94 protein-coding genes and 1 tRNA gene (2 of these 95 cut by a window edge) are annotated in these 115,343 nt (G+C 42.0%); 52 read left to right on the top strand and 43 right to left on the bottom strand.

The window, feature by feature from the left end:
• The 9 genes from GKO22_RS11425 to GKO22_RS11385 form a co-directional block, all read left to right on the top strand.
• Positions 1–1,628 carry the 3' portion of a SusC/RagA family TonB-linked outer membrane protein gene (locus GKO22_RS11425; protein WP_166335153.1) on the top strand. Its footprint begins 1,444 nt before the window's first position, so the window shows 1,628 of its 3,072 coding nt (coding positions 1,445–3,072); its start codon lies beyond the left edge, outside the window; it ends in the stop codon at positions 1,626–1,628.
• A gap of 17 nt (positions 1,629–1,645) precedes the next feature.
• Positions 1,646–3,073 carry a RagB/SusD family nutrient uptake outer membrane protein gene (locus GKO22_RS11420; RefSeq protein ID WP_166335151.1) on the top strand — a complete coding sequence of 476 codons (1,428 nt, stop codon included), beginning with the start codon at positions 1,646–1,648 and terminating at the stop codon, positions 3,071–3,073.
• Positions 3,074–3,088: 15 nt separating this feature from the next.
• On the top strand, positions 3,089–3,577 hold the full coding sequence (locus GKO22_RS11415) for a DUF4843 domain-containing protein (RefSeq protein ID WP_166335150.1): 489 nt from the start codon (positions 3,089–3,091) through the stop codon (positions 3,575–3,577).
• A gap of 322 nt (positions 3,578–3,899) precedes the next feature.
• The gene (locus GKO22_RS11410) at positions 3,900–6,974 is read left to right on the top strand and encodes a SusC/RagA family TonB-linked outer membrane protein (protein WP_166335148.1); all 3,075 of its coding nucleotides are present in this window, start codon (positions 3,900–3,902) and stop codon (positions 6,972–6,974) included.
• 12 nt (positions 6,975–6,986) lie between these two features.
• Positions 6,987–8,609 (top strand): RagB/SusD family nutrient uptake outer membrane protein, encoded by a 1,623-nt coding sequence (locus tag GKO22_RS11405; RefSeq protein ID WP_166335146.1) that lies wholly within the window; start codon positions 6,987–6,989, stop codon positions 8,607–8,609.
• Between the two features lie 390 nt (positions 8,610–8,999).
• The gene (locus GKO22_RS11400; RefSeq protein ID WP_166335145.1) at positions 9,000–12,161 is read left to right on the top strand and encodes a SusC/RagA family TonB-linked outer membrane protein; all 3,162 of its coding nucleotides are present in this window, start codon (positions 9,000–9,002) and stop codon (positions 12,159–12,161) included.
• Between the two features lie 19 nt (positions 12,162–12,180).
• Positions 12,181–13,638 (top strand): RagB/SusD family nutrient uptake outer membrane protein, encoded by a 1,458-nt coding sequence (locus GKO22_RS11395; protein ID WP_166335143.1) that lies wholly within the window; start codon positions 12,181–12,183, stop codon positions 13,636–13,638.
• A 234-nt stretch (positions 13,639–13,872) separates the two neighbouring features.
• Positions 13,873–17,061 carry a SusC/RagA family TonB-linked outer membrane protein gene (locus GKO22_RS11390; protein WP_166335141.1) on the top strand — a complete coding sequence of 1,063 codons (3,189 nt, stop codon included), beginning with the start codon at positions 13,873–13,875 and terminating at the stop codon, positions 17,059–17,061.
• 19 nt (positions 17,062–17,080) lie between these two features.
• Positions 17,081–18,538, top strand: a complete 1,458-nt coding sequence (locus GKO22_RS11385; protein WP_166335139.1) for a RagB/SusD family nutrient uptake outer membrane protein — start codon at positions 17,081–17,083, stop codon at positions 18,536–18,538.
• A gap of 61 nt (positions 18,539–18,599) precedes the next feature.
• Here GKO22_RS11385 and carA read toward each other — a convergent pair whose 3' ends face one another.
• From carA to GKO22_RS11370, 3 genes are all read right to left on the bottom strand, one after another.
• The gene (gene carA / locus GKO22_RS11380; RefSeq protein ID WP_166335138.1) at positions 18,600–19,700 is read right to left on the bottom strand and encodes a glutamine-hydrolyzing carbamoyl-phosphate synthase small subunit; all 1,101 of its coding nucleotides are present in this window, start codon (positions 19,698–19,700) and stop codon (positions 18,600–18,602) included.
• Between the two features lie 270 nt (positions 19,701–19,970).
• Positions 19,971–21,770 carry a glycoside hydrolase family 15 protein gene (locus GKO22_RS11375; RefSeq protein ID WP_166335136.1) on the bottom strand — a complete coding sequence of 600 codons (1,800 nt, stop codon included), beginning with the start codon at positions 21,768–21,770 and terminating at the stop codon, positions 19,971–19,973.
• Between the two features lie 30 nt (positions 21,771–21,800).
• Positions 21,801–24,011: a bifunctional alpha,alpha-trehalose-phosphate synthase (UDP-forming)/trehalose-phosphatase gene (locus GKO22_RS11370; protein ID WP_166335134.1), complete on the bottom strand. Its 2,211-nt coding sequence runs from the start codon at positions 24,009–24,011 to the stop codon at positions 21,801–21,803.
• Between the two features lie 362 nt (positions 24,012–24,373).
• Between GKO22_RS11370 and GKO22_RS11365 the strand changes: the two genes are divergently transcribed.
• The 8 genes from GKO22_RS11365 (at position 24,374) to GKO22_RS11330 (ending at position 30,261) form a co-directional block, all read left to right on the top strand.
• Positions 24,374–25,777: an anthranilate synthase component I family protein gene (locus tag GKO22_RS11365; RefSeq protein ID WP_166335132.1), complete on the top strand. Its 1,404-nt coding sequence runs from the start codon at positions 24,374–24,376 to the stop codon at positions 25,775–25,777.
• On the top strand, positions 25,774–25,962 hold the full coding sequence (locus GKO22_RS11360; RefSeq protein ID WP_166335130.1) for a hypothetical protein: 189 nt from the start codon (positions 25,774–25,776) through the stop codon (positions 25,960–25,962). Before GKO22_RS11365 ends, GKO22_RS11360 begins: the two co-directional genes overlap by 4 nt.
• Positions 25,952–26,524 (top strand): anthranilate synthase component II, encoded by a 573-nt coding sequence (locus GKO22_RS11355; RefSeq protein WP_166335128.1) that lies wholly within the window; start codon positions 25,952–25,954, stop codon positions 26,522–26,524. Before GKO22_RS11360 ends, GKO22_RS11355 begins: the two co-directional genes overlap by 11 nt.
• A gap of 36 nt (positions 26,525–26,560) precedes the next feature.
• Positions 26,561–27,349 (top strand): indole-3-glycerol phosphate synthase TrpC, encoded by a 789-nt coding sequence (trpC, locus tag GKO22_RS11350; protein ID WP_166335126.1) that lies wholly within the window; start codon positions 26,561–26,563, stop codon positions 27,347–27,349.
• Between the two features lie 156 nt (positions 27,350–27,505).
• Complete coding sequence (eno, locus tag GKO22_RS11345) at positions 27,506–28,804, top strand: phosphopyruvate hydratase (protein ID WP_166335125.1); 1,299 nt, start codon at positions 27,506–27,508, stop codon at positions 28,802–28,804.
• Between the two features lie 163 nt (positions 28,805–28,967).
• The gene (locus GKO22_RS11340) at positions 28,968–29,264 is read left to right on the top strand and encodes an FtsB family cell division protein (RefSeq protein WP_166335123.1); all 297 of its coding nucleotides are present in this window, start codon (positions 28,968–28,970) and stop codon (positions 29,262–29,264) included.
• Positions 29,265–29,266: 2 nt separating this feature from the next.
• Positions 29,267–29,566 carry a hypothetical protein gene (locus GKO22_RS11335; protein WP_166335121.1) on the top strand — a complete coding sequence of 100 codons (300 nt, stop codon included), beginning with the start codon at positions 29,267–29,269 and terminating at the stop codon, positions 29,564–29,566.
• A 2-nt stretch (positions 29,567–29,568) separates the two neighbouring features.
• Positions 29,569–30,261, top strand: coding sequence for an ATP-binding cassette domain-containing protein (locus tag GKO22_RS11330; protein WP_166335119.1), 693 nt, complete (start codon positions 29,569–29,571; stop codon positions 30,259–30,261).
• 19 nt (positions 30,262–30,280) lie between these two features.
• Here the strand turns inward: GKO22_RS11330 and GKO22_RS16895 are convergent, their stop codons facing one another.
• From GKO22_RS16895 to GKO22_RS11310, 4 genes are all read right to left on the bottom strand, one after another.
• The gene (locus tag GKO22_RS16895) at positions 30,281–30,628 is read right to left on the bottom strand and encodes an SdpI family protein (protein WP_166335118.1); all 348 of its coding nucleotides are present in this window, start codon (positions 30,626–30,628) and stop codon (positions 30,281–30,283) included.
• A gap of 101 nt (positions 30,629–30,729) precedes the next feature.
• Positions 30,730–31,143 (bottom strand): hypothetical protein, encoded by a 414-nt coding sequence (locus tag GKO22_RS11320; RefSeq protein WP_166335116.1) that lies wholly within the window; start codon positions 31,141–31,143, stop codon positions 30,730–30,732.
• 52 nt (positions 31,144–31,195) lie between these two features.
• Positions 31,196–32,851: a M28 family metallopeptidase gene (locus GKO22_RS11315; RefSeq protein ID WP_166335114.1), complete on the bottom strand. Its 1,656-nt coding sequence runs from the start codon at positions 32,849–32,851 to the stop codon at positions 31,196–31,198.
• A 45-nt stretch (positions 32,852–32,896) separates the two neighbouring features.
• Complete coding sequence (locus GKO22_RS11310; protein ID WP_166335112.1) at positions 32,897–33,514, bottom strand: SprT-like domain-containing protein; 618 nt, start codon at positions 33,512–33,514, stop codon at positions 32,897–32,899.
• 96 nt (positions 33,515–33,610) lie between these two features.
• On the opposite strand from GKO22_RS11310, the gene recN reads away from it, so the two are divergent.
• Positions 33,611–35,266 carry a DNA repair protein RecN gene (gene recN, locus GKO22_RS11305; protein ID WP_166335110.1) on the top strand — a complete coding sequence of 552 codons (1,656 nt, stop codon included), beginning with the start codon at positions 33,611–33,613 and terminating at the stop codon, positions 35,264–35,266.
• 28 nt (positions 35,267–35,294) lie between these two features.
• Entirely contained in the window at positions 35,295–37,406 is a 2,112-nt protein-coding gene (locus GKO22_RS11300) for a S9 family peptidase (RefSeq protein WP_240920276.1), read from the top strand.
• A 77-nt stretch (positions 37,407–37,483) separates the two neighbouring features.
• Here GKO22_RS11300 and GKO22_RS11295 read toward each other — a convergent pair whose 3' ends face one another.
• The 3 genes from GKO22_RS11295 to GKO22_RS11285 form a co-directional block, all read right to left on the bottom strand.
• The gene (locus GKO22_RS11295) at positions 37,484–38,431 is read right to left on the bottom strand and encodes an MlaD family protein (protein ID WP_166335108.1); all 948 of its coding nucleotides are present in this window, start codon (positions 38,429–38,431) and stop codon (positions 37,484–37,486) included.
• Between the two features lie 72 nt (positions 38,432–38,503).
• The gene (locus GKO22_RS11290; protein ID WP_240920275.1) at positions 38,504–39,256 is read right to left on the bottom strand and encodes an N-acetylmuramoyl-L-alanine amidase family protein; all 753 of its coding nucleotides are present in this window, start codon (positions 39,254–39,256) and stop codon (positions 38,504–38,506) included.
• Positions 39,257–39,395: 139 nt separating this feature from the next.
• The gene (locus tag GKO22_RS11285) at positions 39,396–40,277 is read right to left on the bottom strand and encodes an N-acetylmuramoyl-L-alanine amidase family protein (protein ID WP_240920274.1); all 882 of its coding nucleotides are present in this window, start codon (positions 40,275–40,277) and stop codon (positions 39,396–39,398) included.
• Between the two features lie 183 nt (positions 40,278–40,460).
• Between GKO22_RS11285 and GKO22_RS11280 the strand changes: the two genes are divergently transcribed.
• The 3 genes from GKO22_RS11280 (at position 40,461) to GKO22_RS11270 (ending at position 45,868) form a co-directional block, all read left to right on the top strand.
• Positions 40,461–43,097, top strand: coding sequence for a putative LPS assembly protein LptD (locus tag GKO22_RS11280; protein WP_166335105.1), 2,637 nt, complete (start codon positions 40,461–40,463; stop codon positions 43,095–43,097).
• A gap of 18 nt (positions 43,098–43,115) precedes the next feature.
• Positions 43,116–44,375 carry a competence/damage-inducible protein A gene (locus GKO22_RS11275; protein ID WP_166335104.1) on the top strand — a complete coding sequence of 420 codons (1,260 nt, stop codon included), beginning with the start codon at positions 43,116–43,118 and terminating at the stop codon, positions 44,373–44,375.
• Between the two features lie 98 nt (positions 44,376–44,473).
• Complete coding sequence (locus tag GKO22_RS11270) at positions 44,474–45,868, top strand: dihydrolipoamide acetyltransferase family protein (protein WP_166335102.1); 1,395 nt, start codon at positions 44,474–44,476, stop codon at positions 45,866–45,868.
• Positions 45,869–45,891: 23 nt separating this feature from the next.
• Here the strand turns inward: GKO22_RS11270 and GKO22_RS11265 are convergent, their stop codons facing one another.
• Positions 45,892–47,274 carry an MATE family efflux transporter gene (locus GKO22_RS11265; protein ID WP_166335101.1) on the bottom strand — a complete coding sequence of 461 codons (1,383 nt, stop codon included), beginning with the start codon at positions 47,272–47,274 and terminating at the stop codon, positions 45,892–45,894.
• A gap of 152 nt (positions 47,275–47,426) precedes the next feature.
• Between GKO22_RS11265 and GKO22_RS16805 the strand changes: the two genes are divergently transcribed.
• From GKO22_RS16805 to GKO22_RS11250, 3 genes are all read left to right on the top strand, one after another.
• Complete coding sequence (locus tag GKO22_RS16805) at positions 47,427–47,858, top strand: Sec-independent protein translocase subunit TatA/TatB (protein ID WP_166335099.1); 432 nt, start codon at positions 47,427–47,429, stop codon at positions 47,856–47,858.
• A gap of 108 nt (positions 47,859–47,966) precedes the next feature.
• The gene (locus GKO22_RS11255; protein WP_166335097.1) at positions 47,967–50,228 is read left to right on the top strand and encodes a Tex family protein; all 2,262 of its coding nucleotides are present in this window, start codon (positions 47,967–47,969) and stop codon (positions 50,226–50,228) included.
• Between the two features lie 20 nt (positions 50,229–50,248).
• Positions 50,249–50,536 (top strand): hypothetical protein, encoded by a 288-nt coding sequence (locus GKO22_RS11250; RefSeq protein WP_166335095.1) that lies wholly within the window; start codon positions 50,249–50,251, stop codon positions 50,534–50,536.
• A gap of 7 nt (positions 50,537–50,543) precedes the next feature.
• Here GKO22_RS11250 and GKO22_RS16800 read toward each other — a convergent pair whose 3' ends face one another.
• Positions 50,544–54,944 (bottom strand): translocation/assembly module TamB domain-containing protein, encoded by a 4,401-nt coding sequence (locus tag GKO22_RS16800; protein ID WP_449441441.1) that lies wholly within the window; start codon positions 54,942–54,944, stop codon positions 50,544–50,546.
• 53 nt (positions 54,945–54,997) lie between these two features.
• On the opposite strand from GKO22_RS16800, the gene tsaD reads away from it, so the two are divergent.
• On the top strand, positions 54,998–56,002 hold the full coding sequence (gene tsaD, locus GKO22_RS11240) for a tRNA (adenosine(37)-N6)-threonylcarbamoyltransferase complex transferase subunit TsaD (protein ID WP_166335091.1): 1,005 nt from the start codon (positions 54,998–55,000) through the stop codon (positions 56,000–56,002).
• 3 nt (positions 56,003–56,005) lie between these two features.
• On the opposite strand, the gene GKO22_RS11235 is transcribed toward tsaD, so the two are convergent.
• Positions 56,006–57,253 carry a hypothetical protein gene (locus GKO22_RS11235; RefSeq protein ID WP_166335089.1) on the bottom strand — a complete coding sequence of 416 codons (1,248 nt, stop codon included), beginning with the start codon at positions 57,251–57,253 and terminating at the stop codon, positions 56,006–56,008.
• Entirely contained in the window at positions 57,246–57,821 is a 576-nt protein-coding gene (locus tag GKO22_RS11230) for an RNA polymerase sigma factor (protein ID WP_166335087.1), read from the bottom strand. The genes GKO22_RS11235 and GKO22_RS11230 overlap by 8 nt, the downstream gene beginning before the upstream one ends.
• Before the next feature lie 160 nt (positions 57,822–57,981).
• Between GKO22_RS11230 and GKO22_RS11225 the strand changes: the two genes are divergently transcribed.
• Positions 57,982–59,850 carry a YfbK domain-containing protein gene (locus GKO22_RS11225; RefSeq protein ID WP_166335085.1) on the top strand — a complete coding sequence of 623 codons (1,869 nt, stop codon included), beginning with the start codon at positions 57,982–57,984 and terminating at the stop codon, positions 59,848–59,850.
• A 27-nt stretch (positions 59,851–59,877) separates the two neighbouring features.
• Here the strand turns inward: GKO22_RS11225 and GKO22_RS11220 are convergent, their stop codons facing one another.
• Positions 59,878–60,363: a YnfA family protein gene (locus GKO22_RS11220; RefSeq protein WP_240920273.1), complete on the bottom strand. Its 486-nt coding sequence runs from the start codon at positions 60,361–60,363 to the stop codon at positions 59,878–59,880.
• A gap of 10 nt (positions 60,364–60,373) precedes the next feature.
• Here GKO22_RS11220 and thrS point away from each other — a divergent pair, with 10 nt between their 5' ends.
• The 4 genes from thrS to rplT all read left to right on the top strand — a co-directional run bounded on the left by thrS (position 60,374) and on the right by rplT (position 63,555).
• Complete coding sequence (thrS, locus tag GKO22_RS11215; RefSeq protein ID WP_166335083.1) at positions 60,374–62,299, top strand: threonine--tRNA ligase; 1,926 nt, start codon at positions 60,374–60,376, stop codon at positions 62,297–62,299.
• Between the two features lie 13 nt (positions 62,300–62,312).
• Positions 62,313–62,882 (top strand): translation initiation factor IF-3, encoded by a 570-nt coding sequence (gene infC, locus GKO22_RS11210; protein WP_206367886.1) that lies wholly within the window; start codon positions 62,313–62,315, stop codon positions 62,880–62,882.
• A 34-nt stretch (positions 62,883–62,916) separates the two neighbouring features.
• The gene (gene rpmI, locus GKO22_RS11205; RefSeq protein ID WP_066752870.1) at positions 62,917–63,117 is read left to right on the top strand and encodes a 50S ribosomal protein L35; all 201 of its coding nucleotides are present in this window, start codon (positions 62,917–62,919) and stop codon (positions 63,115–63,117) included.
• Positions 63,118–63,210: 93 nt separating this feature from the next.
• Complete coding sequence (rplT, locus tag GKO22_RS11200) at positions 63,211–63,555, top strand: 50S ribosomal protein L20 (protein ID WP_166335081.1); 345 nt, start codon at positions 63,211–63,213, stop codon at positions 63,553–63,555.
• Positions 63,556–63,654: 99 nt separating this feature from the next.
• Here rplT and GKO22_RS11195 read toward each other — a convergent pair whose 3' ends face one another.
• Genes GKO22_RS11195 through eat form a run of 5 tightly spaced genes read right to left on the bottom strand, consistent with a single transcriptional unit; the run spans position 63,655 to position 69,544 of the window.
• Positions 63,655–65,019 carry an aldehyde dehydrogenase family protein gene (locus GKO22_RS11195; protein ID WP_166335079.1) on the bottom strand — a complete coding sequence of 455 codons (1,365 nt, stop codon included), beginning with the start codon at positions 65,017–65,019 and terminating at the stop codon, positions 63,655–63,657.
• Positions 64,982–65,734, bottom strand: coding sequence for a gamma-glutamyl-gamma-aminobutyrate hydrolase family protein (locus GKO22_RS11190; RefSeq protein ID WP_206367885.1), 753 nt, complete (start codon positions 65,732–65,734; stop codon positions 64,982–64,984). Before GKO22_RS11190 ends, GKO22_RS11195 begins: the two co-directional genes overlap by 38 nt.
• Positions 65,731–66,879 carry an iron-containing alcohol dehydrogenase gene (locus GKO22_RS11185; protein ID WP_166335078.1) on the bottom strand — a complete coding sequence of 383 codons (1,149 nt, stop codon included), beginning with the start codon at positions 66,877–66,879 and terminating at the stop codon, positions 65,731–65,733. Before GKO22_RS11185 ends, GKO22_RS11190 begins: the two co-directional genes overlap by 4 nt.
• Before the next feature lie 2 nt (positions 66,880–66,881).
• Entirely contained in the window at positions 66,882–68,240 is a 1,359-nt protein-coding gene (locus GKO22_RS11180; protein ID WP_166335076.1) for a glutamine synthetase family protein, read from the bottom strand.
• The gene (gene eat, locus GKO22_RS11175; protein ID WP_166335074.1) at positions 68,237–69,544 is read right to left on the bottom strand and encodes an ethanolamine permease; all 1,308 of its coding nucleotides are present in this window, start codon (positions 69,542–69,544) and stop codon (positions 68,237–68,239) included. The genes GKO22_RS11180 and eat overlap by 4 nt, the downstream gene beginning before the upstream one ends.
• 365 nt (positions 69,545–69,909) lie before the next feature.
• Here eat and GKO22_RS11170 point away from each other — a divergent pair, with 365 nt between their 5' ends.
• Together GKO22_RS11170 and GKO22_RS11165 are read left to right on the top strand one after the other, a co-directional pair.
• Positions 69,910–70,650, top strand: coding sequence for a hypothetical protein (locus tag GKO22_RS11170; protein ID WP_166335072.1), 741 nt, complete (start codon positions 69,910–69,912; stop codon positions 70,648–70,650).
• Between the two features lie 11 nt (positions 70,651–70,661).
• Positions 70,662–72,329 (top strand): IPT/TIG domain-containing protein, encoded by a 1,668-nt coding sequence (locus GKO22_RS11165; RefSeq protein ID WP_166335070.1) that lies wholly within the window; start codon positions 70,662–70,664, stop codon positions 72,327–72,329.
• Positions 72,330–72,439: 110 nt separating this feature from the next.
• Here GKO22_RS11165 and GKO22_RS11160 read toward each other — a convergent pair whose 3' ends face one another.
• The gene (locus tag GKO22_RS11160; protein ID WP_166335068.1) at positions 72,440–72,985 is read right to left on the bottom strand and encodes a GNAT family N-acetyltransferase; all 546 of its coding nucleotides are present in this window, start codon (positions 72,983–72,985) and stop codon (positions 72,440–72,442) included.
• A 323-nt stretch (positions 72,986–73,308) separates the two neighbouring features.
• On the opposite strand from GKO22_RS11160, the gene GKO22_RS11155 reads away from it, so the two are divergent.
• Positions 73,309–74,565 (top strand): MFS transporter, encoded by a 1,257-nt coding sequence (locus GKO22_RS11155; protein WP_166335067.1) that lies wholly within the window; start codon positions 73,309–73,311, stop codon positions 74,563–74,565.
• Between the two features lie 62 nt (positions 74,566–74,627).
• On the opposite strand, the gene GKO22_RS11150 is transcribed toward GKO22_RS11155, so the two are convergent.
• From GKO22_RS11150 to GKO22_RS11140, 3 genes are all read right to left on the bottom strand, one after another.
• Positions 74,628–75,809: a metallophosphoesterase gene (locus tag GKO22_RS11150; protein WP_166335065.1), complete on the bottom strand. Its 1,182-nt coding sequence runs from the start codon at positions 75,807–75,809 to the stop codon at positions 74,628–74,630.
• A gap of 80 nt (positions 75,810–75,889) precedes the next feature.
• The gene (sucD, locus tag GKO22_RS11145) at positions 75,890–76,762 is read right to left on the bottom strand and encodes a succinate--CoA ligase subunit alpha (protein WP_066752882.1); all 873 of its coding nucleotides are present in this window, start codon (positions 76,760–76,762) and stop codon (positions 75,890–75,892) included.
• A gap of 74 nt (positions 76,763–76,836) precedes the next feature.
• Positions 76,837–77,376, bottom strand: a complete 540-nt coding sequence (locus GKO22_RS11140; protein WP_166335063.1) for an RNA methyltransferase — start codon at positions 77,374–77,376, stop codon at positions 76,837–76,839.
• A 116-nt stretch (positions 77,377–77,492) separates the two neighbouring features.
• Here GKO22_RS11140 and rpsT point away from each other — a divergent pair, with 116 nt between their 5' ends.
• Complete coding sequence (gene rpsT / locus GKO22_RS11135) at positions 77,493–77,747, top strand: 30S ribosomal protein S20 (RefSeq protein WP_116774267.1); 255 nt, start codon at positions 77,493–77,495, stop codon at positions 77,745–77,747.
• Between the two features lie 70 nt (positions 77,748–77,817).
• On the opposite strand, the gene GKO22_RS11130 is transcribed toward rpsT, so the two are convergent.
• Positions 77,818–78,693: a 3-keto-disaccharide hydrolase gene (locus GKO22_RS11130; RefSeq protein WP_240920272.1), complete on the bottom strand. Its 876-nt coding sequence runs from the start codon at positions 78,691–78,693 to the stop codon at positions 77,818–77,820.
• Between the two features lie 23 nt (positions 78,694–78,716).
• Positions 78,717–79,499 (bottom strand): AraC family transcriptional regulator, encoded by a 783-nt coding sequence (locus tag GKO22_RS11125; RefSeq protein ID WP_240920270.1) that lies wholly within the window; start codon positions 79,497–79,499, stop codon positions 78,717–78,719.
• 280 nt (positions 79,500–79,779) lie between these two features.
• On the opposite strand from GKO22_RS11125, the gene GKO22_RS11120 reads away from it, so the two are divergent.
• Positions 79,780–81,267 carry a succinate CoA transferase gene (locus GKO22_RS11120; protein ID WP_166335059.1) on the top strand — a complete coding sequence of 496 codons (1,488 nt, stop codon included), beginning with the start codon at positions 79,780–79,782 and terminating at the stop codon, positions 81,265–81,267.
• 57 nt (positions 81,268–81,324) lie between these two features.
• Here the strand turns inward: GKO22_RS11120 and GKO22_RS11115 are convergent, their stop codons facing one another.
• From GKO22_RS11115 to GKO22_RS11100, 4 genes are all read right to left on the bottom strand, one after another.
• Positions 81,325–81,906, bottom strand: a complete 582-nt coding sequence (locus tag GKO22_RS11115; RefSeq protein WP_166335057.1) for a hypothetical protein — start codon at positions 81,904–81,906, stop codon at positions 81,325–81,327.
• Between the two features lie 131 nt (positions 81,907–82,037).
• Positions 82,038–82,550 (bottom strand): shikimate kinase, encoded by a 513-nt coding sequence (locus GKO22_RS11110; RefSeq protein WP_166335055.1) that lies wholly within the window; start codon positions 82,548–82,550, stop codon positions 82,038–82,040.
• A gap of 2 nt (positions 82,551–82,552) precedes the next feature.
• Positions 82,553–83,779: a BT_3928 family protein gene (locus tag GKO22_RS11105; RefSeq protein WP_240920268.1), complete on the bottom strand. Its 1,227-nt coding sequence runs from the start codon at positions 83,777–83,779 to the stop codon at positions 82,553–82,555.
• 2 nt (positions 83,780–83,781) lie between these two features.
• On the bottom strand, positions 83,782–84,330 hold the full coding sequence (locus tag GKO22_RS11100; protein ID WP_166335054.1) for a DUF1599 domain-containing protein: 549 nt from the start codon (positions 84,328–84,330) through the stop codon (positions 83,782–83,784).
• 233 nt (positions 84,331–84,563) lie between these two features.
• On the opposite strand from GKO22_RS11100, the gene GKO22_RS11095 reads away from it, so the two are divergent.
• Genes GKO22_RS11095 through cysM form a run of 4 tightly spaced genes read left to right on the top strand, consistent with a single transcriptional unit; the run spans position 84,564 to position 87,458 of the window.
• Complete coding sequence (locus GKO22_RS11095) at positions 84,564–85,361, top strand: HipA family kinase (protein ID WP_166335052.1); 798 nt, start codon at positions 84,564–84,566, stop codon at positions 85,359–85,361.
• Positions 85,345–85,722, top strand: coding sequence for a DUF3037 domain-containing protein (locus tag GKO22_RS11090; RefSeq protein ID WP_166335050.1), 378 nt, complete (start codon positions 85,345–85,347; stop codon positions 85,720–85,722). The genes GKO22_RS11095 and GKO22_RS11090 overlap by 17 nt, the downstream gene beginning before the upstream one ends.
• 45 nt (positions 85,723–85,767) lie before the next feature.
• A complete protein-coding gene (locus tag GKO22_RS11085; protein WP_166335048.1) occupies positions 85,768–86,580 on the top strand; it encodes a serine O-acetyltransferase in 813 nt (270 codons plus the stop codon).
• Positions 86,580–87,458 (top strand): cysteine synthase CysM, encoded by an 879-nt coding sequence (cysM, locus tag GKO22_RS11080; RefSeq protein ID WP_166335046.1) that lies wholly within the window; start codon positions 86,580–86,582, stop codon positions 87,456–87,458. Before GKO22_RS11085 ends, cysM begins: the two co-directional genes overlap by 1 nt.
• A gap of 24 nt (positions 87,459–87,482) precedes the next feature.
• Here cysM and GKO22_RS11075 read toward each other — a convergent pair whose 3' ends face one another.
• Positions 87,483–88,085, bottom strand: coding sequence for a hypothetical protein (locus tag GKO22_RS11075; RefSeq protein ID WP_166335044.1), 603 nt, complete (start codon positions 88,083–88,085; stop codon positions 87,483–87,485).
• A gap of 282 nt (positions 88,086–88,367) precedes the next feature.
• Here GKO22_RS11075 and GKO22_RS11070 point away from each other — a divergent pair, with 282 nt between their 5' ends.
• The gene (locus tag GKO22_RS11070) at positions 88,368–90,971 is read left to right on the top strand and encodes a PEP/pyruvate-binding domain-containing protein (RefSeq protein WP_166335042.1); all 2,604 of its coding nucleotides are present in this window, start codon (positions 88,368–88,370) and stop codon (positions 90,969–90,971) included.
• A gap of 55 nt (positions 90,972–91,026) precedes the next feature.
• On the opposite strand, the gene GKO22_RS11065 is transcribed toward GKO22_RS11070, so the two are convergent.
• On the bottom strand, positions 91,027–91,992 hold the full coding sequence (locus GKO22_RS11065) for a YihY/virulence factor BrkB family protein (protein WP_206367884.1): 966 nt from the start codon (positions 91,990–91,992) through the stop codon (positions 91,027–91,029).
• A 58-nt stretch (positions 91,993–92,050) separates the two neighbouring features.
• Entirely contained in the window at positions 92,051–93,817 is a 1,767-nt protein-coding gene (locus GKO22_RS11060) for an AMP-dependent synthetase/ligase (protein WP_166335040.1), read from the bottom strand.
• A 182-nt stretch (positions 93,818–93,999) separates the two neighbouring features.
• Here GKO22_RS11060 and GKO22_RS11055 point away from each other — a divergent pair, with 182 nt between their 5' ends.
• A complete protein-coding gene (locus GKO22_RS11055; protein ID WP_166335039.1) occupies positions 94,000–94,515 on the top strand; it encodes a hypothetical protein in 516 nt (171 codons plus the stop codon).
• Positions 94,516–94,556: 41 nt separating this feature from the next.
• Complete coding sequence (locus GKO22_RS11050; protein WP_166335037.1) at positions 94,557–95,669, top strand: lactonase family protein; 1,113 nt, start codon at positions 94,557–94,559, stop codon at positions 95,667–95,669.
• Here the strand turns inward: GKO22_RS11050 and GKO22_RS11045 are convergent.
• The 4 genes from GKO22_RS11045 to GKO22_RS11030 all read right to left on the bottom strand — a co-directional run bounded on the left by GKO22_RS11045 (position 95,666) and on the right by GKO22_RS11030 (position 98,549).
• Positions 95,666–96,244 (bottom strand): GNAT family N-acetyltransferase, encoded by a 579-nt coding sequence (locus GKO22_RS11045; protein WP_206367883.1) that lies wholly within the window; start codon positions 96,242–96,244, stop codon positions 95,666–95,668. The genes GKO22_RS11050 and GKO22_RS11045 overlap by 4 nt on opposite strands.
• Before the next feature lie 95 nt (positions 96,245–96,339).
• Positions 96,340–97,671, bottom strand: a complete 1,332-nt coding sequence (locus tag GKO22_RS11040; protein ID WP_166335035.1) for a trigger factor — start codon at positions 97,669–97,671, stop codon at positions 96,340–96,342.
• A gap of 80 nt (positions 97,672–97,751) precedes the next feature.
• Positions 97,752–97,833: transfer RNA gene (locus GKO22_RS11035), tRNA-Leu, on the bottom strand.
• A 128-nt stretch (positions 97,834–97,961) separates the two neighbouring features.
• Positions 97,962–98,549 carry a thymidine kinase gene (locus GKO22_RS11030; RefSeq protein WP_116775002.1) on the bottom strand — a complete coding sequence of 196 codons (588 nt, stop codon included), beginning with the start codon at positions 98,547–98,549 and terminating at the stop codon, positions 97,962–97,964.
• 214 nt (positions 98,550–98,763) lie between these two features.
• Between GKO22_RS11030 and GKO22_RS11025 the strand changes: the two genes are divergently transcribed.
• Positions 98,764–99,798, top strand: a complete 1,035-nt coding sequence (locus GKO22_RS11025) for a hypothetical protein (RefSeq protein WP_166335033.1) — start codon at positions 98,764–98,766, stop codon at positions 99,796–99,798.
• 26 nt (positions 99,799–99,824) lie between these two features.
• On the opposite strand, the gene GKO22_RS11020 is transcribed toward GKO22_RS11025, so the two are convergent.
• Positions 99,825–100,328, bottom strand: coding sequence for an ABC transporter substrate-binding protein (locus GKO22_RS11020; protein WP_166335031.1), 504 nt, complete (start codon positions 100,326–100,328; stop codon positions 99,825–99,827).
• A 119-nt stretch (positions 100,329–100,447) separates the two neighbouring features.
• Between GKO22_RS11020 and GKO22_RS11015 the strand changes: the two genes are divergently transcribed.
• Together GKO22_RS11015 and GKO22_RS11010 are read left to right on the top strand one after the other, a co-directional pair.
• Complete coding sequence (locus tag GKO22_RS11015; RefSeq protein WP_116775003.1) at positions 100,448–100,765, top strand: YbaB/EbfC family nucleoid-associated protein; 318 nt, start codon at positions 100,448–100,450, stop codon at positions 100,763–100,765.
• 67 nt (positions 100,766–100,832) lie between these two features.
• Positions 100,833–101,516: a metal-dependent hydrolase gene (locus GKO22_RS11010; RefSeq protein WP_166335029.1), complete on the top strand. Its 684-nt coding sequence runs from the start codon at positions 100,833–100,835 to the stop codon at positions 101,514–101,516.
• 100 nt (positions 101,517–101,616) lie between these two features.
• Here the strand turns inward: GKO22_RS11010 and GKO22_RS11005 are convergent, their stop codons facing one another.
• Together GKO22_RS11005 and GKO22_RS11000 are read right to left on the bottom strand one after the other, a co-directional pair.
• On the bottom strand, positions 101,617–102,465 hold the full coding sequence (locus GKO22_RS11005; RefSeq protein WP_166335028.1) for an N-acetylglucosamine kinase: 849 nt from the start codon (positions 102,463–102,465) through the stop codon (positions 101,617–101,619).
• Positions 102,466–102,730: 265 nt separating this feature from the next.
• Entirely contained in the window at positions 102,731–104,458 is a 1,728-nt protein-coding gene (locus GKO22_RS11000; RefSeq protein WP_166335026.1) for a sugar MFS transporter, read from the bottom strand.
• 327 nt (positions 104,459–104,785) lie between these two features.
• Here GKO22_RS11000 and rho point away from each other — a divergent pair, with 327 nt between their 5' ends.
• A complete protein-coding gene (rho, locus tag GKO22_RS10995; RefSeq protein WP_166335024.1) occupies positions 104,786–106,279 on the top strand; it encodes a transcription termination factor Rho in 1,494 nt (497 codons plus the stop codon).
• A gap of 73 nt (positions 106,280–106,352) precedes the next feature.
• On the top strand, positions 106,353–107,042 hold the full coding sequence (locus GKO22_RS10990; RefSeq protein ID WP_166335022.1) for a CDP-alcohol phosphatidyltransferase family protein: 690 nt from the start codon (positions 106,353–106,355) through the stop codon (positions 107,040–107,042).
• Here GKO22_RS10990 and GKO22_RS10985 read toward each other — a convergent pair.
• A complete protein-coding gene (locus GKO22_RS10985) occupies positions 107,039–107,395 on the bottom strand; it encodes an Hpt domain-containing protein (RefSeq protein WP_166335020.1) in 357 nt (118 codons plus the stop codon). The genes GKO22_RS10990 and GKO22_RS10985 overlap by 4 nt on opposite strands.
• Positions 107,388–107,879: a 2-amino-4-hydroxy-6-hydroxymethyldihydropteridine diphosphokinase gene (folK, locus tag GKO22_RS10980; RefSeq protein ID WP_166335018.1), complete on the bottom strand. Its 492-nt coding sequence runs from the start codon at positions 107,877–107,879 to the stop codon at positions 107,388–107,390. The genes GKO22_RS10985 and folK overlap by 8 nt, the downstream gene beginning before the upstream one ends.
• Before the next feature lie 135 nt (positions 107,880–108,014).
• On the opposite strand from folK, the gene sppA reads away from it, so the two are divergent.
• Genes sppA through GKO22_RS10965 form a run of 3 tightly spaced genes read left to right on the top strand, consistent with a single transcriptional unit; the run spans position 108,015 to position 110,450 of the window.
• A complete protein-coding gene (gene sppA, locus GKO22_RS10975) occupies positions 108,015–109,784 on the top strand; it encodes a signal peptide peptidase SppA (protein WP_166335017.1) in 1,770 nt (589 codons plus the stop codon).
• A 9-nt stretch (positions 109,785–109,793) separates the two neighbouring features.
• Positions 109,794–110,267 carry a 23S rRNA (pseudouridine(1915)-N(3))-methyltransferase RlmH gene (gene rlmH / locus GKO22_RS10970; protein WP_166335015.1) on the top strand — a complete coding sequence of 158 codons (474 nt, stop codon included), beginning with the start codon at positions 109,794–109,796 and terminating at the stop codon, positions 110,265–110,267.
• A gap of 24 nt (positions 110,268–110,291) precedes the next feature.
• Positions 110,292–110,450 (top strand): hypothetical protein, encoded by a 159-nt coding sequence (locus GKO22_RS10965; RefSeq protein WP_206367882.1) that lies wholly within the window; start codon positions 110,292–110,294, stop codon positions 110,448–110,450.
• Between the two features lie 139 nt (positions 110,451–110,589).
• On the opposite strand, the gene GKO22_RS10960 is transcribed toward GKO22_RS10965, so the two are convergent.
• Entirely contained in the window at positions 110,590–113,205 is a 2,616-nt protein-coding gene (locus GKO22_RS10960; protein WP_166335011.1) for a valine--tRNA ligase, read from the bottom strand.
• 130 nt (positions 113,206–113,335) lie between these two features.
• Here GKO22_RS10960 and pheT point away from each other — a divergent pair, with 130 nt between their 5' ends.
• On the top strand, positions 113,336–115,343 hold the 5' portion of the coding sequence (pheT, locus tag GKO22_RS10955; RefSeq protein WP_166335009.1) for a phenylalanine--tRNA ligase subunit beta. 389 nt of this gene lie beyond the right edge of the window; the window shows 2,008 of its 2,397 coding nt (coding positions 1–2,008); the start codon lies at positions 113,336–113,338; the stop codon falls past the right edge of the window.

Genomic DNA, 115,343 nt, shown 5'->3' with positions numbered 1-115,343 from the left:
ACTATCGTATGATAGCTTCGCAAAACTATCGAGACCCCCGTACCATTGATGGTTTTGCTAGAAATGGCTTACTGGAGCTTGATAACTATGAAAATATTAACTTCTTAACAAACCAGACATTCAACTACAATAAAACCTTTAACACCGATCACACCATTTCGGCTATTTTGGGTGCAGAGTACAGACAAGATAATCGCGACTATCGTTTTATGTCGGGCGAAGGTTTTCCAACTTTTCAATTCCGTACGATGCAGTCTGCTGCTAATCCAGTAAATGTGTCTGGAAATTACACCGGTTATAAAACTGCTGGTATCTTCGGAAAGGTGAATTACGATTACAAGAAGAAATATTTCATTGGCGGTGTTTTACGCTATGATGGTTCTTCTCGTTTCGGTGCGGATAACCGTTATGGGTGGTTTCCAGGTGTATCTGCTGCCTGGGATATCAATCAAGAAGATTTCTTGAATGATATAAACTGGTTGTCGCAGTTGAAATTAAGAGCCAGTTATGGTCATACCGGTAACTCTAACATCGAAAATTTTGGGTGGAGAGGATTATACCAAGGTTTGGGAGCATATAACGGCCAGCCGGGTATTCGTCCGTCCGGTATTTCGAATCCAGAATTAAGATGGGAGCGTAATATTACTACCAACTTAGGATTGGATCTAGGGTTTTTCGATGGTCGGATAACCGCAGAAGTGGATGTTTTTCGTCGTCTAAGTACGGACTTGTTGCTTGATCGGCCGCTACCATATACGTCGGGTTATGCAGATGTAAGTTCGAATATTGCAGAAGTAGAAAACCGAGGTCTAGAACTTACTTTGAATACGATCAATGTACAGGCAAGAGATTTTCGCTGGACTACTAGCTTTAATGTTACTTTTATGGATAATAAGTTATTGTCATTGTATGATGACCTCGAGGTATTGCCAGGCGAACAGTCAATCCGTGTAGGCTACTCTTTAGGCTCTCAGTTTTACGGGAGATATGCTGGTGTAAATGCAGCGACTGGAAAAGCAATGTGGTATGATGATGCCGGAAACATTACGTATTCACTAAGAAACCCATTGGATTATACTGTATTAGGAAACAGCTTAAGTGATAGCTATGGAGGTTTTGCGAATACATTCAATTACAAAGGAGTAGAATTATCTGCTTTTTTCCAGTATGATTTTGGGCGTATGTTGTACAATAGTCAAAATGCTTTTTGGTATCGTAACGGGGCAACTTCAAGAAACGGATTAGTGGACGTATTTGAAAGACGCTGGCAACAGCCCGGTGATATTACATCTGTACCAAGACCGATTGATGGTGGTGCAGAAGTGGGTATGGCTAGTGGATATGGTACGAGTAGCCGTTTCCTAGAAGATGCATCTTACATCCGCTTAAAAAATGTTAGCCTTTCGTATACGTTGCCTACTGAATTGGCTTCTCGTATTCGCGCTAGACAATTGCGCGTGTATGCACAAGGTACGAATCTCCTGACTTGGACAAAATGGACTGGTTACGATCCTGAGTTTGGATCTACAGGAAGTAATTCTGAGCGAGGTACTACTGTGCAAGGATCTACACAAGGTGCTATCCCTCCGTTGAAGAGTTTTATAATCGGTCTACAATTGGGCTTTTAATTGAAAACAAAATTACAATGAAGAAAAATATTCTGTATATATTATTAGCTGGCACGTTGCTTTTTAATAGCTCATGTGACAGCTTATTAGATGTCGATCCGCAGCAGTCGATCGATTCCGAGACAGCCTTAACCAGTGAAAATGCGGTTAATGCAGCTGTAAATGCCGTCTATTCTCGGTTTAGAGAATTGGGTTTGTATGGTCGCGACTTATTGGCTATTCCCGAATTGTTAGCAGATGACGCAATCAATACCGGTGCTGGAAATCGTTTGGTGCCACAGGCAAATAATCAGCCTGCAGCACATATGTTAACTGCTACTTGGCAGATGAGCTACTACGCGATTAATCAAATCAATTTAGTCTTCGAAGCACTGGAAACACTTCCTGCTACGGATGAATACAAGGCAAATATTGCGGGTCAGCTTCATTTTCTAAGAGCACTTAGTTACCACACATTGGCCAAATGCTATGCGTATGATCCAACAGCTATTATTGAAGAATCAAATAGAGGGGGTGTGCCCATCATCACAAAAGGCGTACTAACATTGGATCATATTGCATACAATACACGTCCTTCTATCGGCGAAGTTTATGATTTCATATACGCTGATTTGGAAAATGCAATCACCAAATTACCTAACAATACATCGGTTTACGGTGCTTCAAAATCAGCAGCACATGCCCTTTTTAGTCGTGTGGCATTGTACCGTGGTGATATGACCAAAGTAATATCGGAAGGTGACGCGGCAATAGCTACCGGAGGCAAGACCTTAGCACCGACCAATGCTTTTGTGCAAACATGGCGTACGGTAAACAATCCAGAGTCTTTCTTTGAGGTGGCATTTACCAATACAGCCGACAACATTGGTGTGAATGAATCGCTACGTGCAACTTATACTACACGTTTAACCCCAACTGCTACATCTGGATCAAACCATGGAAATGTGGTTTTGAATGATGCTTTCTACGCTTTGTACGGCGCAAATGATGTTCGTCGCGAAATCATATTACGTGGCTTGACTACCGCAAATAGAACACGCTGGGAGATCACAAAATTTATCAGTCGGAGTGGTGTCAATAACATGGATAATGTGCCTGTTATTAGATTGCCGGAGGTAATCTTAAATATGGCTGAGGCTTATGCTACAGCAAATAGCCCTGTATACAATGAGGCTTCCGCTCGTACGCAACTCAACTTAATCAGAAATCGGGCGGGTATTGGTGCTTCTACTGCGAATGGGGCAGCATTATTTGAGGACATTATTATGCAGCGCAGATTAGAATTGGCTTTTGAAGGTCATCGTTTCTTTGATTTGAAACGTCTAGGACGTGATATCATTAAACCAACCGGTAATGTGGCATTTACAGATTTCCGAATTTTGGCGAATATTCCTGTTCGTGAAGCAGCTCCTAATACACAAGTTGTACAGAATCCTGGTTATTAATTTAGATACTTTATCATGAGATATATAAAATTTATTATTTTGGCATTAGGTATTCCAATGCTTTTTAGTTCCTGTATGAAGGAAACAGACAAAGATTTCTATTTCACCACTGCATTAGCCGAATTTGACTTAGCAACTAACACAGCTAATGCGCCTGGTCGCAATTATCCGCTGTTAGCGGCAAGACTTCGAGGTTCAGGATTAGTTTCCTATCAGATTAACTTACTTGGGGAGCAGTTGAACGCCGATCAAACCATAGCGTTGCGTATAGACGGGGAGAGTACGACTGCTGTAGAAGGAGTTCATTATCGATTGCCTAATGGTTTGAATGCAACACTACCTGCTAACTCAAGCTTTGCCAATTTGGATGTGGAGGTTCTTGATTTTCCTGCACAACCGACAGGGGCTGCTAGTGTGGCTGTGGTATTCGAAATTGTAGGAAATGACGTGATAAAGCCAAGCGAAAATCACAAAAGTATTGGCATGCAGATCAATGTTCGTTAGATCTTTAAAACTATACAAAAAATCTTTACTTATTAAGGGCTGTCGTTGCAAACGACAGCCCTTTTTTTATTGCGGAGTAAATAGCAAACTACGTCGTAGCAGATAATTCTAGTCCTATGGTCTATATCTGATCATGTTAATTTATTTAGATTAATTAAAATTTATTTCTCAATAATCTTTAATTATACTATTTTTGTCTCGATTAATAATTTATGATTAAATAAATATATTTCATAGCGATACAATTACTTGTATGAATAAAATAATTACTCTAATTATTTTTTGTGTGATTCATTTAGGAGCAGCCTATGCTCAACAGAGAATGATTACAGGGACAATCAAATCCGTAAAAGATAATAAGCCTCTGGAAGGCGCCTCAGTGATACTGCCTAGTTGGTCGACTATTATTACTAAATCAGATGCAGACGGCTATTATTCAATTCCAGTCCCTCTTCTGGCTAAAGAACTGGTGTTTGATTTACTAGGATATGAAAAGATCAAGGTTACTATCGGTCGAAGTAATATCATTAACGTAAGCATGTCCGCTATTAATGCTGAAATATCCGAAGTGGTCGTGGTCGGTTATGGCACCATGCGACGGACGGATCTTACAGGCTCAGTTGCAAAAATTGAAGGTGAGAACTTTCAAGATATTGCTATCTCTTCCTTTGATAAATTTTTGCAAGGCCAAGCAGCCGGAGTGCAATCTACCACACCAAGTGGGTTGCTAGGCGAAGGAGCAAGAGTGCGTATCCGTGGTACTAATTCTATTTCCAATAGCTCCAATCCACTTTACGTAGTAGATGGCGTGCCGTATGTATCGGCCAATATTAGCCCGTTTACAGAGTCCAGTCCACTAGCAGAGATCAATCCTAATGACATCGCTAGTGTCGAAATTTTAAAAGATGGTGCATCCACCGCTATTTATGGCTCGCGAGCAGCAAATGGCGTTGTGCTGATTACGACGAAACGTGGGCAGCAAGGCGCTTCCAAATTAGCGTATTCCAATTGGTTTGCCGCAGCAACACCTTCCAAACGTTTTGATTTGTTGAATGCGAATGAATTTATAGAGATCACAAACGAGAAATTGAGAAATGCCAATCTAGAAGATGCTGCCTTCCCGACGCCCATCCCCGGTCGAGACAATGAATTTTACGATACCGACTGGCAAAGTATCATATTCCGTACGGCATTTCAGCAAAATCATGCCTTATCCGTCAGTGGAGCAAATGACAAAACCAACTATTTTGTATCCATGGGATATACCGATATGGACGGCATTACCTATCCCAACTCTTTAAAACGATATACGTTACGAACACGCGTAGAGCAAAAAGTGCTCAATGATCGCCTAACCATTGGTGTTAATAATGCCATTTCGCATACGACAAATCGCGGACTCAACAATAGTGGCAATGCCACTTCCAGTGCGATGCAAGGTTTGATTTTTGCCTTTCCTAATGTGCCTGCCAGATGGCCTGACGGATCGTATAATTTGAGTAACGATCAGCTTACCTTAGGTCAAGGCGCCAATACCCGACCAATTAGAGGCAATGTCAATCAGGCATATGTGCTCGACAATAATATCTATAAGTTTCAACAGCTTAATATTACCGGAAATGCTTTCGCAGAATTGGAGATCATGAGTGGGTTGACTTTTAGAACACAGATCGGTATCAATTACATGTTGGGCGAAGATTATTTGTATTTCGACCCAGGTCATGGTGATGGTAGGCCAGTAGGTGGCCGCATTTTGCAGTATAGTTTTCCAAGATTGCGGTACAACTGGCAGAATTTATTAACCTATACCAAAGAATTAGGTGACCACAGCATCAATGCAGTCATTGGTCAAGAAATGCAAAAGACCAATAATCGTTCATTTTCGGTCAATGGCACTAGATTGTCTTCACCATTCTTCGGGCAGAATGAAAATATCATCACCGGAACACTAAGTAACCAGATTATAGGAGGAAGTGCTGCGCAAAATGCATTTGAATCTTTTTTTGGAAGGGCTCATTACGTATACAAAGGCCGATACCTGTTCAGCGCAACACTGAGAAATGATCGATTGTCTGCCTTACCAATCAACAATCAAACGGCACTACTTCCTGGAGCATCTGTTGGTTGGCGTATTTCAGAAGAAGAATTTTTCACTTCTTCTCTAATCAGCAATCTTAAAATCAGAGGGAGCTGGGCAAAAGTTGGTAACACCGAGATTGGCAATTATCCATCGGCAGGCATCTTCTTGGGTACGCAGTATGGAACGAACAACGCTATACGTTATGCTCAGGTCGCCAATCCCGATCTTCGGTTCGAAACCAGTCAAAAGTTGGATATTGGTTTGGATATTGATCTGTTCGACAACAAAGTGTTACTTGTAGCCGATTATTTCAATAACAATATTGATAACCTCATACTCGCTAGTCCGACAGCGCCATCTCTGGGTGTACCCTCTAGCCAAATCAATAGAAATATTGGTGCTATGTATAATCGAGGCTTGGAATTTGGGGTCAATACAATGAATATTACTCGCGAAGAATTCAGTTGGAGTACTAGTTTTAATATCACCTTGCTAAAAAATAGAGTTCAGCGATTGGCCGAAGGCCAGCCTATAAATTACCTGTATCATACCGTGCGCGAAGGCGAAGCGGTTGGTTCTTTTTACGGCTATGTCGATCGCGGGGTTAATTCAGCCAATGGAAATCCCTTGTTTGAGAAAGCAGATGGAACCGTGGTGCAACGTGCCTTTGGCAATAATGGTGCTTGGAGTGTTTATAATCCTGAAAATCCGGCAGACGAATCACAAATAACCACCGGTTTGAGTATAGATGACAAAAGAATTCTTGGGCTTTCTAATCCTACATGGTACGGTGGTTTCAATAATAATTTCCGATATAAACGCTTTGATGCCAATGTATTTTTTACTTTTTCTGGTGGCAATAAAGTATATAATAGAACGCGACAAGAGTCGCTGAATCAACAAGGCTTCGCCGGTGCAGGACGAGAGCTGTTGGATCGGTGGACGACGCCGGGCCAAATCACTGATGTGCCCCAATTGTACTTTAATTCCGATACATATGCGCTTCAATCCGGCAATTTAAATAGTCGATTCTTAGAAAACGGTACTTTTTTGCGCGCTCAGAATTTAGCAATAGGTTACACGCTAAAACCGAGTTTATTATCTCGTATTCACGTGAGTAATTTTAGAGTATTTGTGCAAATACAAAATGCTTTTGTATTAACGGCATATAAGGGTTTAGATCCTGAAATATCTAATATCAACTCGGGTAATTTCCTGTCCAATGATGTGCAGGTCAGTAACGTTCAATCAGGTCTAGACTTCAGTGCTAGTCCGATTCCTAGAACATACACATTTGGTTTAAATATTGGATTTTAAAAAAGCATTACGATGTCTTACATAAAGAAAACAAATACAGCTATCATTTTTACCGTTGTGATAGCATTTTTAACAACCACAGCTTGTAGCGATTTCACAAATCTAGAACCACTCGATAATCTATCGGAAGGGAGTGCATTTAGCACGCCAGGAAATATCGAATTGGCTATAAATGGTGTATATCGTATGGCGACGATCGGAGAGAATGAAGGAGCTGTGGATAGAGGCTATCCATTTGGAGCAGCGGCTATTCAGCTGGCAGAGATGCGTGGTGAGGATATGATCAATTTACAGCAAAGCTTTGTGAATACGTATGAGAGCAATTACTCTACCGTAACTCCCAATAATAGAAATCACTGGGAGCAATTGTATGCGTTGATCAATCAAGCCAACGTAATGATTGAAGGCGTGCGACGGGCGGCTCAAGGCGGCGTAATAACGTCGGAGACAGCTTTGGCATACGAAGGAGAGGGTAGGTTTTTACGAGCATTAGCTCATCATGAGTTATTAATACATTTTTCACGTCCTTTTGCTGATGGCAATGGCGACAAAGCAGGGATACCTTATAGAAACGTCGCTATAACCAGCGGTGCAAATGTAACCAACAATCTAACATTAGGTCGAGGCACTGTCGCAGAAGCGTATGTGAATCTATTGATAGATTTAGATTTTGCGGAAGCTAATCTGCCAGCGGCTCGTCAGTCTACTGCAATAAGTATTTCGAGAGCGACAAGAGGATCAGCGATTGCACTAAAAACGAGAATTAAGCTACATCAGCAAGATTATGCCGGCGTAGTGACAGAGACCACTAAATTAGGTGCTACAGGATCTGGAGGTTTTGTAAGTCCTGTTGGCGGATATGTGATAACTGCAAGTCCAGAGGTACCTTTCTTAAATAATAGTGGTAATACAGAATCCATATTTTCGTTTGCCAATAGTGGAATTGCTAATCCGGGTGTCTTAAACTCGATGGCCTCCATGTTTGGTGCTTCTACCGCTAATCCAAATCCAGCTGCTGGTGGAGGTCGTAATCAAGTGTCCATAAGTCCCATTCTTTGGAATGCGCCATTTTGGTCAGCAAATGATCTGCGGCGTACCTCACTTCATTTTAGTCAAATCACGGGCGATCCTAGTTATAGATTGGTATACAATAATAAATACCGTAGTTTTTTAATATTTGAAGATTGGACTCCGATTTTGCGCTACGCAGAAGTATTGCTCAATGCGAGTGAAGCACATGCAAGACTTGGTAATAATACACAGGCATTGAGTTTGTTGAATGCTGTGCGCGATCGATCGGTGCCTGCCGCGGAAAGATATGGTACAAATGTGCCGGCAGATCTGATACAGGCAATCCTTAATGAACGTCGCATTGAGTTTGCGGGCGAAGGTCGGCGCTGGCCAGATATTCACCGCTTAGCGCTTGATGCGAATTATGGAACGAATGGTATACCTGCTAAAATTGAATTTGCATCATTAAGAGGGCAGTCAAGTTTTGATCCTATCAATCCGCCAGTAATTACACGCAATATTGGAGCTATTCCTTATTCCAACTTCTTGTTTCTATGGCCGATTCCTGAAAGCGAGGTTTCGGCAAATCCGACTTTAAGGGCTCAGCAGAATCCGGGGTACTAATAGTTCTTTAATTTTAGGCGTGTTCCAGACTTTTTGCGTTGATATTGCTATATGTGAGGTGTTGAATTTACATTTCGGAGTAGGGGTGTTTTTTTTATTTTTTTGTATACAGAGGGCGTTTTTCAATATTAAGTGTTGAAAAAAATATATTTATGATGAGTAATTGAAATTTCGCAAAAATATTTTCAATATAAATATCTGTAATTGTGTTTTTGTGGGTATTTAAAGTCTTTATTTTTCAAAATAACAGTAGTAATAGTAGTTGTGGTTTGTTTTCTTGTTTTGCTCTATGTAATACTTGTGTGATTTGTACTTTTTTGTTAATTCTTTTAATGTGAATTAATTTTCATATTATTGGCTAATATTAACTAACACATCACACACACACCTATGAAACAAGCATTACTCAGCTTCCTTGTGCTGTTTTCGCTATGCACTGGCATAGCCAATGCACAAGGACAACGTTTAACCGGGACAGTAACGTCCTCCGTCGATGGTTCACCTCTTGGTGGCGTATCCGTTTCCATCGCCGGATCAGCCCAAGCCACACAGACAGATGGTTCAGGTAATTATTCAATTGTTGTTCAATCTGGATCAACGTTACAATTCTCTTACGTTGGATTTACACAAGTGAGCAGACGTGTATCCGCAGAAACACGACAATTAAACGTAGTATTAGAGCCATCAGAAGGTTCATTAGAGCAAGTGATCGTTACGGGTTACGGCACGCAAACTAAAAGAGAATTTACGGGTGCATCTTCCAGAATTAGCGGTGCTGAGATTGCGGAGCGTCCTGTGCAAAGTTTCGCGCAAGGACTAGCAGGTCAAGCGACGGGGGTGAATATTGTGCAACCGAATGGTTTGCTAAACAATCCACCAGTTATCCGTGTTCGTGGATTGAGTTCTTTGTCGCTAAATTCCTTCCCATTAATCGTCGTGGATGGTATTCCAATTTCATCTGGTAACGTTTCCGAAAACTCGGTGCCTAACAACCCTTTAGCCGACATCAATCCTGCTGATATTGAATCTATCGATATCTTAAAAGATGCTGCGTCGGCTTCGATTTACGGATCTCGAGCTGCTGCGGGTGTACTAGTAATTACTACTAAACGTGGTAAGCAGGGTAGAGCACGTGTAAATTACGATGCCTGGGTGGGCGTCAGTAATGCCGTGCGCTTACCAGAATTATTAAATGCGCAACAATTTATGGACTTTAAAAATGGCGCGATTGACAATGCATTGGTAAACAACCCTAACTATACGGGTGCACCACGAAATACTTTTCAGCCGAGCTTTGATGAAAATGGTAATCTCGTAGACGTAGATTGGCGAGATGTTGTTTATCGCTCTGCTGTATCGCAGAATCATAACGTTTCTGTTTCTGGCGGTAACGACAAAACGGTATATTATTTCTCGGCAGGTATATCCGATCAGGATGGTTTTTTGGAAGCAAATAATTTTAAAAGACGTTCAGGTCGATTCAATATCGATCACCAAGTTACAGACTGGTTCAAACTATTCGGAAATGTCAGTTACAATAATACGATCAACAATGCACCAAATAGTGGGTCTATTGCTGGTGGATCATTTAATTCTTCCGGTTTAGGTCGTATCGCCATGACACAGGCACCAAACGTGCCGATTTACAATGCCGACGGAAGTTATAATGTAGAGCAAAACTCTATTGGGCGCGGTGCCAACCTCTTGGCATTACAGTATTCCAACCCGCAGGTGTTAATTGATTTAGATCGAAATTCATCAGAAACTAATCGTTTACTGGCAAACTTAGGAACTGAGCTAAAACTTGCAGAAGGGCTAACTTTTAAGTCTTCTTATACTTGGGATCTTCGCCAAACCGAAAATATTCAATTTTGGAATCCTGTAAATGGAGACGGTCGTTCATTTAACGGAAGGGCATATAATAATCACGCACGTTCGGATAACTGGAATTGGATAAATACATTGCAATACGTAACAAGTATCGATGATGTGCACAACTTTAACTTCTTAGTTGGATCTGATGTGCAAAAAACCAGAGTGACCAATTGGGGTGCTGCTAGAGAAAATTTGGCGGACGATTTCTTTGATCAATTCCAGGGAACATTTGTGACCAATGTAGCCGCTGGTAATGCCATCAGTGATTTAGCATTTGAGGCCTATTTCGCTAGTGCGAGTTACAACTATGATAATAAATATTTCATTAGTGGTAACTTCCGACGTGATGGTAACTCTGCACTTTCCCCAGGGAATCAATGGGGTAATTTTGGCGGAGCATCACTAGGTTGGACGATATCGGAAGAAGATTTCTTCCAATCAAGCAGCATCGCGGATGTGGTCAATAACCTTCGTCTGCGTGGTAGCTGGGGGCGTACCGGTAATGGTAATCTAAACAGCTTCTATACCGCGTATAACCTATATTCATTAGGACTTTACGGAGCTTCCGCCTCTTCACTTATGTATTCGCAAGCAGGTAATCAAGAGCTGAAATGGGAAACTAGTCAGCAAACTAATATTGGTTTAGATATCGGACTAGTCGATAATCGTCTCAATTTTGAAGCCAATTGGTATCGTAAGAATGTAGATAACATGATTCTCGGTGTGCCGCAAGCACCATCAAAGGGAATTCCAGGAGATGCCAATACCATCTTACTGAATGTGGGGTCTATGTACAACAAAGGCTGGGAATTCGCGATCAATGCGGTGCCTGTTCGCACACAAGATTTCACTTGGTCCGCTAATTTGAACTTTTCTACCTTGAAAAATGAAGTCACTTCTTTAGTGGATGCTGATTCTCCAATACTAGGTTACACGGGTGATCTAGAGCTTTCTAATATTACACAGGTTGGTTCATCCGCTTCGCAAATATATGGCGTTAGAACAAATGGTGTAAATCCAGCCAATGGTGCACGAATCTTTATCGATAACCAGGGAAGAGAAGTGCAATATCAACACCTAAGGGGTGCGAACAGTTATACATTGGTAGAAACTGGCCAAGCCGTGAGTGCAGGAAGCGTTACTTCAGCAACGGAACTTTTGGGCAATACGATTCCTACTTGGTTTGGTGGTTTTAACAATACCTTCGCTTACAAATCTTGGGATATGGCATTGAACTTCACCTTCTCAGGTGGTAATTACATCTACAATGGATCCAGGGCTGGGTTATTAGATCAACGTATCTGGAACAACTCTACAGAGGTTTTAAATGCGTGGACGCCTGAAAATACGAATACGAATATTCCAAAAGCCGTATACTCTGACAATGTCTCCAATGGCTCTGCATTTTTGATTGATAGTAATGTAGAGAAAGGTGATTTCTTACGGTTACAAACAGCCACTTTAGGCTATCGGTTACCACAGACTGCTTTTGGTAGATCGGGTATTTCCTCTGTTCGATTCTATGTGCAAGCCAACAATCTTTTCTTGTTGACAGGCTACAGTGGGGTGGATCCGGAAATATCCTCTAATGGTAATTCCAATGTCGCATCCGGTATCGAAAGAAACTCTATACCGCAAGCAAGACAATTTAGCTTAGGTGTAAATGTTGGTTTTTAATACTTTAGATACAAATTCAATGAAAAATATAATCAATAAGTCAAAACGTACTTTCGCTTCGATAGCATTTCTCGCAGCGATACCAGCCGTCGGATTAATATCATCCTGTTCTGACGAATTTTTGAAATATCCGCCTGAATTAAGTATTCCGGAGGAAAATGCTTTTGAAAATCCAGAACGTATAGAACGACAAGTAGTCGGTTTATATGCGTCTGCAAAAGCAGGCCAATTATTTGGTGGTCGATACTTTATTTACAATGATATTCGAGGTGAAGAATTTATAAATCGCGCCTCCAACACCGTAACTGGCTACTCAAGTTACCAGTTTACCAATGATCCTAGCGATACCTATATTGCCAATCTGTGGCGGTTTTCTTATCTGACGATTAACCGCGTCAATAAATTCTTGGCTGATTTTGATGCCAATCCAGGTATTGTTAGTGCCGAAGTAGAAGCCCAATACCGCGGTGAAGCAAAATTTATGCGTGCTTTGTGTTACCATGCACTGATCCAATTATTTGCTAAGCCTTATACATTGGACAATGGTGCATCTACTGGTATTCCACTTCGTTTACAGGCGGAAACAAGTTCGGCTAATAATGATTTAGCGCCTAGTAGCGTAGCAGAGATTTATGCACAGATTTTATCGGATCTTGAAGATGCAGAAGCAGGATTAGCAGCAGATAATGGATCTGCAAATGAAAATACCACTCGCGCACACAAGAACACGGCGATAGCACTCAAAACACGTGTGCTACTTCATATGGGTAGATACGATGATGTAATTGCTGAAGGTAATAAGATAGTATCCGTTGCAGCACCTTTTAGTTCACCTAATAACGTAGCACATACCTTGCAAGGAAATGTGGTCAATGTTTTCAGAACATATAATACGCTGGAAAGCATTCTATCCTTTCCGATGGCAGATACCAATGCACCAGGTACACAAAATCAGTTAGGTTATTACTATAATGAAGGTAATATTGAGTATTTCTTGAATCAAAGTGCTCCTGGTATTTATGCGAATACTGCCGCTTGGCCAGAGACAGATGCTAGACGAACTGGTCTAACTACCATAAATACTCCAGCTTGGCACATAGTGACAAAGTGGAGTGGTGCTTCACCATTTATCGATTGGGTCCCGGTAATACGTTATGCAGAGGTTCTGTTAAACGTAGCTGAGGCCGAGGCTGAAGGTGGTGATCTATCCAGATCTATTGCGTTGTTACAAGCAGTGCGCTCACGGTCTGATGCTGACTATGCATTCTCCGGTTTAACAAGTCGGGCTAATGTGGTACAAGCAATCTTAATCGAAAGACGAATTGAATTGTTAGGAGAGGGCTTTAGAATACCTGATTTACAACGCCGAAATGATCCCATTAATTCGGTAGGTGCGGGTAGTGAAATTCCCGTGACAGATAGTAGATATACCTATCCAATTCCAACAGCAGAATCGTTGACTAACAACGAAATCTAAATCAAAAAACGGCCGTTGATCATCGACGGCCGTTTCTATTAATGCCAAAAAAACTATAAATTATCCCTTTACCACTGTGATAAATTTACCAAATAGTTATGTCTGGATAACGCTTTATTGCACTACGTGTTAACATAAAGTGTTTTTTTATTTCTTTTATAATAAAATAATTAATCCTAGATAATAAAAATTTCTTATAATTGTTTTTTGAGACAACTAACTCGCCAAACATTTATGAGAAAAATACTACAAAGCTTTGTTGTGTTATTCTTGCTATCTAGTGGAATAGCAAATGCACAAAGTAGACGAGTAACTGGGACAGTTACCTCTTCTGTCGATGGATCACCTATTGTGGGAGCATCGATATTGATTGTTGGTTCGGTGGCTGGCACGCAAACAGACGAACGTGGAAATTACAGCATTGCTGTGTCGGCAGGTGCTAGTTTACGATTTTCCTACGTAGGCTACAGTACTATTATCAAATTAATTTCTGATAATTCAGACCGTCTAGATGTGATTCTTGAACATTCTGAAGGATCTTTGGAAGAAGTCATTGTAACTGGATATGGCACACAGACTAGGAGAGAATTTACCGGTGCATCTGCCAAAATAAGTGGTGCCGAGATCGCAGATCGACCGGTTCAGAGTTTTGCGCAAGGACTTGTAGGACAGGCGACTGGTGTAAATATTGTGCAACCTAATGGGTTGTTAAACAATCCTCCTGTAATTCGAGTACGAGGATTGAGTTCCTTGTCCCTCAATTCCTTTCCTTTAATTGTGGTAGATGGTATTCCGATTTCTTCTCTTAACGTTTCGGAAAATTCGGTGCCCAATAACCCATTGGCAGATATTAATCCCGCCGATATTGAGTCGATCGATATCTTAAAAGATGCCGCATCGGCATCAATCTATGGTTCTCGAGCCGCAGCAGGTGTACTGGTCATCACTACGAAACGGGGTAAGCAGGGGAAGGCTCGTGTAAATTATGATGCTTGGGTTGCTGTAAGTAATGCGGTGCGCTTGCCAAATGTGCTCAATGCGCAGCAGTTTATGGACTTTAAAAATAATGCTATAGATAATCTGTATAGTAATAATCCTCTTACTCAGGTTGTCACACGAAATGCTTTTCAACCAAGCTTTGATGAAAATGGTAATTTGGTCGATGTAGATTGGCAGGATCTAGTATATCGTTCGGCAGTATCACAAAATCATAATATTTCTATCGCAGGCGGTACGGACAAAACAATCTACTATTTCTCGGCAGGTATATCCGATCAAGATGGCTTTCTACGAGCTAATAATTTCAAAAGACGATCTGGACGATTTAATATTGATCATCAGGTCACAGATTGGTTCAAAGTATTTAGCAATGTGAGTTATAATAATACGATCAACAATGCGCCGAATAGTGGATCCGTTGATGGCGCGGCATTTAATTCGTCGGGTCTTGGGCGGATAGCAGTGGCACAGGCGCCCAATGTACCGATTTATAACGCTGATGGTAGTTATAATATAGAACAAAATGCCCTAGGGCGTGGAGCTAATCAAGTGGCTTCGGCATTCTCCAATCCACAGACGTTAATCGATTTGGATCGCAATTCATCTGAAACCAATCGATTGTTAGCCAATCTAGGTGCAGAATTAAAGCTATTAGATGGTTTAACTTTCAGGACATCCTATACATGGGATCTCCGTCAAACTCAAAATATCCAATTTTGGAATCCCGTAAATGGTGACGGTTGGTCATATAATGGTCGAGCGTACAATCATCAAGCTCGTTCAGATAACTGGAACTGGATTAATACCTTACAATATAGCACTTCTATCGACGACACACACAACCTGAGTTTAATGATTGGTTCGGATGCGCAAAAAACTCGGGTTACCAATTGGGGTGCAGTTAGGGAAAATTTAGCAGATGATTTTTTTAACCAATTTCAAGGTACATTTATAACGAATGTAGCTGCGGATGTTAGAGGAAACTCTATCAACGATATAGCTTTTGAGGCTTATTTTGCGAGTGCGAACTACAACTACAAGAACAAGTATTTTGTAAGCGGTAATTTTCGGAGGGATGGCAATTCTGCACTTTCTCCCGGGAATCAATGGGGCAGTTTTGGTGGCGCATCGCTAGGTTGGACGATCTCTGAAGAAGATTTTTTTCAATCAAGCAGCATAGCGGATGTGATTAATAATCTTCGTTTGCGCGGTAGCTGGGGACGGACGGGTAATGGAAACTTAAATAGTTTTTATACAGCGTATAATCTCTACTCATTGGGTGTTTACGGAGACAATGCTACTTCACTTATGTATGCACAAGCAGGTAATCAAGAACTTAAATGGGAAACTAGTCAACAAACAAACATTGGTTTGGATGTAGGATTGATTGATAATCGGCTAAATTTTGAGTTCAATTGGTATCGTAAAAATATTGATAATATGATTTTAGGAGTGCCCCAAGCACCTTCTAAAGGAATCCCTGTGATCTCTATAATTCCAGCAGAAGATAACATCATCTTATTAAATGTAGGATCTATGTATAATAGAGGTTTAGAGTTTGGTATTAATGCCGTACCAGTCCGCACACAAGATTTTAGCTGGTCTACTAATCTGAATTTTTCTACGTTAAAAAATCGAGTAACCGCATTGATTGGTAATGATACGCCAATATTAGGGTTTACATCAGGCTTAGAATTATCGAATATCACACAGGTTGGTTACTCAGCCTCTCAGATATACGGCGTTCGCACAAATGGTGTCAATCCAGCCAATGGAGCACGAATATTTATTGATAACCAGGGAAGAGAAGTGCAATATCGACATCAAATGGGTTTAGATAGCTACACATTGGTGAGTACGGGTGAGCGAGTTGAGGCTAGCGAGGTTACATCTGCAACCCAACCTTTGGATAATACCATTCCTACTTGGTTTGGCGGTTTCAACAATAATTTCGCATACAAATCTTGGGATATGGCTCTTAACTTCACCTTTTCAGGAGGTAATTATATCTACAACGGATCCCGTGCAGGCTTATTAGATCAGCGAATCTGGAATAGCTCCATAGAAGTACTCAATGCTTGGACACCAGAAAATACGAATACGGCTATTCCTCGGGCGGTATATACCGACAACGTCTCCAATGGCTCTGCTTTCTTAATTGATTCCAATGTAGAAAAGGCTGATTTCTTACGCTTGCAAACAGCGACTTTAGGATATCGCCTGCCTCAAACCGCTTTCGGTCGATCGGGTATTTCCTCCGTTCGGTTTTATGTGCAGGCCAACAATCTTTTCCTCATAACCAATTATAGCGGTGTAGATCCAGAGATTTCCTCCAATGGGAACTCTAATATCGCATCAGGTATCGAAAGAAACTCTATTCCACAAGCAAGACAATTTAGCTTAGGTGTAAATGTTAGTTTTTAACACTTTAGAAACAAATTCAATGAAAAATATAATCCATAATTCAATACGTACCTTGACATCCATAGCGTTGATTATGCTGATACCAATTATCAGTATTATTTCCTCCTGTTCTGATGACTTCCTTCGATACCCACCTGAATTAAATATGCCCGAGGAAAATGCTTTTGAGAATCCTGAGCGTATAGCGCGGCAGGTGGTTGGACTGTATGCTTCTGCAAAGGCAGGTCAATTATTTGGTGGACGTTATTATATCTACAGTGATATACGCGGTGAGGAATTTGAGAATCGTACAGCGAATACAGTTACTGGATTCACGACCTATATGTTTACAAATACCCCTAATGACACCTATATAGCCGGGTTTTGGCGATTTGGTTATCTGACGATCAATCGGGTCAATAAATTTTTGGAAGATTTGGGTGCTAATCCTGATGTTATTCCTGCAGAAGTAGAAACAAGGTATCGCGCTGAGGCGAAGTTTTTACGGGCATTATGCTACCATGGACTGATCCAGTTATTTGCGAGACCATATACATTAGATAATGGTGCATCTAGGGGTATTCCACTTCGTTTACAGGCAGAAACAAGTTCGGCTAACAATGATTTAGCGCCTAGTAGCGTAGCAGAGATTTATGCACAGATTTTATCGGATCTTGAAGAGGCAGAAGCAGGATTGGCAACAGATAATGGATCGGCAAACGAAAATACCACTCGCGCACACAAAAACACCGCAGTTGCGCTTAAAACACGTGTACTACTCCACATGGGCAGATACGAAGATGTAATTGCTGAAGGTAATAAAATCGTGTCGGCTGAAGCACCTTTTACTTCGCCCAATAACGTAGCACATACCTTGCAAGGAAATGTGGTCAATGTTTTCAGAACGTATAATACGCTGGAAAGCGTTCTATCCTTTCCGATGGCAGATACCAATGCGCCAGGTTTGCAAAATCAGTTAGGTTACTACTATAATCAAGGAAATATAGAATATTTCTTGAATCAAAGTGCGCCGGGAATTTATGCAAATACAGTAGCTTGGCCAGCTACGGACGCACGTAGAACAGGATTAACGACGGTTAATACACCAATTTTACATCTGCTAACCAAATGGAGTGGCGTCTCGCCATTTATTGATTGGGTGCCAGTAATTCGCTATGCGGAAGTTTTGCTAAACGTGGCGGAGGCTGAAGCCGAAGCAGGCAATCTTGCCAGATCCATTGCCTTATTACAGGCTGTACGCTCACGTTCTGATGCGACGTATACATTTACTGGTTTAAATAACCCTGCCAATGTAGTGCAAGCGATTTTGCTCGAAAGACGGATCGAGTTGTTAGGAGAAGGATTTAGAATTCCTGATCTACAACGCCGTAATGATCCCATTAATTCGGTCGGTGCAGGTATTGCAATACCCATCACAGATAGTAGATATGTCTTTCCGATTCCAACCACAGAATCTTTGACAAACAACGATATATAAGAAGCGAAAAAGGCCGTTGATCATCAACGGCCTTTTTGTTGTATACAATTTCTACTATAACTTATCCCTTTACCATCGCGATAAAGTCATCAAATAGATAACGAGAATCGTGTGGGCCAGGAGAAGATTCTGGGTGATATTGTACCGAGAATGCTTTTTTGCCTTTTACGCGAATACCTTCGATTGAATTGTCATTCAAGTTGATATGCGTTACTTCTACCGCATCAGATTTTTCGATATCTTCACGAATCACACCGAAACCATGGTTTTGAGAAGTAATCTCACACTTATCAGCGATAATGTTTTTTACCGGATGATTGATGCCGCGGTGTCCGTTGTGCATTTTCTCCGTACGAATATCATTCGCTAATGCCAAAATCTGGTGACCTAAGCAGATTCCAAACATCGGCTTGTCTTCTGCCAAAATTTCTTTTACCGTATTGATCGCGTAATCCATTGCTGCCGGATCGCCAGGGCCATTCGAGATGAAATAACCATCAGCGCCCCATGCTTCCATTTCTTGGAAAGATGTTTTTGCAGGGAATACCTTAGCGTATACTTGGCGCGCATCGAAGTTGCGCAATATATTTTTCTTAATACCGAGATCCAACACCGCGATACGTGTAGAAGCATCTTCATCACCGTAGTAGTAAGGCTCTTGTGTCGTCACGCGAGATGACAACTCTAAACCAGCCATCGATGGCACATCTTTCAATTGTTTTACAAGTGCATCAACATCCAAGTTCTCCGAAGAGATAATCGCGTTCATCGCACCTTTGTCGCGAATGTAACGTACTAGTGAGCGTGTGTCGATATCCGAAATGCCAACTAGATTCTCTTCTTCAAAGTAGTTTTGGATAGAGCCATCGGCCATTTTACGGCTGTAGTTTACATTATAGTTTTTACACACCAAGCCAGCAATCTGGATTTTTTTAGATTCAGTATCATCCTCATCTACTCCATAGTTACCAATATGTGCATTCGTCGTTACCATGATTTGCGCATAGTAAGATGGGTCTGTAAAAATCTCCTGGTATCCAGTAGTACCCGTGTTAAAACAGATTTCGCCAGTTGTAGTTCCGATTTTTCCTGCTGCTTTTCCATGAAAAGCGGTGCCATCTTCGAGTACTAATACCGCGGGTAATTTGCTGTAGTTGGTCATTGTTGTATAAAATAACGATTGTTAAACACTCTGTAGATCATCCCGATCTGAATCTTAGCCTATATACATAAAAAAAGCCCAAACGGGCTGCAAATTAATTTCGTACATCACCGATGAAAATCATCGGTAAAAAAGCATCAGATAGATAAAGATTTTCTTTCATTTTCTGGGATACAAAAGTAGAAATAAAAATATGAATTTTAAAATATCAAACTCAATTTTTTAATGTATCGCCCTCCTTTACCCAGAGGGCGATACATTATTATGCAGTTACTCTTTTTCGAAGAATGTCGGCTTATCCAGTTTCACAGCGATGCGATACGCGGCATTCACCAAACCTACATGACTGTAGGCCTGAGGAAAATTACCCCATTGGCTGCCATCATGTTCACTTACATCCTCACTAAATAACATCAAATGATTGCTGTATTGCATCAATTTTTCGAAAATATCCTTCGCTTCGTCCACGCGACCAACACAAGCAAGTGCTTCTACGTACCAAAAAGCACATACTAAGAAAGTTGATTTTGGCTTGCCAAAATCGTCTTTATGAAGGTAGCGGTAAAACAAACCATTCTCGGCTTTCAACTCCTTTTCTAGAATCTCTAAATGTTTGGCTGCTTTTTCACTAGCTGGATCCAAATAATTCATCATGATGAGCTGCAACGTGCTGGCATCTAGATTTTTACTGTCGATTGCGTTGGTATAAACGCCTTCTTGCGGATCAAAGCATCCTTCAATATGTTCAGCAGCACGCTTTTTGAGGCGTCGTGCTTCTTCGGCAATATCATCTAATCCGTATATTCTCGCAATCTTCAGCGCAGCGGTACTACCCGCCCATTGGAATAGATTCGAATAGCAATGGCGTTGTTCAAAATTCCGAAATTCCCAGATACCTGCATCCAATTCATCGATCGTAGCACCGATTTTCTTTAAGATAAAAGAAGTCCATTCGCGTACGTTAATTTTCAATTCGTGATTGTAGCGGCTGTCGGTCAGCAAAGGCAGTAGAGCGATCAATGCTTGCCCATACACATCATTCTGAATATGCTCGTGCGCCTGATTACCAATTCGCACCGGTTGCTCGCCCAAGTAACCTTCTAAATAATCCAGCGTGCTTTCCGTTAACTTATGTTTCCCAAAAATACCATAAAGCGGTTGCAAACGATCTAGATCAATATGCGTGATATTGGCAATGTAAGACGCGTATTTTTCCATCTCTTCAAATTGCCCGATATGACTAAGTGCCGTCAACACATAATAGCTGTCACGCAGCCAGCAGTAGCGGTAATCCCAATTGCGGCCTGATCCCGGATGCTCCGGCAAACTAGTGGTACTTGCTGCGATAATCGCGCCCGTATCTTCGTATTGGTGCAACTTCAGAACTAGCGCGGAGCGAATGACTTCCTTTTGGTAAAAAGTAGGGATCGATGCTTTTTTAATCCACTTTTGCCAATATTGCTGTGTACGTTTTTGAAATTCTTCAGCTGTCCGTTCGATCGGTGCTTCAAATGCACTACCATATGTAAGAATGAGGTACACCGTCTGGTTTAGTAGAAAAGGCATCTCATTTTCAAAGAAATGACTGATCGGCATGTTAGTGGCCAAGCGCATGTGTGTGTCCGCCGAATGGAATTGTACATGATTGCTGCCACGATCCTTTTTAAAGGTCTGCTTGCCGTAGTCATAAGTCGGTTCACAAGTTACACGAATTTGCGGATGGCCAGATAAAGGCTCGACTTTGCGGATGAGCATGAGCGGCTTGTAATATCGCTCGTACTGCTCGAAACGTGGCGCAAAATCCGTAATTCGATACGAGCCATCTTCGCCAGTTACCTCTGTGCACAACACATTCGTATTATCAACATAATACTGTTTGCTTTCAACAATATCGCCTGTCGGGAGGATCGAAAATTCTCCCCCTTTTTGTCTGTCGAGTAATGAACCAAACACAAAGGAATCTTCAAAAGATGGCCAACATAGCCAATTGACATTGGTGTCTTTGCCCACATGGGCAATATAGGAGCAGTTACCAATGATACCGCTTTCATAACGATGTTTTTGCGACATATAATGCTTATTCTATATCTATATTAGTTGTTAAGATTGATTTTTTTGCACGAGTCCAGCTATCGAATGCAATAATTGGATAGCATCCTGCTGGCTATCTACATAGTATTTAGCGGCCGATTTTTTACTGCCGACCTTAACCGATACCGTTTCTGCCGGTAGCTCATGAAACATATCTTCATCCGTCGCGTCGTCACCCATCGCGAAGATGAAGTCAGGTTGTAGTTTTTCGACAATACCATTCGCAGCTTTCCCTTTATTTACCTCCGAATTTTTCACTTCGATCACTTTATCGCCATACAAAAGTTGTAATCCGTGATGCGGGATCAGATAGCGTAAGCTATCCATCAGTTCCTGTGCACGTAATCGGCCTAATCCAGATTGTACCTTGCGGTAATGCCACGCCATCGAGTATTCTTTTTCTTCTACCGAAGATCCGGCGGTGCGATTGGCAATCTTGTTCATAATGCGTTTTACAGATGGTTTCCAGCGATCCGATAAGTTGGATTTACTGCGCCATTCTTCTCCCGGAAGTTTTTTCCAGACGCCATGTTCACCCACCAAAGTATAGCCGCGGTTGCCAAACCATTTCTCCAAGGTCTGATACGGTCGCCCGCTAATGATGACTACCGTATTATTCGGGTCAGATTTCAACGTATCAAGTAATTCATATACCTCTTCGGTCGGTGTGGCTTTGTCCGCCTCGTTGTGAAAGTCGATCAAGGTGCCATCGTAATCCAGAAAGAAAATTCTTTTTTGTGCGTTATGGTATCCAGCAGAAATAGCCTCGTTATTCTCGGGTTGTATTTTTCGGGCAAACTCTTTGCGCTGCTGGATTTTAATCTCCTTCATACGCGCAAAGAATATCTCCACCCAATGGTGAATGTTAAACTTTTTAACCAAATCAAAGTTGGCCTTCATGCGGTTCAGCTTTTCCTCTTCCGACATGTGTAGGGCGAAGTGCAGGGCGTGGCTAATCTGATCAACCGAATTGGGGTTGACATGCACGGCATCGATCAATTCCTTGGAAGCGCCAGCCAATTCGCTCAACACCAGAACGCCCGAAGTTTCCTCTTTACTCGCAATATATTCTTTACTGACGAGGTTCATCCCGTCTCGGATTGAGGTAATCAAACAGACATCAGCCGCTACGTACAAAGACGATAATTCTTCGACAGGGTAGGAGTTGTAGAAATACGCGATTGGCGTCCAGTCTGTTGAGCCATACACCGAATTGATGTTACCCACACGTCGGTCGATCTCATCGCGCAAACGCTTATATTGTTTCACTTTATCACGTGAAGGCACCACTAGCATGTACAATACCACTTGATCGCGTAGTTCTGGGTAATTCTTGAGTAACTCCTCAAAAGCAACGATGCGTTGTATGATTCCTTTACTATAATCCAGTCGATCGATAGAAAGGATGATTTTGCGTTGTTTGAAATAAGATTTGATCTCTAGTGCTCTTGCTTTTACGCCAGCGTCTTTGGACAAATTATTAAATTTGTCGAAATCAATTCCCATCGGATACACTTCTACATACGCACTGCGTCCACGAATCTGCAAGTAATTGTTGCGAATCGGAATGTTTAAAATGTGAGTACAAGCATCCAAGAAATGCTGCGCATCGTTGAAAGTATGGAAAGCAGTCAAATCTGCGCCTAGTATGCCGAGTAGCAATTCATTTCGCCAAGGAATACTTCTAAACACTTCATCTGGAGGGAAAGGAATATGCTGAAAATAGCCGATAGACAATTTTTCATACTGCTTACGAAGCACGTTTGGAAGCAGCATAAGCTGATAATCGTGAATCCATACAGTATCCTCGCTGTCTATGTATTCGCGTACGATCTGTCCAAATTTTTCGTTGACCTGTACATAGGTATTCCAATTGTCGGTATCGTATACCGCATAACTTGGACTATAATGGCAAATTGGCCAGAGCACTTCGTTGGAGAAACCTTCATAATACCCTAGTATTTCTTCTTCGGTGAGGAATACAGGAACAAGATTGAGCGCACGCAACTCTTCCGTTATAAAAGTTTTTTCTGCGTCATCTTGGGGGATGATGCCTGGCCACCCGACCCATATATTATTTCCGGCATTATAAATGGATCCCAGACCAGTTGCCAATCCGCCTTCACTCGGGCTGATTACCAATCCATCTTCTTTTCTTTCAATCTTTACAGGCAGTCGATTCGAGACAATGATTACTTTGTTATTGTTTTTCGGATTCATTCTTATCGTTTCGGTAATGTTGTCGACTCTAGTGGGTTCGTAAACGCAATTTTCCGCGCCGAGTCTACATTTAATTCACTGCTTCTATAACGTGAAGATGCCTAAAATGTTTGCCGGAAACCTTTTTTTAATTTTATTTTGCGGCCGATTAGTATTATCCACAAATAATACTATATTTGTTTCTCTATGTCGAACAATACAACATATCAATTGTGGTGGTGGCCGGGTGCAAACAGCGTCGGCAGGCATAACTATTGGTGTGTATAAGATAAAAGATACATCCTATTTACATGAGGCCCGACGTTTGCGTCGGGCCTCATTTTGTTTATAAAGCAAATCACAACTTCAGAAAATGCGAATTCATGTCCTATACATTTAAAACGAACTTCAAGAAGATCCTAGCCGATACGACTACACCGGTAAGTATCTACCTGCGCCTGCGCGACGTGTTTCCCAATAGCCTATTATTGGAAAGTTCGGAATATCAAAACCGCGATAACAATATCAGTTATATCTGTTGTCAACCCATCGCTGGGATTGTGTTGAATCAGGAAGGATTGCACATTTCGTATCCGAATAAGCCAAAGGAGAGCAAATCAATAAAAGGAATTAATCTCAAACAGGAAGTTTCTGCCTTCCGAGATTCTTTTCATTCGGAAGCCGTGCCCGAGGTTAATCTCATATCTAATGGCTTGTTTGGATATTTTTCCTTTGATGCGGTCGAGCATTATGAAGATATCCAACTCACCACGCCGAAAGATCCAAAACGTGACATACCACCGATGCAATACCATGTGTATAAGTATGTCATCGCGATCGATCATTTCCGGAATCAATTGTACTTGTTTGAAAACTTGTTGGAAAATGAGACCTCTGATCTAGATCGGTTGGAATACATTATCCAGAATCGCAATTTCCCAGAATACGCTTTCAAAAAGCAAGAGAACGAAGGGTCAAATATGACCGACGAAGAGTTTCGGGAATTAGTGCGTAAGATGAAGACGCATATTCAACGCGGCGATGTATTCCAGATTGTACCTTCACGCGCATTTTCGGTGGGCTTTAGCGGAGATGAGTTTAATGTGTACCGCGCGTTGCGCTCAGTCAATCCATCGCCGTATCTATTCTACTTTGATTATGGCGATTTCCGGATCTTTGGTTCTTCGCCGGAGGCGCAATTAACCATTCGTAAAGACGAAGCCACCATTTATCCAATAGCAGGTACTTTCAAGCGCACAGGAGATATGGAACGCGATGAGCAGATCGCCGAGCAGCTCAAGCAAGACCCTAAAGAATCTGCCGAGCACGTGATGTTGGTAGATTTAGCGCGTAATGATTTGAGCAGACATTGTACCAATGTACATGTGAAGTCTTATAAGGAAGCGCAATATTATTCGCACATTATCCATTTGGTTTCTAAAGTGACAGGCAAGCTACATGCAGGCTCCAATCCATTTGATGTGGTAGGCGATACCTTTCCGGCAGGCACATTGTCTGGCGCGCCAAAACATATGGCATTGACGCTGATCGACCGTTACGAAGGTTTGCAGCGTTCTTTTTATGCTGGCGCAATAGGTTACATGGGGTTCAATGGAGATTTTAATCACGCGATTATGATACGTTCGTTCCTAAGTAAAGGCAATTTGTTGCATTACCAAGCCGGTGCCGGTATTGTATTGGATTCGGATCCTGAAAGTGAATTACAAGAAGTAAATAACAAAATTGCGGCATTGCGTCGCGCATTAGATTTAGCACAAACGCTATGATGATTAGACCACTAGAATACTGCGAGCATCAAGAGCATGTGGCAGATTCGCTGCAGACCATTGAGCACAGAATAGCCGAATTAATCGAGTTACGAAATGCCTACATCGCCAAAGCAGCCGCTTTTGCGGAAGAGATACCAACAAAAGTACATACATTAGAAACCACGTTGCCGCATGCACAATAATAAGATACTAGTCATCGATAATTACGATTCGTTTACCTACAATTTGGTGCATTTGCTGCAGGAGCTTGGTCGGGATTACGATGTAGTGCGTAATGACAAATTTGCCTTGGAAGATGTGGAGGCGTACCACAGTTTATTATTATCTCCTGGACCAGGGATTCCGAGCGAAGCTGGTTTACTGATGGACGTGATTCGCCGTTATGGAGAGAGCAAACAGATTTTAGGTATTTGCTTAGGCCAACAAGCGATTGCTGAAGTATATGGCGGTTCTTTATTCAATATGAAAAAACCCTTGCATGGCGTAGCTACTGGTATTCACGTGTTGGATTCGGAAGAACGTTTGTTTCGGGATTTTCCCGAAGGTTCGCAGATTGGTCGTTACCATTCTTGGGCGGTGGATCGCGAAAGTTTGCCTGATTGCCTGAAAGTGACCGCGGTAGACAAAGATGGAATCATTATGGCATTGTCTCATAAAGAGTACGATGTACGCGGTATGCAGTTCCACCCCGAATCGATCTTGACAGACAACGGACGCCAACTAATTGCCAACTGGCTATCCTAAATACAATCGTTTAGGAATTTATTTAGAACTTATAGCATGACCATATTAGACAAAATCATAGATCGTAAAAAGGAAGAAGTTGCGATAGCAAAATCAAAAGTAAGCGCTGTAGAACTAGAAGCCTATCCGCTGTTCGGTAGAACCTGTTATCGCCTGCGCGACTTTATCGCAGATGGCAAACATACTGGCATTATTGCCGAATACAAACGCGCATCGCCTTCCAAAGGATTGATTAATGGAAACGTCACCGTGCAGGAAGTGGTGCAGGGATATCAGGCCGCGGGCGCTTCTGCCGTTTCTGTGCTTACTGATGCGGATTTCTTCCAAGGCAGTTTAGCCGATTTGACGGCTGCGCGCGAAGTGTTGCAAATTCCGCTGTTGCGTAAAGAATTCATCATCGATCCGTACCAGATCACGGAAGCAAAAGCGTATGGTGCAGATATTATTTTGTTGATTGCCGCTTGTCTGGATGCCGACGCCATTCAATTTCTTTCTGCTTATGCGCAATCGCTTGGATTGAGCGTGCTGTTAGAAGTACACAACGCCGAAGAATTAAGCCGTAGTTTGTTTGACACGATTGATGCCATTGGTGTCAACAATAGAAATCTGAAAGATTTCAGCGTATCACTGGATCACTCTTACGAGTTGGCTGCACAGATTCCAGATAGCTACATCAAGGTTTCGGAAAGTGGTATATCAGATCCGGCGACGATTCGTGAACTACAGAAAGTCGGCTACGCCGGATTTCTGATTGGTGAAAACTTTATGCGTACAGATGATCCTGCAGCATCTATAAAAGAGTTTGTGGCTGCCGTGCAAGGATAAAGATAGGCGCCTCATTTTTATATTGTTATCTTTTTGTTAATGCTTGCAGCAATATGGATAATTCCTATCTTTGAAAACTAAGGCAAAGTTTTGTATCTTAGTGTTTTTGATACACTATGTGTGAAAGATATTTTTAGATAACCATATACAGTAAAAATGAGTTTAATAATCGATGTACATGCGCGCCAAATACTAGATTCGCGCGGAAATCCAACCATTGAAGTTGATGTAACCACACAAAATGGTTTTGTTGGTCGTGCAGCTGTTCCTTCTGGAGCATCTACAGGAGCCCACGAAGCGGTTGAATTGCGTGATGGCGATAAAGCAAAATATTTAGGAAAAGGGGTGTTGAAAGCAGTAGAGAACGTAAACACGAAAATCTCTGAAGCTTTGCAAGGTGTGGATGTATTCGAGCAAAATGCCATTGACAAAATCATGATTGATTTGGATGGTAGCGAAAACAAAGGCAACTTAGGCGCTAACGCGATTTTAGGTGTATCTCTTGCTGTTGCAAAAGCTGCTGCACAAGAAAGCCGTCAACCATTGTACCGCTACATCGGTGGTGTCAATGCCAATACGCTTCCTATTCCGATGATGAACATCATTAACGGTGGTTCTCACTCTGATGCCCCTATCGCGTTCCAAGAGTTTATGATCATGCCAGTAGGCGCTACTTCTTTCTCAGAAGCGCTACGTTGGGGAGCTGAAATCTTCCATACCTTGAAAAAAATCTTGCACGACCGTAACTTATCTACAGCAGTAGGTGATGAAGGTGGTTTTGCACCTACATTCGACGGTACAGAAGATGCGATCGAAACGGTATTGAAAGCGATTGAGCAAGCTGGTTACAAAGCTGGTCAAGACGTATTCTTAGCGTTGGATTGTGCTTCTACAGAATTCTTCGAAAATGGTAAATACGATTACTCGAAATTCGAAGGTGCTAACGGAGCGGTTCGTTCTACAGAGGAGCAAGTAAACTACTTAGCAGAATTGACGGAGAAATATCCAATTATCTCGATCGAAGATGGTATGGGTGAAGATGATTGGGCTGGCTGGAAATTATTGACGGAGAAAATCGGCGATCGCGTTCAGTTAGTAGGTGATGATTTATTCGTAACGAACACCAAACGTCTTCAAGAAGGTATCGACACACATACTGCGAACTCTATCTTGGTAAAAGTAAACCAAATCGGTTCGTTGACAGAAACAATCAATGCGGTTTCTTTGGCGCAGCACAACGGTTATACTTCGGTTATGTCTCACCGTTCTGGTGAAACAGAAGATAACACGATTGCTGACTTAGCAGTCGCGTTGAACTGTGGACAGATCAAAACGGGTTCTATCTCTAGATCAGACAGGATTGCAAAATACAACCAATTGCTTCGCATCGAAGAAGAATTGGGTAGCAATGCAAAATACATCGGTAGCGCATTCAAATACGCTAACAAAAAATAATCCGACTTCGGATTGTTTTCCGCAAAGGCTATTACGGCATCTAGGTGTTGTAATAGCCTTTTTTATTGTATTGTTTTATCATGTTGTGATGGACCTGCTAGCAACAATATTTATTTTTCGTTTAATACATTCATTTTAATGCGATAATAATATCTTTGTGTCTATGGAACGCTTTGTCAATGTAGTTCGAAACAAGTATTTGATTGCCGTTGCGGTTTTTATCGCTTGGATGGCATTCTTCGATCGGTACGACTTGACTACGCAGTACAACTATCAGCAAGAAAGAAGAAAGCTGGAAGCTGAGAAGGAATATTACACAAGCGAAATCTCTACCATATCCACGGCGATCAAAGATGTCAAATCCAATCCAGACATTATCCAAAAGATTGCCCGTGAAAAATTCAAAATGAAAAGATCCAATGAAGATGTGTATATTGTCGAGGAATCGACAGTAGACTAACCATGCGCATCTATTGGCATTTTTATAAAACCATCTTTTTTATCAATATTTTCCTTAGTGTTGCACTCATGCTGATGCTAGGCAATCTCACTACCTACGCGGCTTTGTTTGCCACGTTTGGTTATTTACTGAGCATGGGCTTGCTGCGCTTTTTTGAAAGCAATACCATGTACCTGTATTACAATTTAGGATATAGTCGTTTACGCTTACAGTTAGTAGGTTTCTTGTTCAATCTAGCCATTGCCATTATTTTCTATGGTTTCATTCAGTGGTTCATAGCTCATCCTATTTCTACTCAATGACAATGAGCGAACCCGTTGAAAAAGAATTATATATCGATTCGGTAGCTTTTAGCTATGATGCCCATAAATCATTACTTACTGGTGGATTTTTACAATGTAAAGTAGGAGATACGGTAGCATTAATTGGCCGTAACGGCAGTGGAAAATCCACTTTAATGAAGATCCTATTTGGCACGATAAAGGCAAAACATAGTTATATTCGGTTGAATGGGCGGCGCGTCAAACGTGCTCTTTCTTCTAAAGAAGTGTGTTATCTTCCGCAAGATCGTTTTCTGCCGACTGCCATGCGTGTAAGTGAAGTCGTCGCATTGATGATTCCTTCCATCGAAAAAAGAAATACGATATTGGGTCATGTAATCATCGATCGTATAAAAAATAATTTGGTAGCAGATATTTCAGGTGGCGAATGTCGCTTTTTGGAAATTATGTTATTACTGAACCAATCGGCAACATTTATCTTGCTAGACGAACCTTTTTCAGGATTGTCTCCCATAATCAAAGATGAAGTTGCTGCACTAGTTTTGAGTTTTCGGAAGGAAAAGGGGATCGTCATATCAGATCACGATTATCGCTCTACGTTGAGCCTCTGCACTCAAATGGTGCTATTACAAAACGGCACCTGCCGTGTAATATCAGACAAGAGAGAATTGGAGTTATTTTACTTACCGGAAGGGACTTTTCCCGATCCTACTTAGCGGTAGCTATTCTCATTATTCACATCAATTTTTTTAATTTTTGCTCCGTTCGAAGTATGCAAACAAAGCTGCCTACAAAATACAAAGCCATAGAAATGGGAAGTATCATCGACGACTTTGATTTCAAGTCATGATCGGTAAAGTATATCAATAAAACTTGAACCACGAGGATTACGGGCGCTAAAAGCATCCATTGTTTTGAAAAATACCGTTGCGAAAACCGCCAATTCTCGATATTATTTGTTGAACGGGTTGTTCTGTAACCATAAAAAGAATTGATATTTTTTGGCGGAAAAAAATACAGCAACAAAGGGACTGCTATTATAAAAAGGTCGATCAGAATGATGTCTATAAATTCTTTAGGCATGTTCAGCAAGTTCTGGTTTTTGACTTTGATCCTTTAATATAACAAAAAAAACGCCCAAACAACGTTTGAGCGCTTCCTAAACTTTCTATAGACTTATTGTCTTATGCAAATAGCGACCAAGTTTTCCAAGGAATACGTGATAGAAAAAGAATCAAACCGATGATATAGAAAATGAAAACCGTTTGGTTTGCTTTCCAATCGTCAGTCATTCGCTTCGCTTTCGAATATCCAATCGTAATCGCGACTACACCTAACAACATAGCAAGTGGGTGCTCAATGACTTTGAATCGCATTAAGCTATCTTTCATAACTGCTCCTGAGAACATGCTGTAGTATTGAAGCGTGATGAAATAGATGATTCCTATAAGCACCTGTATGTGTCCGCTGATCAAACCGATCAACGCAATTTTCCGGTTGTATGGGCGATATTTTAAGTAATTAACCAGTGTAATTACTATAGATACTACCAACGCGATTAGCAATACTACAGCAAGTGTAGAGTGTAAATGTTTCATTCCAGTTATCGTAAAAATTAGTACTTCAATACATTATCTCGGCGCAAATATACTACTTTGATAGTCGTTTGTCGCCTAATTCTTTGAATTCTGACTTCGCTTTGAAATTCGGAAATACCTTCTCCATACTCAGCGTGTAGCCGATATCAAAGAAAAGGCGAATATCGGCCAAGATTCCGGAGAAATCCCAATTTTCATTATACTCATCTGCGACCGTATGGTAAGTTCCCGCCAAGGCTTCTTTACGTTTATTCAAAGCGACGCTGTCAGTTTCTAGATAATCGCCACCGCTGCCCATAAACAATCCCGGTACGCCCATTTTCACAAAGTTAAAATGATCCGAACGGTAAAAACCACCAGAAGATGGATTTCCAGCATCTACGATGATACGATCAAATTTTGCTGCCGAACGTTCCACATAATCTTCTAATTCCGTCTGCCCACGGCCAACGATGGAAACCCCTTTGGTAGCGCCAACCGCATTGAAGGCGTCCATATTTAAGTTTCCGACCGTTTTATGGATTGGGAAAATAGGATGTTCGGTATAATACTGCGAGCCCAATAATCCTTCTTCCTCGGCTGTAACCGCCATAAATACAATCGTACGTTCGGGTTTTACTTTCGCTGCTTGGAAAGCTTTTGCAATTTCGAAAAGCGCCGATACACCAGCAGCATTATCGATCGCACCGTTGAAAATAGAATCGCCATCTACCGCTTCGCCTACGCCCAAGTGATCCCAATGTGCGGTGTAAATAACGACTTCGTCGGGTCTCTTTGTGCCCTTCAATTGTGCGACAACATTATTGGAAGCAGACTTTCGGATTTTGCTTTGCAAATCTACTCCGGTTGTGATGCCCATCGCGCGTGCTTGGAAACCTGGTTTCTTCGCCTCTTCCATGATGCTCGCATTTAGAGCACTGATTGCAAATAATTGGTTGGCAATGGGCGTGGTAATCCAACTTTGAAACTGCACATTTTGTGCATCAGCCGCTGGTACCAAACTCAATTGTGGTCCTGACCAACCCGATCTTACCACATTCCAGCCGTAGCTGGCGGCAGTTGTTTCATGAATTAATATTACGCCAGCAGCGCCTTGTCGTGCCGCTTCCTCGTATTTATAATTCCAACGACCATAATAAGTCATGGTATCTGCTTTGAACAGATCTTTATCATATCGGCCGGGGTCAGAAACCATCGCGACCACGGTTTTTCCTTTTACATCTACGCCAGCATAATCGTTCCAGTCAAACTCCGGTGCTACAATGCCAAATCCGACAAATACCAATTCCGAATCTGATATTTGAACTTTTTCATTCATCTGCGGTGTAGAGATCACAAAATCATCTAAGTACTTCGCATTAACTTGTCCTTTAGCCCCGCTAAATGTCCAAGTCGTATTGGTAGGTTTTGCATCAATTTGCACCATCGGAACTTCCTGAAAATAGGAATCACCATTTCCGGGTGCTAATCCCAAAGCCTTAAATTGTTTTTCGATATACTGCACTGCCAAGGTATCTCCCTTGGTGAATGGTTTTCTGCCCAGAAAATCATCGGAGGATAATTCGGCGACATAATTACGGTAGCTTTCTTCCGAAATGGCCGACATCGCGGCTGAATCCAAGCTGGATGCATCGTATTGTTCGGTTTTCTGATGGCAAGATGCTAACGCAAGCAGTGAAGCTGCGAGAATAGGTAGCGTTTTATACATAATTCAAATATAAGGGTTCTTCTCAAATTACGCTATTATAGCGATTTACGGAGTTGGCACTGGAATTACTTCCGCAATGGGATGAATGAGGTAATATTTCCCAGTAGAAAGTTCCATGCATTTGAATCGCTTTCGTAGTTTTTCTTTTTTCTGAAAAACACGACCATTTTTCAACGAGAAAACACTTTCTGTGGGGATAGATTCCACCGTAATAAATTCGCTCGCAACCACGTCATGTTTTTTCAAGGTGCGATACAAGTTGAGATCCGTGCAGCTGGAAGCGGCCGGATTGTCCATGTATTGCAACAAGGCCATGGTGACATCATGTGGCAAAACCTGTAGTTTGAAGAACGGCGTCATCAACTCTTTAAAATTGTTTTTCCATTCTTTTCCGTGTGGTTTTACCCGATCTTTGTACTGCGTCCACGTTTTTAGATGGGCAAATTCATGCACCGTCGTGATCAAGAAAGCATATGGATTCAGATCGTGGTTTACCGAGATTTGATGCGTTTGCCCTTGGAATGGTGCACGATAATCTCCGAGTTTGCTGCTGCGCGATTTGGCCACTCGAAAACGACATTTGGTATCGACAATCCATTGCGAAACAATAGGCGCTGCCGCTTCGGGCATGTATTTAGAAAGTGATTGGCTGAAATCAGGCATTACACAAAAATACGGATTTCCGACACAATCCGTATTCCTCCGTCAGCGTATGTAATAAATCCTTTTTATCTTTGGTTATATCATAACGCACAACGCATGCTACGAAAGCTCCTGATTAGAAATTACGCCTTGATCGATTCTTTGGATATCGAGTTTGATGACAAACTAAACATCATTACCGGAGAGACCGGCGCGGGTAAATCCATCATCATGGGCGCGCTTGGATTGATTTTGGGCAATCGGGTAGAAGGGAAGTATGTATTTAACGAAGGTAGTAAATGCATTATCGAAGGCTACTTTGATATTCGCCATTATGCGCTGAAAGATCTGTTCGACGAACAAGATCTGGATTACGAAGCCGAGACCATCATCCGGCGCGAAATTAGTGCCGAAGGCAAATCGCGTGCTTTTGTCAACGATTCGCCCGTTACCTTGCAAGTGTTGAAGTCGCTGAGTGAGCGGCTCATTGATATTCATTCGCAGCAAGCAACCACGCAGATCAATACCGAAGATTTTCAATTTCTGGTGCTGGATAGTGTAGCCAATAATGCAGACAATTTAAGTCAGTATAAAACACAACTAAAAGGCTACAAGAAAGCAGTAGCGTCATTGCGGCAGGTAGAAGAGCAAATTGCGCAGTCTAATGCTGAGCTGGATTATAACCAATTTGTGGTGAATGAATTAGATGTCGTTCAGTTGAGGGATGGAGAGGTAGAGGAATTGGAAGCGGAGCAACTCCAATTAGAAAATGCCGAAGACATCAAAAGGGGATTATTATCCTCGATTCATCTATTAGAAGAATCTGAGCAGAGTGTATTGCAAAGTTTACGCGATACGCAGCACGAATTGCAACGCATTAGCAACTTTTTGCTAACGGGCGATGATTTGCTGGCTCGCTTGAATAGCAATATCATCGAGATGAAAGATATTGCTGCCGAAATAGTACAGCAAGAACAAACCATTAATGTCGACGAAGAGCGCTTACAATTCGTCACCGAACGCCTGTCTACTCTCTACAGCTTGGTGCAAAAATACCGCGTTGCCGATGTTGTAGAGCTAATTGCGCTAAGAGATAGCCTGAGAGAAAAGATTAAATCATTGAACGATCAAGAGGAGGAAGTCGCTCGCTTGACTAATGAAGTTGCCAAATACGAAAAAGCCACTCAGGAAGCAGCGCTAATTGTGTCGGATAAACGGAAATCGGTGCTAGCTCAGATCAAAAAGGAAATTGAACAAACTCTCCAAAAGGTGGGCATGCCCAATGCCATACTGCAGATTGATTTGACGCAGGGCGAACAGTTTCATCCACAAGGAATGGATAAAGTCAGTTTCTTGTTCTCTGCCAATAAAGGGCAAACACCGCAGCCTATTCACAAAGTAGCTTCCGGCGGTGAACTTTCGCGAGTGATGCTTGCCGTGAAATCGTTGGTCGCACGATCATCGGCTTTGCCAACCATAATATTTGATGAGATCGATACAGGTATATCAGGCGAAGTCGCTTTACAAGTTGGCGACGTGATGGATACCTTGGCCGCGCACATGCAAGTCATTGCTATTACTCACCTGCCACAGATTGCTTCGAAAGGTAAACGGCATTTTAAAGTGTATAAAGAAGATCAAGCGGAGCGTACACTTTCGAGAATCGAAGCACTGGCATCCGAAGAGCGCATCGTAGAAATTGCTAAAATGCTGAGCGGCGCGAACCCTGGAGATGCCGCGTTGCAACATGCCAAAGAATTGATCGCTGGATAATAAATGCTAACGCAACAAACAACAACACATGACATATACAAAAAACATGTTGGGTGCCTTGTTGGTGATGAGTATCACTATAGGGCATGCACAAAACCTAAAAGACGGCCCGTTGAAAATGGAACGATCCAAAGATAGCGAAGTGATGAATATCTCTACCGATAGACAACCTTTGACAGCCGAAAAGCTCTGGAAACTAGCACGTGTCTCTGGCGAACGCATAACGCCAGATGGCAAGGAGCTCATCTATGGCGTAGCTCATTACAATCTAGAAACTAATTCCGCGGAGCGCAATCTTTTTAGCGTTCCGGTGAAAGGTGGCAGCCCAAAACAGCTTACTACTGAGCCAGGATCTGAATCGGTCTTGGATATCACGGCGAAAGGCGAGATCATTTATCTCTACAAAGGCGATATCTGGAAGATGTACAGCGATGGTAGCCGAAAAACTAAAATCACCGAAACAGAAGGCAAGCTGGCCGACGTAAAATTATCTCCTGATAAAAAACACATACTATACAGCAAATCGGTGTTGGTGAATCCGTTTCACAGTCCGGACAAATACAAAGATCTGCCCAAAAGTGATGTATATGTATACGATGATCTAGATTATCGGCATTGGGATTCGTTTAATGATGGCCGATATGCACATCCCTTCGTAGCTAGCTATGCCGATGGCAAAATCGGAGAGCCGGTGGATTTGCTAGAAGGCAAGCCGTATTACAGTCCGCAAGCGCCATTCGGTGGAGCCGAAGATTTTGCTTGGTCGCCCGATAGCAAGGCGGTTTTATATGTTGCCAAGAAAAAGGCGGGTAAAGAATATGCGCTAAGTACCAATACCGATATCTATCGTTATGATTTGGCCAGCGGACAAGTTAGCAACCTGACCGAAGGGATGAATGGCTATGATACGCATCCTGATTTTAGTCCGGTCGGAAATCGTTTGGCTTGGTTAAGTATGAAAAAAGATGGGTTCGAAGCCGATAAAAATGATATTATTCTCCAAGATCAAGACGGAAAAGTTCGTTTGAATCTGACGGCACATTGGGATGAGACCGTGAATGGGTTTACGTGGAGCAAGGATGGAAAAAAAATCTTTTTTACCGCACCGGTGAAAGGAACGATACAACTTTTTGAAGTCCAAGTTCCAGCTAATCTAGCCAACAAAGCACTTCCAAAAATTGAGCAAATCAGCGAAGGCGAATTTGATATAACAGGTATGGTTGGTGAGTATGATGGTGGTCTAGTCGTCACTTCTACGTGTCTTACGCGCGCTGCCGAAATCTATCGCTACGATTTTAAAACGCGTCAACTCAGTCCAATCACAATGGAGAATGACGAAGCTTATGCGCACATTGCCGAGACGCCGGTGAAAGGTCGTTTTACAAAAGCCACCGACGGACAAGATCTTTTTTCTTGGGTGGTGTATCCGCCTGATTTTGATCCTGCGAAGAAATATCCGACTTTATTGTATTGTCAAGGCGGGCCACAATCTGCGGTTTCGCAGTTTTATTCACTCCGTTGGAATTTACAACTGATCGCTTCTCAAGGTTATATTGTGATTGCGCCGAATCGTCGTGGTATGCCGGGCTGGGGTGTGCAATGGAATGAAGATATTTCTGGTGATTGGGGTGGACAGCCAATTCGCGATTATTTATCCGCGATCGATGATTTGTCTACAGAATCCTATGTCGATACGGCACGTTTGGGTGCGATTGGTGCCTCTTATGGCGGTTATTCTGTATTTATGTTAGCTGGCGTGCACGAGGGACGATTCAAGACATTTATTTCTCACTGCGGCTTGTTTGATATGACTTCGTGGTATGGCACGACGGAGGAATTGTTTTTTGCGAATCAAGACTTGGGCGGACCGTATTGGGATGCTGCGAATGAAAAGACATATACTGACTTCAACCCGATCACGCATGTCGAAAAATGGAATACACCAATTATGGTGATTCAAGGCGGCAAAGATTTTAGAGTGCCGATTGGACAAGGTTTGGAAGCTTTTCAAGCAGCACAACTACGTGGTATCAAAAGCCGATTGGTCTACTTACCGGAAGAAAACCACTGGGTACTTTCTGGGCACAACGCACAGGTGTGGCAGCGAGAATTCTTCCGCTGGTTAGACGAAACTCTGTAACGACAAAAATCCATATCAAAATAATAGGCCAGTGCACTGCACTGGCCTATTATTTTGATATGAAAGTAAATCGATATTTACTTCGTGTCTTTCTTTCCGAAAATACTCAAACGAATATAACGTCCTGGATTTTCTTTTACATCTTTCATCAGGTTATCCAGATTCAAGGATGCATTGTTCAGATTGTTATACAGTTGATCGTCGTTAAGCAGTAAGCCAATAGAACCTTCACCATTCTGTATTTTTTGTGTAATGGCGTGCACTTCCTGCATCGCTTTGTTGGCATTATCGACCGTCTCTTTCACTTGAACCTGTGCTAAGTTATTAGACATCGTATCCAAGTTGTTGAGGATAGAATTGATTTGCCCATCATATCTCTTAAAGTTGTTCGTGATAGACTCTAAGTTCATCATGATCTTTGCCAAACGCATACGTTCCGATCCCACCAAACCTTCTACGTCGTTGGTGATCTTTTCTACATTGCTCAGTGATACAGATATGCTTCGCAAACTTTGTTTGAAATCACGCTGAAACTCGTCATCCAATGTGGTATTCACAGCAGATAAAACGGAGTCCAGTTTTACCACCAAATTTTCCACCTTGTGTTGCAATGGCTCTACCTTTTCCATCAAGTTGGCTTGGATATCGGAGAGGAGAGGATCTCCATCGCGCGCCATCGTGGTGCTATTGCCCAATTCGAATACGATGGCCTTGCTACCCAATAGATCCGCACTTACAATGCGTGCAACCGTGTTGGACGGTATGGCATAATCGTTCTTTATTTTAAACTCTGCGCGAATCTTTCCATTGTCCTGCAATTTTAGGCTAGAAACTCGGCCAATCTGATAACCATTCACCATTACAGGTTTTGATGCAGATAGGCCGTCTACGTTATTATACTCGGTATAATAGGTGTTCTCGGAAGTGAATACATCATTGCCTTTTAGAAAACTATAGCCAATAAATAGCAATGCAATCGCGATGGCCGTAAGTGCTCCGACTTTAGTTTCGTTTGAAATTTTCAAAATATGTAAACTTTAAATGATAGCGTAAGATTTTGATGCTTTAGTATGTTAACATTCTAATATAAGAAAAGTTTAGCGTTCCATATTTTTTCTATAGGTATTTATCGCGTTGAAGAGATTATCCACTATTTCTTGTTGCCCCTGTGAAGATAGCATGTACCTTTCCTCTTCGGAATTGCTAATGAAACCAACTTCGGTCAATACCGCAGGCATGCCCGCTGTTTTCAATACCGCCAAAGGAAGTTCTTTCACACCCCGATTGACCCGACCAGAGCGAGCATATTCTGCTTGCATATAAGTTGCTAGCTTAATACTTTGGTCACGATACATTTTTTTTAGATACTTAAAGACAATGTAAGTAGATGGATCATTTGGATCAAAGCCATCGTAATTTTCTTCGTAATTATCTTCTAATAAGATGGATGCATTCTCACGCATGGCCACATCTTGATTTGCCATACTGTTGAAACCTAATACAAAAGTCTCTGTGCCTTTGGCAGATCGACTCGATCCCCGACCTATCGAGTTCAAGTGGATGGATATAAATAGATCGGCATGATTTTGATTAGCTAAAGCAGGGCGCTCGTACAATTTTGGATAACTGTCGTCTGCTCGGGTATAAATGACTTTCACGCCAGACATTTCGCGCTCAATCTTTTTACCCAATTTTAGTGTGATTTCTAAGGCGACATCTTTTTCGCGCGATTGTGCACCAACGGCTCCTGAATCATGCCCGCCGTGCCCAGCATCCAAGACAATAGTTTTGATTTTTTGTGGAGGAGTACCTGTGCTCGGCTCTCTAAAACTTCCAAAGACTGTTATCAAAAGGAAAGATAACAAGGTGAAAAATACTAATTTGAGATTTTTATGGGGTCTGTTTGTGGAGTTCCTTTGAATCATCAAAATATTATGATTTATTAAATGATTGTTACTAAATAATACAAATTTGCGTGACCTATAACAATTAACGTTCCACACTTGCTTTAAACCGCTTAATCGCAGTAGTTAAGTTGCCAACTATTTCGGTCTGACCAGCGTCTGATAGCATAAAATTCTCCTCGTCAGGACTGCTAATAAACCCAATTTCAGTCAGTACAGCTGGCATGCCGGCTGTTGCCAACACAGCTAGTGAAAGTTCTTGCACGCCACGATTGGCACGGCCAGCTTGCACATATTCTTCCTGCATCATCGTAGCGACTTTGATACTTTGGTCACGATATCTCCGTTTCATCAGAGAAAAAACAATATAAGTAGATGGATCATTCGGATCGAAACCATTGTAATTTTCCTTGTAGTTGTCTTCTAATAAAATATCGGCATTTTCACGAATCGCAACATCCTGCTGAGCAAGGCGATTGTAACCACATACGAATGTTTCGGTACCGCGTACATGTGGACGTCGAGTTAGCTGCGTGCTATATTTGCCGTTACGTCCTTTTACCCTACGCTCAGAATCCGCCGAGTTACAATGTATCGAAATAAATAAATCTGCATGATTGTTATTAGCCAAAGCGGTACGTTCATAGAAAGGAACGTCAATATCGCGATCACGCGTGAGCATCACCTTCACACCGGGCATTTCTTTTTCGATAGATTCTTTTAATTTTTTGGACACCTGCAAAACCACATCTTTTTCCGCAGATATTCTTCCTCTAGCACCCGGTTTATCGCCGCCGTGTCCGGGATCAATAACCACAAGAGAGAATGGTTTTACCTGTGATTCTCCTTTGGCTTCTTTGCCGTTGGGATTTGATGTATTCGCATGCGCAATAAACATCCCTACAAAGATGGTAGAAGATAGGAAAATTAAACCTAGAGAAAATTTAACATTTTTTAGCAACCGCATAAGTAACATAGTTTTTATAAATGTGCTTTTCTGAGCCTAAGACCGCATTTTAAATACCTCACCAAGAATGTTAAAAACATTTACTATGTCGGTTTTTTGACTATTTTTGCCGAAGAACATTTCAACTTTATACAAACATAACATTCATAATTTATTTTGAGAGCGTTTACTTCTCTTTTCAGTATGCTTATCCTAGTGTGTGCGAATGTTCTGTTTGCCCAAGCACAGGATGTCAGACCTGTGCGAGATACTATTCCGTTAAGAGATACTTCGTTGGTGGATACCCTCGGAACGGATACCACTCAAAATAATTTTAAGGATGTTACCGGTCAAGACACGGTCGTGATGAAAGACTCCGAAAGTGATCTGGAAACGGTGGTTACCATTGTGGCGAATGACTCTTCAGTAAACGAAGTAAGTCTCAATATATTGCATTTGTACGGTGGCGCGAAGGTCAAATATCAAGATTTTGAATTGGCGGCAGATTATATCCGATTGGATAGAAATACGAATGTGCTATTTGCCTCCGGAATCAACGATCATAACGGTAAATATGCCGGAAGACCGGTCGTAATTATGCCTGGCGAAGGGCCTATCGCGGTAGATTCACTTTTCTATAATTATAAGACACAGATCCCGAAAACTTTTGGTGTCATGACGGAGGTCGATGGCGCTTTCGTGCAAGCTAGAGTCGTCCGACGAAATATTTATGAAGAAATGTCGTTGTTCGATGGTTTGTATAGTACCTGTGATTTGCCCGAACCACATACACACTTTGGTATCAAGATTTCCAAAGGTTTGATTGTTAAAAATCAAATCATTGCCGGGCCTTCCTATCTGGTCGTGCAGAATATACCGTTGAAATTTATCGCAGTTCCTTTTGGATTTTTTCCGAAACAAGATAAACCTTCGTCTGGAATGCTCTTTCCTTCTTTTGGTGAAGATGCTAGTCGAGGATTTGCTATGCGTGATTTGGGTTGGTATCTGACCTTTAATGATTATTGGGATACCGAGTTTCGGACAAACATTTACTCTAGAGGTGCTTTTGAAGCTTCCATGCGTACGCAATACGTGGTTAATTACAAGTTCAACGGTGGTTTCAATCTGCGTTATGGTTCTACACCAACTGGTATAGAAGGTACCGAGGGGTATAGGCGAGCGCAGGATTTCAACGTTACTTGGAATCATACGCAGCGCCAAGAAGCCAACCCAGGAACTTCTTTTTCGGCATCCGTTAACTTTGGTACCAGTTCATATTTTCGAAATACGGCCGCAAACGGTACTAACAATTTTCAGCAATTAACGCAGAATAATATGTCGTCCAACATCAGTTATGGTCGTGTGTTTGCGGACGGTAAGGTGAATTTTACTTCCTCTGCTAGTCATCGACAAGATATTGCGACAGGGCGATTAGATTTGGAATTACCGACATTCAGCTTGAACGTTTCGACCTTTAATCCCTTCAAATTTGGTGATGGTGTGGGTCAACCAAAATGGTATGAAAGAATCACGGTAGGATATAGCTTGCAGGGTACCAATAAGCTAGAGACTGCCGATTCCTTATTGTTTCGCAAAGAAACTTTAGGTGATTTCACCAATGGTATGCAGCATACCATTCCGATTGCACTTTCTTTGCAGGTTATGAAGTATTTCCAGTTCAACAGCTCGGTGAATTATACGGAAAGATGGTATCTACAAAGCATTCGTAATTATAGAGAGAATGATCAGATCGGTTTCCGTGATATGCGCGATACGGTATCAGGCTTTCGTCGTGCATACGATTACTCTGTTTCAACGGGTCTATCTACCAAAGTATACGGTCAGTACCCAAAGATTGGGAAGATCGAAGCGATCAGACATGTCGTTACACCTTCGATAAATCTGAATTACAGACCAGATTTTAGCGATCCGAGCTACGGATATTATCGGGATTATATTAATCCTCAAGGCCAAGCTGCACAATACTCCATATTCGAGGGAGCGATATTTGGCGGTCCAGCAGCTGGAAGATCTATGGGTATTGGCTTCTCCGTAGATAATAATATTGAAGCAAAAGTGCGGTCCGATCGAGATACAACGGGATCGGGTATCAAGAAGATCAAGATTCTGCAAGGTCTAACATTTAGTGGAAATTATAATATGGCTGCCGACTCCTTGAAGCTCTCCCAGATTAGTTTCTCTGGTCGTACGTCATTATTCAATGAAAAAATTAATCTGAATTTCAATGGTTCATTTGATCCATATACCTATGATCGCGTAACAGGCACACGTATTAATCGTTTTATGCTGCGCGAGGGAAGCTTGGCACGTTTAACCAACTTTGGTTTGTCATTTGATTATAGCTTTAATCCAGATGCTTCGCAAAACCGAAATGACAATATTGATTCATTGCGCAACAGCATGCCCGGAATGACTCAGCAGCAAGCTGATGCACTCGCGCGTGTAAGTCGCGATCCCAATGCGTTTGTTGACTTTAATATTCCCTGGAATCTCTCCGGTTCCTTCAGTTTCAACTATGCGAGTGTGTTTAATACGGAAGAAATGCGTATGGGTAGCAACATCACGAGTACCGTACAATTGCATGGCGATTTTAATGTAACACCTAAATGGAAAGTTCAATTTAATGGTGGCTATGATTTTGGACAGATGCAGGTGGTTATACCACAGTTTAGTATCTATCGAGATCTGCACTGTTGGGAAATGTCCTTCGCTTGGGTTCCTATCGGGCAATTCCAGAGTTATAATATAACTATCCGAGCAAAAGCCGCTATCTTGCAAGACTTGAAGCTCATGAAGCGACAGAGTCATTACGTGTTTTAACAGTTAAACTTCCATGTTATGCCGACGAAGATAGAAATTATTACGATAGGCGACGAAATTTTACAAGGTCAGATTGTAGACTCCAATTCCGCTTGGATCGCGCAACAATTACTGCTCTTAAACCTTGCTGTCGTGCATATCACTACCATTGCCGATCGCGAAGATGCTATTGTTGCGGCATTCGACGCCGCTAAACAACGCGCAGATATTATTTTGGTAACGGGCGGTTTGGGTCCCACCAAAGATGATATTACTAAACGTACGGCTGCTACCTACTTTGGTACAAATCTGGTTCGTGATCAGCACGTATTAGCACATGTGGAGAACATATTCGCGCAGCGCAAACGGGCTATGCCAGCGATCAACGAAATGCAAGCAGATGTATTTGAAGATGGTGAAGTATTGTTCAATGAATTGGGTACAGCGCCTGGTTTATGGTACACGCATGAAGGCAAATCTTTTGCGTTTATGCCCGGAGTACCATACGAAATGAAACACATCATGTCTCAGCATGTGCTACCAAAACTTGCTAATGCAGCAAATCAAGGAAACATCGTGAATGTCTATATCTTGACTGCTGGAATAGGTGAATCACACTTAGCGGAATCCATACAAGATATCGAAGCAGAAATGCCCGACTATATCCGAATGGCGTATTTGCCGAAGTTGGGTATTGTGAGGCTTCGGCTGACTGGCGTGAGCCAAGATGCCGACGCACTGCGCGCTGAAATGGAAGGATACGCCAATCGGATTAAAGAACGAGTGCATGAGCACTTTGTCACTTTTGGCGATGTAGATTTGGAAGGGGCGATTTTACCACTTATGCACTCCAACGGATATACATTGGCGACAGCCGAAAGTTGTACTGGCGGTACAATTGCCAGTCGCATCACAGCGATACCGGGAGCCGGCAATGTATTTAAAGGATCCATTGTATCGTATACCAACGAAATCAAAAGCAATTTACTGGACGTTAGTGAACAATATTTAGAAACGTATGGTGCTGTGAGTGAGCAAGTCGTAAGTGCGATGGCTGCTGGTGCACGGACGAAATTTGACGTAGATTTTGCCCTAGCGACAAGTGGATTTGCTGGACCGGATGGCGGTACAGAGGGTACACCAGTAGGCACTATATGGATTGCGTTAGCTACCAAAACGAACGTGCATACGCGGTTGTTTCACTTCCAGAATGATCGCAACATCAATATTGAACGCACAACCATACAGTGTTTTCTCCTATTGTGGCAACAGTTGCGCAAATTGATTGAAATAGAATAAAATTTTGTTTTTACGGGATTTGTAATTATTATATTTTGAATTACTGTTCGTTTTAGCGAGATTGACTATATTCGTAAATCACTTCAAAAAAGTATATCATGGCATTGCATAAACTTACTCTTCCAAAAATGGGTGAAAGTGTTACGGAAGCAACCGTAACCAACTGGCTGAGAGAAATTGGAGATCTTATTCAGGAAGATGATTCTGTATTGGAAGTGGCTACAGACAAGGTGGATTCTGATGTTCCATCGCCTGTACAAGGAGTGCTGAAAGAACGTTTTTTTGAGAATGGTGATGTGGTGCAGGTGGGTGAGGTGATTGCTATCATCCAAACCGATGCGCAAGAAGAATCGGATGAGCAGGATACCGATAACCACGTGGCCAATCAAGAAGACGATATTCCGGTGGATATCAAAGACGTACCGGGTTTAACAAGTATAGAATCGCCTCAAGATGTGCAACATACTTCGACGCCAACAGAAGAAGTAACACAGCATGCCGCAGAAAGCTCACATCGTTTTTACTCGCCATTAGTTCGCAGCATTGCACAAGAAGAAGGAATTTCTTTTGCTGAACTGGATCAAGTATCTGGCAGCGGAGCCGAAGGGCGTGTCACCAAAGATGATGTACTCAAATATCTTTCCCAAAAGGACGCTGATCCGAAGTTGCAGGATAAATCAAAGGAAGATTCAAACAATCATAAAACGCACAACGAGCAAAATCAGTCTGCAGTAGTGGAGCGACCAAAATCTGCAGCCAAACCGGTGGTAGTGGCCAAAGGCGATGGCGATGAGATTATTGAAATGGATCGCATGCGTCGCTTAATTGCTGATCATATGGTGAGTAGTGTACATACATCTCCACATGTATTCTCAGCAGTAGAAGCAGATGTAACCAATCTTGTAAATTGGAGAAACCGTGTGAAAGATGGGTTCAAAAAGCGTGAGGGCGAGAATATTACGTTTACGCCACTCATTATAGAAGCCATTTCTAAGGCGCTTAAGGATTTTCCGATGATTAATGTTTCTGTCGATGGGTATAATATCATTCGCCGTAAACATATTAATATCGGGATGGCCACGGCTTTGCCGAATGGAAACTTGATTGTACCAGTGATCAAAGATGCGGATCAATTGAGCCTACTCGGTATTAGTCATGCGGTGAATGACTTAGCGCAGAGAGCACGGGATAATAAATTGAAACCAGATGACACCCAAGGTGGCACATTTACGTTTACGAATATTGGCGCTTTTGGCAACATTTTCGGTATGCCCATTATCAACCAACCGCAGGCGGCGATCTTAGCCGTAGGCACGATCAAAAAGAAACCAGCCGTTATCGAAACTCCAGCCGGAGATTTGATCGGTATTCGTCACTTCATGTACATCACGATGTCGTACGATCACCGCGTAATCGATGGCGCATTAGGAGGTACATTTATCAAACGGGTGGCAGACTATTTAGAAAATTGGGATTTGGATCGTACGGTATAGTACGACCCAACAAAAAGAATATATTAAGCACGGTGCGTTTGCGAACGTACCGTGCTTTTTATTTTACGAGCAATAATCGTTTTGTATCGCCAATATAATAGCGCGGTGGATGTTAGTAAACCCAGCGTCAGTCCGTACCAAATTCCTTGTATTCCCCATTCCAATACCAATCCCATCACATAAGCACTAGGTACGCCAACAATCCAGTACGCGACAAAGGTAATGGCCGTTGGCACGTTGACATCACCCATACCACGTAAAACACCTAATCCTACTACTTGCGTTCCATCAAACAATTGGAACATGCCTGCAATAATCAGTAAACTAGCGGCAATAACAATGACTTCCCTATCCTGTGTAATCACAAGGGGCAAATATTGATTGAAGAGGGCAAAAATTATTGCCCAGAAGATCATAAACACCAGCACAAGACGATATGAAACCATCGCAAACTTCTGTAAACGCTGGAAGTTGCCCGTTCCAAAGCTGTTTCCAGTCTTGATCGTGGCCGCCGAAGCCAATCCGCTCGCCATCATATAAGTCATCGCCGCCAAGGTGATTGCTACTTGGTGTGCTGCTTGTTCTAATGCGCCTATTTTTCCGGCAATCAACGCGGCAGTAGCAAAAGCACCGATTTCAAATACATATTGCATCGCCACGGGCGCTCCAATTTTAAAAATACTATTGATGCGTGTACGATCTATAAAGCGGATGGAGAAATCCACCATATAACGTTTAAAGTTCTTCGATCGTAATACATACGCCGCCATGACCAACATCATTAAGATACGATCTATCAGCGTCGCAATACCAACGCCACGAATACCCATTTCTGGAAAACCAAACATACCCCTTACCAGTACCAAGGCAATCAGGATATTCAGCACATTGCCCCAAATCGTGATATTCATCGCCTGCTTCGTAAACCCCAAACCTTCGGTAAATTGCTTGAATGCATTAAAGATCATCAATGGCAAAATGGAAAGTCCTAAAATAAAAAGGTACGGTTTAGCAGCCTCTACCACCAAGGGATCTTGATCCGTATGTTCCATCGCATACATCGATCCCCAATACACAGCACAAAAAAGGAGGATGCCCGTCACTACATTCAGCCAAATGCTGTTGGAGAGCAATTTCGCACATTCTTTAAAATCGGATTTACCATTATACTGTGCGATGAGCGGTGTAATACCGTACGCAATACCCAAACCAATAACTAGCACAACCATGAATACGGCATGCACGAGCGAAACGGCCGCTAAAGGTATGCGACCTGCGAATTGTCCGACAATGATTGTATCGGCAGTATGTACCATGGTATGCCCCAATTGGGATACAACGATCGGTGCTGCAAGCGCCATCGTACTAATGTAAAAAGCCTTATCTTTTCGTATGGAAGCGAACATGTGAAACAAATATGGCCAAAGGTAAATAGAAGCGCGGAAATCCACGTATTATCTTTTGCACACCCGATGCCTACAAGATCTTTACATGGATTTGTCTGCTTAATTCTGAACTTTTATGTACATTAGCAGTATTAATAATTGATATCAAAGACATGAATTTAGCGTTTTTAAATATCGGAACACAGGAAATGATGTTAATCATCATTGTTATCCTTTTTCTGTTTGGAGGAAAGAAATTGCCAGAATTGGCGCGTGGTTTGGGAAGAGGAATTCGCGAATTCAAAGATGCGTCTGACGGCATCAAACGAGAATTATCCGATCAGATCAATAGTTTTGAGAAAGACCTTGATGTGGAAGTAGAAGAACCTAAAAAAAGTCCAGTGGCTACAGCAGCTCCAACAGCAGCATCGATGTCTGAGCAAATGCGTGCCCATGCAGAAGAACCGAAACCAACATCAACCGTCCCTCAGTTCACAACACCTGCCGGAACACATCAACATAATCCGAATAATACGGTAGCAGATGTGCCATTGGCAACGCCGTCTACAGATGATAGTGAAACTTCGGCTACTAAAGAAGCCTAGAAATACGCCCTTTTTTTAACAATATTATAAAGAAATTATCCGGTTACTGGCCGAGCGTTGCTCTGTCTTAATCGGATTTTTTGCTAAACAAAATACCTACTCATTACGATGTCTTCCGAAAATAGTATAGCGAAAGAGCTGAATATCCATACAAAGCAAGTGCAAACCACCATCCAGCTGTTGGATGAAGGAGCTACAATTCCCTTTATAGCCAGATACCGCAAGGAAATGACAGGCAGTCTAGACGAAGTGCAAGTAGCTGCGATCCGCGATCGCATACAACAATTGCGTGATCTAGATAAGCGGAAAGAAGCGGTACTAAAGTCGATCACCGAACAGGGAAAGCTAACCGCAGAGCTTGAATTGCAGATTCGAGCGGTAGCAACGATGTCGGCTTTAGAAGATATTTACCTGCCATACAAACCCAAGCGCAAAACACGTGCTTCAATCGCTAGAGAAAAAGGTTTGTTACCATTAGCTGAGCTATTATTAGCGCAGGATATTCGTCAACTACAGCCCAAAGCAGAAGCTTTTGTAGATGCCGACAAAGGAGTGGAATCGGTTGAACAAGCATTAGCTGGTGCTCGTGACATCGTCGCAGAGATTATCAATGAAGATGCCGAGGTACGCAATACCGTACGTCGTGTGCTGGAGAAAAAAGGGAAATTTGTATGTCGAGTCGTTGCAGGCAAAGAAGCGAGTGCGCAGAAATTTAGAGATTATTTTGAATGGTCCGAATTCATCAAGGACGCACCTTCGCATCGTGTCTTAGCTATGCGTCGTGGAGAGAAAGAAGAACTGCTCAACTTAGATATTGCTGTAGAAGAAGTGGATGTGTTACCACAGATCGAAAAACGATACATTAGATCTGTTGGCGAAGTAGCTGCTCAGCTTCAGTTGGCCGTGCAAGATAGCTACAAGCGCTTGCTGAAACCTTCCATGGAAACGGAGATGCGCGTACTGACTAGGCAAAAAGCAGATGAAGAAGCAATTAAGGTTTTTGCAGAGAATGTCCGCCAATTGCTTTTGGCTGCTCCTTTAGGAGCGGTTTCATTGCTCGCTATCGATCCCGGGTTTCGCACAGGATGTAAAACTGTTGTGCTCAATGCGCAGGGCAGTCTTTTAGGAAATACCGCCATCTTCCCACACAACGGCGCAGGTGGCGAAGCCGAAGCGCAAAAGACAATCAAGCATTTGGTTTCTAAATACGATGTAGGAGCGATAGCCATTGGCAATGGTACGGCTGGGCGAGAAACAGAAGCATTTGTTCGTAAGCTTTCGCTTACGATTCCAATTGTGATGGTGAACGAAAGTGGTGCATCCATTTATTCAGCCTCCGAAGTAGCACGCGATGAGTTTCCCGATCAAGATATTACCGTACGTGGTGCAGTTTCTATTGGCCGGAGGCTAATGGATCCACTCGCTGAGCTGGTGAAAATTGATCCAAAATCTATTGGCGTAGGACAATATCAGCACGACGTAGATCAAAATAAATTGCAAGGTGCATTAGACGATACGGTGGTTTCTTGTGTGAACGCGGTGGGAGTGGAGCTAAATACCGCTTCGAAACAAATCTTGGCTTATGTATCTGGTTTAGGGCCAGGATTGGCACAGCAAATTGTGAATTATCGGCAAGAAAATGGACCATTTTCTTCACGAAAAGAATTGAAGAAAGTACCTCGATTGGGCGCAAAAGCTTACGAGCAATCTGCCGCCTTTTTACGGATTCGCGATGCAAAACATCCCTTGGATGCTTCGGCTGTTCACCCGGAGCGTTACGCGCTTGTCGAATCGATGGCAAAAGATTTAAAAGCTACCGTGCAAGATTTATTGCGCGATGAGCAATTGCGGCAACAAATCGATCCGAAACGCTACGTATCGGAAGAAGTGGGATTGCCAACATTGCACGATATTTTGGCCGAATTGGCAAAACCGGGATTAGATCCGCGCGATCAGTTTGAGCAATTTTCTTTTACCGATGGTGTCAACAGCGTGAAAGATCTGCGCGTGGGCATGCGACTTCCGGGAATCGTGACCAACATTACCAATTTTGGTGCATTTGTAGATATTGGCGTACATCAAGATGGCATGGTACATCTTAGTCAGTTAGCAGATCGCTATGTGCAAGATCCACGCGAGGTGGTGAAGGTGCAGCAAAAAGTAGAAGTGACCGTGATTGAGGTAGACGAGCAGCGCAATCGCATAAGCCTATCCATGAAAAGTGGTGAAACGCAACTCCGCAAGCGGCAAGATCGCCCAGAGCGCCAACCAGAGAAACGCGAAAAAAGATCAGATAATAACAAAAAGCAAGATGCAAATGGCGGTGATATGGCGGCGAAACTGGCGCAGCTTGCTAGCAAATTCAAATAGTAACAACAATCTATCTAACTATGAAAACATTAACCGAATTCAAACATAGCTTAGCTCAAAGTGCGCCACCGACGATTTGGTCGGCGCCATTAAAAGCACTTTGGTACGATGGCAAGGGCGACTGGCGCACGGCTCATGATCTTGTAGATCAGCTTATCGATCGCGAATCTGCGCATGTACATGCTTATTTACATCGGGTAGAAGGCGACCAATGGAATGCGGATTATTGGTACAATCGAGCAAAGAAACCATCTTATGTAGGATCTGTGGAGCAAGAATGGGAAGAACTGGTGATGTCTTTCTTGTAGAATAGATTTAATTGGAAGTCACCGGTGTGGCTGTCGTGTCGCGTGGAACGGTTAGATCAATCGTCTCATCCTCTTTCTTTTTGAAAGTCCATAATTGCTTAAAGAACTGGTGAAAGGTGTTGAATTCTTTTCGATAAACCAATCCTACCGCATTGATATAATCGTCCGTCGGGGTGAATAAGATATTTCGCGTATTTAATCGGTTGTACGCTCTAAACATCAAACTGCCATCACGTCGAATACGATAAGTTAATTCTGCATCAGTGGCTACTCGTGCCGAAAATAGTGCTAAGTCGGTCGTTTGCAGATTTCGTCGGTCGCTTACACCACCCGTTAATATCAGCCGGTCATCAAATAAACGGAGCGAAGCAGAAGCATCGTTGAAAGAGCGAATATTCAGATCTAGGAAATTCACGTTCAACGACTGTGAAATAATCGCATTCAATTGGTTGAATGCAAATTCGGTTCCTGCCGAAAGTAGTGTATTGTTCACCTCGCGTCCAAATTCATTGCTCGTGCTTGTCGCGGTAAAGCTGCGCCGCACAATCAAGCTCAATGCTTGCTGATTGATATTATTGGCATCACTAAAATAAGCCTGCAACTCATCCTTCACGTAAGGTGTAAGCGGAAAGCTCAAGTCAAATGTGATGTCTGGACTGGTCAACGTGCCTCGAATAATCATATCAGCTTGCGCCAATACACGTTCCTCATTACGTTCACGTCCGGCAGCATCGTACAACGCACCTAAGGAAGTACGCTGCTGATACAGCGCCGTGATATCTAATTGCGCTTGTGCCGGATCGCCTGTCCAACGAATCGTGCCACCTTGCTTTATGTCAAAATATTTGTTGATAAAATCCTGTGCCACAAAATGGAACTTACCCGAATTGACACTGTAATCACCAAACATCTCAAAATCACCTCTGCTCGATATTTTTAGAAGCACTTCCCCGTCGCCCGTACCCCGTAGTGAGCCAATATCGGTTTGCAAATTGACCTCTGCATCGGGCGTGATTTTTAGATCCATATTCATCGTCAAACCTTGGAAGAAGTACTGATTCTTTGGTACGTTTTTCTTCTTGTCATCTGCCTCTACCATGTAGATAAAGTCACTGTCGGAGATGGTCATGGCCGCATCCAGCGGAATAGTCATCACCGTGTTGGGATTAGATGATGCGGTGATGTCGATGTTGAGATTCGATGTTCTGCCTGCAAATTTGAAAATACCCGTCGCGTAAGCCGTACCATAATACAGGTTATTTTCCTTGTACGTGGTATTCAAAACATGAAAATTGTTGGCACGCGCTTCCACCTGAATATCAGGATCACTCAGTTGATTCAGATCCAAATAGCCCGATGCTGCAGCTTCATGACGCTGCGCATCGAATAAGCGCAGATTATCGAATTGCACCACATTATTCTCCACCATGAGTGATTGTTGCGCCAGGTGATAGGGTGTGTTGAGGTACATCACTGTAAAGCTCGCTTGCTGAATCTCTGCGGTTCCAGAAATTTTTGGCGCGGCAAATGTGCCACCAATGCGTATGTCGGCACTGCTTTTCCCATCCAGATCACTGACCAACTCTTTTAAGAATGGTTGAAATAATACCAATTCTATCTCGCGGATTTCCCCGCGCAATTGCAAAGCATTTTCGGTATCGGCCAAATCATAGGTTCCTTCTAATTGGAAACCGCGGCGCAGCGCATCTAACAAATTGATCTTTACGTCGACCAGTTTAGTGCTAGGGTTGAAGTTGGCATCAAAGTTCAATTGTCCAATCGGGATGGTATTGTACACGATCGGTGTTGTGGTGATGCTCGCGCGGAAGCGAGGTGACTGCAATACAGACGTAATAGTCACTTCTCCATTGAGCTCACCACGAAGATGCACGCCTAATGGATTCGTGATTGCTTCTAGGGATTTCAACCCGAAGCGGTTGAAACTAATGCGCAGATCGTCTTCTTCATTAGACAAAATACCATTGAATTCTACATTTTCATTGTTTTGCGCAAACCGGAATTTTTCGAAGTACAACTTGCCTTTTGACACCCGAATTTCTGTGTCGGACTGAATCTCCCAAGGCTCGTTGTTGAGTACAATGGTCGATTCATTGAAGTGTATATAAGCGGGCTTGCTGTGCTCAAAATGGATATGTCCGTGCAGTCTTAGTCGATCAGACGCCTGATCTTCTGCGGCATGAATCGCAAAGGTCAGGCTATCGTTGGTGAGGATATTTTCAATAGCTACTTTGTTCACGAATATGCTGTCAGAAATAGAAAAGCGATCTGCTAATAGCCGAAGCGAGAAGTTCTTTGCGTCGGTATGTTCTTCTACGCGCAGATTGCTCAGTTTGATATTATTATACGATACCTGTGGACTAGCAAATACAAAGTTACCAATGTAATTATCCGACGAAAAATTGGCTTCCAAGCTAGCGCCTCCATCAAATTGCAATGGTACATCCAAGAAAGCAGATACGGGTTCAAATGATTTTACCGCGACCTTCAAGTCGAAATTCTGATCGTTGAAAGGCTTTTTTGCCAAACCTATTGCGGGGGCATATTGTACAGCTAATGATTGAAAATAGGCTTCAATCGTATTGAGATCGATCGTGCCGGTCATCTCTGCATCCAACACGTTGGATTGCAGGCTAAGCTGTCGGTTGATCTGATCGCCCGATGATTCAAATCGGAAGTCTTTAATTTCAAACACACCGGCTAAGGTCTGCAAGTTGATATCTTGCGACGCAAGATAACCCGACAGGTTATTGATGTCGTTCCCCACGAAGTCGGCTTCTACATCGGTATTTTCTACGATCACACTGTCTTTTTGTATGAGATGAAGTGCAGATAGATTGAGTCGATCAATGTGTGAAGTGAGTTTGTAATTTGGTACTTGTTGTGAGAAATCAATGGCCGCATCATAATCCAACGCCGCTTCCATGTCATTTACTTGCCCATTTAGTTGCAAAAGCTCGTTTTGCAAGCTCGCTTGAAAATGCATTTCTTGTAGCGCATATTTTTGCAATTCAAATTGCTGAAGGCTTCCATCCACGGTGATATCCAACTTAGCCAAATCCGTGTTGCGCCCCTTAAAGTCGAGCTGCATTCCCGATTTTCCAAGTAGATCACTATGGGTGAGTGCGCCAATATCAAAAGAAGATGAAGTGACGCGTCCGCTATACACTAATTCAGGGCCAATGGCAATGGATGTCTTGGTCTGCATCTCACCGATGTCGGTTTTGAACTTTCCATCTACTGCAAAATCATCGTACAAACCCTTAAAACTACCATTAAAAGCAAGTGTGCCTAACTGGCTCAATTGATCAGGAAGAGCAAACTTTGGATCGTTGGATAATTCGCGTACTAATTCGTTAATATCTTCTGCCTGCGATTGTAAAGAAATCTGTGAGAAGTCAAAGATGGTGCGTTCGATGTAGGGTAGGCCAGTCACCCTAAATTCGCCTTTTAGCGAGGTGTTTCTTTTTGTGCTTAGCGAGACATTCCGAGCTTGCATAGCAGCGATGGGGCCGTCAAGCGATGCCGATTTTATTGCTGTGCGAAATTGAACAAAACGCATATCTGGTGCGAAAAATTCAATGTCTTTCGAATCCACCGTTGCATTCTCGATGCGCGCGGTTATCTTCACCTTATCTAAAAAATCTTCAAAATCGCCCAGCTTCTCATAATCAAATCGCAAGAAATTCGTGAGTACAGAGCGGTTGGTGATGAGCCTCAGATCCTCGAAGATCATCGCTCGAGGCTCTAACCTGGCAGAAGCGCTCAATTCTTGGAGATGAAAGCCGGATTTTTCCCGAAAGCTCAGTTGTTTGATGTCCGCATGTCTTGCCGCCGTATCGAGAGAGATATTGTCGAAAACACCCGAAAATTCTGTGAGCTCCATATTGGTGAAATCAATGCCTTTCTGGTGATGCTTTTTGGTTGCATCAGTGAATTGAAAGTGGCAATCCGCCAATTCTACACGTCCTAATGTGAGTTCCAGACTCTTTTTAGGCTTTTTTCCTGTTTTTTTCTTCGGTGCGAAGTACTCGATCAAAAAGTCGAAGTTGGAGCTGTCCTTATATAAGGTGTAATTTACGTAAGCTTCGGTAAGCCGAATGTCTTGGATGTCTATTTTATTCTGCGCAAGACCAGATAAAGAAAGACCTACAAAAAGCCGCTTGCTAGCGCCAATGCGGTTACCGGCCGGATCATCCAGTGTAAAATCATGTAATATGAGTGCCGAAAAAGGTTTGAAATAGATGGCCGATAGCGATACGTTGGCATTCAATTCTTTGGAAAGATACCGAGCCGCTTTCTTGGCAACGTAGGTTTGTACAGATGGGAATTGGAGCGATAAGGCAAATATCCCGACACTCACCACGATAGTGACCAGGACATAGGCGATTATTTTAATTATTTTTTTGATAATTTTACAAAATAATAAGTGCGACTCCTGCTATGACTGTCATCCTTGGTATAGAATCTTCCTGCGACGAGACTTCTGCATCTATCTGTATAGATGGCAAAATTAAGTCAAATATTATTGCGAACCAACTCGTGCACGCGAAGTATGGCGGGGTTATTCCTGAAGCCGCTTCTAGGGCGCATCAGCAGAACATTATCCCAACGGTAGACGAAGCCATAAAGCAAGCAAAGATATCGAAAGAAGATATCCATGCGGTGGCATTTACACGTGGTCCAGGATTATTAGGTTCCTTATTAGTGGGTACATCATTCGCTAAATCCTTTGCTTTAGCGCGCAATATTCCACTATTGGATATCAACCATATGCAAGCGCATATCTTAGCACATTTTATTGAAGATCCGCAGCCACAGTTTCCTTTTTTGTGCCTTACCGTTTCTGGCGGGCATACACAGATTGTGCTGGTCAAAGATTATTTTGAGATGGAGCTAATCGGAGAAACCTTGGACGATGCCGCCGGTGAAGCGTTTGACAAAACTGCGAAGATTTTAGGTTTACCTTATCCGGGAGGCCCATTGATTGATAAACATGCGGCTGATGGTAATCCGCGTGCATTTGCACTTCCAGAGCCGCAAATCGCTGGATTGGATTTTAGCTTTTCGGGGCTAAAAACGGCGATCTTATATCTTGTGCAACGCGAAATGCGCGAAGATCCCCATTTTTTAAATACGCGCATGGCCGATCTTTGCGCCAGTGTGCAAGATCGCATCGTTTCCATCTTATTAAATAAGCTCAAGAAGGCGGTGAAGCAGACTGGCGTCAGACAGATTGCGATTGCTGGTGGCGTTTCTGCCAATTCGGGATTGCGTACACAATTATTAGCATTAGGCGAACAGCTAGGAGCAGATGTTTTTATCCCTAAATTCGAATATTGTACCGACAACGCGGCCATGATTGCTATTGCTGGCTATCAGAAATTTCTGAAAGGCGAATTTGTCGGGCAGGAAATTACGCCTTTGGCACGATTGGCGGTAGGCTAAGGTTTAGAATTGGATGGTCCACTCGGCCAGCTCGTCTTCAGTTCCCTTTATCCAGTTTGGGCCATTTTCAAGGATCTGGATAGCTTCTTTATCACGCTTTTTGCCACCACTCTTTTTTATGCTAATGCCAATCGGTCTGCCTTGTGCATTAATGGCGAATAGCAACGTTACTTCACCAGCACCAAGCGCGCTTGTTTTAGCTAAATTGTTGACGTAGAGTCGGTAAGCTTGCAGTCCTATTGCTGGGCGGCTTTTTAGGCGCTTTGCCGAGACATTACGCATAATTCTAGGTTCTGTCGCTGCTCCATTTGGTGCACGTTTCAGCGCGATACGCATCGCGCCTTCTGCTACATGATCCGCTGTTTCAAAACCAGCCGATTGGATCGTTAAAACAGGTTTTTCGTTTGTCGAGCCCACAATGAACCTTCCGGTAGAATCGGTCTTGGCCAAGGTATTCATTTCCTGATCTCTTATCAGTGCTCCCGCAATAGGTTTTTGCGTTTGATGATCAATAATGATCCCTGTTGTGATCGATTTTACATCTTGTAAAGATACAGATTGTAAATCGTTGGATTGCCTCATGGGTCGTCCTGCGCGTGCCGATAGCATACTTATTCTATCTTGTGTTGTTGTGGCGCTGTTGCGCGAAGCCAAGGTGGTGTGCTCATCACGTAAGCTCATCGAGACTAACTCTTCCGCGTTGGAAGGGATGATCTGAATAGGAATGGTATCCAGCGCGGCTTGTCGAGCTGCATCTGAATTCTTGAGACGATTGGAAGCGGATGCCTCCACATTGCTATAAGCTAGTTTTTTTTCATGATCTTTTGTCGGTAAAGCTTCCTCAAGATCCATGGTTGTATTATCGTCAGATGAAGTGGTGTCGGGTATGGTCTCAGAAGGCTCGCTTATCGGAATGTGTTGCGCGATTTGTTGCTCTACACTTTCTGGTTGCATAAAAATATAGATCCCAATACCAAGTACGACCAACAAAGAAGCGGCCAGCCCAATCCAGCGATATATGTACGAAGATGTGCGGCCTGATGGTACATGGCTTCGTCGCTGAATTCGTTGCTGCAATTCAGGTATCACGTCATGCGTTAAGCCTTGCGCATACTCGGCTTCGATGCCGATCAGCACGTCCATGAGCGATTCATCCGCCTCAGCAGCCCTTTCTATTTCATGCATCTGCTGAGGCGATAATTCGCCTCGAACGTAACGACGTAACTGTGCTATATCTGGCCTATTATACATCCTGTTCCTTTTCTATACACTGCTTCAAATTCCGCTTGCCGTTTTGTATGTAGCTCTTCACGCCGTCCATGCTGTATCCGGTCAGGGTTGTGATATCTTTGTAACACCTTTCCTGTAAGAAAAAGAGCTGTATTGCGATTTTTTGTTTCTCAGGCAACTTTTCTATACAGCGTTCCATAGCTTGTAGGCGATCTTCCTTTGTCGCATAATCTTCTTCCAGATGCGGAGCAACGGAAAATTCCACAAAACTTTCCGAAAAATCGACCTTTTGGCTTTTATCTGCGCGTAGCGCCATCAAACAATGATTCTTCGCGACTACATAAATCCACTTTTGAAAATTCTTGATCTCCTGCCGATCCACTTTGAGGATGAGTTCTTCAAAAATTTGCATCACGGCATCTTTACTGCGCTCACTATCCTTAAAATACCGGAAGCACACGTAGTAGATCATTTCTGTATGACGTTGATATACATCGCCCAACAAGCCCAAATCTTTGCTTTCATTATATTGTGAAAGCAATAATTCGTCGGATTTGCCATCGCTCTTGGAAGATTTGAATTGCTCCATTCTGTTTCACAAAATAATTTTTTTTATCCAGTTATGGAAATACAACATGATGTGCATCCCTTGTGCGAACGCAGCTAATACCGAATAGAACAGCTTCGGTGGGGTAGTAGTTTTCAACTGAAGTAGAAACGTATTAAAGCACATTAAAAAAATGATGAGTATGAAAGTAAATACATTAAAAAGCGTGTGGATGTTTATTATCCTATTAGGCACGCAAGCGGTAATGGCTAAAAGTATTACAGGTTATGTCAAAAAAGCAAGTTCTGGTGCGGCACTAGGCGGTGTTTCCGTGGCGGTAAAAGGGAAGTCGATGCAAACGACGACAGATGAGAAAGGTTATTACCAGATCAATGCAGAGCTGGGACAAGTATTGGTGTTTTCACGGGGAGGATTTGCAACGGTAGAGCGAAACGTTGGGCAAGAAGCACAGATCGACGTCGCTTTGCAAATCGACCATGTAGAAAGTGATCGTAATTCGATTCCGACTAGAAATGATGTGTATGCAGGAGAATATGCTATCAAACGAGGAGAAACTCTAACAGCTTATGTGGGCGGTGGCGTGCATGTTCGGCCAATAATGTATCGCTCCGCAACCATGAATAGTTCAGAAAGCTATAAAAAAATAGCAGAAAATAAATTTGTGCGTACTACCACGGAACCGTTATCGACTTTCGCGGCAGATGTAGATGCCGCTTCCTACAGCAACGTACGTCGTTTTCTAAATCAAGGTCAGATGCCAAATGCAGATGCTGTTCGGGTAGAAGAGATGATTAACTATTTTACGTACGATTTGTCTGGCCCGACAAATGGAGATCCTGTTCGCGTGGTTACGGAACTGACTCAAGCACCATGGAATACACAACATCAGCTGTTGCGCGTAGCGCTGAAAGCGAAGGATATACCAAGCGAAAAGCTTCCTGCGGCAAATTTTGTGTTTCTGATTGACGTGTCGGGATCTATGAGTAGCAGTAATAAGTTGCCATTAGTAAAAAGTTCTTATAAAATGTTGGTAGATCAATTGCGCGATGAAGATCGTGTGGCTATTGTCACTTACGCGGGTTCTGCGGTTGTGGCTTTGGAGAGTACTTCTGGTAAGGAGAAAAGAAAGATCAAAGATATATTGGATGCTTTGCAGGCGTCGGGTTCTACGGCTGGAGGTGCTGGCATGACCAAAGCGTATCAGATAGCGCGCGCTCACTTTGCAAAAGCGGGAAATAATCGAATTATTATGGCCACAGATGGTGATTTTAATGTTGGCGAATCTAGCGATGAAGAAATGGAGAAACTGATTGCCAAAGAGCGTAATGACGGAATTTACATCTCGATATTGGGCTATGGAATGGGTAATTATAAAGATAGCAAGCTAGAGATGTTGGCCAATAAAGGACATGGGAACTATGCGTATATTGATAATATTTCGGAAGCGCGGAAAGCAATTGTCACCGAATTTGGCGCAAGTTTATTTACCGTAGCCAAGGATGTGAAGATCCAAGTGGAGTTTAATCCGCATTTTGTACAGTCGTATCGTTTGGTGGGTTATGAGCACAATCTGCTAGAAGCGGAAGACTTTAATAATGACGAAAAACTGGGCGGCGATATGGGCGTTGGTCATACGGTCACGGCTTTGTACGAGATCATTCCACAAGGTGTAAAAAGCAATTTTGATGGAGCGGTGGATGATTTAAAATATCAGGAGAACACTAAGCCGAAATCTACCATTAATAAAAAGGAGTTGGCGACCGTAAAATTCCGTTACAAAGAGCCGGATGGTGAAGTGAGCAAGCTAGTTACCCACGTGGTGAATCCCAAAGTAACTGCACTAGCACAAACGTCACAAGATTTACGTTTTGCGACCGCCGTAGCGGAATTGGGTATGCTGATTCGCAATTCGGATTATAAACAACAAGCTAATTTCGATCAATTGATTGCGCGAGCAAAAGAATCGCGTGGGAAGGATGAAGAAGGTTATCGAGCAGAATTTGTAAGATTAGCGCAAGATGCACGCGCCTTGTATAAAGCAGATCGATAACCTCCGCGGCGTATTCAGCATCATCTGTTATGATCTTGGGGCATAATAGATGATGCAAACGCCAATCAAAGCAATTATTCCACCGAGTATATCGTATCTATCTGGTGTAAAATCATCAAAAATCATCGCCCAAATGATGGATAAAACGATAAATATGCCGCCATACGTCGCGTACACGCGTGCGAAATCTGCGGATTGCCAAGTGGCTACGACGCCGTAAAATGCAAGAATAATGGCTCCTAAAACCGCAAACCACCAAGGTTTATCGGCTCGGAGCCATAACCATATCAGGTAACCGCCGCCGATCTCGCACAGGCCGGCTAGTAGAAATATTGGTATTGATTTTAAATCCATATCATTCAAAGATACGCGGTTTTCTGATTTTTTTTCGGACATTTGTGGCACTTTGGAATGGGGTTTTCCAAAGTGTGAAACACGCTTCTGAAGTATGCCAACGTAGTATGTTGTGCCTTCAGGAGTATTATCAAACGTTTTTTTATAATCTAAAATCATAAGTTGTACTATGATTAACATTACACTTCCTGACGGCTCCGTCCGTGCGTATGAATCCGGCGTTACTGCTATGCAGATCGCCTTGTCTATTTCCGAAGGTCTGGCCAGAAATGTGTTGGCTGCCGAAGTAGATGGCGAAGTATGGGATGCATCGAGAGCTATTGAGCAAGATGCTCATGTCAAACTCCTTACTTGGAATGATGATCAAGGGAAATCGACCTTTTGGCATTCTTCCGCCCACTTGTTGGCCGAAGCATTAGAGGCACTTTATCCAGGCATTAAGTTTGGTATTGGCCCTGCTATCCAGACGGGATTCTATTACGATGTGGATTTTGGCGATCAGGAATTCTCGTCCGACGACTTCAAGAAAGTCGAAGACAAAATGCTGGAACTAGCGAAGCAAAAAGAAGTTTTTGAGCGTCGCGCGGTTTCCAAAGCTGATGCTATTGCTTATTTCGAAGAAAAAGGCGATGAGTATAAACTAGATCTAATCAAGGATCTGGAAGATGGTAAAATCACTTTTTACTCACAAGGCCAATTCACCGATCTATGTCGTGGACCACACATTCCACAAACAGGTGTGATCAAAGCGATCAAGCTGACGAACGTGGCAGGTGCTTATTGGCGTGGCGATGAGTCGCGCAAGCAATTGACTCGTATTTACGGCGTAACTTTTCCAAAAGCGTCTGAGCTCACCGATTACCTAAAAATGATCGAAGAGGCGAAGAAACGCGATCACCGTAAATTGGGTAAAGAATTAGAGTTGTTTGCTTTCTCTGAAAAAGTAGGCATGGGCTTGCCATTGTGGTTGCCAAAAGGTGCGGCTTTGCGTCAGAAATTGATGGATTTCTTGCAAAAAGCGCAGTTGAAAGCAGGTTATGAGCCGGTGGTAACACCTCATATTGGACACAAACAATTGTATGTGACTTCGGGTCACTATGATAAATATGGTGAAGATTCTTTTCAGCCGATCAAAACGCCTGTAGAAGGAGAGGAGTTTTTCTTAAAACCGATGAACTGTCCGCACCACTGTGAGATCTATAAAACAAAACCAAGATCCTACAAAGATTTGCCAGTACGTTTTGCAGAATTTGGTACGGTATATCGTTACGAGCAATCGGGTGAATTGCACGGATTGACTCGCGTACGTGGCTTCACACAAGATGATGCCCACTTGTTCTGTCGCCCAGATCAGGTAAAGGAGGAATTCAAAAAAGTAATCGACTTAGTGCTATACGTTTTTGGTGCTTTAGGTTTCGATGATTATACTGCGCAGGTATCGCTTCGTGATCCAAACAATAAAACGAAATACATCGGTACAGAAGAAAACTGGACTTTAGCAGAGCAGGCGATCATTGAAGCGACTGCCGAAAAAGGCTTGAATTCGGTGATCGAATATGGCGAAGCAGCTTTCTACGGTCCAAAATTGGATTTCATGGTCAAAGATGCTTTAGGACGTAAATGGCAGTTAGGCACGATCCAAGTGGATTACAATTTGCCAGAGCGTTTTGAATTGGAATATACAGGAAGTGACAATCAAAAACATCGTCCGGTGATGATTCACCGTGCACCGTTTGGTTCGTTGGAACGCTTCGTAGCAGTACTCATCGAACACTGTGCTGGTCAGTTCCCGTTATGGCTTGCTCCTGAGCAATTTATCATCTTGCCGGTATCCGAAAAATACGAGGAATACGCGCAAAATGTTTTAAATTCCCTAAATAATTCCGATATTCGCGGACTGATTGACTTGCGTGATGAGAAGGTAGGTCGTAAAATTCGTGACGCGGAGATGAAAAAACTGCCTTATATGTTAATTATAGGGGATAAAGAGATCGAAAGTGGCACGGTATCTGTTCGTAAGCATGGGTCTGTCGATCTGGGTTCAATGACCTCAGAAGCATTCAAAGAATTATTAATTAAAGAAATAACGGTTTAAATAATATAAGCATTTGGCAAAAAGTAGCAATTTTGGTAATAGAGGTAGAGGGCCAATCCGTAAAAAGGAGCCTGAACACCGCATCAATGAAAACATCCGCGTACCTGAGGTACGTCTAGTAGGTGATAATATTGAGCCTGGGATTTATCCCACTCGTAAAGCGGTTGAACTTGCTGATGAGTTGGAGTTGGATTTGGTGGAGATCTCTCCAAATGCCACGCCTCCGGTTTGTAAAATCATTGACTACAGTAAATTCGTTTACGAGCAAAAGAAAAAACAAAAGGAGATCAAGGCGAATGCCAAACAAACTGTCATTAAGGAGATCCGTTTTGGACCTAACACCAGCGATCATGACTTCGAGTTCAAATTGAAGCATGCGATGAAGTTCTTAGAAAGTGGCGAGAAAGTTCGCGCTTATGTACACTTCAAAGGTCGTGCGATTGTGTTTAAGGAACAAGGGGAGATCTTATTGCTCCGCTTCGCGCAAGCATTAGAAGACTATGGTAAAGTAGAATTGCTGCCTAAATTAGAAGGTAAGCGTATGTTCTTGACCTTAGCTCCGAAAGTAGCGGCTAAAAAATAAACATCTAACAGATTGATATATAATTTTTAATATTATGCCAAAAGTAAAAACCAATTCCAGCGCTAAAAAACGCTTTAAGCTAACTGGAACAGGTAAAATTGCAAGAAAAAGTGCCTTCAAAAGCCACATCTTGACTAAGAAAACGACTAAACAAAAACGTAACTTGACACAAACTAGTTATGTTCATGATGCTGATATGGGCAATGTGAAACGCATGCTTGCTATCGGTAAATAAGTCCAATTCATTAATAATAATTTTTTAACCAGGTTGTAGGTTGTAAGATTGCTGAAAAACGTAACGCCTTTAACCAAATAAAATTTCAACATTATGCCACGTTCGGTTAACGCAGTAGCTTCGAGAAGAAGAAGAAAAAGAATCATGAAATTAGCCAAAGGCTATTTCGGTTCACGTAGCAAAGTTTATACTATTGCTAAAAATACAGTAGAAAAAGGTTTACAGTACGCTTACCGCGACCGTAAAACCAAAAAACGCGAGTTCAGAGCTTTATGGATCCAGCGTATCAATGCGGGCGCCCGTCAACACGGTGTTTCGTATTCTCAACTAATTGGTAAATTGAATGCTAAAAACATCGGCTTGAACCGTAAGGTGTTGGCTGACTTAGCATTGAACCACCCAGAAGCTTTCAAAGCAGTTGTAGACGCAGTAAAATAGAGTTTTAAACCCGATATCAATTTGTTAGAGATATGAAAAAGGAACCTTCGGGCTCCTTTTTTTATGTCTTTTACATAGTAAAGTTTGCCGTTATCTTGACTATTTCTTTAGATGCCAAGCTCTAGGATGCGTAAAAGCTCTCAATCCTTGATGAGACAGCGTCACTCCGATACCAGAATGATTTCTTCCACTCCAAGGTAACGCCCCAACGACACGGTCACAACAATTCCAATATGCAGTTCCGGTTTTAATTTCTCGCAAGATAGATTTCGCATGTGCTTCTTTTGCGGTATACACACTCGCCGTCAGGCCATATGGGGTGTCTTGCATCAACTCAATGGCTTCTTTATCAGAGCTTACTTTCATAATACCAATGATGGGGCCGAAACTTTCTTCTTTCATGACCTCCATCTCGTGATTCACATGGGTAAGCACAGCGGGAGAGAAGTAATATCCTGAGTCGGGAAGTTCTTTTTTCTCTGAAACAAGCTTTGCACCTTTGTTCAATGCATCCGTTAGCTGTTTTTCAAGGAAGCTGACCTGATCTTTTCTGGTAAGTGGGCCAAAAAACACATCAGGTTCCGTCGGTAAATCCAATTTCCAGTTATTGACTTGTTGTGTGAATGCCGCTACGTATTGCTCATACACTTTTTCGTGAACGTAGATGCGTTCTACAGAACAACAGCTTTGTCCATTGTTGTAGAACGCACCTTCTGCGGTATCTGCAGCTACTTTTTCAATATCTACGATATCTTCAGTGATGTATACCGGATCTTTTCCACCAAGCTCTAGTTGGCAGGGAACTAACTTGGGCGCTACTTTTTCGTAGATATATTGGCCAGTTTTGTAAGAACCAGTGAAATAGTATCCATCAAATTCCATCTCCAAAAGTGATTGACCAACGGTAGATCCACCAACCGCTAACTGAAAAACATCAGGCGGAACACCGGCTGACAATAGTAGATCGGAGATGGCGATACCAGTGTTTGTTGCAAATTCAGATGGTTTGTACATCACGCCATTTCCAGCGATAAGCGCTGGTACAAATACGTTGACCCCAACCAAGTAAGGATAGTTCCAAGCTGATATGTTGCAGATGATACCGAGCGGATCATAACTTATCACTTCTTGTACGCCACCGGAATTGCTCATTACCTCGTCTGAGAAGTATTCTTCTGCATGCTCTGTTAACCACTTGATCCTCGAAATAGCTCCTCTGATTTCATTTTGAGCTTGTTGCAGAGGTTTCCCGGTTTCTTCACTCAAGATGGTGCTTAGGTATGTAACTTTTTCATCTAGCAATTGCATAAACTTCACCAATATGGCTACTCGATACGTTAATGAATTGGCAGACCAAGATGCTTGTGCCGCTTGAATTAACGCAAACTTTTCTGCTAGCGTTTCTCGGGTATCTTCTTGCAGGTCGTTAATGTATTGTCCTGTGGCTGGATTTATTGTTTTCATCGTTTTGATTGCTTTGCGTAAATAATAAAACCTGTTTTATGAAATCTAAACCTATATTTTTCACAAATGGGCTTTCTCTGTCATTCATTCTTTCCGGATGCCATTGTACGGCGAGCAAATAATTGGATGGTTGTATTTCCTTATTTTCCAATGCTTCTACAACTCCATCTGGAGATATAGCGGTAACTACAAGTCCTTTTCCGACCCGGTCTAAACTTTGATGATGTAGACTATTCGTATATCCAGTAGATTGCCCAAGGACAGATCTTAAATAGGATTGCTCGTCAATATGTACTTGATGCGTGGTCGGCAAACCGTCTTTTCCTTTGGAGTGATTAAATTTCCCCCATGACGTAAGATCCGGAATGAGTGTTCCACCGTGGTATACATTCAGGAGTTGCATACCTCTGCATATTCCCAATATGGGGATGGGTTTTACAGCTAATTTGTGTAAGAGTTGCCACTCAAATTCATCTCTTTCGAGATCGAAATCTTCCTCTTCGCAGTAGGAAAGGTATTCTGGAGACTTATACCTTTGTGGGTGCACGTCTTCGCCACCTGAAAAAATTAGACCGTCACAAAAATCTAAATCATTGATATTGTTCAATCGATAACCTAATTGGATAAGTTCGATATCGTCAGATAGTGAGGTGATCCATTGGGCATACAACTCATAGGCTCGACCATCTGTCAATCCGATTTTGACCTTACTCATAATGCTTTTTTATATAAACTGTAAAAATCGTCTCGGCTAACGGGTTTAGGATTGTTCGGGTGTGCAAAATCTGCAAAAGCTAGGTCTGCCAATGTTTCTAGATGCGATTCTTGCACGCCAATGCTGCTAAGATTTTTCGGAATAGATATTTGTGTGTTCAATTGATTTATATAATCGATCACTGCTTCTCCCGATACATCTTTCAATCCCAAACTTTGGGCAATACGGCGGTATTTATCTTCATTTCCCTCCAGATTAAATGCCAAACCGTGTGCTAAGTTTACGGCATTTGCCAGTCCATGATGTGTGTCAAGTAAAGAAGAAAGCGGATGTGCTAAAGAGTGAACAACTCCTAAACCTTTCTGAAAGGCGATTGCACCCATCATAGAGGCCAGTAACATATTGCTGCGCGATTCCTCATTAGGGTTGAGTACGGCATCTTTTAATGATTGACTGATCAGCCGTATTCCTTCCAAAGCTATCCCATCACAGATTGGGTTATAATTTTTAGCGAGAAATGCTTCGATATTATGAGTCAATGCATCCATCCCAGTAGCCGCTGTGATATGCGGCGGTAGCTCCATGGTAAGCAATGGATCGGCAAATACTATTTTTGCGAGTAGTTTTGGAGAAAATAATATTCTCTTCTGATGTGTTTCGTCATCAGCTATAATGGCACTTCGCCCCACTTCACTACCTGTTCCTGCTGTTGTCGGAATCGCAATAAAAGGAGGGACGTCTCCTGTTACATAAACATCTCCTCCGATCAAATCATCATATTTAAAAAGATCGTCTCGATGATGTACGCGTAATACAATCGCTCGAGCAATGTCTAAAGCTGCACCACCACCAATTCCTATCACGGAGTCTCGGTCGGAATTATCCCAAACATCCACTCCATGGTACACATCTGATTTGACTGGATTTTTATGTATATCGGAGAATAGCTCAACATGAATATTTTGCTTTTGCAATTGGCGGACGATATCTGCGAAAAATGGTAAGTTGGCAACGGTGGGATCGGTCACGATCAATGGTCTAGATAGCCCTTCACTAGCGAGGTAGGCAGGCAGTTCTCGTGTGGCTCCGCAACCAAAGCGAACAATGGTCGGTATGTTAAACTGTACTATTTGATAAGGATCCATAATTATATGATTTCAAAGTATCGCTTCAACTCCCAATCGGTCACATGTTGTGCAAACTGTTGCCATTCCCAATCTCTGGTTGCACAGAAGTGCTCGACGAACTTATTTCCAAACAATTCCTGAGCGATCGGACTATTTTTCATTTGCTGATTGGCTTCATAAAGATTGGATGGTAATGTGCCATTCGATTTATCTTTATATCCATTTCCCAGCGTTTTCGGTTGCTCTAATGGCAATTGATGACGTATGCCGTATAAACCCGATGCTAGGCATGCTGCAATAGCCAGATATGGATTGGTGTCTGATCCTACCACTCTTGTTTCGATTCTGGTTGATTTTTTGCCGGTAGGCAATATACGCACAGCAACAGTGCGATTATCCACGGCCCACGTTAATGTAGTTGGTGCCCACGCGCCTTCTACCAATCTTTTATAACTATTTATCGTAGGAGCAAGCAGCGGTAAAATATGCGGCAAGCAGTGCAGTTGTCCCGCCAAATAGTTTTTCATCAACGGACTCATTTTGTCCGACGATTCTTCCTCATAAAACAGGTTAACTTTTCCGGCTTTATCCCATAAACTCTGATGCACGTGACCACTGCAGCCTGGAAGATTTTCATCCCATTTTGCCATGAAAGTAGCCATGATACCATGCTTGTAAGCAATCTCTTTGACTGCAGTCTTGAATAATGTAGCTCTGTCTGCAGCTTCTAAGGCATCAGAATAAGTAATAGCAGCTTCATATACGCCAGGTCCAGTTTCGGTGTGTAGACCTTCTAGTGGAATGTCAAAGGCTTTTAGGAGGCTGAATAAGTCACTGATATAATCCTTTTTCAATGTGCTGCGAAGGATCGAGTAACCGAACATGCCTGGGGTTAATACTTTGGGGTCTCTGTAGTTTTTGTCCGCAAAAGTGCTGGGAGTTTCTTCAAAGTTGAACCATTCAAATTCTTGCGCGCAGAATGGTTTAAATCCCAAAGAGTCGCATTGGTCAATCACTTTTTTTAGTAATTGTCTTGGACATATAGGCGATGGCTCGCCTTTGTCATCATAGAAATCGCCAAGTAGAAAAGGAACATCGTCTTCCCATGGAATGGTACGAAATGTTTTTAAATCTAATTTGATCGGAGCATCTGGATATCCTGTATCAAGATTTGTCGTTGAAACCTGGTCATACACTGCATCATGCATATCCCAGCCGAACACTACATCGCAAAAACTGAGTTCTAGATCGGATAAGCCTTTAAACTTATCTGAAGAGATGTATTTACCTCTCAAAATACCGTCTATATCGGTGACTGCTAGCTTTAACTTCGACGAAGGATGTTCGTCTACAAACTTTACGATTTCTTCTAATGTCATCTTTTAACTGTTTTAAATAATATGTAAGAGAAGCCTATTATCAATAAGTACACAAATCCGATTTTAAAACTGAAGTAGAACATGGATAGCAGCGATATGGATCCTATCGCTATGACGCTAATGGGAAATATAGGGTAGAGCGGTGCGCGGAAAGGTCGTTCCATATCAGGAGCATTATTTCGTAACCGAATCATAGCAATCATAGCAATGATGTATAATGTTAACGCACCAAAAACGGCTAAAATTATAATTTCGCCTGTCTTTCCTGATAGTAAAGCTACAATCCCAACGACCATGTTACCGACTAAAGCGTAACTTGGAGTTTGAAATTTCTTCGAAATTTCTCCAAAAATTGGCGGAAAATTTTGCGCTTTCCCCATTTCGTACGTCGAACGACCTGCCGCCAATATCAAGCCGTGAAATGACGCAATCAATCCAAATAGACCCACGGTGATGAGTAAGTGATATAGTAGATGATTATCTCCGGTGATGAGGTATAGCGCTAGAGGGAGCGGTGAATCGGATGTTTCGCCATCTATACCATTTTTAAAAACTACAGCTTCCCAACCTGCAACACCGATCGTCGTGACAAAAACTAAAATGCACAAGGTGCACAAAGTTGCTATCGCCCATCCAAAACCTTTTTGGATGTCTTTTTGAGGATTTTTGGTTTCTTCTGCTACATTCGCAATGCCCTCCACTCCCAGAAAAAACCATATCGCGAAAGGTATAGCTGCAAATGCGCCCGACCAGCTATGTGGTAACGCATTGCGAGCGAGATTTTCTGTTTCAAAACTAGGAGCTGCAATACCAACGAATAGTAATAACTCTCCAACGGCAAGCACGGTGACGACAATTTCAAAAATAGCGGCAGCTTTTACACCAATGATGTTAAGAGTTGTAAATATTAAATAGGCAAAAATCGCTGTGCTCAAGATCGGAATAGCGGGATAAAAGGCATTGAAGTACGCGCCTATCGCAAATGCAATAGCTGGTGGCGCAAAAACAAATTCGACGGTTTGTGCTATTCCAGCAATAAATGCAACATCTTTTCCAAGTGCTTTATGAGCATAATCAAAAACACCTCCTGCTTTTGGGATAGCACACGCTAACTCCGTGTAGCTCAATGTAAATGCAATATACATGAACATCACCGTAATGGTGGCAACTGCCATTCCTAATGTTCCACCTTTTTCTAGTCCCAAGTTCCACCCGAAATACATCCCTGAAATGACATATCCAACGCCCAGTGCCCATAAGGCGAATGGACTCAGTGTTTTCTTTAATTGTTGCGTAGCGCTCATTAAATCTAGTATTAAAATACAGTAAACTAGAGCCACAGAGATGTGGCTTATTCTTAAATTGGATTTCGTACTTCCAATTTAGTCATAATAATTAAATCATTAGTTAACAATGATTTATTTAACTCGTTTTTATTCTTGCTTAAGATCTTCTTATCGAACGAATTAGTACATACTAAGGAATTTCTTTTGCCAGATTTTGACTAGAGGTGGCTGCTCGTATGAGGTATGATCAGGAGTTATTTGTATCCCTGCTTTATTCGAGCTGCTAGGTATTCAACCATACAATAAACTTCTGTAAATATTTTCCGTAATTATAGAAAAATATCGAAACAAAATCTATATTTGCGCACCAAATCAATTTAACTATGAAAACAAAAATCGCGATCTTTTTCGCGGGATTATTTGTGCAATGGGGTTTTGCACAGCATCACGATGACGGTGGTTTGAAGTCAAAAAAAGGAAATTTTTCTACTGAGCTCAACATCAACCCCTTCAAAGCCAATCTGAGTTTAAACAATGCGTTGAACCAAGTAAAAGTCCGGTACTTTATCCAAGATGATCTAGCACTTAGATTAGGTGTAGGTGTCAATGTAATCGATTCTACTTGGAGTAGTGGAGCACCATATTCTGCTGAAAGTTACTTCATTTCGACTGTACACAAGCAAAGTACAGCAGATTTTACGATCGGTATTGAGAAGCATTTCCGAGGTACGCAGAGGTTATCTCCTTATATCGGGGCAGATTTGACTTGGGGTATGCAAAGCTCTAGTCAAAAAGTAACTACTAATGCGACCGTGTTTGAAATTGATAATGGCTTGCTTGATATGTCGTTTAATCCAAACTTTCCAAATGTTCGAGGGCTATTGATTCCAAACGGTTACACCCGATTTGGAGCGGTAGCCATTGCTGGTTTTGACTTCTACATGGCCAAAAACTTCTTTGTAGGCTATGAATTCAATGTTGGCTATAATCGACTGAAATATAAGACCCCTACGATTGAAAGTATCGGAGAGAATGGCGGTATCGGTGACTTAGTTAGCAACAGTTCGGTCACCAGCTTTAAAACATCTCTTATGAACGGAATTCGGATCGGTTACACATTCTAAAGAAGCCCATTATGAAAAACAGCATATTAATTATTATATCAGCGATTGCCTTCTTATTAAGCAGTTGTGAGAAAGACATTACCTCCACACCTGAAATTCAGACAGTATCTATCACTGCTCCTTCCACCACTGGAGCTACTTTTAAAGGAAATATTAGTGGCTTTGGATCGAGTAAAATAGTAGATCATGGTTTTTTGTACGGTTATACACAAAACTTGGATGAGAAAACTGGTACGAAACTTTCGTTAGGCGAAGCAATCAGTTTAGGTGAATTTTCAACGACGGTAGATGATCTAGTGCAAAACAGCACGAGCAATTATCAAAATACGCTTTTTGTGCGTAGTTATATCGTAGATCAGCGTGGTACCGTATACGGCGCAACTATGAGCGCGGCACTTCCCGTTCCAACTGCGGGAAGGATATTTCCTTCTCAAGCTAGCGCTGGCGATACGATTCGTATCAGTGGCAAATTCTTTTCTCCTAATATTATGCGGACAGAAGTGTTGATCGGTCAACGTCCTGCACAGGTATTAGCAGCATCAGACACGGTAATTACCGCGATTATTCCTTCTGGTATTTTGGGGAGTCATGGTAATAGTTTGCCTGTTGTCATAAATTTAGGTGCGACAACTGCCAATTATTATCAAGGCCTTACGCTACAAGCGAGATATACAGGTTTCACACCGGAAAGCGGTCCAATCGGCACAATCGTCACATTGACTGGTGATAATTTACCCGATTACTACAGCAGTATGACTGCTCTAAATATTTGGATGAGTGGCGTGAATGTACCGCTTAATTACAATAGTTACAATCGATTTGCCGTTCCGTTTAATGTGGACGAAAAGTCGTCTATTACCGTAATGTTGAATGGTAAGAACTTTGATCTTCCAGGTCAATTTGTAGTTACTGCACCAGAAATTGTTTCATTTACTAATAGTTCAGTATTTGCTGGAAGACAAGTCACCATGCAGCTAAATAGTTCAGCGATAGTAGATAATAATGGCCAAGCTGGAAGACCCCAAGTGAAGATTGGATCAGGATCTTACATAAATGTGTCTTGGTATAATCGCGAGGTGTCTTTTACTGTTCCTGCAAATACGGCTATAGGGGAGTACGATGTTTACTTTAAAGTGGGGCCACACGAAATACAATCTCCTACCAAATTGAAGGTAATTGGATATAGTGTCAGTAGTTTCCAGCCTGCAATCGCTGCCGTTGGCAACAATATAGAGATCTCAGGCAGTTTTATTGCAGGAGAATACTACACGGTCTATTTCGGTAGCAGAAGTACTTCTGGAGTTGCCAATTCAACCACCAAACTGATTGTTCCAGTACCTTCAGGTGTTGATTTAGGCAAATTGAAATTATCGGTGGAAACACCTTCAGGTCGATTGAGCGTACCCGGAGAGATGGAAATTATTGGTCCATCTGTTACCTCCGTATCTCCTTTATCTGGTGTACCAGGGACAAAAGTCACTATTCGCGGTAATGGTTTCGGTGCAAATGCTTGGAACAATAATGTTGCGTTTGGTTGGAATTATGTGACCCCTCAAATAGTTGATAGCAAAACCATGGAGGTCTATGTACCTTCTAATATTGGTCGCGGTAAGATGAGTTTATCAATCATCGTTGAGGGACAAATGATCAACTTTCCGGAAGAATTTACCATTTTATAATCCGGCATAAAACTCTAGAATGAAATCCTTGCTTTGGTTCTATTTTTCGACCGGGCAAGGATTTTCTATTTTATCGTATTTATATTCAAAAAACGAAGCTACTATTAACCCTAATTATCCCTCGTCTTGAGTAGGTTTTTATAAAAATACGTGGTACTGCACAGTTCGCCATTAGGCAACATGGCGTAATCGGGGATATCTCCAACTTCGATCCAGCCGCTTTTTTGATATAATCTTTGAGCAGGACTGCCAGTTACCGTATCTAAGACTAGAATATGCTTATCGTGCGCTAAAGCAATTTTCTCAATTTCTACTAAAAGCCGCTCGGCAATACCTTTGCGTCTATGCTCCGAATGCACCATCATCTTCGCCACATCAGCCCGGTGTATTTGATTTCTTGGTAAATCGATCTGGAGTTGTACCGTTCCAATTATTTGCTCCGCGCTAGCCTCACGAGCGATCAGTAGTAGTGTCTTTTCTTGAGTTACTTTATCTAGAACTTGAGTCCAGAATTGAATAGCATCTTGTTCGCTGATATCGTTCATAAACCCTATAGAAGCTCCTCTTTTCACCGTATCCAACAGCAAATCAGTTAATCCCTGAATAAGGTCTTTTTCTGCCGTTAAAGCTTGCTCAATAAAATATGATTCATGCATAGGTGGTTTTTGCGTTTTTCTAAATATACAACAAGTTTTTAGTTGGTCTATGAATCTAAACCAATCGCACATCACAATTTCGAAGCTGTGCTTTAAGACCTGATTTATCTGATAAGGTCTTTTAAGTTGATAACCGCAAATCATCTTTGTCTAAGATTCGAGCTTAAGCCTTATCGTATTAATAAAAGGTGAAATACGACTGTAAATTAATTATTAAATAAAAAAGTATATATATTTGATGGGTTATATAGGCTTTTAAACCGAATGCATATCATGATCTGAACTTCCGCTATTTCCTTAGTTAATAAATTAAATCAAAATTTATGGCAAGAACCTTTACAAGAAAACAGAAAATAAACTATTTATTCAGTTTGCCAGTTGTGATTGCTGCATTGGGATATTTTGTAGATATCTATGATTTACTATTGTTCGGGATTGTTCGCGTGCCCAGCTTGGTCGACTTAGGCCTAGATCCGGATACCACTGGTATTACTATTCTGAATTGGCAAATGTTTGGGATTTTATTAGGAGGTATTTTATGGGGCATGTTAGGAGATAAGCGAGGAAGGCGATCTGTCTTGTTCGGTTCCATAATTGTATATTCATTAGCCAATGTAGCCTGTGGTTTTTTGCCATTTATGCATACACCTTATATAGGCGAAATTTATATGGCATTGCGATTTATCGCGGGTATCGGATTAGCCGGTGAGGTGGGAGCAGGTGTTACATTGGTTTCTGAGTCACTCCCAAAAGAGCTTAGAGCTCTGGGTACGTCTTTAGTCGCGGGATTTGGTTTTTTGGGTGCTGTATTTGCCAATTTTACCGTGGAATTAGTAGGTAGTTGGCATATTACATATTGGATTGGCGGCATAATGGGCATCGCCCTATTATTTATGCGAGCAAGCGTATACGAATCTCGATTGTATCAGTCATTTACAGTAAATAAAACGGCTCTTAGAGGTAACTTGACACTATTCTTTACTAGTCGAAAGCGTTTTCTCAAATATTTGAAATGCTTAATGCTGGCTTTGCCAAGTTGGTATTTGATTGGTATTCTAGCGATGCTAGGGAACGAGTTCGGAAGAGCAAAGGGTATGACAGAGACTTTAAAACCTGGCATAGCCATTATGTGGCTGTATGTGGGGCTATCTGTAGGTGATTTCTTTGTCGGGTTTATCAGCACATGGCTTCGATCGGGCAGGAAAGCCATTTTATACATGATGTTGTTTACGATCGTTGGAGTGTTATGTATTTTATTCGCGCCATTCAAAACGGGCGATTGGTACTATTTTTTCTGCTTTTGGATTGGGCTGGGTTCCGGATATTGGATTATGTTCGTCACTGTTTCTGCAGAACAATTCGGCACGAATCTTCGCGCTACCGTAGCAACTACGGCCCCCAATTTCGCGCGTGGTTTTTTTATCGTAATTTCTTTTCTCTACACCAGCTTTCGTGAGCTGAGCGATTCTGTCATCCTTAGTGGCGCCGTTGTGGGTGCGACAGTTTATGCATGTAGCCTATATGCGGTCATTACGATACCAGAGACCTATGCAAAAAACCTTGACTTTATTGAGGAATAGAGGCTTGGTTTTTTGATAATTTGCAAGGAAAAGAGGGTGCTATTAACGCTCTCATTAACGTTTTACTGCTTGCGTTTTAGGGTGAGTACTGTTATCTCTGGCCACATGCCAATGCGACCTTTTAGGCCATGATATCCAAAGCCCCGATTCACGTAAAGATATTTACTTCCGCTTTTGTATAATCCAGCCCACCGCTTATAAAAATATTGAATCGGACTCCATTTGAATCCAAATAGCTCAATACCAAATTGCATACCGTGCGTATGGCCAGCTAGTGTTAAGTGTATGTGTTGCTCCTGATCTTCACTCACTACGTCCCAATGCGATGGATCGTGCGACATTAGTACTTTAAAGATATTAGTCGGGAGCGGAGCCGTCGCTTTCCGCAAATCTCCATATTGCTGAAAGCCATTCTTGCCCCAGTTCTCCACGCCAACTAAGGCGATAGATTCACTTTCTTTTTCGATCTGATCCGATTCGTTCAACAATAGCCGAAATCCCATTTCTTTATGCACCATTTTTAGCCTTTCCAGATTTGCTACCTTGGCCGTTTGGCTCTCCCATTGTATGTAATCTCCATAATCGTGATTGCCTAATACCGAGTATTTGCCATAAGGAGCTTGTAGCTGAGCGAACGCTGAAATCCACGGGTCCATTTCTGAAGCCGCATGATTTACCAAATCTCCCGTGAATAGCAAAAGATCACTTTGCTGTGCGTTGGCCAAGTCAATTCCTTTTTGTACCTCTTTCTGGTTGGTAAAACTGCCGACATGGATGTCTGAAATCTGCGTAATCGTAAAGCCGTCGAAGGCGGCTGGTAGATCTGGAAAGTGGAGTGTAAGTTTGCGGACTTTATAAAAATGTCTTCCTCTTGTTAATCCAAATATGACGGTTAAAAGCACTACTATGGCGAGGAACAACACGAGTTCGCTAACATAGATATTGCGTGGTGGAAAGCTTCTGAAAAGACGTGTAAAATCTTCTAGCAAAAGTACAGGCGCTGTTAATAGTTTTGGAATTGCTAGCGATAGTAATATCGTAAACAGTCCAGTCAGCCAGCGTTGCGAATGGCGTAGTTTTCGGCCTGCTACGAATAAGACAACCATTCCTACAATAAGAAGCAGGTCTATCAACCAATATGCTACATGAATGTATATATTATCGGTAAGGGTTATGATTGCTTGATAAAAATAAATATCTACTACAAAGAAGAGCAGTAGGAAAAGTAAGAGTCTTCTAGCCATATCACGCTATTTATGAGATCAAAAAAAGCCGAGCATCGGATGCTCGGCTTTCTAAATATACTATTAAATCCTAAAAAGGATTATTTTGCTAGCTCTTCCGCAATAGCTTTACCAATTTCAGCAGGAGATTCTACTACGCGAATTCCACACTCTGCCATGATCTTCATCTTAGCAGCGGCTGTATCATCAGCCCCGCCTACGATTGCTCCAGCGTGACCCATACGACGTCCCGGAGGCGCAGTTTGTCCAGCGATAAAACCAACAACTGGTTTGGTACCGTGTTCTTTAATCCAACGCGCAGCTTCAGCTTCCATGCCACCACCGATTTCACCAATCATGATGATACCTTCTGTTTCCGGATCGTTCATCAACAATTCTACCGCTTCTTTGGTAGTTGTACCTATGATTGGGTCACCACCAATACCGATTGCTGTTGTAATACCTAAACCAGCTTTTACCGTTTGATCTACGGCTTCGTAAGTCAAAGTACCAGATTTGGATACAACACCTACTTTACCTTTTTTGAAGATAAAACCTGGCATAATGCCGATTTTTGCTTCTTCTGCCGTAATGATACCCGGACAGTTTGGTCCGATTAGACGAGAATTTTTATCACTTAAGTATGATTTTACTTCAATCATATCTTTGGTTGGGATACCTTCCGTAATACATACAATAACGCCAACACCAGCAGCTGCAGCTTCCATAATCGCATCTGCTGCAAATGCAGGAGGTACGAAGATGATCGATACATTTGCTCCAGTCTCATCTACGGCATCTTGCACAGTGTTGAATACGGGACGATCAAGGTGTTTTTGTCCGCCTTTTCCTGGAGTGACACCACCTACCAAATTGGTTCCGTACTCGATCATTTGAGTAGCGTGGTACGTTCCTTCGTTACCAGTGAACCCCTGTACAATAACTTTAGAATCTTTATTGACTAATACGCTCATTTTTCAGTTTTATTTTGCCTAGCAAAGCTACTATTTTGTCGGGACTTCTGAAAACATTGCTTTTGGCATTTTTGTTATTTCTTTATGAACTTTACCTTGGAGATGTAGTCCCATAGTACGATGCCCATCGTGACGGAGACATTGAAAGAATGCTTGGTGCCAAATTGCGGAATCTCTAGACATGCGTTCGACATGGCGATCACCTCTTCTTCTACACCATGCACTTCATTACCAAATACAAAGGCATACTTCTCGGTGTTTTCTGGAGCAAAATCTTGCAGTTGTACACTTCCGGAAGCTTGTTCTACAGATAGAATGGTATAACCAGTGTCCCGTAATTTAGTAACAGCCTCTAAAGTGGTCGCTTCATGTGACCACGTAACAGATTTTGTCGCGCCTAGGGCCGTTTTTTCAATTTCGCGATGCGGTGGAGTGCCTGTAATGCCGCATAATACAATCTGCTCTATATTTAAGGCATCAGCCGTACGAAATGCTGATCCTACGTTGTGCATGCTGCGTACGTTGTCTAGCACGAGCACCACGGGCAACTTGTCTTGTTGCTTAAAAGTATCCACGTCTACCCGGTTCAATTGCTCAAGCGATAATTTTTGCATGACCCAAAAGTAAGGAGTATTATGAAAAGATAAAAAGATTTTGAATAATGGATTATCTATGCTATTTTTGCATTCCAAATTAAGTACAGAAATAATAAAAAATACTATAGCATAAGATGGCAAATCATAAATCATCGATCAAAAGAATTAGAGCAAACGCTGCGAAGCGTCTGAGAAACCGTTACCAAGCAAAGACTACGCGTAACGCTATCAAGAAACTACGTACTACTACTTCTCAGGAAGAAGCAAAAGCGTTATTGCCTCGTGTAATTTCTATGTTAGATCGTTTGGCAAAGAAAAACGTTATTCACAAGAAAAAAGCGTCTAACAACAAGTCTAAATTGACTAAGTTCGTTAATAAGTTAGCGTAACTTTTAGCTTTTTTACCATACAAAAAAGGGTGTATTTTCATACACCCTTTTGCTATTTGTAAGCCGTTTTCTACGGCTTCTTTTGTTGAATCTGTTTTACGATTCTTTCTATATCCGCTGGGCGATCCTTGTATTCGCTTAGATCATACAAGTCTACTTTCCGAAAATCTACCGGATGGCTTTCGCTCTGTAAATAAATATATCCTCCCGTAAGTGCTTTTCCATCTTGTTTTTGTTTTGCATCGTATGATAGCACATTGTCTCCACCTATTTGAGGTTTCGAATACGATAAGACCACTTGATCTTCTAAAATATGCTGTATCAGTGAATCACCTAATACTAAAAAATCTGCCGTTACCCATTGGTCGCCGTGGTAGGTTTTAGAAGTAGAGTTAATGCAGTGCGGTGTGAAAAGTTTTTGATCGATCACCACATTGGTGCCTGGCGTACATAGGTTAGAGGTAGTTCGCTCGGTGGTGCCATCTCCGCCCAACAGTTGGCCTTCGACAGAAATTGGGAAATCCTGATCTTTCAGCATAGTTTTTGGATCTTGCCCGTGTAGCATAGCACCCGAATTGCGCCAAGCCCAGCCTTCTCCACCTTTGGTTTGTTCGTCTACAAAGCGGTATTCGATGCGTAGATAATAGTAACTATAAGGCGTATTGTAAGCGAGATGTCCATATTGCTGGTTAAACTCATCGTAACCACCGTCATATCTTACTTTCAAAAGCCCGTCTTCCACGCGGAAAGTGTTTGCATAGTTATCGCCAGATTCGTGGTGGCGAATTTTAGCGGTCCAGTCATTCATGTCTTTTCCGTTGAAAAGCTGAATCGCAGTCGGGATAGAATCTTGTTCCGCAGTTTTAGTGTTGGAGCTTCCTGATGTATTACAAGATAGTAAAGCAGCCATTCCAGCAGCGAGCATCGCGCCCATTTTAAGCTTCATAATAGTAGTTTTATATAAATAGATTAAATAATAGATTCTTTGCTTTTCACATATTCACTAGGTCGCACGCCTACAATCTTATAAAAAGTATTGCTGAAGGTAGGTAAGCTGCTGTAACCTACACGTGCCGCAACTTGTTGTACGCTCATCTTGTCATTTAGAAGATATTTTAAAGCAGTCAGCATGCGCAGTATAGTATAGTACTGAATAAAGGACATGCCTAGATCTTTTTGGAATAGACGTGCCAAGGTACGCTCACTAAAGTGAAACATATTTGCTAAGTCTTTAAAGCTAACCAATTTATCGATGTGCTCTTCGAGATAAGCTACCATCTCGCGTAGTTTTGTGTTTTTTGGATACGGTAATGATAATGATAAATTGGAGCTCGAAAGCTCTGGTAGCAGTAATTTAAACGATTTTGCGATCGTATAATTCTTCGTGTCAGTCGGTAAGATATTTCCATTCCAGCGATTGGTATACATAATGAGCTCCATCAACAAATCGTTGACTGGATAGATACCCACGTGATTGAAAAAATCGTCATCCGTATCGAATGTCGGAAAGTAAAGGTTGCGCATAATCACTTCCGGGCTGCTGGGATGTATGCTGTGTTTTACCCCGGCTGGAATCCAGATGTAATGTCTGGCCGGAAGAAAGTACGATTTTTCAGCTGTTTTCAAAAAGACCATACCACCTTCTGTGTATAGAAATTGTCCTTTTTTATGATCGTGTTCACTGATAAATTCTTCTCCCATTACGGCGTGATGACAATAAATACTATCTGATTTGACATCGACTTCTGTCATATAGTACTTATTTACATAGCTGTTTGTCATACGGTGGGTTTTGATAGGCTTAAATATCCCGTTTTTAGTTGAATTTATCAAATGAAGCTGCTGCACGGAATAGGTAAGTGGATTTATGCTGTTGTATGGTATTCAATAAGGTCAAAGTGTTATCGTGAGTTGTTAATCATGTGCTAGTCAATGCTAATTAGATACTAATTGTGTAAATTTATATAGTCCCACACTGGTTTGCGAACCAAAAATAGGAGATATTATAAACGGTATAATTTTTATAAAAACGATGATAGAACGCATAAGATTAGAAAGCCTTCGAGACAAAGTAATGAGTGCCAAATCTGCTGCAGAATTTATCCAGGATGGCATGATCGTTGGCGCCAGCGGATTTACCAAAGCGGGTGATAGCAAGGCTGTATTGCCAGCATTGGCAGAGAAAGCGGAGCGAGAACCTTTTAAAATTACCTTAATCACGGGTGCGTCACTCGGGCATGATACCGATGGGAAATTGGCGGAGGCAGGAGTGTTGAGCAAACGGATGCCTTTTCAAGTAGACCGCACTTTGCGTAATAAAATCAATGCGGGCGAAGTCTTATTTATTGATCAGCACCTGAGTGAGAGTGCAGAGTTATTGCATAAACAACTAAAACCGGATGTGGCTGTGATCGAAGTCGCTTATATTGATCGGGATGGGAGCATCGTGCCGACCACGTCAGTTGGTAATTCGGCGGCTTTTGCTTCATTGGCTTCCAAAGTGATTCTGGAAATTAATACAGCAGTGCCCGAAAGTGTGTATGGTATTCACGATATCTATCAGGCAGAAAATTATCCGCATCGCAATGTAATCCCTATTGTGGCGCCTTGGAATAAAATTGGACGAAAAACCATCCCCTTGGATCCAGCTAAGGTGGTGGGTATTGTATTTACCAATATTCAAGATAGTCCGGCAGACATTGCAGAACCTGATGAGAAAACATCAGCTATTGCTAAACATATTTTGGAATTCTTTGAACAGGAAGTGCGTATTGGTAATTTGACTGATCGATTATTGCCTATTCAAGCCGGTATCGGTAAGGTGGCTAATGCTGTGTTGATGGGTTTTAAGGATAGTAATTTTTATGATTTGACGATGTTCTCTGAGGTATTGCAAGACAGTACCTTCGATCTGATTGATAGTGGTACGTTGAGTTTTGCATCTGCATCTTCGGTAACGGTGTCAAAAGCATGCTATGATCGCGTTTTTGGCAATTTGCAGCGCTACAGAGATAAATTTGTATTGCGGCCGCAGAATATTTCCAACACACCAGGTTTGATTCGCCGTTTAGGAGTCATCGCTATTAACACAGCGATCGAATTCGATATTTATGGAAACGTCAATTCCACGCATTTGGGTGGTACTAAGATTATGAATGGTATTGGCGGATCAGGAGATTTTGCACGGAATGCTTATCTCAGTATTTTCGTTACACAAGCTGCTTCCAAAGGTAATTTGATCTCGCATGTGCTTCCGATGGTATCGCACACGGATCATACTGAGCATGATGTGGATATTCTCGTAACGGATGTTGGGTTGGCCGATTTGCGCGGTTTGGCGCCGAGAGAGCGTGCGCAGAAAATCATTGATCACTGTGCACATCCAGATTACCGCCCAGAATTGCAATCTTATTTTGATCGCGCTTGTGAGCGAGGCGGACATACGCCACACTTGTTGGAAGAGGCCTTTAGTTGGCATTTGCGCTTTCAGGAATCTGGAAGCATGAAACAAGCTAAATAAAAAAATGGATGCTGAATATCTCATTCAGCATCCATTTTAAATTTTGTTGTGTTCGAATTAACGAGCGCGGCCGGGCAAATAGATTTGAAAACCAACAGAAACGCCTAATCCACTAGCGCCACCACTAGAGTTCAAATTTGCTTTGCTGTAATTGTAGCCTAAAGTAGTTTCTAATGCCACATTTCTAGTAATGAAGTGTGCGTATCCACCAGCAATACCTGCTTCGAAAGAAGCGCCGTCTCCACGTGATGATCCACCAATACCTACGTTACCGTGTCCGAAGAAACGACCTGTAGAACTAGATCCTTCTGGAAAATAATAACGTACGAATGGTGCGATACCGTAGTTCCATACATTATCTTCACCACTGATCGCATCAAGGCCTAAAGCTGCTTGTGCACCAATAGCAATACCATCAGAAATGAAATAACCAGCACGAGGATTTACTTGGATGTTGAAGTTTTTACCTTCAAAGCTATATCCAAGACTCCCTACCGATCCACCTACCATCCAGTTACCTTGTTGGATTGGCGTCATGCCCACGTTCTCAGAAGTTTGAGGAACAGTTTCAATACGCTGCGCGTAAGAGCCGAATGCTAAAGCGACAGCAAATAATCCAGATAATAAAACTTTTTTCATAATATACAAATTTAGTTACGATTCACAAGTATGCAACTATTATGCCACACTGTGCACCTCTTCTTTCTGACGAGAATAAATAATATCTTACTGAATCAGAATGGTAGGTATTTACCGAAAATTTGACAGTATTATGCGTAGTGTTTTAATCTTTCCTTTAATTCCGCGATCGGGGTATGCATTTGGTCTATTTTGATCTGCGCCTTTTGGTAAAACGGATCTCGTTCAGCTAATTTTTCTGCTATAAAATCGAGTAACTGTTCACCTGTCAAACCCTTAAGTGCGGGTCTTTTGTTTACGTCAGTGGCATTTAGACGCATCCATAAGGACTTTGGTGTGTGTTCGAAATATACTGCCGTGCCGTGTTGCGTGATCCAATCCATATTATCAAAATAGCAAGGAGTTCCACCGCCCGTAGAGATCACCGCATTAGGCGTATTAGTTTCCTTCAAAACAGTACTTTCTATCTTTCTGAAATCTGCTTCTCCATGTAGAGAAAAATATTCTGGAATTGTCATTCCTAGACGTTGCACTAGTACTTCGTCTAAATCTATAAAAGGTCGATCAAGCGCTTTCGCCAATTTCTTACCCCAAGTCGTTTTGCCACTCCCCATGAATCCTACGATGAAAATTGGTTTTGACATGCTTAATTCGCTAAAGGAGTAAATTGTTTGTTGATAAACTTGTTTTCTAATTCTTCCTTGTTAGGGAAAGTATGTTTAGACCACTTCTTAATTACGGTGCCATTTTGCATCAGCATCACACCCGGATTTGATCGCACCATGCTTTTCAAAGGCACTAGATCTGCGTTAAACGTTTCTAGTACTAAATTTAACTGGTCGTTTACATAATCTACATTTTGTGGCGAGCTGGCGGTCAGTAGTACCGCGCGGATTGGATAATCTTCGGAGATTTCTCTTATCGTGGTGTTAATCCGATCTAAGGCCAGCAGGTCTACCGAAGATAGCTTAGTAACATCGGTGCTCACCACAATAAAATTAAAATAGGGATTCGTTAGAATCTCCTGTGTAACATCATTGCCTTCACTATCACTAATGATTAAATCGGCGATAGCCGGTTCAAATCCTTTTTTGATCAGGGTAGATTTTGGATCTCCAACGATTTCCCAATTCTCATCTTCCCAGATCTTTTCGCTCATGTATACTTTATCGTTTACCGTTTTGGATTCGCCAGTTGTTTTATTTTTCAAGGTGTATATATGCTCATACACATCAGGCTCGGCATCATCAGGGATTGTCATTTGTTGCGGTAGATTGTTGCCCTCACGGTAAGGTAAGAAGTCGATTATGGGCAAGAAGTTCATCGTGTAAATCCCCACGCCAAAAGATAGCATAATGATTAGTATAGTCAGCAAATTGTTGCTAAATCTACTTTTTATCAATGGCTTGATCTGATGCCGGAATCGGACGATGATGAGAATCAATCCTAGCAATATAAGGTCTTTGATAAATGACTGCCAAGGCGTGAGTGGGATAGCATCGCCAAAACAACCGCATGAACTCACAACCTCGAAAAATGCGGAATAAAAGGTAAGAAAAGTGAAAAAAATCGTCAATACCAGTAATCCCCAACTTACTTTATTACGCGCCAGTCCCAATAATAACAAGGCACCCAATATGATTTCAAAACCACAAATAACAACGGCAATCCAAGTACTGTACTCATCCAAAAATGATAAATTAAATACCTTGAAATATTCCTCCAGTTTATATCCAAAACCTTTGGGATCGTTGGCTTTTATCAATCCAGAAAAAATGAAAAGACATCCTACCAGAATGCGAGAGGTGATTAATGCAATATTTGGACGCTTTTTTTGCGGTTTTGTCGTGGTGTACATGGCATTGGTGTTCATGATTACAGAGTTTTAGCAGATAATCCTAATTTAATTAACGCGAATACGGCATAGTTAAGCATATCTTGATAATTGGCTTGTAGCCCTTCTGAGACCAAAGTTTGTCCGTTATTATCTTCAATTTGCTTGACACGATGTAGTTTAGTGAGGATCAGGTCAGTCAAGGATGAGATGCGCATATCTCGCCATGCTTCGCCATAATCATGATTTTTGGCCAACATAAGTTCTCGCGTTTCCCGTATCTTTTCGTCATAACGATTTTCCGTTTCTTTGGTTTCGAGATCTAGATTACCATCAATACCAAGATCCAGTTGAATCATAGCAATCACACAGTAGTTTACAATACCGATGTATTCATCTATTACACCTTCGCCCACTTTTGAAACTTTTTTTTCTTCTAGCGTCCGAATACGTTGCGCTTTGATAAAAATCTGGTCGGTGATCGAAGTGGGGCGCATGACTCGCCACGAGGTGCCGTAGTCAATCGTTTTTTTTAAGAATAAGGTGCGGCAATGATCTATTATCTGATTGTATTCGGTGCTTGTATCCATATAAAATATTCGCTATTGATGTAGCGTCTTACAAAAGTAGGAAACAATATACAAATAGTATTTATTCTCGCGAAATGGATTTTCCTGTGAGCGGCAACATGGCGGTACGATTTGGAGGTAATCTTCTAGAAATAATTATCTTCGTATGTAGCAGCAGTACTTTTTCTCTATTGGTATTTTGAATAGGATTACGCGCTTGCATAGATTTGTTACAGAAATACAAACTTTAACCCATGAATATACAAAAGCCGGAGATCCGAGAAGTAGAAATCATCCGCTATGTGATGCCATTTCGGGAGGGTGGATCGTTGCCTGCCTTGGTAGATGCAGACGATGATTTTAGTTACGTCATAAAATTTCGAGGAGCCGGACAGGGGAAGCGCGTGTTGGTGGCCGAACTTATTGTCGGCGAGATTGCGCGTTGGCTCGGATTACGGATGCCCGAGATGGTGTTCGCAGATTTGCATGAAGCATTCGGCAGAACCGAGCCAGACGAAGAAATTCAGGATCTTTTAAAATTTAGCGTTGGCAAAAACTTAGGCGTTCATTATCTGAATGGTGCCATCACGTTTGATCCTAATGTGGAGCAAATCTCAGAAGAGGAGGCTTCGAAAATTGTTTGGCTCGATGCATTGACCATGAATGTCGATCGAACGGTGCGTAATACCAATATGCTGATCTGGAATCATGAACTTTGGCTGATAGACCACGGTGCCTCGTTGTATTTTCACCATAATTGGGAGCATTGGGAGGATCAAGTCGCCAAGCCATTCGTGCAAATTAAAGATCATGTGTTGCTCAATAAAGCAACTCAAGTACGTGCGGTGGATCAGCAATTTCGCCATCTTTTTACAGAAGATAACCTGTGGAAAATAGTATCTGCCGTACCCGATGAGTGGTTAGAGGAAGTCGGGCGGACAGAAACAGCGGATGAGGCAAGGCAAGTTTATGTGAGCTTCTTAGCACAGCGTGTGCAGCAATCGGATATTTTTTTAGATCAAATCGAAAAATCGCGTGAAGGTAGAATATGAGTACTCCGTTATTCGTTATGTACCGAGGGTAGAGCGCGAAGAATTTATTAATGTAGGCGTATTGCTCTTTTGCAAACGAAAACGATATGCTGCGATGCGTTGGTTGGTAGATGAAGATAGATGTAAATGCCTATGCGCAAATGCTGATTTGATACCGTTAAAAGCGCACCTATCCTCCTTAGAAAGGATTTGTGCAGGTGAAGCTGATGCTGGGCAATTAGCGAAACTGGAGCAGGCCGAGCGTGTTCGCTGGATAACGGCCAATCGCAGTACGTGGATTCAATGTGCGCCAGTTCACACGGGATTGTGTACAGATCCAGAAGATACATTAAAAGAATTATTTAATCGATTAATCCTATAAGTATAATAGATTAAAAAGTATATTTGTGTAGTTAAGAAATAGCCAATGGAAGAGGAATTTTATCAGCACTTGTTTAACAAACAGCAGGAAGCGCAGAATATGCCAAGCAATGTGCGGATATGGGAATGGGCGCGAGATGTATTTCGATTGCTATTTCCCGAGCGAAATCCAAAGAAAATACATTCTGTGGATGCTTTGAAAGCACATTTTAAGCAACTGGAAAATGAGTTTTATGATCTCTTACAGGGTAGCAAAGAATGCGGAAATTGCAATCGCCGTGAAATCGTAGATAAGTTCTTTAATGAGTTACCCAATCTGTACGATCTCATGCTGACCGATGCCCAAGCTATTCTCGATGGCGATCCAGCGGCTCAAAGTTTACATGAAGTGGTGCGTACTTATCCTGGTTTTTTAGCGATGTGCATGTACCGCATGGCACATCAGCTTTGGCTGTATGAGCTTCCTTTGATACCTAGAATATTGACAGAATATGCGCATGAACGTACAGGAATAGATATTCATCCAGGGGCAACTATCGGAGAGTATTTGCATATTGATCATGGTACAGGAGTTGTCATCGGTGAAACTACGATCATCGGTAAACATGTAAAACTGTATCAAGGCGTAACCTTAGGAGCACTAAGCGTCGAAAAATTGCTTGCTGGAAAGCAACGCCATCCTATTATAGAAGATCATGTGATTATATATGCAGGTGCTACGATATTAGGTGGAGATACTCGAGTCGGACACCATTCAATCGTAGGCGGTAATGTGTGGCTTACGAGTAGTATTGAGCCTTATACAACTGTTTACCATCAACCAAATACCAAGTTTTTTGACTCTAAACCGACTGTATAATGGGCTCTATTATTGAAACTATTGGCAACACACCGCTTGTAGAAATTACTTCATTTCACACTAATCCGAAGGTACACATCTACGCGAAGATGGAAGGAAACAATCCTGCAGGTTCGGTGAAAGATAGAGCGGCTTTAAATATGATTCGTTCGGCTCTAGAACGTGGTGATATATCAGAAGGCTCTACATTAATCGAAGCAACGAGTGGCAATACGGGCATTGCACTTGCTATGATTGCAAGCATGTACAAAGTGCCTATTGAATTGGTGATGCCTTCGACATCCACACGCGAGCGTGTGCTAACAATGGAGGCTTTCGGTGCAAAGGTAACGTTGTTGGATTCGATGGAAACTAGCCGCGATTATGCAGAAGAGAAAGCACAACAATCGGGTTACTTTTTATTAAATCAGTTTGCTAATGAAGATAATTACAAAGCGCATTATCAAACAACAGGACCAGAAATTTGGAAAGATACCGAAGGCCAAATTACCCATTTTGTAAGTGCTATGGGTACAACAGGTACGATCATGGGCTGTTCTAGATTCTTTAAAGAGCAAAATGATGCTATTCAAATTATAGGTTGCCAACCTACAGATGGTTCATCTATTCCGGGAATTCGACGCTGGCCAAAGGAATATTTACCTAAAATATTCGATGCAACTCGCGTCGATCGAGTAATAGACATTGATCAACAGGACGCAACTTTGCGTACCCGCGAACTGGTGGCACAAGAGGGTATATTTGTCGGAATGAGTACCGGTGGTGCATTTCATGCTGCATTACAAGTTGCCCAAGAGATAGAGCAAGGTACGATCGTATTTATTGCTTGTGATCGAGGTGATCGTTACCTCAGTTCAGATCTTTTTACATCAAAATAAAAAAGAGCCAAAAGCGGCTCTTTTTTATTTTGAATCTTTAGACCATATTTCGTGGATATCATCTCCTTTAGAGCTCATCCCGGAGTGGTGCCATTCGCCGTCTTTAAGTGCCCCATCAAATTGTAAAACAGTACCAATACGTGTGTTGTCTCGGGAAAAAAAGATCAAATGTTCGGTATACTTGTTTTCTGTAAAAGAATATTGGCCTCCACCAGTACCATAAAATCCTCTTTGAGCAGGATTAATAGCTATCCATTGAAAATAACCATCTACCAGTAGTTTAATCGTTTTTCGATCACTTCGTGGCATCGTACTCATTTCGCCGTTTTGCTGCCTTCCAGTTATACGCCAGAGACCATCTAGCGCATTCGATTTATTAGCTTGCTTTACCCAAATGTTGCCCGACTTGTCTTTTAGATTTTCTCCTTCCCACTTTAAGGGATAGTTCATCGTCTTACCCACGGAAGCGGAGTCGATATCATTGTATTCGGTTTGTACGCTGATCGCATCACCGTTAAATGTAAAAGGTCCGCCCGTCGTAGATAAGTATTGTTTATCGGTATAATGGATCATGGAGCTATAGCCATCTACGAATAGCCAAAGTGTATGCGTTTTGTCTGTGTCCATCTTATAGACGCCATGCAATTGTTTATTTTGCGCCTGTGTATTTAGCGTATAGACAATTATAAGGCAAAAGCTAAGCAAGTATCGTTTCATCTGAATTAGAATTTAGGTGAGATATATATGCAACAAATCAGCCATTTAAATGTTTGCCAAATACCGCTACGATGTATTCTAGCATAATCGTGACAGGCACACGACAGGTGTTGTGAAGTTTTGGCTTATTATTTGGTCATGCAGTTAAGCGTCGTGATGATAAACAAGTAGCGTACAATTTAGTTAACCCGAATGATCTTCATACAAGATAGTCAAACACAATATATAACGCATCCTGCCATTGGCGAAAAAGCGAAGGAACTCTTTAAACTGAGGCAATTTGATGTGAACATTCCCCGATGGGTTGTGCTTCCTGCCGATTTTATGGCCGAAGCGTTTAAAAATCTTACCTCTCTTTCTAATACGGGAGATCTTCTTCGTGCTATAGACCAGTACGTGTTTCCAGCATCTGTAGAGGCAGAGCTAAGATTGTTATTTCCAGATGATCTTCACCTTGCGGTGCGCCCTTCGCCTTGGATAGATCCAGGACACGAAGATGCTTTTGACGAACAGTATGCCAGTTTTATGATGGTACCGCGTACGCAGGTCTTGCATAAGATAAAAGCAGTTTGGCGATCGATATTTTCAGATGAAGTATTAGCATATCGCGCAACGCATCGTTTGAGTCCAAATTTGGGAATCGCCGTGATTATTCAAGAGGTGGTGCATGCAAAATCTTCTGGTGTAGCTTATGCCATACATCCTACGCGAGGCAGTCGGAAAGAAAAGTTTATCTCGGGCATATTTGGACTGGGAGGAACTGCTGGTAATGTCGAAGCAGATACCTATACCATGACAGCAGGAGGGATAGATCGTCAAATTGCCCGCAAAAGAGAGCAATTAGTTGTTCGGCAAGACGGTGAAGTAGTCACGGAAGAAGTTTTACGGATACATCAGCATGATCAGGCTGTGGCAGATGAGCACCTGCTTACTATATCCAAGCTGTTAGATGATTTGCGTACGCAAAATCAGCAATTCTATCAGTTGCAATTTGCACTACAGGATGATAAAATACAGGTTATACAAGCGCAACCCATTTGGCGATTAGATCAATTGCCAGATACGTCTGGCGAGTATAATCTTTGGGATAACTCCAATTTCGCGGACGAATTTTCAGGTGTAATTACGCCTTTGACATATTCTTGCGTAAAAACCTATTCCGAAGCGGATCAAAAGATTCGAGCGGCATTTTTTGGTGCTTCCAAAGCAGTTATGAAACGGTATAAAGATCTTTTCTCGAATGCGGTAGGACTAATCCATGGTCGTTTGTACAGTAATTTGCGCGTACAGCAAACGTTGGATGCAATGCTGCCAGAAAACCGAGTTGGTGTACATTTTTTGCACAAAAATCAGCATTCAGAGTACCACTTTGATACCGCTGATGTATACCCAGGCTCAGTGAATGAAGCGTGGTGGAATATGGTACTGTTAACCGGGAAACTATATAATCGATACCGTAAGCTTAGTCAAAAAGGTGTTGAATTTAGAAAATATGCTGCAAAGATACTGCGCAAATATCAGAATCTGGACTGGCAAACGAAGGATCCGCACGAGCTTATGCAATTATATCTACAGCTAGAGCGAACGTTGCTTCTTGAATGGGACACTCCATTTCAGGCTGATTTCTTTTATCAAGTACACTTTGGATGGTTGCAGCAGCAAACTCGACCATTTACGATCAATGGTAGGAGGGATTTAGCGACCGATTTACTAATGGATACTAAATCTTTGGCTACTATTCAACCACTCCAACGTCGAATAGAAATTGCACAGAAGATTCAAGCTTCTGGATTCCTGAAAACGCTGTTCGTGACAGAAAGTGAGAAACAGGTTTGGCATTTCATTCTGCATGACAATCGTTATGAGACAGTATCTTTAAAAAATGTGATACAGGATTACCTCCAAGATATCGATGATTATTGTGCTATGTCGCAAAAGGCGGAAGAAAATCAGAAAGAAAATGAGGCGATTAGTTTTATTGCGACATTACAAAGCTATTTACAGCGTCATATCAACGATCTCGACCATGCCAGACAAGTAGAGTCAGAGATCAGATCCACTGCAGAGGAGAACATGAAGCAAAATTTGAGGCAAAGTCCATTTAAACGCTGGTGGTATCATAGAACATTGCATAATAGTCGTGAGCTATTGAAAATGAAAGAAGAATTCCAATATGATTACAAACGGCTTTGGAATGTTGTTGGGAGGCTATTCTCTACAATAGGCAGCCGCTTTTCCGAAGAGGGTATTTTGGAGTTTGAAAGTGATATTCATTTCCTAAGTAAGGAAGAAATCTTCGCATTTATTGATGGTCGCAGTATCACGACTGATCTTAATGCACTTGTTGGCTTGAGAAAAGAGGAGTACGAACGATTTCAAGTTATGCCAGCTTCTGCTGTTCAACTCGCTACATATGGCATTCCGTATCATAGCAATGATTTTACGGCAGCCGCAACGAATCCAGTACGCTCAGAAGTAAAAATGCAAGGTCTGATTAGTTGCTCAGGAAAATCACAAGGTGTTGTGCGTGTCTGGACAGGTGATGACTCGTTTGTGCTAGCAGATGGCGAAATTATTATCGCAAGGTGTGCAGATGCAAGAATAGATGCGAAACTCGTCTCTGCCTCAGCATTGTTGATAGAGCGAGGATCAGTTTGGAACCCACTCTGTGTATTGGCCCGACAAATGAATTTGCCTACCATCGTGGAGATCGAAGATCTGCTTAGTAATTTTAAAGATGGTGACCTCGTCGAAGTGGATGCTGTTGTAGGCGAAATCCGGAAGGTAGTGTTATAGATTTGGATGCAATTAAAAAGAAGGCCTATTTTTATTAAAATAGGCCTTCTTGCATTTACTCGTTATCTTGTTTGTCAATTTTTTCTCTTTTTCCAGTGTCAGGATCGTACTCATATTCTGTTTGCTCAATAACCACAGCATAGGATGAGGGTTGGATGCCATGACCATAACGGACTGCATATCTTTTTGTAAACTCCGCTCCAAAGAAAATGATAGCGGATGTGTAATACACCCAACTCAACAAAATGATGATCGATCCAGCAGCCCCGAAAGCACTAGCAGTCGCATTATTTGAGAGGTACATAGATATGCCCCATTTTCCCAACATAAATAGTAGCGCGGTGAAAATGGCACCTCCTAAAATATCTTTAAAACGTACTTTGGCATCGGGTAATACCGAAAATATAAAACCGAATAAGGTACCAATTACGACAAAGGTTACTGCAGTATTGACCCAGTCGATCAAGTCAATATTTATCCAAGAGAAGGTGTTTCCAATTTCTGTCGACAATAATCCAATGATACTACTCAGGATTAGGGAGGCCATTAATAGAAATGCTAACCCTAAAATCATAGAAAAAGATAGCAAGCGATTGATAATCATTTTCAACCAACCTTTTTTAGGTTTAGGTTTTACATTCCAAATCGTATTTATCGATTGCTGTATGTTCACAAATATCGTAGTGGACGTAAAGATTAATGTTCCAATACCGATAATGAATCCGATGTTGGATTTAGAATCAGAAGATATCTTCTGAATAGCCGATTCGAGCATCACCGCGATATCTTGACCAAATAGTGCGGTCAGTTCTTCCATCACTTCGTTTTGTGCACCATCGTTACCACCGATCTGATTTCCATAGAAAAAGCCCAATGTCCAGATCAAAATCATAACCAAAGGACCAATGGAAAATACCGTGTAATACGATAAGGCAGCACTCATCTTTAAACAATCGTGCTCCATGAAACCCATTCCGGCATCATAAACTAACTTAAAATAATCTTTAATCTTCTGCAACATAGACCTGAAAATGAATTTATATATTATTCAAGGTATCCGGTACGGAGATATGCAGCAACTATTCTTCTTCCGCGTAGATTTCGTCTACCGCTTTTTGGAATTTTTCCAAGATCACTTTACGTCTTAAGCTTAATTTCGGTGTAAGTTCGCCATTGTCGATGGTCCACTCTTCTGGGAGTAATATGAATTTCTTTACTTTTTCCCATTTACCAAATTTAGTCATAGCATTATTTACGATTTGATCGTATTTTTCAAGAACTTCCTTTTGGCCAATTAGCTCTTCTCGCGATGAGAAAGAGATATTCTTACGTTCGGCCCATTTTTCAAGGTCTTCAAAGTTTGGAACTATTAATGCACTTGGAAAGCGTCTGTTTTCCCCAATAACCATCACCTGACCAATAAACGGAGATTCCATTAATTTGTTTTCCAAAACTTGAGGTGCTACATACTTTCCGCCAGCTGTTTTAAACATTTCCTTTTTACGATCAGTAATTCTCAAGAACCCATCAGAGGTCAGTTCTCCAATATCTCCCGTGTGGAAATAGCCTTGTTCGTCAAACACCTCAGCAGTAGCTTTTTCATTTTTGTAGTATCCTTTTGAAATACTAGGTCCTTTGACTAAGATTTCACCATCTTCAGCGATCTTGACATCAAGATTTCCAAGTACCTTACCGACAGATCCAAATTTTACACCGCTATCTTCCGTGGAATTTACAGAGATTACTGGTGACGTTTCTGTTAGCCCGTAACCTTCTAATACACGGATGTTTGCCGCCCAAAATACACGAGCTAATCTTTCCTGCAATGCCGCACCACCTGATATGATGAATCGTACTTCGCCCCCAAGAGCATCTCTCCACTTAGAAAAAATCAATTTGCGTGCAATACCGAGCTTAAAATTGTACCATGCCGAATTTTTAGCAGGCTCTTGGTATTTATGTCCCAAGTCTAACGCCCAGAAGAAAAGTGCTTTTTTGATGCCGGTAAGACTTTTGCCTTTTGCCACGATCTTATCGTACACTTTCTCTAGCACGCGTGGTACGGTCGTGAAAAATTGTGGTTTAACCTCGTTGATATCTACGACGATATTGTCCAGATTTTCTGCATACCAGATTTGGATACCACGTGCGAAGTATAAATAAACAACCATGCGCTCGAAGATGTGCGACAAGGGCAAAAAACTAATTGATTTTTCACAACCATCAGGTACGAGATGCTGGCAGCCGTGCACATTACTTAAAATGTTTTTGTGAGAAAGATATACTCCTTTTGGCGTGCCTGTAGTCCCTGACGTATAGATTAGGGTTAATAAATCTTCTTCATCAACAGCATCATTGTAGGGCTTTAGGTCTAAGTCTTGCTCTTTGCCAATGGCAATCAGATCTTTTAGGCTATTTTGTCCTTCTACATCGTCTATGGTGTAGATGTCTACATTTAAGTTATTTTCGCTGATAGCTTCATTGATTTTGCTGAAAAGCTCCCTATTACTGACGAATAGCAACTTGACCTCTGAATCTTTAATAATATAAGCCAAGTCTTTAGAGGATAGTGTAGGATAAAATGGTACGATGGCGGCACCAATCTGGTTGGTCGCAAAATCAATCATGTTCCATTCCGGTCGGTTCCCGGACATGAGACCAACGCGATCGCCTTTTTTTAGGCCTTTCGCTATCAATCCTTTACTCGTGTAATCCATGTTTTCTACGAACTCAGACGTAGAGACCGTTTTCCAAGAATCTCCTTTTCTACCGCCCACCATGATTGGCTTTGCGTAGTGATCACGGTTATAATGTATGATATCAAATATTCTCTTAAAGTCGCTCATCGTTTATTGGGAATAAAATTGTGGTTTATAACAATTTGTGGCATCAGTATGTTTACTAAGTTAGTGTTTTTTGCTTAAAAAAATATATTTTAATATCAGTTAAAAGTGAAATAACGTTAAATTTGCTTTCTCGTATCATAAACATTCGTATAATCGCATAATAAATACACTAGTAGTATACTATGAAAGTAAGTACAAAATTTTATCTCCTTCTAACATTTACATTGTTGTTCTCAGCTGGCGCTTATGCGCAACTTAGTTCGCAACATGCCGCAGGTCTACGTTTTGGTAGCGCCACTGGTTTTAATTATCGCTATGCACTGAATGATGTGAATGCTATCGAGGGAATTTTGAGTGTACAAAGTAATTCTACATCGAGTCGCTTTCGATTAGTAGGCTTGTATCAATATCATCAACCGATCAACGAAGACTTTAGCTGGTATTGGGGTTATGGTGGTAGTATTGGTTCTTACACCCAGAAAGCATTTCAATCACAACAACCAGACGGTACGATCAATATGCATCCACGCAATTCAGAATTAGCGTTGAGCATAGATGGTATTGCTGGTGTCGAATACAATATTCCTACTACACCTATTGCGGTTTCATTGGATGTAAAACCCTATTTTGATTTCTTACAATCGTCCAGTTTTCGTATTATAGATACCTTCGGGTTTTCGGTTCGCTACCAGTTCTAATTTACGAGCCGATTTATTGATTCATCACCATAATGAATAGCATGAATAAATTTGCATTTTTAGGTATGCTCGTTTTATCTATTACCTTTAGTATAGGCAGAAGTAATGCTCAATCTTACGATATGTTTGTGGGCACGTATACCAATGGTACGGGTAGCAAAGGGATCTATCGTTTTAATTTTGATGCTGCTACGGGCGAAGTTAGGCCAATATCGGTCATTGAGTCGCCCAATCCATCCTTTTTGGCTAAATATGAAAACCGACTTTTGGCGGTAAACGAAGGAGAGGGTGAGCAAGCTACGCTATCGCTTTTTGATATTGCAACAGCTAATGTGAAACTGATCGATAAATCAACCACGTTGGGAGATCATCCTTGCCACGTAGCTTTCGATGCAGCGGGCAATATTGCTTTGGTTTCTAATTATTCCGGCGGATCGCTTGCGCTATTTAGTTTGACGGATAACCGAACCAAGTTGATTCTGCATGACCTGTTGGAATATGAAGGGAATGGGCCTGATCCAGAGCGACAAGAACAAGCACATATACACTCTGCGTTTTTTAACGATGGATTGGCTTATGTGTCCGATTTGGGTAATGATCAAATTCATGTGTATGGCTTGAGTCACGATGGTACAGATTTGCGAAATGGCGCATTGACATTAAATGAGCAGACCGTTATTCATACCATCAAAGGCGGCGGTGCTCGGCATTTGACATTTAGTGCCGATGGGCAGACCTTGTATAGTTTGCAAGAGTTGACAGGCCAGATCGCCGTTTTTCGTCAAGAAAATGATGAATGGGTATTGAAACAGATTGTCGCGTTGTATGGTGATGGCTTCGAAGGAAAACAGGGAGGAGCAGATGTGAAAATATCACCTGATGGCGGAAGCTTGTACGCGACAAACAGAGGCGATGCGAACTTGATTGTGCATTATACCGTATTGCCAAATGGTCTATTGGAATGGCAAAACAAATACAGCGTACAGGGCGCCAACCCAAGAAATTTTGCTATTACGCCTGATGGCGGATACGTATTGGTTGCGAATCAAGATACCAATCGAATCGTCGTTTTTAAACGCGATGCATTTACCGGAGATTTAGAAGACACGGGCAAGCGCATTGAAGTTCCTGCACCGGTGTGTATCTTGTTTTAAGAAGCCTGCGCAGTCGGTTTGATTTGCAAATGATCTAATCGTTTACCAAAAATAGATTTTTCAGATACTTTGGAGAAGCCTGTACGTAAGTATAGGCTTTTTGCTTTAGGATTTTCCTGATCTACTAATAGGCCAACCGTTGCTTTTTGTTCATGAACATAAAAATCAATGATATGGCGAAGTAAAAGCTGGCCTATGCCCATTCCTTGAGCGTTGGGAGCCACAGCGATCGTATCAAGATATATTTCGCCCGCTACGGTTTCGTCAAAGACGATTGGGCTATGCTGGTACTCTCTTCTAATATAATCCAATACAGGCGCTCTCAGCGTTTGGAGATTAGCACCATCATACAAGCATGCTTGTCCCAAGATGTCGCCATTCATTTCGGCTATCCAGATATGCTGATAAGAGTATTGATTATCTTTTTGAGCAATGCAATATATCAAGAAATCAATAGCTTTTGCCTTGTCTTTTTGTCCAATCAGATAATAAACGATGTCTTCCATCGCTAAGAGTAGGATAGGAGCCAATAGAATGGCGTCCTGAGGTGTTGCTTTACGGATTTGCACTTGCATGTATGTAGGCGTATGAGTTATACTAGATGTAACAAAAAAATGCCGACATGGATTAGATGTCGGCACTCTATGACTGATAGACAAAAGTTATCTGCTTATTTATCTAATTTTTCGAATTTATCGTAGTCAATTTTTTTCGACTTTATTTTGATTACACCTTTCAAGTAATCGAACACTTTCAATGCTTTTGATTCTTCAAACAAACGGTTAGCTTGCTCTCTGTCCTGCAGCAACTGCATAGCAAATTGGTTCAATTGCTCGTCTGTAGGCTCCTCATTGATGTTGTACATCTTGATTTGCGAATAGATACGCTCTTTAGCTAAGCTTACTACCTCGTCGTATTTTACTTCTAAGTTATTGGCTGTTACGATGCGGTTCTCGATCAACGTCCATTTCAGGTTTTTCAAGAAATCGGCAAATCCTTCTTCCAATTCTTCGTCAGAGATTTCTGGATTAGTCGCTTTCAACCAACGTTTCAAGAAAGGCTCAGGGAAAGAAGCTTCCACTTTGTCCATACCGAAAGTATAGATGTCGTTGCGCAATCTTTGATCAGAGTTCTGTTTGAATAAGTTCTCTACTTCCTCTTTTACTTTTGCTAAAAATTGCTCTTCTGTCGTCACTTCACCTGCAGGGAAAAGCTTGTTGAAGAATTCTTCGTTCAATTCTGCCTCTTCTAATCGGTTGATATTTTTTACAGTCAGCTCAAAATCGGTTACATCTAGAGCTGTAGCTTCATCTTCTGTAATACCTAGTAAACGAGCGATGTCAGCGACTTTAAATGCTTTTTTGATATCGAATTTTACAGTATCATCTTTCTTCAATCCGATGAAAGATTTTTTGATTGCCGCATTTTCAACTAAATCTGTGCGTACAGAAGTTGTTTTCTCAATACCCTCTTCTTTGTTTTGTTTCAAAGTAGCGTACAATACATCGCCTTCTTCAGAAACTTCTGGATTGATCATTTTGCCGTAGCTTCTACGTAGGTTTTTAACGCGCTCTTCCAACGTAGCTTTATCTGCTTCGATGTCATACGCTACAAACTCGGTATCAGCAGAAAAAGGTACATCAAAAGCTGGTGCTAGACCAATTTCGTACTCAAAAGAGAATGCATCATTGAAATCCCAGTTGTATTGTGTAGACTCATCTTCTTTTGGAAGCGGCTGACCCAATACTTCTAATTTTTGCTCTGAGATATAGTTAGAAATTTGATCACTTACCAAACGATTGACTTCGTCGAACAAAATTGATTTACCATAAGTACGTTTAATGTGACCTACAGGAACCATTCCCGGACGAAATCCAGGTAATTTTGCTTTTTTCGCCTGATCTTTTATGGCTTTATCTACTTGAGGATTATAATCTTCAGGTGCCAAGTCAACCTTGATGCTGGCGTTGATGTCGTCTATTTTCTGGTGTGAAATATTCATACTCTTTGTTTGTTGCGTAATTTTAAAATCGCATTAATAAAAAAATCCTCCCGATGTCTATTGGTCGGGAGGATTTTGAGTGCGGAAGAAGGGACTCGAACCCCCACGCCTTGCGGCGCCAGATCCTAAGTCTGGTGCGGCTACCAATTACGCCACTTCCGCAGTTAGGATTTTTTTATTGTGCCACAAAGATAGGATGCGGATTGATATTTGTCAAGTGTTTTTGTGTATTTATTTGATAAAAGTGTTCATATTCCCTGTAAATGCGTGGTAATGATCTTTTTAAATTTCTAGGTTATTTGCCCGGAGAAATAACATGAGCGGCATCTCGGCTCATAACTTTCCTTTTCACCCAGCATTACGCGCTCTTCACGATCGTTCAGTCGGTACGAATAAGCTGCTGGTGCTCCACATCTAACACAAACAGCATGCACCTTGGTGACATGTTCTGCTATGGCCATCAGTGCAGGTATTGGTCCAAAAGGTTGCGCTTTGAAATCCATATCCAAGCCTGCGACTACTACGCGAATCCCTTTATTAGCGAGCTGCACACATACATGTGGCAACTCATCATCAAAAAATTGAGCTTCGTCGATGCCAACTACTTTCGTGTCGGCACTGAGTAATAAAATAGCTGACGAATGCGCTACTGGAGTAGAAGGGATGCTGTTGCTATTATGTGATACGATGAATTGCTCATCGTATCGTACGTCCACCTCCGGCTTGAAGATTTCTACGGGCAGTTTAGCAAACTGTGCTCTGCGCAATCTGCGGATCAATTCCTCGGTCTTGCCCGAAAACATAGAACCTGTAATGACCTCAATACTTCCGATCGGAGAAGTACGATGTTGCGTGAAATTATGTTCAGAGAAAAGCATCATCTATTGAGCGTGTTTTATTTGTGTATATGTGCTATTTGCGCGGGCAAATCCGTGTGCTAATATCGAAATTAAATGTTATTTTTGACGAACAGGAATCGGCTTAAAAGGACAAGCATGTCAGTGTCAGTTTTTTAATTTTTGCCTAAACTTTTGGCATTTCTACCTGTTACCAAGTAGGTATATATTATCATTTACTATAATTATTTCATATATGTCGTATTCAGAGAACGATGTGCTAGCAAAGGTGGGAGATTTACTCGTTGAGATCAACGAAGAATATGCGACAGTGCAGGAGCAAGAAGGGCAGCTCGCGGTCGTTCAGTTGGGCATGTTGGCAGCAAAGGCCAAATACTTGGCGGCACATTTTGAATTGTTAACTCAGTTAAGCGTCAAGCAGCCTGAGGTAACATCCGATAATGCAAAAGCACAAGCTGCCGGAGAAATTATCTTTACGCCAGCTACCGCAAAGGTAGATGAAAAGGAAGATTCGCAGCAAACAGTAGCAGAAATCGCACCCGACCAAGAAGAACCAAAAGCACAAAATGCACAAGAAACTCAGTCCGAACCTGAATCCGAGCCAGAGCCAGTAGAAGAGGAGCAGGTTGATGAAGAGATAGAAGAACCGCAGCCTGAGGAAGAAGAACCGGAAGTTGAAGAAGAAAAGGAGGAAGAACCTGCTAAAGAAGAGGAGCGTGCTTCGGCAGAACCAGAGCCAGAAGCGCCAAAAGCACAATCTACGGAGCGGCAGTCCGAATCTGAGGCATCGGTTAGCGCGTGGAGAAATGTAGCAGAGGAAAAGACGTCTGAAGAACCTGCAAAGGAAGAGGTTTCAGTAGTCAATTCAGTCGTGGAAGAAAGCCGGACGATCGAACTCAATCAGCCTCAAAAAAGTGAAGAAGCTCCGACAGCTAGCAGCCGTCCGCTGACATTGAACGAAATGATCCAACAGCAAAGACGCGCTGGCCTCACGAATGCCAATCAGTTTAAGACACCAGCTACGAAGACAGAGCAGATTGTGGATCTTAAAACGGCAGTCAGTCTAAATGATAAATTGTTGTTTATCAAAGATCTGTTCAATGGGTATAGTTTGGCCTATACCGAAGCTATTGAACTATTGAATCGTTTTGATAATATGGCCGAAGCTGATGCCTTTTTGCAAGCCAATTATTCCCTAAAGAATAATTGGGCATCTAAGCCACAAACGGTAGAAAAGCTCTACCATATCCTACAAAAGAAATTTGCTTAAGCCACGAGCTTAACGTTTTTACGGTATTAGCGGAGGTCAAATTGAACCCAGTCTTGGCCATTATGGCCATAGACGAAGTACTTCGATTGTACGATCTCCGCAAATACTTCAACCTGTCTCAGAAAACCCTCTGAAGAAGTATTTTCAATCACTTCCTGTTGCACAATATAAATTTCATTGTTGGCGATAGCCGGCGATTGTGCTACCCCCTCTTCTTGCAACACCAATGGAAGATCGGCATAGAGCTGTTCGTCCTGTTGTACTACGATGATTTTTTCGGCGTTACGAATTTCTGCGCTAGACTGCCACGTGCCGCCGCCAATTTCTAGTGCTTCCTGAGTTAGTGCATTAAAATCCTGGGAAAGATCCCGAACATTACTCACTAAGGTAACACGAGGACGCGATTCGGCAGGAATAAATTTTAGCTTGTGGTATACGATGTCAACTTCTTCCTCCAAATGTTCGAACGCTGCTATGTCCGTCGTTTTTAATGTCTGTAATAATTTCTGGTATTCGCTATCTCTCTGCATAGTGGCTTCTATTCCGGATTTTGGCAAAGGTACAGAAGCCAATTTAAAAACCGATAAAATCAGTGATCATTGGTGCGATTTTTGATACTTTTGAAGTAGAAAAATTAATACAGAAAGCTATGTTTGACAAATTATTTCAAGCACAACAAAAAGCCCAAGAGATCAAAGCACGCTTAGATAATATCTCGGTATATGGAGAAGCAGAAGGTGGCAAGATAAAAGTGGTGGCAACAGCCAACAAGGAAATCAAAGAGATAGCCATCGATCCTATCTATATGGAAAATGTGGATCGCGAACAATTGGAAGAATTACTTGTGGTAGCGCTCAATAAAGCTTTGGTGCAAGCAGAGCAGATCAGCCAAGGAGAGATGCAGGCGGCCACACAGGATGTGTTGGGCAATTTGGGTGGTCTGGGAGATTTATTCGGAAAGGGATAATTCGTCTAATTACAGATTACCATATATACCAAAGATCAATCATATTGAAACCACAAAATTTTATTGGATGAAAGTAACCTATTACGGGCAATCCTGTGTAGAATTTGATTTTGATGGCACCAAAGTGCTATTAGATCCATTTATATCGCAGAATCCACTGGCCGAAGGCATTGATATTGATCGCATCAAGCCAGATTATATTTTTTTAAGTCATGCGCATGGGGATCATGTGGCCGATATGGCGCATATTCAAAAGCAGAGCAATGCCACCGTAGCCGCTATTGTAGAGACAGCTGCTTGGGTGAAGTCGCAGGGCGTGCCCGAAGATAAAGTGATCGATTTCAATTTTGGCGGAACGCTGGATTTGCCATTCGGAAAAGTAAAGATGGTGTATGCGTTGCATACAAATAGCACGCCGGATGGTCCATATGCTGGTGTAGCAGCAGGATTTGTTTTTTTCGTAGGCGAAAAGAAAATATATTTTGCTGGCGATACTGCTTTAACAATGGAGATGAAACTGTTGGCAGATTTAGCACTGGATTGGGCGTTTTTGCCTATTGGTGGTCATTACACGATGGATGTAGACGATGCATTGCGCGCAGCCGATTTTGTGCAGTGCAAAAATGTGATTGGCATACACTACAATACTTTTCCACCAATATCTATTGATCCAGAGCAAGCAGCAGCCACATTCAGTGCGGCAGGAAAGAAACTTTACTTGCCTTTGATTGGTGGAGAAATACTGTTGTAAGCTAACTGCACCATAACCATATCGAAAAAACGGGAAACATCCATGGATGCTTCCCGTTTTTTGTAGTATCAGTCTTAGACATATTAACTATCTCAACTCTTTATCCTTGGTTGATATGATAGTCTACTAAATCATCAATAGGAGAGCGTAGGATTTTTCCAACGTTCATGCCATATTGTTTCGCTTTGTCCGTAAGCACATTTCTAAAATTGTAACCTACCGATCCGATACAATTAAATGAATACGATTGATAGTCTGGATATTTGCTCACAAGATTCGAAAAGAAAGCTTCAAAAGCGTCATCAACGATAGATCTCGTGTATTGGATATTAACATTATTGTCATACACGAACTTACTGAAGCTCGCACAGAAGCGATTGGCTAATGGCTTCGTGTATACGTTGTCCATGATCTCGTCAGGAGTCAACTTGTACGTATTATAGAAAACCTCCGCTACGTCCTTTGGCATCAGGCCACGGATGAAATCTGTCAATAATTTCTTACCTATATAGCTTCCGCTACCTTCATCGCCCAAGATATATGCCGCCGAATCGATATTGTGTGTGATTTTTGAACCATCATAAATACAGCTATTGGTACCTGTACCCAAGATCGCGGCAAAGCCTGCTTCAGATCCTAACAATGCCCGTGCAGCTGCTAATAAATCATGTCCTACCTCCACTTGGGATTGCGGAAATACCACTTGGATCGCATCTTTTACAATAGTCGCTTTCTCTTCATTGTGCACGCCCGCGCCATAATAATATACCTCTTTGATCTCTTGGAATGGAATATCGTTGGGCAATCCTTTTTTTAGAGAAGACACAATGTAAGCACTGTCTACAAAGTAGGGGTTGTATCCCTCCGTGTTAAAGTAAATTTTCTTTTTTGAATCGTCCAACAAACACCAGTTTGTCTTGGTAGAACCACCATCAGCAATAACAATCATTATATAGATGTTTTGATTTTTTATATTTGTGTTAGTAACCTAATTCTTAATAAATTCACCGCGATAGATTTTCGCTCGGCGAATGTTTTGCAAAATACATTATTAATCTTTAAAACAATAGCAGTTGTAGTAAATAAATGCGACAACATCATTAGATGCAATAGGTTAGTAAGCAAAAAAGCGCCTCCAATAATTATTGAAGGCGCTTTTTTATATAAAATATCGAATTGATAACTTAGTGTATAAGTTACAATTTGCTGATAGCTTAATGGCTAGCTTCGACTTCTATTTTTTCCATATCTATTCCCTGTTTTTTCAAGAAACCTTTGACCATGATAGCAAAAATTATGATGTATAGGAATCCGAAAACCGGAACGATATAGGAGTTGTGAATGCCGATAATATCGGCCAATTTTCCTTGAATAGGAGGCAAGATACCACCACCTAAGATCATCATCACTAAGAAAGCAGAACCTTGTTCTGTGTATTTGCCCAACCCTACAATAGAAAGACTAAAGATCGAGCCCCACATGATCGAACAAGCTAATCCGCCTGCCAAGAAAGCGTAAATAGCAACGGTACCAGCAGTCAATAAACCTACGACCATGGCGATCAATCCGAATGAGCCAAAAATAACGAGCGTACGGATAGGACGGTCTTTACTAAAGAAGAATGCCGCAATCTGAATAAATACACAAATCACATAGTAGTACAATACCGACATATCAAAACCTGCTAGACTATTCACTCCAATGATCAACATAAAAGCGATAAGCGGTACGATGACGATCAAGATTTTTTTGGTATTTGTCATTAAATTAAAAGCACTTAGAGCACCTGCCCAACGTCCGATCATCATACTACCCCAATACATGGAAATATAAGGCGTGATTTCGGAAGATTGCAAATTGCCAAATTCATCCAACGTCAATAATTCACCTAAATTACTTCCGATAGCTACCTCAATACCTACGTATAGAAACAACGCCAACATACCTAAAACCAATTGTGGATATTGCATGGCGCCCCATCCCTCTGGTTTCTTCTTTGCACGGTTATAGGCAAATACTAATCCGCCAACCATGACCACTAAAGCAGCAGATAGCCAAGCCATACGCTTCAGCTCCAATGGATGTCTCAAAGCTTCAATCTGCGCAGCGAGCGAAGTCTGTGTTGCTGCATCAATAGCCACTTTTAATTGCGCTTGCAACGCCTCAATTTGCAGTGCGGCTTCACTTTTATAGCTCATAAATACAGGAGCAAAAGCACAAAACAATAAAACCGTCATGACGATAAGTGTCGTTCTGGCTTTGTTCGCAGGCTCCATAGGTTCCAAATTGAACCCGGCTGGAACTCTCTTCGAAAAGTAAAATAAAGCAGCAGCCAATAAGAATAGTAGTCCGACACCGCTATAGAGAATCACCACTTTGCTCAAAGGCAAATTAGCAATATCCGCATCAGATACCGTTTCGAAAGTGCCGAATAGTGCAAATCCAATTACCAATGGACCGATCGTCGTTCCTAAAGAGTTGACACCACCACCAAGATTGACACGTGATGCGCCCGTTTTCGGATCGCCTAAGATCACGGCAAAAGAATTGGCAGCCGTTTGTTGTAAGGAGAATCCTAATGCCACGATAAACAGACCAATCAGCATGGCGGTGTACACATTAATTTCTACCGCACCAATCATCGCCGCAGCTCCCACTGCAGAAAATAATAGGCCGTAAACAATACTGCGCTTGTATCCCCATTTTCCGACCAGATCTTTTCCGGTTAGCGTACCAAAGATAAAAAGTAACAGAGCGCCTGTGTAATAAGCGGAGTAATAAGCAAAGTCAATAAGTTGTGACTGAAACTGATCTAAACTGAAATAATTCTTACAAAAGGGGATGAAAATACTATTGCCCGCGGCAATGAATCCCCAGAAAAAAAACACTGTTATCAAAGTATACAGCGCAGGGTAGTTCGTTTGTATAGGTTTGTTGTTCATAATATTTTTTTGACGGTGATAAACATACGCATTAATTTGAGTTAATGCCAGATATTATTCAGAACATTCGATTTAGCAAAGTCGTAAAACCACTTTTACCAGCGAATAAATTGCGTCAGAAAGAAAAAACGCTTTTTTAATTTTGAAATAACGTTTCGAATGTTTTTCTTTGTAGCAGTTCTAAATTTATCCTTACTGGAAAAAGAAGCCTCAAACAGTTTCGTCCTTTCCAACGTTCTAGCAAAAAGAAAGAGTTTAAAAAGTGTTATTGACGAAGAAGGGGATAAAATTCGATAATATAATCCTGTATTTTGTACATATAAATTAATGGAGATCAAAGAATTGAATACTAAACTCGTGTCTGAATTGCGCGAGATAGCTAAAGTATTGGGGATCCCTGATACAGAAAAACTAAGAAAACAAGAGTTGATTGATCGTATTTCCGGTATTGCTGCAGATTCTAAAGAGGCTGCTCCAGAGCAAGCGGAGGAATTGGAAGACGCTGTAGATACCGATGCTGCGCCACGTCAGCGCAAACGCACACGTACTGCTGGTGGAGTAGAACCGGTATCTGTGGGTCGCCGCTCCGCGGATGATACCTTGGTCGCTGAAAGAGAAAGACCAGCCGCAGCAGAAAGATCTTCAGAAGCGCCTGCTGCTGTAGCAGAACAGCCTGCTGCTAAAGCTGCTGCAACACCCACAGATTTTGATAACGTTATTGTAAACGAAGGTGTATTGGAAATTATGCCAGATGGTTATGGTTTCCTACGTTCTTCTGATTATAATTATTTAACCTCGCCAGACGATATTTACGTATCCCAATCTCAAATCAAACTTTTTGGTTTGAAAACGGGTGACAATATTCGCGGATCTATTCGTCCACCTAAAGAAGGTGAGAAATATTTCCCATTAGTACGTGTAGAATCTATCAACGGACAAAATCCAGCAGAGATTCGCGACCGCGTTCCTTTCGACTATTTGACACCTTTGTTTCCGGATGAAAAATTGAACCTTGATCTAGGTGTAGGCAACTACTCCACGCGGATCATGGATCTTTTTACGCCAATCGGTAAGGGGCAGCGTGGATTGATCGTAGCACAACCAAAAACAGGTAAAACCAACTTGTTGAAAGAAGTAGCCAATGCGATTGCAAAAAACCACCCAGAAGTTTATTTGATCATCTTATTGATTGATGAGCGCCCAGAAGAGGTGACCGATATGGCAAGAAGTGTTCGTGCAGAAGTGATTTCTTCTACCTTCGACGAACCTGCTGATCGCCACGTGAAGATTGCTAACATCGTATTAGAGAAAGCAAAACGCATGGTAGAGTGTGGTCATGATGTTGTGATTTTATTAGATTCTATCACTCGCTTAGCGCGTGCCTACAATACCGTTGCTCCAGCATCTGGTAAGATCTTATCTGGTGGTGTGGATGCTAACGCGTTGCACAAGCCAAAAAGATTCTTCGGTGCGGCACGTAATATCGAAGATGGCGGTTCATTGACCATTCTTGCTACAGCGTTGACTGATACAGGATCGAAAATGGATGAAGTAATCTTTGAAGAGTTTAAAGGTACAGGAAATATGGAGTTGCAGCTTGATCGTAAGCTTTCTAACAAACGTATCTTCCCAGCTATCGATTTGACTGCTTCTAGCACACGTCGTGATGATCTATTAGTAGATCGCGAGCAATTGCAAAGACTTTGGGTATTACGCAACCACTTAGCAGACATGAACCCGCAAGAATCGATGGAATTTTTGCTGAGCCAAATGCGTGGCACCAAATCCAATGAAGAGTTTTTGATTAGCATGAATAGTTAATCCCATTAGAAATTTATAATTTTAAGCCACCTTCTATTACAGAAGGTGGCTTTTTTATTTTTCACCACCACGCATGAAACGACATATTCCCAATACCATTACCCTATTCAACTTGCTAAGCGGATGTGTCGGCATATCCTTTGCCTTTCAAGGGCGATTTGATTGGGTATTATATTGCTTGATTGCCTGTGGAATATTCGATTTTTTGGATGGTACTGCTGCCAGACTGTTGCATGTTCGCTCCGATATTGGCAAAGAGTTGGATTCTTTGGCCGATGTGATCAGTTTTGGTTTCTTGCCTGGTACGATTCTCTTTATGATGTTGCAGGAAACGACATCTTCAGCCTATTTACCTTATGCAGGATATATCGTAACCGCATTTTCAGCGCTAAGATTGGCTAAGTTCAATGTGGACACTCGGCAATCCACTGATTTTATCGGTGTTAATACGCCGATGAATAGTTTTGTGATTATCTCTTTGCCATTTATTGCCCAACGTTTTCCAGCTATCTTTGGTAATAGCTATTTTTTGGTCGCTATTATTTTGCTCAGTTCCTATCTATTAGTGTCTGAGATCAAACTATTTTCCATGAAATTGAGCAACTTATCTTGGGCAAGCAATCGATACAAATACTTATTTCTATTGTCCAGCGTATTGCTTATTGTGCTATTCCAATACCTAGCCTTACCGCTTATACTATTAGCTTATATTTTATTTTCCAGTCTTCATTTTTCGAACGAAGAGCAAAAAACAGCACGTTAGGATAAGCTGCTGTAGAAATGATCAAGTTCCAACATCACGTGATTGAATTGCGTCTTTAGATCATGAAATAGCGGGAGAATCAGGACTAAATCTGTTCCACGCCGCGCAGCGCTTTCTAATACTTGAAATTGTACATGCAGTTCTTTGGCGCCAATATACGCCATTGTCGGTTTCATGTGGTGCGCTTTTGAACTAATTTCAGCGAGATCCTGTTGTTCTACCGCTTGGCTAAGATTGTCAAAATCCGTTTGACAATGTGTTAGATACATACCTATAAATGTCTTGATCATTTGATCATCGCCAAACATGTTGTTTTTAATTAGATCTGGTTCTATGTAAAGGTACTTACTCATATGGTTGGAAAACAGATAATTGGTCAGAGCAGGTTTCAAGCAGCTCGCTATTGGATTGCTTCAAGATCGGATGAATGTAATTTGGGGCTATCTCTACGAGAGGAATTAAGGTGAAATTGCGTTCGCTGATGTAGGGGTGAGGAATCTTTAGATCGACTTCATCGATCACATCACGATTAAAGTACAGTATGTCTATATCGATGATCCGCGCTCCCCATTTTATTTCACGAACACGGCCAAGTTTATTTTCAATTTGCTGGCAGGATCGCAGTAATTCTACGGCAGATAGCGTTGTATCTACTCTTAAAACCTGATTGAGGAAAGCAGGTTGATCCACCAATCCCCAAGCTGCGGACTCATATAAGCTTGATCGTTCTTGAATCTTGCCAATTTGTATTTCTATCTCTGATAGGGCGCTGTGTAATTGCTGAGCGGGATTGCCCAGATTTGCCCCCAACAATAAATATGCGCTATTTAATTTCACCTATACAAGGTACTAAAAGTAAGTTAGATAACTGGAATTGTAGGTGATATTTTCTTATAAGGATGCTTGAAGCACAAATTTACTTTTATTATTTACGGTTTTCTTTTAGATTTACAAGACATTCACGCAATACATATGAAGCAATTTTTTAAATATGTACTCGCCACCGTAGTTGGCGTTTTTATTTCATCTATTTTAGTGGTTTTAGTAGTTGTCGGCCTTATAACCGCGATGGTATCTTCGTTGGGTTCTAGTGCAGAGCCTACCGTATCAGCCAATTCCGTATTACACATTACACTAGATCATCTGATTACTGAAAAAACCGTTCCTTCACCTTTTGAAGATATAAACATTCCGGGTGCACCAGATTCTCGCTCCCTGGGCTTGAATGATATTATTGCGCGAATCAAAACGGCCAAAACCGATAGTAATATCAAAGGTATATATCTCAATGTTAGCACCGTAAATGCAGGGTTCGCAACGGTACGCGCTATTCGCAACGCGTTAATAGATTTCAAGGAGTCGGGCAAATTTATCGTCTCATACAGTGATGTGATGACTCAAAAAGCGTATTACCTATCTTCTGTGGCCAACGAAGTGTATATTAGCCCAGTTGGTTCGGTGGATTTCCGCGGTTTATCGAGTTCGGTGATGTTTATGAAAGATGCATTGGACAAATTAGGCGTGGAGATGCAAGTGGTGAAAGTGGGAACGTATAAAAGTGCGGTAGAACCATTTATCCTCAATGAAATGAGTGCTGCCAATCGCATGCAAGTGGAGGCGTACCTCAACAGCTTATATGATGGCTTTGTCAGCGATATTGCAACGGCGCGTTCGTTGGATGAAGCATCGGTGCGCCGAGTAGCGAATGAATACCTGATCCAATTTCCTGAAGATGCCGTAAAACAGAAATTTGTAGATAGCTTGATTTATAAGGATGAACTATTGGCAAAGCTGAAGGAAAAAGTAGGAATAGATCAGAAGAAAGATCTGTCATCCATTTCTTTATTGGATTATCGCAAATCATCTGATGTAAGCGGGACTTCTGGTGCCGGTCGTATTGCGGTATTGTATGCTTTTGGCGATATCGTTGATGGCAATACCTCTGGCGATGAACAAATCGGTGGTGAGTCGCTTTCCCGTGAATTGCGGAAGCTACGCGAAGATGATAAAGTCAAAGCGATCGTTTTACGCGTTAATTCGCCAGGGGGATCTGCCTTAGCATCGGATCTGATCTGGCGCGAGGTGAGCTTGGCCAAGAAAGCCAAACCTGTTATCGTCTCGATGGGAGATTATGCCGCCTCTGGGGGTTATTACATCTCTGCTGCGGCAGATTCTATTTTTGCAGATGCAGGTACGCTGACGGGTTCTATTGGGGTTTTTGGATTGATCCCGAATCTCCAAAACTTATTTAATAATAAATTAGGACTTCATTTCGACGTCGTCAAAACTGGTCCTTATGCAGATGTAAGTGTAGATCGCCCGTTGACAGCAGAAGAAAGAACTATTGTGCAAGGTGGTGTAAATCGCATTTACCAACAATTTATGCAGCGTGTCGCAGATGGTCGCGGATTGACCATCGCGCAAGTAGATAGCATCGGGCAAGGACGCGTGTGGACGGGAAGTCAGGCGATCGAACTAGGCTTAGTAGATCGATTAGGAACATTGGATGATGCGGTGAAAAGTGCGGCAAAAATGGCTAAACTAGATTCGTACAAGATCTCCGAATATCCACGTACTAAAGATCCATTTGAATCCATATTCAGCAGTTCGAAAGAAAAGGTAAAAATGTGGTTTTTGGAGGATGAATTAGGAGAGCACGTGCGTTATGTAAAAGACTTGAAGCGCGTGATGCAAAACACGGGTATACAAGCGCGCATACCGTACGAAATAGAAATCTTTTAAGTCAGAGATATGAGGGTGACGCTGTTATGCGTAGGGAAAACGGATGAGAAATATATTGAGGAAGGTATCGCAAAATATACCAAGCGGTTGATTCATTACGTTAAGTTTAGTATCACCGTGATTCCTGATATTAAAAATAGTAAAAACCTAAGTCAGGATCAGCAGAAGGAGAAAGAGGCGGATTTGATCTTGAAGCAGGTGGATAATTCGGACACGTTGATGCTGCTCGACGAAAAGGGGCAGCAATACCGTTCAGTAGATTTTTCAAAACTTCTGGACAAAAGCATGGTTAGTAATGTACAGCATATGGTCGTCGTGATTGGTGGGCCATACGGATTTAGTGATCGGGTGTATCAGCGCGCCAATGGATTGTTGTCGCTATCAAAGATGACTTTTTCGCACCAGATGATCCGATTGTTTTTTGTAGAGCAGTTGTACCGCGCTTTTTCGATTATGCGCGGCGAGCCATACCATCATGAATAATTTTTTGTGGAATTAAACTATGTATTGCATCATATAATAAAGGAGGTAAATATGGATTTAGATAAATATAAAAGAGACTATAAGTATCGAAGCCAAGAAGGGGCACATGGAGGTGGTGTGAATAAATGGATCATCATCATTGGAGGTGCACTGGTGGCGCTTTTGGCTTACTTGACATCGTAGTAGACTAGGATTGTCGTGAACCCACTTTGGTACATGTCATAGAAAAGCCTCGCTGATTTTATCAGCGAGGCTTTTTGTTTGTTCGCGTCCTTGCGAACTGGAGGTGTTAAGGTGTGGCAATCTAAAGTATAAACTCTCCTTACCCCAAACTAGCCAAACTATCTTCTAAAATTTGCAATTTGGCAATCGCATCCGATTTCTTGTTTTGCTCGTTCTCTACCACTTCTGGTTTGGCATTTTGCATGAAGCGTTCGTTGCCTAATTTCTTATCTACCGAAATCAGGAAGCCTTGCAAATACGTGATCTCTTTGGTAATGCGCTCGCGTTCGGCATCCACGTCGATATTATTTTCTAACGCGACATAGCACTCATCTTTACCTGCCAAAAAGCTCACTGCACCGCTGATTTTCTCTTTTACGAAGGTCAGCTCCTCGATGTTTGCTAGCTTCACAATACTATCGCTGTAGCGCTCGAAGTTGATATGCGTAGCATTGATCGCCAAAGGCAAACCGATTTTAGGCGATATTCCTTTCGAATTACGAATATTACGCACTTCCGAAATAATCTGCTGCACCGTAGCAAATTCCTTGATAAGTGTTTCATCGATTGCACCCACTTCTGGATACGAAGCTACGATTATGCAATCCTCAGCGGCGCGCTCGCCAAAAAGCTCATCGTGCCATAGTTCTTCACTCAAGAATGGCATAAATGGATGCGCTAACTTCAAGACACGTTCAAATAATCTTTTTACCGTATCTAATGTTTCGCGTTCGATTGGTGCTTGATACGCTGGTTTTACCAATTCTAAGTACCAAGCACAGAAATCATCCCAGATCAATTTATAGGTCGCCATCAATGCATCAGAAAGGCGATAGTGCGCGAAGTGATCTTCGATTTCTACCAAAGCCTGATTGAAGCGATTTTCAAACCAGTTTGCAGCTAGTTTTTGCGCATCCGTCGCCGGGGTGTCCGTGGTTTCCCAACCTTTTACCAAGCGAAAGGCATTCCATACTTTATTCGCAAAATTCCTTCCTTGCTCACAGTACGATACATCAAACATTAAGTCATTGCCGGCAGGCGAAGATAATAACATACCGACGCGCACGCCGTCTGTACCATATTGTTCCATCAACTCGATTGGATCTGGCGAATTGCCCAAGGATTTAGACATTTTGCGTCCTTGCTTATCGCGCACAATTCCCGTCAGATAAACATTGCGGAAAGGAGGTTTTTGTGTGTAATCATGGCCTGCGATAATCATGCGGGCTACCCAGAAGAATAAAATTTCCGGTGCCGTCACCAAATCATTCGTAGGATAATAGTACTGGAACTCTGGGTTTTCGGGATTGCGAACACCATCAAATACCGACATCGGCCACAACGCCGATGAAAACCACGTGTCTAACACATCATCTTCTTGGCGCAATCCTTCCGCTGATTTTCCTTCTTTCGCAAATGCTTCTTTGGCGCCTTCCTCGGTTTTAGAAATTACCCATTCGTTGCGGTCGTTGTACCAAGCTGGAATACGCTGTCCCCACCAAAGCTGGCGCGAGATACACCAATCTTTCACGTTCTCCATCCAGTGCTTGTAGGATGCAAAGAACTTGTCTGGAATCAGGTTGATCGTACCATCTTGTACATAATCCAAAGCGGGTTTAGATAGCTTTTCCATCTTCAACCACCATTGCATCGATAATTTAGGCTCGATCGCCGCGTCGGTACGTTCTGAAAAACCTACTTGCGAAACGTAATCTTCTACTTTCTCTAATTGGCCAATCTCGTCGAGTTGCTTAGCCACTTTTTTACGCGCGATAAAACGATCCTCACCAACGAAAATCTCTGCTTTTTCATTCAGCGTACCATCATCATTCAAGATGTCGATCACCGGTAGGTTGTGTTTTTGTCCCAATTCATAATCGTTGAGATCATGTGCTGGCGTCACTTTCAGACAGCCCGTTCCAAAGTCCATCTCCACATATTCGTCCAAGATGACGGGTATTTCGCGGTTGATGATGGGTACGAGTACTGATTTTCCTTTCAAATGTGCATACCGCTCATCGTTCGGATTGATACAGATCGCCGAATCCGCCATGATGGTTTCTGGGCGCGTCGTCGCAATGACGATATGTTCCGAACTATCTTTGATCTGATAGCGGATATAATACAGTTTTTGGTTGACTTCTTTGCGGATTACTTCTTCATCCGAAAGCGCTGTTTTTCCTTGCGGATCCCAGTTGACCATGCGCACGCCACGGTAGATATAACCTTCTTCGTGCCATTTGATAAACGTATCCAACACGGCATCTGATAAGTCAGGATCCATCGTAAACTTGGTGCGTTCCCAATCGCAGGATGCGCCCAATTTCTCCAATTGCTTTAGGATGATGCCGCCATATTTCTCTTTCCATTCCCATGCGTAGTTCAAAAATTCTTCGCGAGAAATGTCTTTTTTATTGATGCCTTTCTCTTTCAACATCGCGACAACTTTTGCTTCCGTCGCGATAGAAGCATGATCCGTTCCCGGTACCCAACAAGCATTCTTGCCTTGCATACGCGCTTTACGAATCAATACATCTTGGATGGTTGCGTTCAACATATGTCCCATATGAAGCACGCCAGTCACATTCGGTGGTGGCATCACAATCGTGTACGGCTCTCTACCATCGGGCACAGAACGGAAAAATCCATTCTCCTTCCAATAGGAATACCATTTGTTTTCGGCTTCTTTAGGACTGTATGTTTTCGCTATACTCATCTTTGATTATGCATAAAAAATAAAGCAACAAAAATACGGATTAATCTTGATTTTTGCGACGCACAATGCACCAATAGACGCCATATTTTAGTGTAAAATTCTATATTTGTACCACGAAAAAAGAATCAGCATGAAGATTTCCTATAATTGGCTTAAGAATTTTATCGATATCGATTCCTATACACCCGACGAACTATCTCTGATACTGACCGATATTGGTCTAGAGGTAGAAGCGGTAGATAAGGTGCAAAGTATTCCAGGCGGATTGGAAGGACTGATAGTTGGGGGAGTATTGACTTGCGAGCGCCATCCAAATGCCGATAAATTGCAAGTCACGACGGTAAATGTCGGAACAGCAGAACCGCTTCAAATTGTATGCGGTGCGCCCAATTGCCGTGCGGGATTGAAAGTAATCGTAGCGCCTCCGGGAGCAGTATGCCATCCGAGCAGTGGTGAGCCATTTAAGATCACGAAATCAAAAATTCGCGGTGAAGTCTCCGAAGGGATGCTGTGTGGTGAAGATGAGGTCGGCTTAGGTACATCACACGCTGGTATTGTCGAATTGCCAGAAGGAACCGTTCCTGGTTTATTAGTGAAGGATTTCTACCAGATGGAAGATGATTTTTGTTTTGAAATCGGCCTGACACCCAATCGTGCTGATGCAGCTTCTCATTTAGGTGTGGCGCGTGACTTGGCAGCGTATTTCCGCAAGGCATTGCAGCCAATCAATACCGAATCGGTAACCGAATCGCAAGCGGCTGGTACAGCCGTAGAAGTGCTTTCACCAGAAGATGCGCCGCGTTATGCCGGAGTTAATATCAGTGGAATTACCGTGGCGGAATCCCCTTCGTGGTTGAAAGAGAAATTACAAACTATTGGTGTGCGCCCGATCAATAATGTGGTCGACGTCACGAATTATATATTGCACGATTTAGGACAACCTTTGCATGCGTTTGATCAAGCAAAGATTGCCGGAAACAAAATCGTAGTACGTAAAGCAAAGACGGATGAGATATTCGTTACTCTAGATGATGTAGAACGCAAGTTGTCTTCCGAAGATCTGGTGATCGCCGATGCAGAAAAGCCGATGTGTATTGCGGGTGTATTTGGCGGCGCCGAATCGGGCGTGACCGAAGCGACCAGCGATATCTTCTTAGAATCAGCATATTTCCATCCGGTTACGGTGCGCAAAACGGCCAAACGCCATGGCTTAAAGACAGATTCTTCCTTCCGTTTTGAGCGTGGCACCGATCCTAACATGCCAGTAATCGCCTTGAAGAAAGCAGCTGCTTTGATCCAAGAAGTAGCCGGCGGACAAGTTTCTTCGGTGATTACAGATTTATATCCAGCGCCAGTAGAAGCTTTTCGCTTCGAGGTGGCTTACAGCCGTGTGCAGCGCCTGATCGGGAAAGCGATTCCGAAAGAAGAAATCCGAGATATCATCCAATCATTGGGCATCGGTATCGAACGAGAGACAGAAGAGGTTTTGGAAGTGGCTGTTCCGCCGTTCAAGGTTGATGTTACGCGTGAAGTCGATGTGATCGAAGAGGTATTGCGCATCTATGGATACAACAATATCGAGTTAGGTACGCAGATTAAAGCGTCGCTAAATACGGTTCAAAAGCCAGATCGTGAAGTCATTTTGAATCAGGTAGCTGATCTGTTGATTGGCAATGGTTATCGGGAGATTTTATCCAATTCCTTGAGTAAGGAAGCGTATGCAGAACATGTGGACACGGCGGTGAAGTTGCTGAATCCACTCAGCACGGATTTGGATACCATGCGCCAAAACTTGTTGTTCTCTGCTTTGACGGCAGTGTCTTACAATCAAAAACGCAAAAGTGCGGATCTGAAAGTGTTTGAGTTCGGCAAGTCCTACCATTTGGTAGAAGATAAGTATCAAGAAAAGTATCATTTAGCAATCGCGATTACGGGAAGGCAAGCTCCTGAACAATGGAATCATGCAACGGCTCCTGTAAATTTCTACGGTATCAAAGCGGTCGTTGATGGGATTTTGAAACGTCTGCGTATTGACGGTATCCGTGTGGAGGAAAGTAGTTCTTCTTACTTCAACTACGGATTGAGCTACAAGAAAGGCGAGAAAACATTGGTAGAATTCGGCGAAGTATCCAAAGCAA

The sequence above is a fragment of the Sphingobacterium chungjuense genome, from assembly GCF_011316935.1.
GTDB lineage: Bacteria > Bacteroidota > Bacteroidia > Sphingobacteriales > Sphingobacteriaceae > Sphingobacterium > Sphingobacterium chungjuense.
This window is presented reverse-complemented; position numbering and strand designations above follow the sequence as displayed.

What these genes read in the sequence shown, in the direction of transcription:
- GKO22_RS11155 (WP_166335067.1), top strand. Translation starts at nt 73,309, where the DNA reads ATGGCAAGAACCTTTACAAGAAAACAGAAAATAAACTATTTATTCAGT.
- GKO22_RS11130 (WP_240920272.1), bottom strand. Translation starts at nt 78,693, where the DNA reads ATGAAGCTTAAAATGGGCGCGATGCTCGCTGCTGGAATGGCTGCTTTA.
- tsaD (WP_166335091.1), top strand. Translation starts at nt 54,998, where the DNA reads ATGACTGTCATCCTTGGTATAGAATCTTCCTGCGACGAGACTTCTGCA.
- GKO22_RS11095 (WP_166335052.1), top strand. Translation starts at nt 84,564, where the DNA reads ATGAATATACAAAAGCCGGAGATCCGAGAAGTAGAAATCATCCGCTAT.
- GKO22_RS11010 (WP_166335029.1), top strand. Translation starts at nt 100,833, where the DNA reads ATGAAAGTAACCTATTACGGGCAATCCTGTGTAGAATTTGATTTTGAT.
- GKO22_RS11005 (WP_166335028.1), bottom strand. Translation starts at nt 102,465, where the DNA reads ATGATTGTTATTGCTGATGGTGGTTCTACCAAGACAAACTGGTGTTTG.
- GKO22_RS11275 (WP_166335104.1), top strand. Translation starts at nt 43,116, where the DNA reads ATGCCGACGAAGATAGAAATTATTACGATAGGCGACGAAATTTTACAA.
- GKO22_RS11355 (WP_166335128.1), top strand. Translation starts at nt 25,952, where the DNA reads ATGCACAATAATAAGATACTAGTCATCGATAATTACGATTCGTTTACC.
- GKO22_RS11185 (WP_166335078.1), bottom strand. Translation starts at nt 66,879, where the DNA reads ATGGATCCTTATCAAATAGTACAGTTTAACATACCGACCATTGTTCGC.
- GKO22_RS11270 (WP_166335102.1), top strand. Translation starts at nt 44,474, where the DNA reads ATGGCATTGCATAAACTTACTCTTCCAAAAATGGGTGAAAGTGTTACG.
- carA (WP_166335138.1), bottom strand. Translation starts at nt 19,700, where the DNA reads ATGACCAACTACAGCAAATTACCCGCGGTATTAGTACTCGAAGATGGC.
- GKO22_RS11385 (WP_166335139.1), top strand. Translation starts at nt 17,081, where the DNA reads ATGAAAAATATAATCCATAATTCAATACGTACCTTGACATCCATAGCG.
- GKO22_RS11110 (WP_166335055.1), bottom strand. Translation starts at nt 82,550, where the DNA reads ATGTCAAAACCAATTTTCATCGTAGGATTCATGGGGAGTGGCAAAACG.
- GKO22_RS11190 (WP_206367885.1), bottom strand. Translation starts at nt 65,734, where the DNA reads ATGAGTAAGGTCAAAATCGGATTGACAGATGGTCGAGCCTATGAGTTG.
- GKO22_RS11085 (WP_166335048.1), top strand. Translation starts at nt 85,768, where the DNA reads ATGGAAGAGGAATTTTATCAGCACTTGTTTAACAAACAGCAGGAAGCG.
- rplT (WP_166335081.1), top strand. Translation starts at nt 63,211, where the DNA reads ATGCCACGTTCGGTTAACGCAGTAGCTTCGAGAAGAAGAAGAAAAAGA.
- GKO22_RS11225 (WP_166335085.1), top strand. Translation starts at nt 57,982, where the DNA reads ATGAAAGTAAATACATTAAAAAGCGTGTGGATGTTTATTATCCTATTA.
- GKO22_RS11365 (WP_166335132.1), top strand. Translation starts at nt 24,374, where the DNA reads ATGTCCTATACATTTAAAACGAACTTCAAGAAGATCCTAGCCGATACG.
- eat (WP_166335074.1), bottom strand. Translation starts at nt 69,544, where the DNA reads ATGAGCGCTACGCAACAATTAAAGAAAACACTGAGTCCATTCGCCTTA.
- GKO22_RS11105 (WP_240920268.1), bottom strand. Translation starts at nt 83,779, where the DNA reads ATGAACACCAATGCCATGTACACCACGACAAAACCGCAAAAAAAGCGT.
- GKO22_RS11415 (WP_166335150.1), top strand. Translation starts at nt 3,089, where the DNA reads ATGAGATATATAAAATTTATTATTTTGGCATTAGGTATTCCAATGCTT.
- GKO22_RS11160 (WP_166335068.1), bottom strand. Translation starts at nt 72,985, where the DNA reads ATGCATGAATCATATTTTATTGAGCAAGCTTTAACGGCAGAAAAAGAC.
- GKO22_RS11045 (WP_206367883.1), bottom strand. Translation starts at nt 96,244, where the DNA reads ATGCAAGTGCAAATCCGTAAAGCAACACCTCAGGACGCCATTCTATTG.
- GKO22_RS11120 (WP_166335059.1), top strand. Translation starts at nt 79,780, where the DNA reads ATGATAGAACGCATAAGATTAGAAAGCCTTCGAGACAAAGTAATGAGT.
- GKO22_RS11320 (WP_166335116.1), bottom strand. Translation starts at nt 31,143, where the DNA reads ATGAAACATTTACACTCTACACTTGCTGTAGTATTGCTAATCGCGTTG.
- GKO22_RS11285 (WP_240920274.1), bottom strand. Translation starts at nt 40,277, where the DNA reads ATGCGGTTGCTAAAAAATGTTAAATTTTCTCTAGGTTTAATTTTCCTA.
- GKO22_RS11400 (WP_166335145.1), top strand. Translation starts at nt 9,000, where the DNA reads ATGAAACAAGCATTACTCAGCTTCCTTGTGCTGTTTTCGCTATGCACT.
- GKO22_RS11230 (WP_166335087.1), bottom strand. Translation starts at nt 57,821, where the DNA reads ATGGAGCAATTCAAATCTTCCAAGAGCGATGGCAAATCCGACGAATTA.
- sppA (WP_166335017.1), top strand. Translation starts at nt 108,015, where the DNA reads ATGAAGCAATTTTTTAAATATGTACTCGCCACCGTAGTTGGCGTTTTT.
- GKO22_RS11065 (WP_206367884.1), bottom strand. Translation starts at nt 91,992, where the DNA reads ATGTTGCAGAAGATTAAAGATTATTTTAAGTTAGTTTATGATGCCGGA.
- GKO22_RS16895 (WP_166335118.1), bottom strand. Translation starts at nt 30,628, where the DNA reads ATGCCTAAAGAATTTATAGACATCATTCTGATCGACCTTTTTATAATA.
- GKO22_RS11170 (WP_166335072.1), top strand. Translation starts at nt 69,910, where the DNA reads ATGAAAACAAAAATCGCGATCTTTTTCGCGGGATTATTTGTGCAATGG.
- GKO22_RS11315 (WP_166335114.1), bottom strand. Translation starts at nt 32,851, where the DNA reads ATGTATAAAACGCTACCTATTCTCGCAGCTTCACTGCTTGCGTTAGCA.
- GKO22_RS11070 (WP_166335042.1), top strand. Translation starts at nt 88,368, where the DNA reads ATGATCTTCATACAAGATAGTCAAACACAATATATAACGCATCCTGCC.
- GKO22_RS11140 (WP_166335063.1), bottom strand. Translation starts at nt 77,376, where the DNA reads ATGCAAAAATTATCGCTTGAGCAATTGAACCGGGTAGACGTGGATACT.
- trpC (WP_166335126.1), top strand. Translation starts at nt 26,561, where the DNA reads ATGACCATATTAGACAAAATCATAGATCGTAAAAAGGAAGAAGTTGCG.
- rlmH (WP_166335015.1), top strand. Translation starts at nt 109,794, where the DNA reads ATGAGGGTGACGCTGTTATGCGTAGGGAAAACGGATGAGAAATATATT.
- GKO22_RS11180 (WP_166335076.1), bottom strand. Translation starts at nt 68,240, where the DNA reads ATGACATTAGAAGAAATCGTAAAGTTTGTAGACGAACATCCTTCGTCG.
- GKO22_RS11370 (WP_166335134.1), bottom strand. Translation starts at nt 24,011, where the DNA reads ATGAATCCGAAAAACAATAACAAAGTAATCATTGTCTCGAATCGACTG.
- rpmI (WP_066752870.1), top strand. Translation starts at nt 62,917, where the DNA reads ATGCCAAAAGTAAAAACCAATTCCAGCGCTAAAAAACGCTTTAAGCTA.
- GKO22_RS11055 (WP_166335039.1), top strand. Translation starts at nt 94,000, where the DNA reads ATGAAAGTAAGTACAAAATTTTATCTCCTTCTAACATTTACATTGTTG.
- GKO22_RS16805 (WP_166335099.1), top strand. Translation starts at nt 47,427, where the DNA reads ATGAATTTAGCGTTTTTAAATATCGGAACACAGGAAATGATGTTAATC.
- GKO22_RS11100 (WP_166335054.1), bottom strand. Translation starts at nt 84,330, where the DNA reads ATGGATACAAGCACCGAATACAATCAGATAATAGATCATTGCCGCACC.
- GKO22_RS11025 (WP_166335033.1), top strand. Translation starts at nt 98,764, where the DNA reads ATGTCGTATTCAGAGAACGATGTGCTAGCAAAGGTGGGAGATTTACTC.
- GKO22_RS11360 (WP_166335130.1), top strand. Translation starts at nt 25,774, where the DNA reads ATGATGATTAGACCACTAGAATACTGCGAGCATCAAGAGCATGTGGCA.
- rho (WP_166335024.1), top strand. Translation starts at nt 104,786, where the DNA reads ATGGAGATCAAAGAATTGAATACTAAACTCGTGTCTGAATTGCGCGAG.
- GKO22_RS11390 (WP_166335141.1), top strand. Translation starts at nt 13,873, where the DNA reads ATGAGAAAAATACTACAAAGCTTTGTTGTGTTATTCTTGCTATCTAGT.
- GKO22_RS11420 (WP_166335151.1), top strand. Translation starts at nt 1,646, where the DNA reads ATGAAGAAAAATATTCTGTATATATTATTAGCTGGCACGTTGCTTTTT.
- GKO22_RS11335 (WP_166335121.1), top strand. Translation starts at nt 29,267, where the DNA reads ATGCGCATCTATTGGCATTTTTATAAAACCATCTTTTTTATCAATATT.
- GKO22_RS10985 (WP_166335020.1), bottom strand. Translation starts at nt 107,395, where the DNA reads ATGAGTAAGTACCTTTACATAGAACCAGATCTAATTAAAAACAACATG.
- GKO22_RS11310 (WP_166335112.1), bottom strand. Translation starts at nt 33,514, where the DNA reads ATGCCTGATTTCAGCCAATCACTTTCTAAATACATGCCCGAAGCGGCA.
- GKO22_RS11340 (WP_166335123.1), top strand. Translation starts at nt 28,968, where the DNA reads ATGGAACGCTTTGTCAATGTAGTTCGAAACAAGTATTTGATTGCCGTT.
- GKO22_RS11050 (WP_166335037.1), top strand. Translation starts at nt 94,557, where the DNA reads ATGAATAAATTTGCATTTTTAGGTATGCTCGTTTTATCTATTACCTTT.
- GKO22_RS11395 (WP_166335143.1), top strand. Translation starts at nt 12,181, where the DNA reads ATGAAAAATATAATCAATAAGTCAAAACGTACTTTCGCTTCGATAGCA.
- recN (WP_166335110.1), top strand. Translation starts at nt 33,611, where the DNA reads ATGCTACGAAAGCTCCTGATTAGAAATTACGCCTTGATCGATTCTTTG.
- GKO22_RS11410 (WP_166335148.1), top strand. Translation starts at nt 3,900, where the DNA reads ATGATTACAGGGACAATCAAATCCGTAAAAGATAATAAGCCTCTGGAA.
- GKO22_RS11250 (WP_166335095.1), top strand. Translation starts at nt 50,249, where the DNA reads ATGAAAACATTAACCGAATTCAAACATAGCTTAGCTCAAAGTGCGCCA.
- thrS (WP_166335083.1), top strand. Translation starts at nt 60,374, where the DNA reads ATGATTAACATTACACTTCCTGACGGCTCCGTCCGTGCGTATGAATCC.
- GKO22_RS11300 (WP_240920276.1), top strand. Translation starts at nt 35,295, where the DNA reads ATGACATATACAAAAAACATGTTGGGTGCCTTGTTGGTGATGAGTATC.
- GKO22_RS11265 (WP_166335101.1), bottom strand. Translation starts at nt 47,274, where the DNA reads ATGTTCGCTTCCATACGAAAAGATAAGGCTTTTTACATTAGTACGATG.
- GKO22_RS10990 (WP_166335022.1), top strand. Translation starts at nt 106,353, where the DNA reads ATGAAACGACATATTCCCAATACCATTACCCTATTCAACTTGCTAAGC.
- rpsT (WP_116774267.1), top strand. Translation starts at nt 77,493, where the DNA reads ATGGCAAATCATAAATCATCGATCAAAAGAATTAGAGCAAACGCTGCG.
- GKO22_RS11235 (WP_166335089.1), bottom strand. Translation starts at nt 57,253, where the DNA reads ATGTATAATAGGCCAGATATAGCACAGTTACGTCGTTACGTTCGAGGC.
- GKO22_RS11115 (WP_166335057.1), bottom strand. Translation starts at nt 81,906, where the DNA reads ATGAAAAAAGTTTTATTATCTGGATTATTTGCTGTCGCTTTAGCATTC.
- GKO22_RS11165 (WP_166335070.1), top strand. Translation starts at nt 70,662, where the DNA reads ATGAAAAACAGCATATTAATTATTATATCAGCGATTGCCTTCTTATTA.
- GKO22_RS11125 (WP_240920270.1), bottom strand. Translation starts at nt 79,499, where the DNA reads ATGACAGAAGTCGATGTCAAATCAGATAGTATTTATTGTCATCACGCC.
- GKO22_RS11060 (WP_166335040.1), bottom strand. Translation starts at nt 93,817, where the DNA reads ATGAGCGACTTTAAGAGAATATTTGATATCATACATTATAACCGTGAT.
- GKO22_RS11375 (WP_166335136.1), bottom strand. Translation starts at nt 21,770, where the DNA reads ATGTCGCAAAAACATCGTTATGAAAGCGGTATCATTGGTAACTGCTCC.
- cysM (WP_166335046.1), top strand. Translation starts at nt 86,580, where the DNA reads ATGGGCTCTATTATTGAAACTATTGGCAACACACCGCTTGTAGAAATT.
- GKO22_RS11220 (WP_240920273.1), bottom strand. Translation starts at nt 60,363, where the DNA reads ATGATTTTAGATTATAAAAAAACGTTTGATAATACTCCTGAAGGCACA.
- GKO22_RS11195 (WP_166335079.1), bottom strand. Translation starts at nt 65,019, where the DNA reads ATGAAAACAATAAATCCAGCCACAGGACAATACATTAACGACCTGCAA.
- GKO22_RS11075 (WP_166335044.1), bottom strand. Translation starts at nt 88,085, where the DNA reads ATGGACACAGACAAAACGCATACACTTTGGCTATTCGTAGATGGCTAT.
- sucD (WP_066752882.1), bottom strand. Translation starts at nt 76,762, where the DNA reads ATGAGCGTATTAGTCAATAAAGATTCTAAAGTTATTGTACAGGGGTTC.
- GKO22_RS10960 (WP_166335011.1), bottom strand. Translation starts at nt 113,205, where the DNA reads ATGAGTATAGCGAAAACATACAGTCCTAAAGAAGCCGAAAACAAATGG.
- GKO22_RS11015 (WP_116775003.1), top strand. Translation starts at nt 100,448, where the DNA reads ATGTTTGACAAATTATTTCAAGCACAACAAAAAGCCCAAGAGATCAAA.
- GKO22_RS11020 (WP_166335031.1), bottom strand. Translation starts at nt 100,328, where the DNA reads ATGCAGAGAGATAGCGAATACCAGAAATTATTACAGACATTAAAAACG.
- GKO22_RS11000 (WP_166335026.1), bottom strand. Translation starts at nt 104,458, where the DNA reads ATGAACAACAAACCTATACAAACGAACTACCCTGCGCTGTATACTTTG.
- GKO22_RS11040 (WP_166335035.1), bottom strand. Translation starts at nt 97,671, where the DNA reads ATGAATATTTCACACCAGAAAATAGACGACATCAACGCCAGCATCAAG.
- GKO22_RS11280 (WP_166335105.1), top strand. Translation starts at nt 40,461, where the DNA reads ATGCTTATCCTAGTGTGTGCGAATGTTCTGTTTGCCCAAGCACAGGAT.
- GKO22_RS11030 (WP_116775002.1), bottom strand. Translation starts at nt 98,549, where the DNA reads ATGCTTTTCTCTGAACATAATTTCACGCAACATCGTACTTCTCCGATC.
- GKO22_RS11330 (WP_166335119.1), top strand. Translation starts at nt 29,569, where the DNA reads ATGAGCGAACCCGTTGAAAAAGAATTATATATCGATTCGGTAGCTTTT.
- eno (WP_166335125.1), top strand. Translation starts at nt 27,506, where the DNA reads ATGAGTTTAATAATCGATGTACATGCGCGCCAAATACTAGATTCGCGC.
- GKO22_RS11150 (WP_166335065.1), bottom strand. Translation starts at nt 75,809, where the DNA reads ATGGCTAGAAGACTCTTACTTTTCCTACTGCTCTTCTTTGTAGTAGAT.
- GKO22_RS11255 (WP_166335097.1), top strand. Translation starts at nt 47,967, where the DNA reads ATGTCTTCCGAAAATAGTATAGCGAAAGAGCTGAATATCCATACAAAG.
- GKO22_RS11405 (WP_166335146.1), top strand. Translation starts at nt 6,987, where the DNA reads ATGTCTTACATAAAGAAAACAAATACAGCTATCATTTTTACCGTTGTG.